The following is a 113,050-nucleotide window of genomic DNA, read 5'->3' as shown; positions in this document are numbered from 1 at the left end:
CGGCGCCCACGGCGGTGCGCGGGAGGAGGAGGAACAGGCCGGCCGGGACGAGCGCGAGCGTCGGGCCGAGCTCGCGCCGGAACCAGAGCCAGAGCACCACCCCGGTGAGGAACGCGGCCGCGCCGGCGGCGATCCTGCCCGCGAGCAGCCCCTCGCCGAGCAGCACCTGCGCGAGCCCGATCAGGTACTTCGCCGTCGGCGGATGCTCGAGGTTCGCGCTCACGTCGCCGTGCAGGTAGTCCCAGCCCGCGGCGAGGTACACGGGCTCGTCCGACGAGATGTTCGCCGCTCCGAGGTTCCCGAAGCACTGGTAGAGCCCCCACAGCACGGTCCCGATCAGAGCCGCCCGCTTCACCCGCCCGATCCTAGGCGCCGGTGCCCGCACCGCTCCACCGGAGGGCCCGGACCCCGGCGACCGCGGCGGGTAGGATCGACGCGCATCCCGTCCCCCTCCCCTGGAGCCTCCAGCACATGGCAGACAGCCGCACCGCCGTTCCCGACACCACTGCGAACGCGGAGGCGACGCCCGAGCGGGAGCAGCCCTACGCGGCCCTCGGACTCAAGCCCGACGAGTACGCGAGCATCCGCGAGATCCTCGGCCGCCGCCCCACGAGCGGCGAGCTCGCGATGTACTCGGTGATGTGGAGCGAGCACTGCTCCTACAAGTCGTCGAAGATGTACCTCCGCCAGTTCGGGCAGAAGGTCTCCCCCGCCATGAAGAAGAACCTCATGGTCGGCATGGGCGAGAACGCCGGAGTGGTCGACGTCGGCGAGGGCTGGGCCGTCACCTTCAAGATCGAGAGCCACAACCACCCGAGCTACATCGAGCCCTTCCAGGGTGCGGCGACGGGGGTCGGCGGCATCGTCCGCGACATCATCTCGATGGGCGCCCGGCCGGTCGCGGTCATGGACGCGCTGCGCTTCGGGGCGATCGACGACCCCGACACCGCGCGCGTGGTGCACGGCGTCGTGGCCGGCATCTCCTTCTACGGCAACTGCCTCGGCCTGCCGAACATCGGCGGCGAGACCTACTTCGACTCCGTCTACCAGGGCAACCCGCTCGTCAACGCGCTGGCCGTCGGCGTCCTCCGCCACGAGGACCTGCACCTCGCGAACGCCCGCGGCGTCGGCAACAAGGTCGTGCTCTTCGGGGCGCGCACCGGAGGCGACGGCATCGGCGGCGCGTCGATCCTCGCCTCCGACACCTTCGCCGACGGCGGACCGACCAAGCGCCCCGCGGTGCAGGTCGGCGACCCGTTCGCCGAGAAGGTGCTCATCGAGTGCTGCCTCGAGCTGTTCCGCAAGGACCTCGTCGAGGGCATCCAGGACCTGGGCGCCGCGGGCATCTCGTGCGCCACCTCGGAGCTGGCCTCCAACGGCGACGGCGGCATGTTCATCGAGCTCGACTCGGTGCTGCTGCGCGACCCCTCGCTCACGGCGGAGGAGATCCTCATGTCGGAGTCGCAGGAGCGGATGATGGCCGTCGTCACGCCCGAGAAGCTCGACGCGTTCCTCGAGGTCGTCGGCAAGTGGGACGTCGAGACCAGCGTGCTCGGCGAGGTCACCGACTCCGGCCGCCTCATCATCAACTGGCACGGCGAGGAGATCGTCAACGTCGACCCGCGCACCGTCGCGGTCGACGGCCCGGTCTACGAGCGCCCGATCGAGTACCCCTCCTGGCTCGACGCGCTGCAGGCCGACTCCTCCTCCCGCCTGCCCCGCTCGACCGGCGGCGACGCGCTGCGCGCCGAGACCCTGGCGCTGCTGGGCTCGGCGAACCTCGCCGACAAGAGCTGGATCACCTCGCAGTACGACCGCTACGTGCTCGGCAACACCGCGCTCAGCTACCCCGACGACGGCGGCATGGTCCGCGTCGACGAGGAGTCGGGCCTCGGCTTCGCAGTCGCGACCGACGCGAACGGGCGCTGGTGCCAGCTCGACCCGGCGCAGGGCGCCCGCCTGGCGCTGGCCGAGGCGTTCCGCAACGTCGCCGTCACCGGAGCGACCCCGGTCGCCGTCTCGGACTGCCTCAACTTCGGCAGCCCCGAGAACCCCGAGGTGATGTGGCAGTTCCGCGAGGCCGTGGGCGCGCTCGCCGACGCCTGCCTCGAGCTCGAGATCCCCGTCACCGGCGGCAACGTCTCGTTCTACAACCAGACCGGCGACGTGCCGATCTTCCCGACCCCCGTCGTCGGCGTCCTCGGCGTGATCGACGACGTCGCGCGCCGCATCCCCTCCGGCTGGCAGGACGAGGGCGACAACCTCTACCTCCTCGGCACCACCCGCGACGAGCTCGACGGCTCCGCCTGGGCCGGCACCATCCACGACCACCTCGGCGGGCTGCCCCCGCAGCTCGACCTGGCCGCCGAGCGCGCGCTGGCCGAGCTGATCTCGGCGGGCGCGAAGGAGTCGCTCATCGCCTCCGCCCACGACCTCGCCGACGGCGGGCTCGTGGTGGCGCTGGCCGAGTCCGCGCTGCGCTTCGGCGTCGGCGCGCGCATCTGGCTCGACGAGCTGATGGAGCGCGACGGCGTCGACGCGACGGCCGCGCTGTTCTCGGAGTCGACCGGCCGTGTGCTCGTGTCGGTGCCGCGCGAGGACGACGTGAAGTTCCGCGGGCTCTGCGAGGGCCGGGGCTACCCGGTGCTGCGCATCGGCGTGACCGACGCGGCGACCCCCGCGGTCGAGGTGCAGGGTCTCTTCACGCTGCCGCTGGACGAGCTGCGCTCGGTGAACGGCGCCGTGCTGCCGCGCCACTTCGGCTGAGCCTCCGGGCGATCCGAGTCCGCAGGAGTCGCGGTGGTCGAGCTGGACCACCGCGACTTCTGCGGTACCGGCTCCGCTCCGGAGTTCCGTGATTACGGAATGTTTGCAATAGTGGAGGCATGACCTCCTCCCGAGACCTCGCCGGCGAGGTCGACGAGCTCCGAGCGCGGCTGGACCGCCTCGAGCGCGCCGACACCCCCGCCGCGCCCGCCGCCGACGATCCGCTCTGGGCCCTGACCGCTCTCCGCGAGCGCCTGCCCTCTCCCGGCGGAGTCGTCTTCGCCGGCTCGGTCGCCACTCCGGCCGGCCCCGTCGAGTGGCAGTACGGCCTCAGCACCGACGCGTTCTTCGAGCGCGACTGGGGAGCGAGCCCCGGGCCGACCGCGCTCGCCGCGCTGGGCAGCCCCGTGCGCCTGCGGTTCCTGCAGGCGGTGGCCGGCGGAGTCGAGACCGTCGCGCAGCTCGCCGAGAGCGAGGGCGCGGGCACCACCGGGCAGATCTACCACCACGTCAACCAGCTGGTCGCCGCCGGCTGGCTGGAGGCGCGCGGCCGCGGCCGCTACGGCGTCCCGCCGGAGCGCCTCGTCCCCCTGCTCGTGATCCTGCTCGCCTCCGGAGGACCCCGATGACCCGCCGCCGCCTCGCCCTCGCCGCCGCCTCCGCCGCGGCCGTCGTCCTGCTCGGCGGAGTGCTGCTCCGTCCCTCCGCTCCGACCCTCTCGACCGAGGCGACGGGCGACGCCGAGATCGCCGGGTGGCTCCGGACCGACGTCGGAGACGGGGCGCGGAACCACCTCGTCGCGGCCGTGATCACGCCCGACGGCGTGCGCTACGGCGGACTCGGAGCCGACGAGCGGACCGAGGTCGAGATCGGATCGGTCACGAAGACGATGACCGCGCTCCTCCTCGCCCGGAGCGCCTCCGAGGGGACGGTCGGGCTCGAGGACCCCGCCGCGGAGCACGCCGACGTCGGCGGCTTCACCGGGACGCTCGAGGAGCTGGCGACCCACCGCTCCGGCCTGCCGCGACTCCCCACCGGTATCGGCGACCTCGCCTCGACGCTCGTCGCCCAGCTGCGCGGCACGGACCCCTACGCGGGCTGGTCGGCCGACGACGTCCTCCGGCAGGCAGCCGAGGCGGACCAGGGCGAGCACGTGCACGCCTACTCGAACCTCGGTGCCGCGGTACTTGGCCAGACGCTCGCCCGCGCCGAGGGCCGCGACTACGCCGGCCTCCTCCGCGAGCGCGTCCTCGCTCCGCTCGGGATGTCCGCGACCTCCGTCCCGGAGACCGCGGACGCCCTCCCCGCCGACGCGCCGACCGGCTTCTCGGCGAGCGGGCGGTCCGTCGACGCGTGGACGATGGCGGGCTACGCGCCGGCGGGCGGCGTCCGCTCCACGGCGGCGGACATGGCCCGCTACGCGCAGGCCCTCCTCACCGACGACCCCGCGCTGGGCGTGCCCGCGGCGAGCGTCCTGGATCCCCGATTCGACGCCGACGGGGCGCGGATCGGCCTCGGCTGGTTCACCTCGGAGTCGGAGGACGGCGGATCCGTGACCTGGCACAACGGAGGGACCTCCGGCTACTCGACGATGCTCGCGATGGACCGGGAGCGCGGCCTAGCCGTGTTCGTCAACGGGGACACGGCGAGCTCGGTCGACGAGCTCGGTCTGCGCCTGCTGCAGCGCGCCGGGGAGGAGTCGTGATGATCGCCTCGATCCTCGTCCTGCTCGTCGTCGCGTTCACCGTCGGCCGCTTCGCCCTGGGGAGCATCCCCCGGCGCCGGGCGGCCGGGTTCCTCGACCGCGACCGCGTCCGGACGCTCGCCCGCGGCGTCGAGGCCGTCGCCGTGCTGCTGCTCGGGCGGGCGCTCGTCGACTGGTCGGTGCTGACGCTGCTCCCCTGGGCCGTGCTGGTGGCTCTCACCGCGGCCGGGGCGGCCGGCGCCGTTCTGCGCTGGGACGGGCTGCCGTGGTTCGAGGACCCGGCGCGCCGCCGCTCGCGGACGACCGGGCTCGCGGCGACCGTCGCCGTGTCGGCGGTCCTGATCGGCGTCCTGGGCTGAGCGCCGCGCACGTGCCGTCGGATCCGCGCCTTCCGCGGTGGTCGCGTGCTGCTGCGAGGCGGGAGGAGTGGCGGCGGGCGCGGGCGGGAGCGGCGTCAGCCGGTCTGCGCGGGGAGGTCGTCGGGCTCGGCGTTGTCGAGGACGCGGCCGTTCTGGTCGCCGACGCTCAGGACGGTCGTCGGGCGGAGGTTGAGGGTGTCGCCGCCGTAGAGGCTGTCGATGTCGACGCCGTCGCGGCGCACCGAGTTCAGCGCGGAGAGGTAGTCGGAGCTGATGCAGAACCGGTCCGCGATCCGCTCGCTGATGTCGCCCGCTGCCACCAGGTAGGAGGCCGGGGCGCCGTCGGAGGCGGTGCTCGCCGTCCCGGTCGCGCCGACGCGGGTGCCGCGGTCGCGCACGCGCTCGAGGTCGACGCCGTCGAGCGTCCCCTCGTCGAGCGCCTGGACGACGCACTCGCCCGAGACGTCCTCGACGGGTGCGGGAGTGGTCGAGACGCTCGGCACCGGCCGCGGCGTGGACTCGGCTCCGGCGGCGGGCGGTGCGGTCGAGGCGGTCGAGGCGGTCGGCTCGGCGGGTGCGGCGGCGGGGCTCGTCGCCTCCGCCGTGCAGCCGGCGAGCAGGACCACGGCGGAGAGGGCGATCACGAGGCGCTGCGTCGTCCGGACCATTCCGCGACTCTAACCCGGCACCCGGGCGGCCGGGCGCCACCGCGCCCAGCGGGCTGCGGGCGATCCGGTCGAGGCCGCTGGACGCGGCCGACGCGCAGGCCCGACCGAGGCGGGGCTCGGGCGGCCCCTGGACGGCGCGCCCCCGATTGACCTCCCCCGTCGATCGCACCCATGCCGAGCACCTGTTGGACACGCGGCCCGAACCGGAGTCGACTGGGACCATGCAGTACACGCACCTCGGTCGCACCGGCCTGTCCGTCTCCCGCACCGTCCTCGGCACCATGAACTTCGGCATGCAGACCGAGGAGTCCGACTCGTTCGCGATCATGGACCGCGCGCACGAGCTCGGCGTCAACTTCTTCGACACCGCCAACGTGTACGGAGGCGAGGCCGGCCGCGGCGCCACCGAGGAGATCGTGGGCCGCTGGTTCGCGCAGGGCGGCGAGCGCCGCGAGCGCACCGTCCTCGCGACCAAGGTCTTCGGCGACATGGGCGAGTTCGCCGCTCCCGGAGCCGAGCGCGGCCGCGACTCCTGGCCCAACGGCGGCCGTCTCTCGGCGCTCACCCTGCGCCGCGCGCTCGACGAGAGCCTCCGCCGCCTGCAGACGGACCACATCGACCTCTACCAGTTCCACCACGTCGACCGGACGACTCCCTGGGACGAGATCTGGCAGGCGATGGAGGTCGCCGTCCAGCAGGGCAAGGTCCTCTACGTCGGCTCCAGCAACTTCGCCGGCTGGCACCTCGCCCAGGCGCAGGAGGCGGCGCGCGCCCGCCACTTCACCGGCCTCGCCTCCGAGCAGTCGATCTACAACCTGCTCGTCCGCGACGTCGAGCGCGAGGTCCTGCCCGCCGCGCTGCACTACGGGCTCGGCGTCATCCCCTGGTCGCCGCTGCAGGGCGGACTGCTGGGCGGCGTGCTCGAGAAGACCGCGGAGGGCGGGCGCCGCTCCTCCGAGCGCACCCTCGCCGCGATCGAGGAGCACCGTCCCGCGCTCGAGCAGTGGGAGGCGTTCGCCCGCGAGCGCGGCGAGGCGCCCGGCGAGCTGGCGCTGGCGTGGCTCCTCCACCAGCCCGCCGTCACCGGTCCGATCACCGGGCCGCGGACGCTCGAGCAGCTCGAGAGCGCCGTCGCCGCCGTCGACATCACCCTCGACGCCGAGGCCCTCGCGCGCCTCGACGAGATCTTCCCCGGCCACCGGACAGCCCCCGAGGACTACGCCTGGTGACCACCCACCCCACTGCGAAGGAGCATTCATGAAGCAGCGCACTCTCGGCGACCTCCAGGTCGGCGCGATCGGACTCGGCGGCATGCCGATGTCGATCGAGGGCCGCCCGGACCGCGAGCGCTCGATCGCCGCGATCCACGCCGCCCTCGACGCCGGCGTGACCCTGATCGACACGGCCGACGCCTACCACCTCGCCACCCAGGACGACCTCGGCCACAACGAGCTGCTGATCGCGGAGGCGCTGCGCAGCTACGGCGGCGACACCTCCGCCGTGCTCGTCGCCACCAAGGGCGGCCACCTGCGGCGCGAGCCCGGCCCCTGGGACCAGGACGGCCGCCCCGAGTACCTCAAGGAGGCGGCCCGCGCGTCCGCGAAGCGCCTCGGCGTCGACGCGATCGGCCTCTACCAGTACCACCGGCCCGACCCGGCGGTCCCCTACGCCGACTCGATCGGAGCGCTGGCCGAGCTGCTCGACGAGGGCGTCGTCCTCCGAGCGGGCATCTCGAACGCCGACCCGGACCAGATCCGCGAGGCGCACGGCATCCTCGGCGAGCGCCTGGTCTCGGTGCAGAACCAGTTCTCGCCGTCGTTCCGCTCCAGCGAGCCGGAGCTCGAGCTCTGCGCCGAGCTGAAACTGGCGTTCCTGCCGTGGAGCCCGCTCGGCGGCATCTCCTCGGCGGGCGAGCTCGGCTCGCGCTACTCCGCGTTCGCGGCGGTCGCCGAGGCCCGCGGCGTGACGCCGCAGGTCGTCTGCCTCGCCTGGGAGCTGGCGAAGGCCCCGGTCGTTCTGCCGATCCCGGGCGCCTCCCGCCCCGAGAGCATCCGCGACTCCGCCACGGCGGCCGACCTGGAGCTCACGCCCGAGGAGTTGGCCTCGCTCGACTGAGCCCGTTCATGACGGAGGAGGGATCCGATCGAGGCACCGGTCCGACGCGCATCGCGGGATCTCGGCGCTGGTCCCTCCTCCGTTGCGAGCACGATCCGGCTCAGACCGCGTCCTGCAGCGGCTGCGGGAGGGCCGAGACGAACGCGCGGGCCGCGGCGCTCGGCCGTTCCGGCACCGCCACCATCGTCCGCCACACCAGGAGCGGATCGGCGAGCGCCACCGCCCGCAGCCCGGCCGGGCGCTTCTCGGCGAAGTGCGCCGGCACGACCGCGATCCCCATGCCGTACTCGACCAGGTCGAGCAGCGTGTGCACGTCGTTCACCTCGAGCTCGACCTCGAACGCGAGGCCGTGCGCCGCGAACGCCCGCGCCGCGAGGTGACTCGCCGCCCAGTGCTCCTGCAGTCCCACGATCGTCTCGCCCGCCAGGTCCGGGATGCGGCAGCCGACGCGGCTCGCGAGCGGGTGACCCGGGCGCACGAGCACCGCGAAGCCCTCGCTCGCCAGCGGCATCGTCCGCACGCCGCCCGGCACGGCTCCGATGTCGGCGACCAGCGCCAGGTCGAGGCGGCCGGCGGCGACGGAGTCGAGCAGCGTGCCGGACCCCTCGTGGATCAGCCGGAGCGCGACTCCCGGGTGCTGCTCGCGGAAGGTCGCGAGCTCGCGCGGCAGGTGCACGCCACCGAGGCACTCCTCCGTGCCGACCGCGAGGCTCCCGCGGAGCACCCCCTGCACGGCGAGAACCGCGTCGCGGGCGGCGAGCGCGCTGGCGACCGAGCGCTCCGACTCCGCGAGCATCGCCCGACCGGCCGGCGTCAGCTCGACCCGGCGCGTGCTGCGGGTGAAGAGGGGGCTGCCCAGCTCGCTCTCGAGCGCGCGGATCGACGCCGAGAGGCCCGACTGCGAGATCTGCAGGGCGCTCGCGGCGCGGGTGAAGTGCTGCTCCTTCGCGACGGCGAGGAAGTGTTCGAGCTGACGCAGTTCCATGGGTCCATCCTCGTCGCGCGGGCGGAGGAGCGGGGACCGGACCAGACACTCTCCAGCGGCCGCTCGGCCTGCCTGTGCGGAGCCGGCCGTCGGGTACGGCGGCCGCCGTCGCGAGAGCCGGCCCGGCTCAGGCGTCGGCGGACGAGATCGCGAGGACGATCGCCGTCAGCGTCGCCCGCAGGCGCTCGAGCGACTCGGGCTCCGACTCGTCCTCGAGGATCGACTGCTTGACCGCGTCGTCGTAGCCCGCCACCAGCAGGCGCACGGCCGTCGTCGGCTCGAGGGAGAAGTCGCGGCGCACCTGGCGCAGCGCCCCGTGCACGATCTGCACGAGCGAGGCGTCGAAGCCGGCGCGGAAGTCGCGGTACTGCGGAGCGATCCGCGGGTCGCGCAGCGCGAGCAGCTCGAACTCCGACTCGACTACGCACCAGCGGCGGTTGTCGGTGGCAGGACCCTGGAGGAAGTCGAGGATGACCACGGCCAGCGTCTCGGCCGTCAGCGGCTCGTCGGCCGAGACGACGCGCGGGATCGTGCGGTCCATCTGCTCGACGAGGGCGGTCACCCGGGCGCCGTTCTCCCGCTCCATGAGCGCGAAGAACAGCTCCTCCTTGCTGGAGAAGTTGGAGTAGAAGGCGCCGCGCGAGAACCCGGCGCGCTCGCAGATCTGCTCGACGGACGCGCTGTGCACGCCGGTCTCGGCGAAGACGTCGTAGGCCGCGTCGAGCAGGCGCTCGCGGGTGCGGCCTCGGCGGGAGGTCTCGGGAGGGGTGGAGTCGATCGCCGTCATCACCAGCCTCCTGCCCGCCCTGTCAACACCTTCGACGCCGTTCACCTTATCCGATACATTCACGTATCGAATACGGTCCTGTATCGGATACGCTCGTGTATCGGAGCCCGGCTCCGCCCTGGTACAGAGACGTATCGCCACCCTCCCCACCCATCGTCAGGAGACCGCGTGTCGTCGCTGCTCTACCGTCTCGGTCGTCGCGTGTACCGCGCCCACCGCCTCGTCGCCGTCCTGTGGCTGCTGATCGTGGTGGCGGGCGGAGGAGGAGCGCTGCTGCTCAACCAGGGCACCGACAACACGTTCTCCATCCCGGGCACGCAGTCGCAGACCGCCCTCGACCAGCTCGAGCGCACCTTCCCCCAGGTCAGCGGCACGTCCGCGCGGTACGTGGTCGTCGCGCCCGACGGAGGCAGCGTCCAGGACGCCGACGTGAAGGGCCCCGTCAGCGACGCGGTCGCCGCGCTCGGCGACGTCGACGAGGTCGCGGCCGTCACGGACCCCTACTCCGACAGCGTGTCCGGCACGATCTCCGACGCCGGGAACGCCCTCGTCATCACCGCGCAGATGGACGGCTCCGCCACCACCACGAGCCCCGAGAGCCGCGACGCGCTGAAGGCCGAGGCGACGACCCTCCAGGACGCGCTGCCCGCCGGCTCCGTGGTCTCGCTCGGCGGCGATCTCTTCGCCCAGAACCTCCCCGGCGTGACCATCACGGAGGCGATCGGCCTCGTGGTCGCCCTCGTCGTCCTCGTGCTCACCTTCGGCTCGTTCCTGGCCGCCGGCATGCCGCTGGTCACCGCACTGCTCGGCGTCGCCCTCTCGATGTCGGCCATCTTCATCGCCACCCGCTTCGCCTCGATCTCCTCGACCACGCCGCTCCTGGCGCTGATGCTGGGCCTGGCGGTCGGGATCGACTACGCCCTCTTCATCATCAGCCGCCACCAGGACCAGCTGAAGCAGGGCATGGACCCGGAGGAGTCGACCGCGCGGGCGACCGCGACCGCGGGCTCCGCCGTCGTCTTCGCGGGCCTGACCGTGATCATCGCGCTCGTCGGCCTCTCGGTCGCGGGCATCCCGTTCCTCACCACGATGGGCGTCGCAGCGGCGGGCGGAGTCGCGATCGCCGTGGTCATCGCGCTCACCCTGACCCCCGCCCTCCTCGGCTTCGCCGGCGCGCGGCTGCGCCCGAAGGAGCGCCGCGCGAAGAAGAAGGCCGCGAAGGCCGCCGCCGCGGGCACCCACGTCGACACCGAGGCGCACGAGGAGGCGGCGACCGCCTCCCCCGGCGGCCACGTGCACGCCGAGGTCCCGCGCGGGTTCTTCCGCGGCTGGGTCCGGGTCGTCACGCGCTTCCCGATCGTGACGATCATCGCGGTGATCGGCGTGCTCGGCGTCGCGAGCATCCCGGCGCTCAGCCTCCGCCTCGCCCTGCCGGACGCCGGCTACCAGGCCGAGGGCACTCCCGCGCGCACCACCTACGACCTGCTCGCCGAGAACTTCGGCGCCGGCTACAACGGCCCGCTCATCGTCACCGGCACGATCATCGGCTCGACCGATCCGCTCGGCCTGATGGACGACCTCAAGGGCGAGATCGAGAAGCTCGACGGAGTCGCCTCGGTGCCGCTCGCGACGCCCAACGAGACCGCCGACACCGGCATCATCCAGGTCATTCCCGAGGGCGGCCCCGACTCCGAGGCCACCAAGGCGCTGGTCGCCGAGATCCGCGACAAGCACGACTACTTCCAGCAGGAGTACGGCGTCGACCTCGCAGTGACCGGCCAGACCGCGGTCGGGATCGACATCTCGGACACTCTCGCCAAGGCCCTGCTGCCGTTCGGCCTGCTCGTCGTGGGCCTGTCGCTGGTGCTGCTGACGATGGTGTTCCGCTCGCTCTGGGTGCCGATCAAGGCGACGCTGGGCTACCTGCTGTCGGTCGGTGCGTCCTTCGGCGCCGTGGCGGCGGTGTTCGAGTGGGGATGGTTCTCGGACGCTCTGCACGTCGACAAGACGGGCCCGATCATCAGCTTCATGCCGATCATCCTGATGGGCGTGCTCTTCGGCCTCGCGATGGACTACGAGGTGTTCCTGGTCTCGCGGATGCGCGAGGACTACGTGCACGGGAGGCCGGCGCGCGCCGCTGTCGAGTCGGGCTTCGTCGGCTCGGCCAAGGTGGTCACGGCCGCCGCGGTCATCATGTTCTCGGTCTTCGCCGCCTTCGTGCCGGAGGGGGACACCAACATCAAGCCGATCGCGCTCGGGCTCGCCGTGGGCGTTTTCGTCGACGCGTTCATCGTGCGGATGACGCTGGTGCCCGCCGTGCTGCACCTGCTCGGCGACCGCGCCTGGCACATGCCGCGCTGGCTCGACCGCATCCTCCCGTCCTTCGACGTCGAGGGCGAGGGCCTCACAAAGGAGCTCGCGCTGGCCGACTGGCCGGAGCCCGGATCCACGGACGTGATCGCGGCCGAGGACCTCCGCCTCGACGGACCCGACGGTCCCGTCTACAGCGGCGTCTCGCTGCGGGTCGCTCCCGGCTCCTCCCTCGTGGTCCACGGGCCGCACCGCTCCGGCCGCACCGCGCTGCTGCTGAGCATCGCCGGTCGGCTCGCCCCCGACTCCGGGCGCCTGAAGGTCGCGGGCCTGGTCGTGCCGATCCGCTCCGCCGCCGTGCGCGGCCGGGTCGGGCTGGTGCGCCTCGCCGGAGCCGCCGACCCCGTCGCCGACGTCCGGTCGGCCCTGGAGTCGGCTCCGCCGATCCTGGTGCTCGACGACCTCGACACGGTCACCGACCCGCAGCTGCGCGGCGCGATCCGGGCCGAGCTCGACGCCGCCCGCGCCGCCGACGACGCGTTCACCGTGGTCGCCTCCTCCGTCGACGCCGAGGCGCTCGACGACCTCCTCCCCTCCGACCGCGGCGTGCTCGCGGTCTCGCCCGCGGCCGAGCGCCGCGCGATCGCAAAGGTCCTCTGACAGATGGCTCTCCTCTCCCTCGAACGCCCCCGCGGCGTCAAGAAGGTGTCCTGGCTGACCCTTCTCGGGATCGTCCTGGTCCCCCTCGTCATCGGCGGCCTCCTGGTGTGGGCGCTCTGGAACCCGACCGAGCGCCTCGACACGATCACAGCCGCCGTGGTCAACGAGGACACCCCGGTCGAGATCAACGGGCAGACCGTGCCGCTCGGGCGCCAGCTCGCGGCCGGCCTGGTGACGGGCGGCACCGACTCCGCGAGCTCGGACGCCCCCTCCTCCACCCCCTCGGCGAGCGCGACGCCGTCCGCGAGCACGACCCCGGTGCCCAACGTCTCCGGCTCGGACTCGACGGGCAACTTCACCTGGGTCCTCACGGACAAGGACGACGCCGCCAAGGGCCTCGCCGACGGCAGCTACGCGACCGTCGTGACGATCCCCTCCTCCTTCTCCGCCGCCGCCACCTCGTACTCCGGCGACGCCGCGGAGGCGACGAAGGCGACCATCGACATCGCCACCAGCGAGAAGGCCAAGCTCGTCGACGACGCCATCTCGGCCACCGTGACCAGCACCGCCACGTCGCTGCTCAACACGCAGCTGACCACGGCCTACCTCGAGAACGTCTACGTCGGCTTCAACACCCTCAACGAGCAGATCGGCCAGGCGGCCGAGGGCGCGGGCACGCTCGCCGACGGCGCCGACCAGCTCGGCACCGGCGCCTCGACCCTCGCCGACGGCACGAGCAGCCTCGCCGACGGGATCGACGAGCTCGCCACCGGCGCCTCCTCGCTCTCGGACGGCGTCGGGCAGATCGGCACCGGAGCCTCGTCCCTCGCCGACGGCGTGGGGCAGCTGGGCACCGGAGCCTCCGACCTCTCCGGCGGAGTCGCGCAGCTGGCCACCGGTGCGCGCGGCCTCTCCGGCGGAGTGGGACAGCTCGCGACGGGCGCCCGCGACTCGGCGACCGGGGCGACCGCGCTGCAGGGCGGCGCCTCCGACCTGGCCGACGGGCTCGACCAGCTGAGGGAGGGAGTGGTGAGGACCGGCGACGGGACCCAGCAGGTCGCCGCCCTCAGCGCCGGCGCCGCCGCCGCCACCGCGGGGACCTTCGAGGCGCTCAGCGCCGCGCTCGAGGGCTGCGAGACGACGCAGTGCCTCGCCGCGCGCGCCGTCATCGCCTCGGCCGACGGACCCACCGGCGCGACCACCCTCGCCACGACGACCGCGGGAGCCGTCGCCGGGATCGACGCGGGCATCCGCCTCGGCGGCGACGGGCAGCCCTCGCTGATCGACGCGGTCGGGCAGTCCGCCACCGGCGCCCGCACTCTCTCGGGAGGCATCGGACAGCTGTCCGGCGGCCTGACGCAGCTCGCCGACGGCGCGGACGACGCCGCGGGCGGAGCGTCCCAGCTCGCCGACGGCCTCGACACCACGGCGGCCGGGTCGGCGCAGCTCGCGACCGGCGCCACCGCCGCCGCGGCCGGCGCCCGCGACCTCGCGACTGGCGCGACCACCGCCGCGGGCGGCGCCGCCGACCTCGCCACGGGAGCCTCCTCCGCCGCCGACGGAGCCGACCAGCTCGCCGACGGCGCGAGCGGGGTCTCGGACGGCGCCGTAAAGCTCGCCGACGGCACCCGCACGCTCGCGACCGGCCTCGACGCCGCGGTCGCGCAGCTCCCGACCTACACCGAGTCGGAGTCGACGAACCTCGCCGACGTCGTCTCGGACCCGGTCGAGAACGCGAGCAGCGCGACCGACCTGTTCGGAGCCTCCAGCGTCCCGTTCTTCGCGACGATCGCCCTCTGGCTCGGCGCCCTCGCGACGTTCCTGGTGCTCGCGGCGTTCTCGCACCGTGCACTCTCCTCGACGCGCTCCTCCGCCGCGCTCGCCCTCTCCTCCTACGTGCCGGCGCTCGTGATCGGCGTGGTGCAGGGACTCGCGGTCGCGATCGTGATGAGCGGGGTCGCGGGCCTGGAGCCGGGCCGCTGGGTCGGCTTCGCCCTCCTGGCGATGCTCACCGGCGCCTCGTTCGCCGCGGTGAACCAGGGGCTGGTCGCCCTGCTCGGAGGGATCGGCCGCTTCCTCGCGATGGTCGCGGCGGTGATCGCGCTCGGCGCGGGCATCATCTCGACGGTCCCCGGGCTGTTCGACGACGTGCTCGGGTTCCTGCCGCTCTCGGCGGCGCAGAACGCGCTGTCCGGAGTGGTCGAGGGCACCGACGGCACGGCCGGCGCCGTCGTCGGCCTGGTGATCTGGCTGCTGTTCGGCCTGCTGCTCACCGTCGCCGCGATCGCCCGCCGCCGGGTCGTCTCGGTCCGCGCCCTGCACCGCACCGCGGAGGCGTAGGCCGCGCCTCGCGCCACTCCTCCCCCGAACCGGGGACGGGTGGCGCGAGGATCGCGCCACCGCCCCGCCTCTCCGGGCGACCGGCCCCGGCCGGGGCTAGCCTGACGCGATGGAGTCGGAACCGATGGCGATCCGGACGCGACGGGTGTACGGCCCATCGGTCCTGCGGCGCCTCCGCGCCCTCCTCCTGCGGCTCCTCGGCGCCGGCCTCGCGGCCGTGCTCATCCCGTTCGCCGTCCTCGCGGACCGCCGCGGGGTCCTCGACGAGTCGGTGCTCGCGCTCGGGCTCCTCGCCCTCACCGTCGTCATCGGACTGGCCTCGGCGGTCTCGCTCTTCGTCGTCTCCCCCACCCGCGTGATGACGACCGAGACGCAGGTCGTGCTGATGCGCGGCCGCCGCCGCCGCGAGCAGTGGCCCCGCCGGTCGGTCCGCTTCCTCGAGTCCGCCGACGGCGACGGCTTCGTCGCCTGGTGCCGCGGAGACGGAGTCGAGGTCCGCTGCGGCCACTTCCGCCCGGAGGACCTCGCCGCCCTGCTCGCCGACCTCGGCGCCGCCGCCCGCGTCCGCGACGCCCTGCCGCCCGCTCTGGCCGGGCCCGCCTCGGCCGTCCGCTTCCGGCCGCACCGCGCTCCGCTCCAGCGCCGGGCGGTCGCCCTGGTCGTCGTCGCCACGGAGGCGTTCGCCGCCGGCGTCCTGGCCGTCGCCCTCGCGGGATCCCCGTCGGGCGACCGCGCGCAGATCGCGCTGGGGGCGGTCGTCGTGGCGCTCTCCCTCCCGCTCGGGCTGGTCGCCGCGCGGCTGGCGCTGCGGCCCGGGCTGCCGGGCTCGATCGTGGTGTCGGAGTCGGCCATCCAGATCGACGGGCTGATCTTCGCGCTCGAGGCTCTGCGCTCGGTCGTCGCCTCGAGCCCGACGGGGAGCCGGAGCCTCCGCCTGACCCTCACCGAGACGAACGGCCGCATCACGGAGGTCCCCCTCGGGCTGCGGGTGCCGACGCTGCGGCGCGACCAGCTCTTCCCCGACTACCCGCTGCTGCTCGGCGTGCTGCGCGAGCGCACGGCGGGGCTGCTGCGGATCGAGGGCTGAGCCTCAGTCCTCGGCGCCGTCGGCGATGCGCTGGTGGTGGTGGATGACCTCGGCGACGATGAACCCGAGGAACTTCTCGGCGAATGCCGGGTCGAGGTGCGACTCCTCGGCGAGCGCCCGCAGCCGCGCGATCTGGCGGGCCTCGCGCTCGAGGTCCGCGGCGGGCAGCCCGTGCGCGGCCTTCAGCCGGCCGACCTTCTGCGTGAACTTGAAGCGCTCGGCGAGCAGGTGGATCAGCGCCGCGTCGATGTTGTCGATGCTCTGACGGATCTGCACGAGCTCGGCCCGCGCCAGGGACTCCTCGTGCGACGGCTCCTCGTGCGACAGCTCCTCGTGCGACGGCTCCTCGTGCGACGGCTCCTCGTGCGACAGCTCCTCGTGCGACAGCTCCTCGGTCATGCCCCGACCCTAACGGACCGCCCCCGGACACGACGACGGCCCCTGCCCGGAGTCCGGGAGGGGCCGTCGAGAGGTCCCGGTCAGTCGACCAGGTTGATCTGCACGGGGATGTTGCCGCGGGTGGCGTTGGAGTACGGGCAGAGCTGGTGCGCCGCATCGGCCACCTTCTGCGCGTCCTCGGAGCTCGCCTTCGGCACGTAGACGTCGAGCTCGACCGAGAGGCCGAAGCCGTCGGAGTCGTTCTTCCCGATCGAGACGCTGGCCGAGACGGCCGCGTCGGTCGTGTCGATCTTCAGCTGGCGACCGGCTCCGTGCAGGGCGCTGAGGAAGCAGGCGGAGTAGCCGGCCGCGAACAGCTGCTCGGGGTTGGTCCCCTCGCCGGAGCCGCCGAGCTCCTGCGGGGCGCGGGTGTCGAGGTCGAGACGGTCGTCCTCGGTGCGGACGTGGCCGTCGCGTCCTCCACCGGAGGCGTGGGCGATGGCGGTGTAGAGAGCATCCATCCCCCCATCCCACCACTCGGCCGCCGTGAGTCGGGTGAACGCGGGATGCACGTCCGTGCGTTCTCCCGGGAATCCCCCTCGGGAACGCTCCGGGGAGCGTCAAGCCCCTCCCCCTCGGCGCCCTCCGGGTGTGCGGTGGAGGGACACCGACCCCGACCGGCGCGAGCCGGAGAACGGACACGAGCATGCGAGCACTCACCTGGCAGGGCATCGAGAAGGTCTCGGTCGAGACCGTCCCCGACCCCCGCATCCAGCAGCCGACCGACGCGATCGTCCGGATCACCTCGACCGCGATCTGCGGCTCCGACCTGCACCTCTACCGCCTCCTCGGGCCCTACATCGACCGCGGGGACGTGCTCGGCCACGAGCCCATGGGCGTCGTCGAGGAGGTGGGCTCCGGAGTCACCACCCTGAAGCCCGGCGACCGGGTCGTCGTGCCCTTCACCATCGCCTGCGGCGAGTGCTTCATGTGCCGCCGAGGGCTGCAGTCGCAGTGCGAGACGACGCAGGTCACCGAGTACGGCTCGGGAGCGGCGCTCTTCGGCTACACGAAGATGTACGGCCAGGTCCCCGGCGGGCAGGCCGAGCTGCTCCGCGTGCCGCTGGCCGACTACAACACGATCGTCGTCGGCACGGACCTGCCGGACGAGCGCTACCTCTTCCTCAGCGACATCGTGCCCACCGCGTGGCAGGGCGTGGAGTACGCGCAGGTGCCCGACGGCGGGACCCTGGTCGTCTTCGGACTCGGCCCTGTCGGCCAGTTCGCGGCGCGGATCGGCGCCCACCGCGGCTACCGCGTCCTCGCCGTGGAGCCCGTCGCCGAGCGGCGCGCGATGGCCGAGCGGTACGGCGTGGAGACCTTCGACCTGTCCGACGACATCGCCGCGCAGCTGCGCGACCTCACGGACGGGCGCGGCCCCGACTCCGTCGTCGACGCGGTCGGCATGGAGGCGCACGGCTCGCCGGTCGGCTCGTTCGCTCAGTCGATGGCGGGGCTCCTGCCCGACCCGATCGCCCGCAAGGCGATGGACACGGTCGGCGTCGACCGCCTCGCCGCGGTCCACGCGTCCCTCGACCTGGTCCGCCGCGGCGGCACCGTCTCGCTGAGCGGGGTCTACGGCGGAGAGGCCGACCCGATGCCGCTGAAGTCGATGTTCGACAAGCAGGTGACGGTGCGGATGGGCCAGTGCAACGTGAAGCGCTGGATCGACGACCTGCTGCCGCTGGTGGAGGACTCCTCCGATCCGCTCGGCGTGATGGACCTCGTGACCCACCGGGCGCCGCTCGAGGACGCTCCGGCCCTCTACGAGACCTTCCAGAAGAAGGAGGACGGCTGCATCAAGGTCGTCCTGCACCCCTAGCCGGGGAACAGCGAAGGCGGCGCCCCCCGAGGGGAGCGCCGCCTTCGCGGTATTGCCGAGACCTACTTGAAGACGTCCTTGACGTCCTCGCCGGCCTTCTTGGCCGAGGCCGCGGCCTGGTCCTTCTGGCCTTCGGCCTTCAGGCTGTCGTCGTTCTTGTGGTCGCCCAGGGCTTCCTTCGCTTTGCCGGCGATGTCCTGAGCGGCGTTCTTGATCTTGTCATCGAGCCCCATGGTGGTGCCTCCTTCGCTGATCGTTGGCACGACCGTAGGACCGGGAACTGCCCGCTTCCTGGGAGCGGGAAGGGGCTTGCCCGGGTGCCCGCTGGACTGCGATGATTCGCGCCCTCGACCGGTGCCGGCCGGTCGAGGGCGCGGGATCAGGTCGCCGGGGTGGCGGACTCGGACGGAGCGGACTGCGAGGGCGCGTTCGTGGGCGTCTGCGACGATCCGTCGTCGGCGCTGGTGGGCACCGCGCTCCCCGACTGGTACGGCGTCTGGGCGTCGCCGGTGCAGCCGGCCAGCAGGCCGATCGTCAGAGCGGAGGCGCCGAGCGCCCCGAGGACCCGTGCGGCGCTCACTTGCCCGTCACCGCGTCCTTGACGGCCCCCACTGCCTTCTCGACGATGTTCGGCTTCGGGTCGGTGCCGTAGAGGCGCTCGTCCGGCTGCGTGGGCGGGGGCATCGGGACGTTGCCGCCGGGCTCCGCGACGCGGTAGCTGAACTCTCCCTTGCCGTCCGGGGTCGGGCCCGAGGCCCAGCTGCCCTCGGAGGCCGCTGCTCCGTCCGAGAAGTTGATGTACTCGTACGACACGGAGCGCTCCTCCTTCGAGATCGGGAAGTTCGAGGGCACGGGCAGGTCCTCCCGGCCCTCCGCGCGCAGCTCGGCGGCTGCCGCGATCCACTGGTTCTGGTGCATGGTGTCGCGAGCCAGGAGGAACGACAGGAGGTCGCGCACGCCGTGGTCGTCGGTCATGTGGTAGAGCCGGGCGACCTGGAGCCGGCCCTGCATCTCCGCGTTCGCGTTGGCGGTGAAGTCGGCCAGCAGGTTGCCGCTGGCGGTGATGTAGGAGCCCTGCCACGGGTTGCCCATGCTGTCGACGGGGCGCGCGCCGGCGCCGGCCACGATGGCGTGCTGCACGTCGGAGCCGCCGATGACCGCCGCGAGCACGGGGTCCTTCTTCATCGCGTCCTCGGACTGCTCGACCGGGGCCTTCTCGAGCAGCTGGGCGATCATCACGGCGATCATCTCGACGTGGCCGAACTCCTCGGCGCCGATGCCGAAGAGCAGGTCCCGGTACTTGCCCGGGTCGTGGGCGTTCCAGGCCTGGAAGCCGTACTGCATCGCCACGGTGATCTCGCCGTACTGGCCGCCGAGCACCTCCTGGAAGCGGCGGGCGAAGACCGCGTCGGGCTTCGAGGGCGTGGACGTGAACTGGAGTTCCTGACGGTGGAAGAACATGACTGGTTGCCTTTCCGGGGTTGCCGGGCGGATCCGGGTGCGGACGTCCGATGTCTGTCCTCTCGACGGTAGGGAGCCCTGTTCGCGGGTCAGAAGGGGCTTGACGCGGCGGCGGAGCAGTCGATCCACGGGCCCTCGGGACCCGCCCTCGTGGGCGCGGGATGGTAGCCCCATCGGGGGGTCAGCCGCTATGCCCTTCCCGGTACTCGAGGGCCCGAACAGACTGGCGACGCCGGCACGCATTCATTCCCCACTCGATCCTGGAAGGGACAGACGATGTCGAACATCGATCCCGCTTCACCTCCGTTCGGAGACGGCGCCGCGAACTTCGGCGCGACCGAGACCCCCATCGACAGCGGGGCGCACGTCGCCTCCACGGACACCTCCTCCGGCTCCTCCTCGGGCGGCACGGCCGACTCCGCGAAGGAGAAGGCGAGCGCCGCCGCGGGCACCGCCAAGGACCAGGCCGGCGCCGTCGCCGGCGACGCCAAGCAGGCCGCGAGCGAAGTGCTCTCGACCGGCAAGGACGAGGCCGCCAACGTGGTCCAGGAGGCCAAGGTCCAGGTCAAGGACCTCTACGACCAGAGCCGCACCCAGCTCACCGAGCAGGCCCACGCCCAGAAGGAGAACGCCGCCAAGGGCGCCCGCGCCTTCAGTGACGACCTGACCGCGCTGGCCAACGGCGAGGGCGGCAGCGACAACGCCGCCGCGAAGCTCGTCTCCCAGGCGGCCACCCGCGTGCAGGGTGTGGCCTCGTGGCTCGAGAACCGCGACCCGTCCGAGCTCCTCGACGACGTCCGCGCGTTCGCCCGCCGCCGCCCGGGTGCCTTCATCCTCATCGCCGCGGCGACGGGACTCGTCGGCGGGCGCCTCATCCGAGCCCTGACCGCCGAGGCGAAGGACGAGAAGGAGGCGACGAGCACCCGCACCGACGGGCCCGAGTTCGACGCCCCCGCCTCGACCACCGCGTACTCCGACGCCTCCGCGTACGACGCGCCCGTCGCGTCCGCCTACGGCACCGTCGGATCGAGCTCCCTCGAGCGCGACTACGCGCCGACCGAGCCCGTCGCCGACCCGCTCGACGGCGGCTTCCCGAACGGCGGCCGGCTGTGACCGACCCGACGGGCGTCCACCGCTCGACGGAGACGCCCGACCAGCGGGCCGGGTCGACGTCGCTGGGCGATCTGCTCGGCGAGGTCTCGCGCGACCTCTCCACCCTGATCCGCCAGGAGATGGCCCTCGCCAAGGCCGAGCTCAAGGAGTCCGCCGGCAAGGCGGGCAAGGGAGCGGGCCTCCTCGGCGGGGCGGGGTACGCCGCGCTGATGGCCGTGCTCTTCCTCTCGATCGCCCTCTGGTGGGGCCTGGGCACTCTGATCGGCAACGGCTGGTCCGGAGTGGTCGTGGCCGTCATCTGGGCGATCGTGGCCGCGATCCTCTACGCGGTGGGCCGCAAGAGCCTGAAGCAGGTCGACGGCGCTCCCGAGACGGTCGACTCCCTCAAGAAGATTCCCGACACCCTCAAGCCGAACGGGGCAGGACGATGACGTACGACGCAGGACAGAACAAGACACCCGAGGAGATCCGGGCGGACATCGAGCGCACGCGCCTCGAGCTGGGCGGGGACGTCGACGCGCTGGCCGAGAAGGTCAGCCCGTCCGCCATCGCGCAGCGTCAGACCGACAAGGTCAAGTCGGCCGTGGGCTCCGTCCGCGACCGGGTGATGGGCTCGGCGCACGACGCCTCCGACTCGCTCTCGAGCGGTGCGGGCTCGGCGAAGGCCAAGGCCGAGGGCAACCCGTTCGCCGTGGGGCTGATCGCCCTCGGCGCCGGACTCCTCGTCGCCTCGCTCATCCCCGCCTCCAGCAAGGAGAAGGAGGCGGCGAGCCGCGTCAAGGAGCAGGCCCAGCCGGTCGTCGATAAGGTGACCGACGCGGCCAAGGAGGCGGCGAGCGAGCTCCGCGAGCCCGCGCAGCAGGCCTTCGCCTCCGTCAAGGAGACCGCGACCGACGCCGCGCAGAACGTCAAGGAGGCGGGCACCTCCGCCACCGACGACGTGAAGGACTCGGCCCGCGAGGCCAAGCACGCCGTCCAGGAGGACGTGCAGCACTGATCCGTCGGCGCTGACAGGGCGGTGGGCCTCCGGGCCCGCCGCCCTTCGTCGTGCCGCCGGGAATACACCGCCGCCCGCGCTCCTTGCCCTCCGTATGCGATCGATCGTCTACTCCCGCACCGGTGACTCCTCCGTCCTCTCCCTCGTCGACCGGGAGGAGCGGGCGCCGGGCGCCGGCGAGGTCCGCGTCCGCGTCCTGGCGTCGGGCGTGAATCCGACCGACTGGAAGGCGCGCGCCGACGGCGACCTCGCGTTCGACGAGGTCGTGCCGAACCAGGACGGCGCCGGTGTCGTCGAGGCGCTGGGCGAGGGCGTCGAGGGCCTGGCCGTCGGCGACCGGGTCTGGATGTACCTCTCCGCGCACCGCCGCCCCACCGGCACCGCGCAGGAGTCGGCGGTGCTCGCCGCCGAGCACGTCGTGCGCCTGCCCGAGGGCGTCGGCATCGACGTCGCCGCGAGCCTCGGCGTCCCCGCGATGACCGCCCACCGCGCCCTCACCGTGCACGAGCACGGCCCCTCCCGTCTCGCGCCCGGCGCCCTCGCCGGCCGCACCGTCCTGGTCCAGGGCGGCGCCGGAGCCGTCGGGCACGCCGCGATCCAGCTCGCGGTCTGGGCCGGGGCGACCGTCATCGCGACGGTGAGCAGCGACTCCAAGGAGCGGCTCGCCCGTGCGGCCGGCGCGCAGCACGTGCTGCAGTACCCGGACGACGCGCTCGCCGACCGGATCCGCGGGCTCGCCCCCGAGGGCGTCCAGCACGTGGTCGAGGTCGCACCGGCTCAGAACGCCGCGCTCGACGTCGAGGTGCTCGCCAACCACGGCAGCATCGGGTACTACGCGAACAACAACGGCGACGAGTTCACCGTGCCGATCGTCGCGAGCTTCGCGAAGAACGCCCGGTGGCAGGGCCTGCTGCTCTACACGGTGGGCGAGGAGGCGCTGCAGGCCGCGGCCGAGGACATCACCGCGGCGCTCGCCGACGGCGCGCTCCCGGTGGGCGAGGAGGCGGGCCTCCCGCTGACCTGGTTCCCGCTCGAGGAGACCGCGGCCGCCCATGACGCGGTCGAGCAGGGCGCGACGGGAAAGGTGCTCATCCGCGTCGCCGACTGACCGCGAGGGCTCGCCTCTGATCGGCTCCCGGCCCGATCAGCCCCGGAGCGGGGGCGAGCCCGGGACGGTCGAGCGGTCGGCCAGGCCGACCACGAGCTCGGCGAGCGCCTCCTCCGCCGTGCGGGTCGGCGCCCAGCCGAGCTCGGCGCGGGCGCGCTCGGTCGACATCACCGGGACGTTGCCCGCGATGTCGAGCCAGCCCGCGTCGGTGCGCTGCAGGCGCAGGTGCCAGGTCGCGGTGACGACGGAGCGGAGCAGCCCGAACGGCACCGTGACCAGGCGGGCGCCGAAGGCGTGCGCCAGCCGCTCCGGCGTGAGGACCGGCTCGGCCGCGATGTTGAAGGCCCCGCCGGCGCGCCGGTCGAGCGCGCGCCAGAAGGCGTCGGCCACGTCGTCGGCGTGCACGCCCTGGAAGACGATGCTCCTCGGCAGCGGAAGGACCGGGATCCGGACCGCCTTCAGCCACCGCGTCGGGTAGTGGGGTCCGGCGAAGAGCCCGGCGATCTCGGTCGCCGCTCCGCGCTGGAAGACGAGCCCCGGGCGCAGGCGTGTGACGACGATCTCGGAGTGCCGCTCCTCGAAGGCGTCGAGCTGCCGCTCGTTCGCGGCCTTGTGGCGGCTGTAGGTCGAGGTGTGCAGGCCGCCCGTGGGCCAGTCCTCGGTCACCCGGATCGACTTCGGCGCGGCGCTGTAGGCGCCCACGGACGAGGCGACGGCGACCTGGCCGACTCCCGCGGCGGCGACCGCCTCGAGCACGGCCGCGGTGCCTCCGACGTCGACCAGCCGCTGGAACGGCTCGTCGTGGCTGGGCTGCAGCGCCCAGGCGAGGTGGACGACGGCGTCGACGCCGGCGAAGGCCTCGCGGAGCCGCCGCGGGGCGACGCTCGACGCGAGGTCGATCTCGACCCAGCGCACGTCGCGGTACTCCTCCGAGCGGAGCCGAGGGGCCCGGCGGGCGATGCCCACGATCTCCTCCACCCCGGCCTCGCCGTGCAGGCGCCGCAGCAGCGCCGTCCCCAGGTTGCCGGTCGCCCCGACGATCGCGATCCGCATGGCGTCATCCCTCCGGGAGCGGCGCACGCCGACCCCCTTCTCCGAGGCTAGGCAGGGGCGCCGCCGAGGAGGAGCCGCTTGACAGCGGGCACGACGGGACGCTCGGCGGGGACCGCCGGCGGCCGGCGGGGTGAACGCTCCTCCCCAGGGCGGATGCGGCCTAGACCACGGCGGGAGCGGGCGCATCCCCCCGCGCGGCCGGCCGCCGATCCCTAGCCTGGGACGATGCTGTCGACACCGCCCCGCCGCGTCCTCCCCGTGCGACACGAGGTCGAGGGCGTCACGCTGCGGACGGTCGACACCGGTCCGGCCGGAGCGGGCGCGGTGTTCGTCCTGATCCACGGGATCGGGATGTCGCACCACACCTTCTCGCCGCTCGCCGCCCGCCTGAAGCGGCACGGCCGGGTGATCGGCGTCGACCTCGCCGGCTTCGGCGCGAACGCGCGCCCGCGGCGGAGGGTCGGCCTCGAGGACCACGCGCGGCAGGTCGAGCAGGTCCTCCGCGGACTGGGCGTCTCGCGCGCGGTCGTCGTCGGGCACTCGATGGGGTCGCAGGTGGCGGTCGAGCTGGGGCTGCGCGCGCCCGGCCTGGTCGACGGCGCGGTGCTGATCGGGCCGGTGGTGGATCCGCAGCGGCCCGGAGCGGTCCGCCAGGGGCTCGCGCTGCTGCGGGACTGCCTCGGCGAGCCGGTGGGCGTCGACGCGATCCTGCTGGCCGACTACCTGCGCGGCGGCCTGCGCTGGTACCTGCGCCAGCTGCCCGAGATGCTGAGGCATCCGGTGCAGGAGCGCGTCGCCCGGCTGGAGGTGCCGGTCCTCGTCGCCCGCGGCCGCGACGATCCGATCGCCACCCGTGACTGGTGCGAGCGGCTCACGGCCCACGCGCGCGAGGGGCGGCTCGTCGAGTTCGCCGGCTCGCGCCACGTCGTCCCCCGCACCGAGCCCGGAGCGCTCGCCCGCGAGATCCTCCGCTTCGCCGCTGCGCTCGGCGAGAGGCCCGCCGCCCCGCTCCCCCTCCGGTCGGAGCCGGCCGCATGAGCCGGCTCCGACGCCTGGTCCGCGACGCCGTCTGGTGGATCCGCGACTACGCCTACGCCGTCGCCTGGCAGGTACGCGGCGTCCTCTCGCGCCGCGCCCCGGACGACTACCTCGACGGCGACCGGCGGCCCGTCGTGGTCCTCCCGGGGATCTGGGAGACCTGGTCCTTCCTCCGCCCGATCATCGATCCGCTGCACGAGCGCGGGCACCCGCTCCACGTGCTGACGAGCCTCGGCCGGAACGGCCGCCCGGTCGCCCGGACCGCGGAGGACGTGGCCGCCTACCTCGCCGAGCACGGGCTCCGCGACGTGGTGATCGTCGCCCACAGCAAGGGCGGACTGATCGGCAAGTACGTGATGACCGAGCTCGACCCGGACGGCCGGGTCGACCGGATGGTCGCCGTGGCGACCCCGTTCGGCGGCTCCCGCTACGCGCCCTACCTGGTCCTCCGGAGCCTGCGCGCCTTCTCGCCGCGCGACGCCACGACCCTGCTGCTGTCGAGCCGCTCCGGAGCGAACGCGCGGATCACCTCCGTGTTCGGCCTCTTCGATCCGCACATCCCCGAGGGCAGCATGCTCGAGGGCGCGGTCAACGTCCGGATCGAGACCGGCGGGCACTTCCGCATCCTGAGCGACCCCGAGACGCTCACCGCGGTCGTCACGGCGGTCTCGGCGGAGGAGCGCGCCGACGGAGAGGCGCCCTGACGACGGCGGAACCCCTGACGACTCCGTAGCAACCCGCGTCGCCGCGGCGGAACCCCCTGGCGCCTCCGGCCCGCGAGGCGGAGCGTGGAGCCATGCCCGCCTCCTCCACCGGCCCGACCGAGCTCCTCCTCGTCCGTCACGGCGAGAGCCTCGCCAACATCGCGGCGAGCGCCGCCGAGGCCTCGGGGGCGCACGAGATCGCCGTCGACCGCCGCGACCCCGACGTCGAGCTCTCCCCCGCCGGCGAGGAGCAGGCCCGCGCGCTCGGCCGCTGGCTGGCCGAGGAGGCGCGGCCCGCCTCCGCCTGGACGTCGCCCTACCGCCGCGCCTCCGCGACCGCGCGTCTCGCCCTCGGCGAGGCCGGCATCGACCTGCGGCTGCGCCCCGACGAGCGCCTGCGCGACCGCGACCTCGGCGTCACCGACCGCCTCACCTCCGCCGGCGTGCGGGCCCGGATGCCCGAGGAGGCGGCGCGGCGCGAGTGGCTCGGCAAGTTCTACTACCGGCCGCCGGGAGGCGAGGCCTGGACGGACCTCGCGCTCCGCGTCCGCGCCTTCGTCGACCACCTCGCCGTCGCCGCGCCTCCCGGGCCGGCGATCCTCTTCTGCCACGACGCGGTCGTCCTCGTCCTCCGCTACGTCCTCGAGGGCCTCTCCGAGCACGAGCTGCTCGACATCGGCGCCTCGACGCCCGTCGCCAACGGCTCCGTCACCCGTCTCGTCCGCGACGGCGACGCGTGGCGCCTCGAGCTCTTCAACCGCACGTCCCACCTCGAGCGCTCCGGCGCCCCCGTCACCCGGCACGACGACCGCGCGGACGGAGAAGGAGACCCTCATGAGTGACCTCGTCTCCCGCGCCCTGCTCGAGCAGCGCTGGCCCCTCCCGGAGCCCGGAGGCTCGAAGCACTCCCGCGGCGACGTGGTCGTCGTCGGCGGCGCCCGCAAGACGCCCGGCGCCGCGATCCTCGCGGGGATCGCCGCGCTGCGGACCGGCGCGGGTCGCATCACGCTCTGCGTCGCCGAGTCGGTCGCGTCGGCCACCGCGGTCGCGCTGCCCGAGTGCGGAGTGGTCCCGCTCGCGGAGACGCGCACCGGCTCCGTCTCGGGCCGCGGGCTCGACGTCCTGGCCGGCGAGCTCTCCTCCGCCGACGTCGCCCTGATCGGACCCGGCCTGGACGACCCGCGCGCGACCGCCGCGACCCTCCGTGCCCTCGCTCCGCTCCTCGACGACGTGCCGGCCGTGCACCTCGACGCCTTCCCGCTCGGAGTCCTGCCCGGGCAGCGCCGTCTCGCACGGAGGCTCGCGGGCCGGCTCCTGCTGACCCCGAACTCGGAGGAGGCGTCCCGGCTCCTCGGCGAGGAGGTCGACGACGTCGAGCGGGCCGCCCTCGCGGTCGCCGAGCGCTACGGCGCGGTGGTGAGCCTGTTCAACACGATCGCCTCGCCCGACGGCGACGCGGTGCGGATCGAGGGCGAGCACCCCGGGCTGGCCACCGCGGGCAGCGGCGACGTGCTCGCCGGAGCGACGGCGGGCCTGCGCGGGCGCGGCGTCGATCCGATGGGCGCGGCCGCGTGGGGCGCGTTCCTGCACACGGAGGCTGACACGCGCCTCTCCGCGCGCATCGGCCCGGCCGGGTACCTCGCGAGCGAGATCCCGGGGGAGTTCCCGCGCGTGCTGGCGGGCTGAGCGGGGCGGGTGCGCTGAGGACGGCAGTCGTTCCGGACCGAGCCGGCGGCGTGAGCGGCGGCGATCACCGTGACCGCGGCGTCGACCTCAGTGCGCGACGTCGGCGACCGAGAACGCCACTCCCGGCGTGATCAGGATCGAGGTCTCGCGAGGCTCGCCCTCGCCCTGGTTCACCGTGATCCAGCGCGACGCGGAGCCGTCCAGGGCGCGGTCGATGCTCTCGCGCACCTCCGCGGCCGACGTCTCGCTCAGGCTGAACGGCGCCCCGCCGTAGATGATCTCGACGCGCTTCACAGCATGCTCTCCTCGCTCTGACGGGTGGTCCCGTGGGGCTCCTCGCTGATCCGCAGCCCGTGCGCCGTGTGCGAGTCGGCGAGCAGCTGGCGGATCCAGTCCGGGTTGATGTTCGGGGCACGGCCGCCGTGGTACTTGAAGCGCAGCGGGATGGCGGGGTGCAGCCAGATCGAGGTGCGTCCGTCGCCGACCGCCTGCGAGTCCTTCCACGAGAAGTAGAAGGACTCGTTGCGCGCGAGCTTCGAGCCGATCACGATCTGCAGGTGCGCCAGCAGACGGTCGTCGAAGTCGGCCTCGAGGGTCGAGTCGTAGATCAGTCGCCCCATCAGGCGGTTCTCCGTTCGGGAAGTCGCCCGTCCGCGAAGGATCGGGCGGAGTCGTGAGTGTCGATCCTACCGGCGCCCCGGATGCTCACCAGGAGTCGTCCTCCCCGTGGAAGTGCGGGATCTCGGTGTCGACGGCGGAGAGGGGCCCGGCGCCGCCGTCCTCCTCGGCCACGGGGTGCGAGACGCCCAGGCGGGCCGTCTCGCGGGTGAAGCGCTCGACGAGCTCCTCGTCGAGCAGTTCCTCGGCTCCGTCGTCCTCGGACTCCGAGAACAGCTGGCTCGCCGGTCCGATCAGCAGCGCCGCCCGTCCGGGCCGGCCGGACTCCTGGCGGATCGGGATGTCGACCGTGATCGACCCCTTGGTGAGCGCCAGCGCCTCCGCGTAGGCCAGCAGCGACCGCGCGATGGCGGTACCCGTCAGCACGGAGCTGCCGGCGTAGTGGATGCGTTCCATGCCTTATTCCTACTCCTCGGGCGGCCGACCGGTCAGCGGTTGCGCGGTCGAGGCGGGGAGCGCTAGCGCCGCGTCGATCCGGCGGTCGAGCGCGTCGCGGACGGCCGGCCACTCGGCCGCGAGGATCGAGTGGACGGCCGTGTCGCGCCACGAGCCGTCGGCCCGGCGCTGGTCGTGGCGGAGCACCCCCTCGAACACGGCGCCGAGGCGGAGGATCGCGGCCCGCGAGCGCGCGTTCACCGCATCCGCCTGGAGCTTCACCCGCTCGTAGCCGCTGTCGAAGGCGAGCCCGAGCACCAGCCGCTTCGCCTCCGGGTTCACGACGGTGCCCCACGTCTCGGGCGCGTAGGCCGTCCAGCCGAGGTGGGCCGCCTCGCGCGTCTCGTCGAAGTCGGCCAGCGAGGTCGTGCCGACGACGCGCCCCTCCTGCAGCACAGCGAACGGCAGGCCCGTGCCCCAGGGGTAGTAGCGGTCGACGAAGGCGCGGAACTCCTCCGGGGTGCCGGGGAGGCCGGCGGGTCCTCCTCCGTAGCCGCCGGCGAACACCTCCGGACGCCCGATCGCCCGCCCGAGCGGCTCGACGTGCTCGGCGGCGAGCGGCTCGAGGACGATCGAGCGGCCGACGAGCGTGACGGGACCGGGGCGGCGGGGACTGCTCATGCGATCAGTGTGGGGCACCGTGCCAGCATGGCTCCATGAGCACCGCCGCGCTGTTCGAGTCCGCCGCCGCCGCCCTCATCGGCCTGCTCGCGCAGGTGCGGGAGGACCAGTGGGAGCAGCCGGGGCTCGGTGTCTGGGACGTCCGCGGCCTCGCGGGCCACGCGTCGCGAGCGGTGCTGACGGTCGAGGCGTACCTCCTCGCTCCGGAGCCGCCCGAGCCGACCATCGAGGACGCGCTCGACTACTACGCCGCGCTGGCCGGGAACGTCGCCGACCCCGCGGCGGTGGCGCGGCGCGGGGTCGAGGCGGGGCTGCTGCTCGGCGACAGGCCGGCTCAGGCGCTGGCGGAGGCGGCGGGCCGCGCGGTCGAGCTGGTCGCCGCCCAGCGTCCCGGCCGCCTCGTCGCCGTGGGCGGCCACGCGATCGAGCTGGACGAGTACCTCCGGACCCGGCTGCTCGAGCTGGTCGTGCACACGCTCGACCTCTCGCGGGCCACCGGGATCCCGCACGTGCTGCCCGGCGAGGCCGTCGAGGCGTGCTGCGCGCTGACCGGCGGGCTGGCCGCTCGAGCCGGACGCGGCGAGGAGCTCCTGCTCGCGCTGAGCGGGCGGGAGCCCCTCGCCGCGGGGTTCTCGGTGGTGTGAGGGCGCCGGCCCCCGGCTGCGGGTTCTGCGCGGCGCCGGCCCTCCGGCCACCGGGCCCTCCGCGGTGGGGGCGCCGATCCTCAGGCCGCGGGGTCGGCGCGGCGCCGGCCTTCAGGCCACCGCGAGAGCGGCGACCGGCGACACCTTCGTGGCGCGGCGGGCGGGCAGCACGGCCGAGACGACCGTGATCACGACGCCCACCACGAGCACCGCCACCAGGATCGGCACCGGGACGGTCGGCGGGATCAGTCCGATGCCCGGCAGCGAGCCGAACACCGAGATCGCGCCGCACCAGCCGTAGACGATCCCGAGCACGATGCCGAGCACCGCGGCAGCGATGATCATCTGCGCCGCCTCGAGCACCACCATCGACCGCACCTGCGAGCCGGTGAAGCCGAGCGCGCGGAGCAGGCCCAGCTCGCGCCGGCGCTGCAGCACGCTGAGCGACAGCGTGTTGACCATCCCGACGGCGGCCAGGACGACCGAGAAGCCGAGCAGGACGCTCATCACCGCGGTGCTCACCTGGATGAACTGCTCGAACGCCGCGATCACCTCGGGATTCGTCTCACCCGAGCGCTCCATGATCGTGCCGAAGGTGGCGGCGGCGACCGCGAACATCGTGACCAGCGACACTCCGATGACCAGTCCGATGACGGCGCGGGCGCTGCGCGCCGGATTGCGGACGGCGTTGGCGGACGCCAGGCGGGCGACGGGGCCCCGGCCGAAGGCGCGGCCCACGAGGGCCGTGAGCGGAGGGAGCAGGACGGGCGCCCCGAGGATCACGCCGGTGAAGGACGCCATGCCTCCGACGAGCCCGAGGAGGACGCCGCCGGGGTTGGCGAGTCCGAGGACGACACCGGCGGCGAGCAGCAGCGCGCCGACCACGACGAAGACGATCGCCGTGACGTTGCGGGCGGTGCGGCCGCGCAGCTCCTCGTAGCGGGGCTCGGCGGAGGATCCGGCGGCCTGCGACGGCGCGACCGCGAGCACGCGGCGCGATCCGGACCACGAGGCGATGACCGTCGAGGCGACCACGGCGATCAGCGGCAGCACGAGGCCGGGCGAGACGAGCGGGTAGTCGAAGCGGGGCAGGGTGCCGCTCCGGATGGCGAGCTCCGCGGCGAGCGCCACGAGAGCGACGCCGACGACCAGGCCGATCGCCGCTCCGAGGAGCCCCTGCAGGAGGCCCGTGCGGACGATCCCGCTGCGCAGCGACCGGCCGGAGGCGCCGAGCAGGCGGAGCAGGGCGATCTCGCGGGTGCGCCCGGCGATGACGGTCGAGACCGCATTGGCCGTGACGATCCCGCCCACGAACACCGCGATGCCGAAGAAGACGGCGCCGACCATCCCGAGCATGAGGGCGACCTGGCCGATGCCGTCGATCCCCGCTGCCGCGAAGGCCGCGACCATGTCGGCGATGACCTGCACCAGCACGGCGCCGAACGCCGCGGCGAGTGCGGCGACGGTGACGATGGCGCCCCCGCCCTGGCTCGAGCCCGTGCGCACGCCGCTCACGCCGCGCCCTCCATCGTGAGCATCGCGCGCGAGATCTCCTCGGCGCTCATCCCGCGGCGGTCGTCGACGACGGCCCCGTCGCGGAGGAAGACGATGCGGTCGGCGTAGGCCGCCGCGATCGGGTCGTGGGTGACCATGGCGATCGACTGGCCGTACTCGCGGGTGGAGGCCCGGAGCAGGCTGAGGACCTCGCGGCCGGTGCGCGAGTCCAGGTTGCCGGTGGGCTCGTCGGCGAAGATCAGCTGCGGCCGGGTGGCGAGGGCGCGGGCGATCGCCACACGCTGCTGCTGCCCGCCCGAGAGCTCGTGGGGCCGGTGCGTGAGGCGCTCGCGGAGCCCGAGGGACTCGATCAGCCGGGCGATCCACTGCTCCTCGTCGCCGGTCACGGAGCGGCCGTCGAGCTCGAACGGGAGGCGGATGTTGCCGCGCACGTCGAGCGTGGGGACGAGGTTGAAGGCCTGGAAGACGAAGCCGACGCTGCGGCGGCGGAGCACGGTCAGCTCGGCGTCGCTCATCGAGGTGATCTCGGCGTCCCCGAGGAACACGCGGCCGGAGGAGGCGGTGTCGAGGCCGGCGAGGACGTGCATGAGCGTCGACTTGCCGGATCCGCTGGGGCCCATCACCGCGGTGAACTCGCCCCGCTCGATCGAGAGCGTGACGTCGTCGAGGGCGACGACGGGCGGCGTGCTGCCGTAGAGCTTGCGCACGCCCTCGACGCGCGCCACGACGGAGGAGGTCTGGTTCTGCATGTCCTCGACGCTACGGAGGCACCCGTGTCGCCGGCGTCGTCCGCAGTGGCTCGCGGCATCATCCCTCCGGCGGACCCGCGATGGTCCTGCGGGGTCAGCGGGGCCGGAGTCCCGCCCGGCGGAGGGCGAGGGCCGCCAGCGCGGCGGTGACGGCGGGGTCGCCGGTCCGCCAGCCCGCGGCGGCGTCCGGGTGCGCGGCGAGGATGTCGCGGGGGGACGCCTGGGTGAGCGCGCGCAGGGCCAGCAGCTCGGTGCCGCCGCCGGTCGAGCCGAGGGCGCGCAGCTCGGCGGTCCGGCGGGCGAAGCGGAGCCGGGGCCGGAGCCAGAGCACGGCCAGGAGCAGGAGCGGGAGGCCCCCGACGGCGAGCCCGGCGACCACGGCCAGGGCGCTCGCGAGCTGCTGCTGGTCGCGTCCGGCGGCGGCCAGCACGGAGCCGGCCCCGCTCGCCTCGTCGAACGGCGCGCGCACGGCGTCGCCGAGCAGGGGGATGCCGCCGAGGGTGGTCCCGGCGTCGCTCATGGTCGAGCCGAAGCCGCTGCCGGCGCTCTCGAGCCGCCGGCCGATCTCGGCCAGGCCGGCGATCAGCGAGCCGACCGCGATCCCCGCGGCGATCGCCACGACGGCCACGCCGAGAGCGAGGGCGTCGGCCAGGATCTGCCGCGCGCGGACGGCCGGGAGGTCGGCGTAGATCTGCATGCGCCGATTATCCGGCGCGCTCGGCGGCGGTCGTGTCCACACCGGAGGAAGGATTCGTCGAGAGGGCCCGGGATCCGCGTCACTCCGCGAGGTCCCCGACGTTCTTCCTCCGTTGTGACCACGTCGGCCGCCTCCGAGAGGTCTGCCCGACCCGGCTCCTCGCCGCTTCTAGTCGAGCAGGTCGTGCAGCACGACGACCTGCTCGCGCTCCGGCCCGACGCCGATCGCCGAGAACCGGGCGCCGCTCATCGCCTCGAGCGCGCGCACGTAGTCCTGCGCGGTCTGCGGCAGGTCCGAGAACTCGCGGCAGCCGGAGATGTCCTCCTGCCAGCCGGGGAACTCCTCGTAGATCGGCTTCGCGTGGTGGAAGTCGCTCTGCGAGACCGGGACCTCGTCGTGGCGCACGCCGTCGACGTCGTAGGCGACGCAGACGGGGATGGTCTCGAGGCCCGAGAGCACGTCGAGCTTGGTGAGGACGAAGTCGGTGACCCCGTTGATCCGCGCCGAGTAGCGGGCGATCGGGGCGTCGTACCAGCCGCAGCGGCGCGGGCGGCCTGTCGTGGTGCCGAATTCGAAGCCCTGCCGGCGGAGGTACTCGCCCCACTCGTCGAAGAGCTCGGTCGGGAACGGGCCGGCGCCGACGCGGGTCGTGTACGCCTTGATGACCGCGATGACGCGGTCGATGCGGTTCGGTGCGACTCCGGAGCCGGTGGCCGCTCCTCCCGAGGTCGCGTTGGAGGAGGTGACGAACGGGTAGGTGCCGTGGTCGACGTCGAGCATCGTGGCCTGGCCGGCCTCGAACAGCACCGTTTTGCCCGCGTCGAGCGCCTGCGAGAGGACGAGCGACGTGTCGGCGACCATCGGGCGGAGGCGCTCGGTGTACTGCAGCAGGTCCTCCAGCACCTGCTCGACCAGGATCGCGCGGCGGTTGTAGACCTTCACCAGCAGGTGGTTCTTCTGGTCGAGGGCGCCCTCGACCTTCTGGCGGAGGATGTTCTCGTCGAAGAGGTCCTGGATGCGGATGCCGACGCGGTTGATCTTGTCGGCGTACGCCGGGCCGATGCCGCGGCCGGTGGTGCCGATCTGGCGCTTGCCGAGGAAGCGCTCCGTCACCTTGTCGAGGGTGCGGTGGTAGCTGGTGATGACGTGCGCGTTGGCGCTGACGAGCAGCTTCGACACGTCGACGCCGCGCGCGCTCAGCGCCTCGAGCTCGTGGAACAGCACCTCGATGTCGACGACGACGCCGTTCGCGATGACCGGGACGACGCCCGGGGTGAGGATGCCGGAGGGGAGCAGGTGCAGGGCGTACTTCTCGTCGCCCACCACGACGGTGTGCCCGGCGTTGTTGCCGCCGTTGAACTTCACGACGTAGTCGACGCGGCTGCCGAGGAGGTCGGTGGCGCGTCCCTTGCCCTCGTCGCCCCACTGGGCGCCGGTGATGACGATTGCTGGCATGGCGTGTCCTTCTCGACGGGAGGGGCGGGGGTGGGCCGGTGCGGCGCGGCAGTCGTGCCGCCTCCGCGCGACCAGCCGCTCGATTCTAGCGGAGGGGCCGGAGGACGGCTCCAGCGCTCGGGGTCGGCCCCGCGGACTCGACCGGCTCCGGGCCGGCACCGCGGACGCATCGCCGAGCAATGCTCTCGATCCCGTCATGCGCAGTTCACATGCGGCGCATAGATTCGAGCACGTTCACACTCCACTCATCACGCGAACAGGACCACGATGCGCAGACTCCGCGCCGCAAGCCTCCTCGCCGTCGTCGCACTCGGAGCCGCCACCGCCGCTCCGATCGCCTCGGCCGCCCCTCTCGACGACGGCGTCGAGCTCACCCTGGTGTCGACGACCGACACGCACGGGCACGTCTACGACTGGGACTACTTCGCGAACGCGCCGTACCCGGCCGACGGTGCGCTCGGCCTCACCCGCGTCGCGACCGAGGTCGACCGCCTCCGCGCCGAGAAGGGCGAGGAGTCCGTGCTCGTCATGGACAACGGCGACGCGATCCAGGGCACGCCGCTCACCTACTACTACGGCCTCGGCGACGGCGCCGCGGGCGTCCTCTCCGGCGAGACGACGCACCCGATGGCCACCGCGTTCAACACCATCGGCTACGACGCGCAGGTCGTCGGCAACCACGAGTACAACTACGGGCTCGACATGCTCAGCGCGTACGAGGGCGACCTGAACGCCCCGCTGCTGGGCGCGAACGTCGTCGACGTCGCCACCGGCAAGCCGTACCACGACCCCTACACGCTGATCGAGCGCGAGATCGACGGGAAGACGGTCACCGTCGGCGTCCTCGGCCTCGTCACCCCCGGCGTCCGCGTCTGGGACAAGCAGTACGTCGACGGCGTCCTCGAGTTCCAGGACATGGTCGCCGCCGCGAAGCAGTGGGTCCCGATCGTGCAGGAGCAGGCGGACGTGGTCGTCGTCCTCGCGCACACCGGCCAGGGCACGGTGCCGGACGCCGAGTACGACCCGGCCGACCTCAACGAGGACGTCGTCAACAACATCGCGACGCAGGTCCCCGGCATCGACGTGGTCGTCGCCGGCCACAGCCACAAGGACCTGCCGCAGACGCTGTTCACCAACGTCGCCGGCGAGCAGGTGCTGGTCACCCAGCCCGAGTTCTGGGCGCAGGGCCTCACCGAGGTCACCCTGAACCTGGTGCCGGACGCCGCGGGCGGCCTCGAGGTCGACTGGTCGGCCGGGAACGCACCCGTCACGCAGCCCGTCTACGCGAAGGACATCGCCGAGGAGTCGCCCGCACTGGTCGACGCCCTCGCCGAGCAGCACGCCGCCACGATCGAGTACGTGAACACCCCCGTCGCCGACTCGGTCGAGGAGCTCTCGGCCGCGACCTCGCGCTACGAGGACACCCCGATCATCGACTTCATCAACACCGTCCAGGCCGAGACCGTCGAGTCGGCGCTCGAGGGCACCGAGTGGGCCGACCTGCCGGTGATCTCGCAGGCGTCGCCGTTCTCGCGCACCGCCGTCTTCCCGAAGGGGCAGGTCAGCATCCGCGACATCGCGGGCCTGTACATCTACGAGAACACCCTCCGCGGAGTGGAGCTGACCGGAGCCGAGGTGCGCGACTACCTCGAGTTCTCGGCCCGCTACTTCGTGCAGACCGCCGAGGGCGCCGTGTTCGACCCCGAGACCGGCACCAACGCGACGACCGAGGACCGCCCCGACGGCATCCCGGACTACAACTACGACGCGATCTCGGGCCTGGACTACGTGATCGACGTCTCCCAGCCCGCCGGCTCGCGGATCCGCGGTCTCGCCCACGCCGACGGCACCCCGGTCGCCGACGACGATCGCTTCGTGATGGCGGTCAACAACTACCGCCAGAGCGGCGGAGGCGCCTACCCGGCCGTCGCGCAGGCACCGCTCGTCTACGACGAGCGTCTCGAGATCCGCCAGCTCCTCATCGACTGGTCGACCGCCCGCGGCGTGATCGACCAGGCCGACTTCTACGACCCCAACTGGTCGCTGACGACGGAGCCCGCCGCCGAGGTCCCGGTCACCCCGGCGCCGACCGAGCCCGGCACCCCGACGGAGCAGCCCACCACAGCTCCGTCGCCGCACCCCACCACCACGGCGGCCCCCGTCGCGGGAGGCTCCGGCCCGGGCTCGCTCGCGAACACCGGCGCCGACGCGGCCGGCCTGATCGGCGGAGCCCTCGTGCTGCTGCTGTCGGGTCTCGCGCTGGTCGTCGCGCGACGCCGCCTCGCGGCCTAGCCGAGCAGGGCACGGGCGGCGGTCGGCGGGGTCTCCCGCCGGCCGCCGTTCGCCGTTCCGGAGGATCGCGGGACGATCGGGCCGCGGACCGGCGGCTCAGTCCCCGCGGCGTCGCGACCGGCGGGCCCGCCAGGCCGAGAACGCCCCGGTCGACCAGAGCGCCCAGACCACCAGCAGGGGCTGGAAGACGAGCCGCACCGCGCGCGCCGCGTCCGTCTCGAGGCCGAACGCCGGCGTCCGCGTCACCAGCTGCGAGATGTTCCCCGGGAAGACCGCGACGAAGAACGCGGCCACCACGACTCCCACGATCACGCGCCACCGCACGAGCACGACGAGCGCGAGCCCGAGCGCGATCTCGACGACGCCCGACGCGACGACCACCAGGTCCGGGTCGGCCGGCAGCCACGGCGGGACCTGCGCCTGGAAGGCCTGACGCGCGACCGTCAGGTGCGCCGTGCCGGCCGTGACGAGCAGCAGGCCCAGGAGGATGCGGGCGAGAGTGCGCAGAACGGAGCGGCGTCCTCCGTCGGGCGCTGTGGCGGCGGTCATGCCCCCCAGTCTGCGCTCGGAGCCCGCTCGCGCCGACCGCGCGCGCGTTCCGGCGGCGCCCCGTATCCTCGTTACCGCCCCGTCCGCAGACCGTGAAACGAGTTCCATGAGCACCCTGCCCCGCCTGATGGCCTTCGACCTCGACGACACCCTCGCCGCCTCGAAGTCCCCCGTCGACCCGGCGATGGCCGACCTCTTCGTGAAGCTGCTCCAGGCCACCGAGGTGTGCATCATCTCGGGCGGCCAGATCGGCCAGTTCCGGATGCAGGTGCTCGACCGCCTCGAGGGCGCCGACCCCGAGGTGCTCGCGAAGCTGCACCTCATGCCCACCTGCGGCACGCAGTACTACCGGTACGAGAACGGCGACTGGGCGCAGATCTACGCCGAGAACCTCACCGAGGACGAGAAGTCGCGCGCGCTCGCCGCCGTCGAGGAGAAGGCGAAGGAGCTCGGCTACTGGGAGTCCGAGACCTGGGGCCCGATCCTCGAGGACCGCGACTCGCAGATCACCTTCTCGGCCCTCGGCCAGTCCGCGCCCGTCGAGGTCAAGCAGGCCTGGGACCCGGACGGCGAGAAGAAGAACACCCTCCGTGAGAACGTGCAGGCCGTGCTCCCCGACCTCGAGGTCCGCTCCGGCGGCTCGACGTCGGTCGACATCACCCGGAAGGGCATCGACAAGGCGTACGGGATGAACAAGCTCACCGAGCTGACGGGCATCCCTCTCGACGACATGATCTTCGTCGGCGACCGCCTCGACCCGGACGGCAACGACTACCCCGTCAAGGCGATGGGCGTCGAGTGCTTCGCCGTCGAGGGCTGGCACGACACCGCCGCGTACCTCCGCTCCTACGGCCTGTAGGCCGCGCCCCGCGAGCCTCTGCCGCGGCGGGGGCGCTGCGGCAGGGCGGCGCCGGGCGGGCGGCGTTCAGCGGTCCTCGTTCAGCGAGCCGGCGGCGGTGCCGCCGAGGGCGAGCCGGAGCCGCTTGGGCAGTCCGGCGACGACGATCGCGTGGGACTCCTCGATCAGCTCCAGCACCAGCCCGGACTCCACCGCCCCGCCCGCATCGACGGTCACCCAGTGCTTCTTGTTCAGGTGGTACCCGGGCTCGATGCCCTCGACCCCCGCGACGAGGTGCACCACGTTCTCGGGCAGCGCCTTGACGCTCACGACGGGGCGCTCGAAGCGCTCCGACTCGAGCGCGAAGACCTTCCCGGCGACCTTCCACACCCGCGTGCCCGGGCCGAACGGGAAGCTCGCCTCCGCCCCCGCGAGCCCCTCGAGGAGCCGCCGTACCGCCGTGTCGTCCATCCGATCATCCTCCCGCACCCGACTGCGCCGGAGGCGGAACGCGCCCGCTCACCGGACCCGACTCGAGTCCCATCGGAGCGGCGCCCGTCGCCGCCGCTCCGGCGCCGAGGTCGGACGACGCGACGGCAGCGTCGGAGGAGCCGGAACGGAGCGGACGTCCTGATGGGTCGATGAGCGACTGCGGATGCGCCGGCGATCCTCCTCTCGCCGCCGGGGATCCGCGAACGAGCCCGCGCCCGGCCGAGGTGAGGCCGATCAGTCGGATCACGACGAGGCCGTGCAGCCGACGGAGACGCTGCACCTGAACGAGGAGGACGCCCTCGGGAGGCGGTCCTGCCCGTGCGCGCCTGGTGACGGAATCACGAAGGCCGTAGAGGCCATCCTCCGATCGGCCTTGTAGGGGTTCCTCGGGCGGGAAAGCGAGCGGGGAGACGCATCCGGGCAGCCGACACCGGAGCGCCTCATCCGGCCGGACTCACGGCCCGATCGATCCGCCAGGAGAGAGAAGGAACACAAGCGGGAGACGGCTCTGCGCCTCACCTGTCGATCAATCATCTCTCTTGCGGCAGAACAGGGCGACCTCGGAGTGAGGCGGATAGTCGTTCCGCCGCCGTTTCGGAGCCTCTCTCATCTGTCTCGAGATCGTCGAACCCCGTTGCGTGGAATTACTTGGTGTGCAGTAGTCTCAGGCCTGCCGCGGGAAGGACAGCCCTCTCGCGAAATCAATCGTCGCGGAAAAACTCTCGGGACGCTGCGACATGAGCAGTGGATCTTCCGAGGGAACGTCTGCCGTCTACGGCTCAGGTCGTTCGTTGAAGATCCGCAGGCCATTCGTCCAACCAGAGAGGCATATTATGTCGAACACGTCCCCTTCTGATTCGCCCGTTCCGGCTCGCAATGCGGTTCCCGGCCGCCGGACCGTCCTGCAGGCGGCCGCATGGACCACTCCCGTCGTCGTCGCGGCGATCGGTGCGCCGCTCGCCGCCGCATCGGCCCCGGTGACCGTGCGCACGGTCGCTTTCGTCGACCAGGAGGGTGGCGATGCCACTACTTCCTACACGACGAGCAGCTGCAACCCGTTCAACGCCTACCTCCAGGTGAGCGATTCCGGAGTTCCGGCCGCCGCAGGCATCGCGGTGACGGTGACTCTGCCGACCGCGCTGCGCTGGTACGACGGCACGGCCACACCTCGCACGCTGTTCACGGGTGCCGGCGGAAGCCTCCTCCTGGAGGGCTTCAACGGTCTGCGTTTCGCCACCGCCGGAGTCAGCCAGACGGGCACCATCACGGCCACGACAGCAGGCGTGGTGAATCCGGCCCAGCCGACCGTTCCCGTGGCCGATGCGACCACCGCAGCGATCGTGAACGGCACCAGCGGCACCCGCACCTCGACCTTCCGCGGACGTCGCAACAATGTCGAGTCCGAGATGCCGGAAGCTGTCACCACTGTGGTCGATTTCGCAGTCGCGTGGACCGGCGTCGGTGACACGGCTGCGTCTGCGACCTACCTGAGCTACGTCGTCTCCCAGGACGGCGACGTCTACTCGCACACCGCCCCCTCCGGCGGCTTCTACGAGTGGGACACGACGACCCCCATCCGCATCGGCATGACCAGCATCGCGGCGGATGACGGTCTGATCATCGCCGGCGGCGACCGCGGAGCCCGCCTGTTCTCGGCCAGCGGCAGCACGGTGTACGACTGGGACGGCGTCGCGCTCGCGGCCGCGCCCGGAGGCCGCACTGTCCTCGACATCGCCGTGTCGTTCAGCGACGACAGCCTGTGGCGGGTGTCGCTCGTCGCGACCGACGGGACGGCATGGGAGGCGACGAAGACCATCGAGGCCGGAGCGTCTTGGTCGCCGTGGACGCAGGTCCTCGCCACAGTCACCGGGCTGCGTCAGGTCGCCGCCGACACCCAGGTCTTCGGCGCGACGCGTCGCATCTTCGCGACGACGGCCGCTGTGTTCGACCAGGACGGCACCCAGCTCACCGCACTTCCGGCCGGACGCACGGCGAAGGACCTCGGAGTCGAGATCGGCGGCAACTGGATCAACGTGATCGGTGACAACAACCAGTACTACCGCACCCCGTTGAGCAACCCCGGGACGTGGGACAGCAACAGCACCGGCAGCCCCGTCGTCACGATCACGAACGTCACCAGCGTGGCGTCGGCCTCGACGCCGAACATCGGCATCCGCGCGTTCTACGTGGCAGGCGCGGCACTCTGCGGCTGAGCTGATCACCAGGGGGCGCCCTGACGACGGCGCGCCCCCCGAGCAGGACTCGCGGGTCCGGTGACGTCCTCCCCTCGATCACCGAGGGAGGACGTCACCGGACCCGCTCGTGCGAGCGGATGCCTCGCTCACAGGACGACCGGCTCGGGCGGACGGGGACAGGGCCTCGATCCCCGGTCGCGCTCACCGGCCCGAACCCGACACGACCCGAGCGATCCGCGACGTCCTGAACGGAGAGCGGAAGCGCCCCGGGAAGCCGTGACACGGCTCGTCATCGGCTCCGAGCAGCTCCCCGTCGAGGCAGGATCGTCCGCCGGCGAGGCACTCGCCCCCGGAGCGCCCGACCACGGGCGCCTGGCCGCGGCCGTGGCCGGAGCCGATGACCGCAGACGCATGCGCCGATCTCGGCTCCACGCCCAGGAGCACTCCGGCGCAGCACCTGTCCGTCTCGATGAGCACGAGTGTGCCGTCGTCGTTTCCGGCAGCGGAAGCGTCCTGCTCGTCCCTGCCGGCGACGACGTGCCCGCCGTCGGTGCCCGACGATCGTCCGCCGGTCTCCCCTCGCGAGCTCTCGCGGCGCCTCTCCCGAGTCTTCTCCTGCCGTTGCGCGTCACGCCCCATCGACAGCGGCGGGACGCCGCGACACCGCATCAGCACCGGACGCACGAGCGCCGACCGCGCGAGCCGAGAGACCTGAGCCGCCCGACGGATCCGACCCGCCGAACCACCTCGACTCCCCGTGCTCGGGACGTCTCCGCCGCCGACGTCCGAGCGGTCGTCGACGGCGCACAACGGAGGTCCGAGCGCGTCCTCATCGTCGGGGAATAGTCGGAATAGCCGAGAGCATCCCCTAGGAGGGGCCTTTGCGCGGAGCTTCGCTCAGGACGGAGGAGCACGACGCCCGACCACTACGCTGAGGGCAGGTCGCTTATGCGAGAGAACAGCGGTCAGTCGCAGACAGGGCTCACACGGTGAAACTGCAAACACCCACTTCCACGAAGAGCTCTTCCTCCGAGAAGGGCCGGAGCTCCTGGTCCCGAGCAGTGGCCAGAAAACTCGTCATCACCGATGTCCTCGTCATCGTGTTCTCGGTCTTCAGCAGTCAGTTCTTCTGGTTCGGAGTGGAGAGCCGAGAATTGTTCGTGGCCGGCCATCAGCCGGAGATCGCGGGCCTGCTCGCGAACTACTGGATCGTCTCCTCGATGATCGTGGTGCTGTGGGCCGCCCTGTTGAAGTTCTACGCCACACGCGAAGACCGTGTCCTCGGCGGAGAGGTGACGGAGTACAAGCGCATCCTCGATGCGACGCTCCTGCTGTTCGCCGTGATCACGTGCGTCGCCTACCTCGGCCAGATCGGCTTCGCCCGCGGGTACATCATCACCGCGCTCCCGCTCGGCCTCGTCCTGCTCTGGCTCGGACGCGGAGCCTGGAGGGTGTGGCTGCGGCAGCAGCGGAGCGCGGGCCGGTACTCCTCCTCCGTCGTCCTCGTCGGCTCGCCACGGAGCGTCGAGCACATCTACCGCGAGCTCGTCCGCGCCACCGGGGCCGGGTATCTCGTTGTCGGCGTGTGCATCCCCGAGGATCTGGCCAGCGATCGGGTGAGCGGGTGGGGGGTGCCTGTCTTCGAGAACATCACGGTGGATGCGGTGCCGGGCATCCTGAACCGGACCGGCGCCGATACCGTCATCATCACGAGCAGCGACCACCTGCCACCCGAGCAGATCCGACAGTTGAGCTGGAGTCTCGAGCCGAGGCGCCAGCACCTGGTCATGGCGCCGAGCCTCACCGACATCAGCGGACCGAGGATCCACATGCGCCCGGTGGCGGGCCTTCCTCTCGTGCACATCGAGACACCTCGATTCGAGGGCAGCAAGCAGGCCCGCAAGCGTGCCCTCGACATCGTCGGATCGCTGAGCCTCATCGCCGTGCTGATGCCTCTCATCGCCTCGGTCGCACTGGCCGTCAAGCTGACGAGCTCGGGGCCCCTGTTCTATCGCCAGACACGGATCGGCATCAACGGCAAGCCCTTCGGCATGATCAAGTTCCGCTCGATGGTGGTGAACGCTCATGATCAGCTCGCCGAGCTGCTCGCCGCTCAGGGAACGTCCGGAACACCACTGTTCAAGATCACTGACGACCCTCGCATCACACCGATCGGACGCTTCATGCGCAAGTACTCGATCGACGAGGTCCCTCAGCTCTTCAACGTGCTGAGAGGCGACATGTCGCTCGTCGGGCCGCGGCCGCAGGTGGCGGGAGAAGTCGAGCTCTACGACGAGGCCGCGCGCCGGCGCCTCAACGTCAAGCCGGGCATGACCGGACTCTGGCAGGTCAGCGGGCGGTCGACGCTCTCCTGGGAGGACGCCATCCGACTGGATCTCTACTACGTGGAGAACTGGTCGTTCACCGGGGACCTCGCGCTGCTCGCAAGAACCGTGCAGGCCGTCGTCGCCCCCGGAGGCGGCGCCCACTGACGCATCGGGCCACCGCGCGAGCGGCCGGTCCTCACATCTCGGTGACGACCGCGTCGTCGATGCCGACCGTTCCCGCGGCGGGGTCGTTCAGGCCGACGGTCACGCGGAAATGCGACGCCCAGGACGGCGCCTGGCGATCCACGCCGGTCGCGGGTCTTACCCGGAACGGGAGTGCCGCGGCCATCGCCGCCATCGACTGCGTCGTCGAGGAGACGGGCTCCGAGCGGACGGTGACAGGGATGCCGCGGGCGTCACGACCGGAGACGGTGACGAAGGACTCCGAGACGATCATCGACCCGTTCGCAGCGGCCTGTCCGATGACGAGGTCGGCGGCGTAGACCCGCCCGGGTCTGCTGAGCACATCGAACGAGAGACTCGTCTGTCCGGTGCCTGTCTTCCGGACCAGGAGCCGCCCTGACGCGACGGCGAGCGTGGCCGACGGGCTCGCACTCCGAGAGGTGGCGTCCGGAGTGTCCAGGTACGCGTCCGCGACCGTGCCCACATCGAAGGCTCCATCGACGAGCCGGTTCGCGGCGCGGTGGACGAGAACCGAGGTCGGCACGACGGAGGGCTCGTCCAGGATCGAGACGTCCGCCAACCGGACGAGTCCGGTCCCTCCGACGAGGTAGCCCGATGCCGGAGCGACGTTGCGGAAGGAGGTGCTCGTCACGACGATCCCGCCTCCCCAGCTCCTGTGAGCCGTCTCGAAGACTGTGGCCGCCGCCAGCGGGGCGGCGGCGGAGACCGTGCCGCCGTTGATGCTGATCCTGGCCGTCGTCGTCGCAGCGGTGGAGAACGCGCTGACCGTGCTCGCCGGGGTCAGGCGGACGGTCGCAGCGTGCAGCGTGACGGCACCCCCTGAAGCCTCGACCGCGCGATCGCATCCGCTGATGGCCAGCGACGTCGTGTGCAGCTCGCCACTGGTCGACGCGGAGGACAGTCCCGTCGTGCACGAGCGCACAGAACCGCCGACCATCGCGAGATTCGACCCAGGGGCAGTGCCGGCGACCAGGACGCCCGTGCCGCACTCCTCCACGGCCACGTGGAAGAGGCGCAGATGCTCGGCGCCGGGACCGAACCGGACACCCGTCTCGAATCCGATGATCTCCACTCCGTACAGTCCTGCGCCTCGGACGCCTGTCGCCGAGGACAGCTCGAGGCCGACGGATCCAGGAGCCGCTCGGCCGGGACCCGTGAGGCGCAGTCCGCGCAGGCTCACGCGCGTGTGCGGCGCATCATCGGAGGCCTCGGAGGCGGTGAGGACGAGCGCCGATCCCGACACCGCCGTCGCATCGACATCGCCTCCGGCGAACTCCATCGACACACGCGAGAGGTCGATCGTCAAGGGTGCTGTCAGCACGACGGGCTCGGAGACGACCAGGAAGGACTCGGTCGCGAGGGCGTGAGCCGCGTCGAGAGCGGCCCGGAGCCGCTGCTCAGCAGTCGCTCCCGGGAACTCGGTCGAGTCCCGGAAGCCGTCCAGCCGTGCGTCCGGGAAGGCGTTGGCCGCTGTCGCCGGGGGGGCCGTCGCCACCGCCGTCACGGCGCCCGCGCCCGCTGCCGCCGTCAGGCTCAGAAGCGCCCGTCGTCCTCGATCCCGCGATGATGCTCCCATTCCCGAACAGTACGGAGGAAAGGCCGCCGTCACGACCGCCGTTCACACCCCCCGCACGGCGCACACTGCTGCACGATGTCTCACCTTCAGCGCGAGGGCAGCCGGTGGACCACGTCTGCTGTGCTCAGCTCCAGGAGGAAACTGAGCACGTCCTCCTCGAGGACCTCTCGGGGGACGCCGAACTCGTCGGCGAGCCCCGCGAGGATCTCGACGGTCGTGGACGGATGCTCGAGCCTTCTCCAGATCGCGTGCGCCGTGCCCTTCAGCACGAGGGGCACGGGAAACGGCGACAACAGGTTCAGCAGCACCGCCTGCGCGTCGTCCTCGACGAAGGCCAGCTGATCGGATCGCGCCCACACGGCGTGATCCAGAGCTCCCGGATCGACGGTGGTCACGAGTGGGTCGCATTCTCTCGGCGACGGCGTCGACGATCGGCGGCGAGCGAGCGCACGAGCCCGAGGAACGCCCGCAGATCTGACAACGACGGCCGATCGAAGCGGACCATCCCCGTCTCCGCAGCCCTCCGGCGCGCCCGGCGTGTGAGACCGATCACGGTCGTCAGCGCGGACACGATCAGCACGATGCGCCGCTTCCCTGTGGCCTCGACGAAGGCGAGCGCCCAGTGATAGCTGGACCGCCCCGTTCCGGCCACCCGCAGATCCCACAACCGGCGCTCGTGCACGGCCAGGTCGTCCGGCACGTCCAGCCCGAGGGCGTGGAGCACCGGGCGGAGGGGGTAGGCGCTGCGGGTGCTCTCGACGAGCAGGAGCAGCGCCTCCCGGTCCGATTCGCTCGCGCCCCTGAGGAACCCGATGACCGACTCGAGCTCGGACGTGCTCCGGGCAAGGAGGGGATCCTTCAGCGCGTGGAGCGCGACGACGACCGCGCCCGCGACCGGGGAGGGCACAGCGACCCTCCTGTGCGCGATCGTCACGGTCCGGTGCGACGTCCACAGCACGTCGAGGACTTCCTCCGGCTCTGCGAAGAATCCGGGGTAGCGGTCGTGCACGTCGATGTCGCAGGTCCACTGCGGATGGAACAGGGTCACGGAGTGCACCGGGTACGCGCGCGGGGCCGGGCGGTCGGGCCGGGGGATCCATCCGCGCTCGGCCAGCAGGTCGACGAGGCGCTGGACGTCCGCCGGGTGGACGAGCACGTCGACATCGCTGGACACGCGTCTCGTGCGGATGCCCTGTGCATGGGCGGTGGGCCCCTTGATGAACAGGGCGCGGAGCCCGTGCGTGGAGGAGAGGTGCGCGGTGAGGGCGTGTGCGAGGTGTACCGCATCATCGAGGGAGAGCTCGGTCGTCGCGGGTGCGGAGCTCACCGTCGATCCGACAACTGCCGGTGCCGACCGGTGGACGGCGCCGGACGCACCGCCATGGATCGCGACACCGCCGCTGCCCGTCGCTCCGAGTCGAGGCCGGACCGGGCGATCGAGGTCGTCGCCGGCAGCGGCTCGGAGGCGAGCGATGCGGCGTACGCCAGCGCGATCCACACGGTCAAGGCGGTCCACGCGGGGGCGGAGGCCAGAGCGACGGCGAGGAAGACCCCCAGACCCAGTGCCGTCCCGTTGCGCCGATATCCCCGCACGATCAGCATCACGAGGAGGACGGCGAAGAGGGCCAGGGCGATCACTCCTGTCTCGGCAGCGAGCTGGGCGTAGACGTTGTTCGCGAGACCGCGAGAGGCGCCGTTCGAGGTGAGCCCCGCCACCGCCTGGGAGTAGTCGGTCCTCCACACGCCGAACCGGCCGGGTCCGACTCCGAACAGCGGATTGTCCGCGGCCATGGTGAAGCCCGTGCTCGACGACTGGGATCGGACGTTCAGCGAGCGGGTGCCGACGTCGACGGCGCCTGTGCCCAGTCCGAGCTTCGAGAGCTGCGCGAGGACGAAGCGCTGCAGGGCGGGAACGAGCAGGACGATCACCGCGCCCAGCGCGCCGACGCTGAAGATCTGCACTCCCACTCCCCGCTGGGGGCGGAGCGTCGCCGTGAGGACCGCCGCAGAGACGGTCGCGATCAGTGCCGACGTCGACTGCGAGTAGACGAGGCAGGCGACGGCGGCGGCGATTCCGATGCGGTCGCGACGGCGCAGGCAGGCGAACAGCGCGATCCCGGCGAAGAAACCGAGGTAGTTCCCCTCGAGGAACGGGCCGTTCCTCGGCAGGCTGACGCCGAAGGTCGCCCCCATCTGAATCGTCGAGTTGAGGAGAGCGGGCAGCGGGACCCCGGCGAGGTGGAGGGCCAGCTGGATCGCGCAGAAGACGAAAGCGAGGCGGACGGCGATCGAGAGAGCCCGCTCCATGTCCTGGAATCCCAGTCGGTGGCCGACGTACCACCAGACCGCGAGGGCCAGCAGAGCGTATCCGCAGTAGAGGATCATGTCGTTGGTGAAGCCCAGGTCATAGCCGTAGGCGGCTGGAACCTCGGGTTGCTTGAACAGGAATGCCCAGATCGTCGCCAGAACGACCAGCGCACCGAGCCCCAGCACGATCTCCCGTCCCACCGGCGTGTACCGGTCCTTCTGGACGGTGATCACGGAGAAGCCGATGGCCAGGATGACGGCGATCTCGGTGATCTTCAGCGGAGAGCCGACCTGAATGGTGAGCGCCTGCTGGAACGGCATGAAGACGATGGCGAGGAACAGAAGCCGCTGGACGACATCCAGACGCGCCGCGCCCTCTCGCGTCGTCGCGGTCGCAGCGCCCCCTCGAGCCATCGCGCGCCTCATCTCCGACGTGATCGAGCATCGATCGTCTCCTGCAGCAGCTCCGTTCAGCTCTGTAGGACTACAGACTAACCACGGTCCCGGTCCCCCGGAGGTGGTCCCCTTTCGACCTCATACCGTCGGCCGGGAGCACATAGGATCGCTCACGGAGTCATGCCGACGGACCGCGTGGTCGGTGAGGGATCCTGTCCGATGGTCATCGACAGGGACCGGAGCCTTCCACGGCTCGGCCAAGCCGGAAGGGCGCGAACGGTTGACAAGCGGATCCACACTCGCTGAGGGCTGGCGCGAAGGCGAGCGCACGATCGTGCACGTGACGGAGAGCTTCGGCGCAGGTACCGCGTCGGCGATCAGCGACTACGTAGCGGCCACGCCCGCCTTCCAGCACAGGCTCGTGTATTCACCGCGGGAGGACTCTCCGGTACCGGAGAGCGCCTTCGCGTCGTTCGCAGGCGTGACGGCGCTGCCGACAGGGCACGTCGCCCGAGTCCGCGCTCTGCGAACGGTTCTGGCCGGAATGCCGGGCGCTGTCGTGCACGCGCACTCCAGCTTCGGCGGAGCGTACGCGCGCCTCGCGGTCCGGGCGGGCCGGCGACGTCCGATCGTCTACACGCCGCACTGCTACGGCTTCGAGCGCCGAGACCTCCCGCTGCCCGCCCGGGCGGCGTTCCGGGTCTTCGAGGGCGTCCTCGCCTTCAACACCACCGTGTTCGCCGCCTGCTCAGCTCGCGAGGCCCGTCTGAGCCGGTGGCCGTTCAGCCGGGCGGAGGTCGTGCACGTCCCCAACTCGGTGCCCGCCTCGCTCCCGCCCGCCACTCGCCCCGGCGGGCCGAGGCCTCTCCGCCTCGTCGGCGCCGGTCGGCTCTCGACGCACAAGGATCCCCGATTCTTCGCCGAGGCCGTGGAGGCCGTGCGCGCCGCCGGCCATTCCGTCGACGCGACGTGGATCGGCGGAGGCGAGGGGCGTCACCGCACCGCCCTCGACCAGGCCGGCGTCCACGTCACCGGCTGGCTCAGCCGCGACGAGGCGCTCCGCCGACTGGGCGATGCCGACGTGTACCTGCACAGCGCGCAGTGGGAGGGGATGCCGATGGCCGTTCTGGAGGCGCACGGCATGGGGCTGGCCCTCGTCGTGCGGGACATCCCCGCCTTCGATCGCCTCGGCCTGCCCCTGGTCGCGCACTCCCCCCACGATGTGGCGTCGTACTGGGGCGATCTGGAGGATCCGGCGGCCCGTTCCCGTCTCGTCGCCGCCGCCGAGCACGCCCTCGCCCTGAACACCGTGCAGCACCAGTCGCAGATGCTCGAGCGGCTCTACCTCGGCCTGCTGCCGACCGCCCCTCGGAGGAGGAAGCCATGACGACAGTGCTCGTCTCCGCCCGTGTCCTCGACAGACAGGTCGGCGGCAACACCCGATACGCCCGCACCGTCTACAGCGGGCTCGCCGGACACGGCGTGCAGCACGTGCTGTCCCGACCTCCGATCGAGGGGGGCCGAGCCCGCAGCGCCGTCTACGGCGCCTATGAGGGACTCGTACTGCCGAGGCTCCGCCCCTCCGGGATCGACGTCCTCCACTTCCCCGCGGACACGGGGCCGCTGGTTCCGAGCCGCCTCCCGATCGTCGGCACGATCCACGGGCTGGCGACACTCCACGTGGACGATGTGCGCAGCCGGAGCTCCGACCGGTTGTGGCGCCTGCGCGTCGCGCGTCTCGCAGCACTCTCGACCACGATCATCACGGTCTCCGATTCCTCCGCCCGGGACATCGCGACTGTCGCACCCGACGCCGCCGGGAAGATCGTCACCATCCCGCACGGGATCGACCACGACACGTTCAACACCCGCTCCACCGACCAGGACTCCGTCGCGCTCGACGAGCTGGGGATCGACGGCCCGTACTTCCTCTACGCGGGCAACCTCGACCCCCGCAAGAACATCATCGAGCTGTGCCGAGCCGCCTCGAAGGTCTTCGACGAGACGGGGGTGCCGCTCCTGGTGTCCGGCGCTCCGGCGTGGGAGAGCGACGCGATCCTCGAGGCGGTCCGCGGAACCCGCGGCGTGCGCTACCTCGGCCGCGTACCGGATGAGGCGCTCGTCCCGCTGCTCCGGGGAGCGCTCGCCTTCTGCTTCCCCTCCACCTACGAGGGCTTCGGCTTCCCGGTCGTCGAGGCCATGGCGTGCGGCGTTCCCGTCATCTGCAGCGATCGCGGGTCGCTCGCCGAGGTGGCGGGCGGCGCGGCGCTGACGCTCACCGACATCGGCGCGACGGCGATCGCCGATCACATGCGCGAGATCGTCGCCGATCCGTCCCTCCGCAACGACCTGCGGAGCCGGGGTCTGATCAACGCTCGACGATTCCACTGGTCGGACTCCATCGCAGCGCATGCTCGCGTCTTCGAGGAGGCCGCGCGGTGAGGGTCACGATCGTCCACGCCTACAGCACCACCAACTCCGGCGACGGCCTGCTCGTCGAGGAGGCGCGGGAGCTGGTCCTCTCGGCCCTGCCGACGGCGGAGATCACGCTCGTCGCCCTCGATCCCGCGAGCTTCGACGAGGAGCTCTACGAGAGTGTCCTGCACCCCCTCACCGGCCGTGCCGGCAGCATCGGCAGCCTCGAGACGCTGCGACGCGGTGGGGTCGCGCTGCTCTCCGGCCGCCGGAGCGCCGGCTACGCCCGGGCGATCGCCGGGTCCGACCTCGTCGTCGGCGTGGGGGGCGGCTACCTCCGCACCAAGAATCCCGTCGAAGTCGTCAAGATGATGTGCACCAACTTCGTCCAGATGCCCCGGCGCAGCGACCGCGTTCCGTTCGTCTACCTTCCGCAGAGCATCGGGCCGCTCAATCTCGGGACCCGCCGTGTGATCGCGGCGCGACTGGCCCGCGCCGTCGGGGTCTTCGCCCGGGACGACCGCTCCGTCGAGGAGCTGTCCGGCCTCGCGAACGTGCACCGCGCTCCCGACATGGCCCTTCTGGGCCTCCCCGACGAGTTCGATCCGAGGACCGTCGTGCGGGCCGGAGCTCCCGGGCCCGTCGGGATCGTCGCCCGCGCGCTGTCCTCGAGCCGGTCGCGACGTGCCGCCTACGAGTCGCGGATCGACGCCCTCGCGCGCGATCCGGAGTCGGAGCTGCTCGCTCAAGCCACCGCTCGCGGCAACAACGATCCGCAGTTCTACGAGCGGCTCGGCCACGAAGGGCCATTCCGCCTGCTCCGCGACGCGGTCGGCAGCGGAGTCGCGGATCGGCCGGCGGTCGTGGTCTCGGTCCGGCTGCACGGCAGCATCCAGACCATCCGCAGCGGCGTTCCGAGTGTCCATCTGAGCTACGAGCGGAAGGGCTGGGGTGCCTACGACGACCTCGGGATCGACCGGTTCGTGCACAACGCCTTCGACGCCGATCTCTCGCTCATCCGCGACCAGATCGCTGAGCTGCGGGAGGACCCGTCCGACTACTGGAGGCGCGTCGGAGACTCCGTGTCGGCGCTGCGGATGCAGCGAGGACGACTCGTCGACCTCCTCGTCGACGCCTCCGGACCGGTCGGGCGCCCGTGAAGATCGTCTTCGCGAGCCACACCGCCGAGGTCGGGGTCTTCCGAGTGGGGAGCCACCACCTGGCTCGCGAGCTCTCGCGCCTCGGGAACACGGTGACGCACGTCTCGACGCCGTCCTCGCTCCTGCACGCGGGGCGCCTGCGGGACGCCACCGTGCGGGCCCGCTTCGGTCTTGCGCTGCGAGGTCCACGCACGGACGCGGCGGGCGTCGTGCACGCCGAACCGCTCACCGTCGCCCCACTGGGATCGCTCCCGGCGCGGATGCGGACGCCGTCTCTGCGGGTGCCGCTGCGGCCCTGGCGGGCGCCCAGTGGGGCGATGCGTCCTGATGTCCTCATCGTCGACCAGCCCCTGATGGGCGTGCCGCTCCTCGAGCTCCTGCAGCCGAAGCGTGTCGTCTACCGGCCCACGGACGCTCATTTCGAACCGGGGATGCGGGCGGCGGAGATCGAGCTCCTCGAGCGGGCGGACGCTCTCGTCGCCACGTCGGAGCCGGTGCTGCGCGTGGTCTCCGAGGGAGTGGCCGCGCCAGAGCGCACGCTGGTCCTCGAGAACGGAGTCGAGTACGAGCGGTTCCACGGTCTCGGTGCCGAGCGTGCGGGAGTCGTCTACCTCGGGGCGCTCGACCGCCGCTTCGACTGGGGAGGAGTCCGGATGCTCGCCTCGGCGTTCCCTGACGTCCCCTTCCGACTCGCCGGTCCGCTCCCGAAGAACGTGGAGACGCTGCCCGCGAACGTGGAGCTGCTCGGCGCCGTGCCCTACTCCCGGGCGCCCGCGCTGCTGAAGAGCGCCCGCGTCGGGCTGCTCCCGCTCTCGGACGACCCGGGCAACGCGGGTCGCAGCCCGATGAAGTACTTCGAGTACCTCGCCGCCGGCCTCAGGATCGTCTCGTCCGCCTCCCCTGCACTGCGAGCCCGCTCCGCCCCCGGCGTCTGGCTCTACGACGACCCTGCGGGCGCAGAGAACGGGCTGCGGTCCGCGCTGGAGGCTGCGGCGTCGGGACCCAACCGGGAGGGCTCGGTCTACGCGGAGCAGTACGGCTGGCACCGTCGCGCCGCCGACCTCGCACAGCTGCTCGACGCGGTGCTGGCGGCACCGCGCCGAGTGCGGCGCTGACGGCCCGTCCTCAGCGCCGCCAGCGGTCGATCGGGAAGGCGTCCAGCAGGGGCGCCGGATCCCACGCAGCCAGCGGGCGTCTAGGAGTGCAGCCGGATCCGCGTCGCGTGAGCCACGGCGGAGTCGAGATCATCGAAGAGGGTGTACTCCGACCCGGTCCGTCCTGTCCCCTCGAAGTAGTCCTGGTACGTGAACGGCGGCTCGGCGCTGAACGCCTCATTCGACTCCCTGCAGCTCGTTCATCGATTCAGCTCGGAATGCCGGAGGAAGCGGGGGTCTGCGCGGAGGCGAGCGAGCGTCGCCGCTCTCCTCCCCTTCCCGCCTCGTCCTCGACCTCGGCCTGCAGCGACGAGCGCCTCGTACACGGCGCCGTGCAGCGCTCCCACGAGGGAACGCTCGCGCTTGGACAGGTCGGGTCGCTCCCTCTCTCCGTGCCGGCGCGCTCGCTTGAGGCCCGCCTCCAACGCCGCCGGCGACACGGGGCCGTCGAACAGCTCCACCCAGCCGCTCCCGACCTCCGCGGCGAGGGCCCGCGTCGATCCGGTCGCCGGGACCAGGATCGTCTTCCGCGCGCCGAGGGCGAGCAGCGCGGCTCCGGAGTTGTAGAGGTACTTGTACGGCAGGGTGACGAGGTCCGCGCCTGCCAGGAGCTCGTCCAGCTCGGCGTCGTCGATGTGGCCGAGCCGCAGGTGGACGCGACCGTCGGCTCCGACCGCTCTGCGCACCTCGTCGGCGTACTCGGGGACAGCGGCCGCGCCGGCGATGACGAGTTCGCCGTCGGTGAGTGCGCTGAAGGCCGCGATCAGCTCCTCGAGTCCCTTGTAGGGCCGGATCTGCCCGAAGAACAGGATACGCCGACCCGCTTCACGGGGGCCCGGGACAGAGGCCGACTCTGGATAGGCGCCGTGCAGGACGACGACTCCCCGGTCCAGGTCGTTCTCGTCGGACTCGTTCAGATAGATGCGGACGTCCGTGAGACGGTCCAGCCAGCGCGCGAGGAGAGTCTCGACGGCACTGCCCGATTCGTGCGGTCGGAGGTTGTGCATCGTCACGACGACCGGCGTCCCCGACGCGAGCAGCCGGGCGATGAGCCCGAAGGCGAGGGCGGACTTCAGCCAGCGGCGCGGGCCGCGCGGGGCACGGAAGAGGTACTCCGGCCAGTGCACGTGGAAGACGTCGTAGCGCCCGAGAAGGGCACGTCGCCAGGTGAACGCGACCGGTTCCACCGACGCCGGGAACGAACCGACGAGCAGCTCGATGTAGGGGTTGCTCGAGCCGGAGAAGTCCTTCACGGAGAAGAGCGCCCGGATCATTCGCGTGCTTCTCCTTCGTTCGTCTCTTCGGCGGACCGCCCCGGGCACCACGAGACGACCTGGGAGAGGGCACCACGGCCTGTGATCGGACCGCGACACGCTCGCTTCGGCGACGGAGCGGACGACCTCGGCCGGCGAGGGATGGTCTGACGCTACCAGTCGGGTTTCTCGAGGTCCGTCACCCGCCGCCCCCGTCAGAGTTCGGTGATGACGATCTCCGAGAAGCGAGTCACTCCTGCTGTCACCGATCCGAAGGTGAACCGCAGCCGGAAGTGCGTCGCCCACGCAGGAGCGACCCGGTTCCAGGTCGTCTGCTGATAGGTCTTGCGGAAGGGAGCCTGCGCGTTCGCGCCGGCGAGGTCGAGATTCGACACCGGGCGAGCGCTGCTCCGAGCGACGATCGGGATCCCCGACGAGGACACGCCGGTCACGGCGACGAAGGATTCGGACACGTACATCGTGCCCGTCGACGTGGATCCCGCGATGGTGAAGTCGACGCCGTACAGCAGCCCCGCTGTGACGGGGACGTCGATGGAGACCGCCGGACCGGGACCGCCGGCCACTCGGGTCATCAGCAGCTGGTTGCCGCTGGTGGTCAGCGTCATGGACGGGCTGGTGGTGCGGCTCGTCGCGTCGGCGCCGTTGAGGAACGCGTCGACGGGCGCTGCGAGAGAGAAGTTCCCGTCGACGAGCTTGTTCGCCGCCTTCGAATGCAGAATCGACCCCTGCCCCGAACCGCTGCCGTTCCCGTCCGAGGTGACGTGCTGGCTGATACGGACCTTCGCAGTGCCACCGGCGAGATATCCCGATTTCATCTGCGTATTGAACATCGACAGTTGATGGACCTGGATTCCGCCGCCCCACCCTCCTGCAGTGGTCTCGAAGAGGTAGTTGGCCACCGGGACCTGATGGAAGAAGAGGTGTCCGCCTGAGATCGAGATCTGCGCAGCTGTACTCGACCCGGTGACGAACTGCGAGAGCGTGGAGTTCGCGCCGCTCTCGTTGATCTCGATATGCGGCTGGTGCAGGATCACCCGACCCGCGTCGACCTTCACGGCCTGCACGCAGAAGTCGATCGACGTCGAGACGAAGTGCAGCTCGCCGTTCGGGTTGGCGTTGTAGACGCCGAGGGTGCTGGTGCCGATACCACCGCCGATGAACTTGATGTTCTCGCCGTAGTTGACTCTGCCTGCGGGCATGGAAACGGCCGTCCTGCAGCGGAAGATGTGGAAGTTGTAGAAGCTGATCAGGAACGCATCGTTCTCGAAGGACACGCCGGTCCCGAAGCCCGAGATCTCCAGGCCCCAGAGTCCGAGCCCGCGCGTGGTGGCGGCAGTCGTGCTGTCGGTGTTGAACAGGATTCCGGTGCTGGCCGTCGCGGACGCTCCCGGCCCCAGCAGACGGAGTCCGGTGATCGCCGCCCTGTTGTTGGGGTAGCCGGACGTGGCACTGCCGATCACCGTGAGAGCAGGACCGCTGGTGATGGCGGTCGCATTCAGCGGACCGCAGGTGAACTCGAGCGAGATGTACGAGGAGTCGATCACGAGGGTGCGCGTGATCTTGAAGCTCTTCGAGATCGTCAACGTGACCTCTTGGCGAGCGGCGACGAAATAGTCGATCGCGGCACGGAGCTTGTCCTCGTCAGTGGTCCCGGCGAATTCGAGGTAGTTGTGGATTCCGTTGACGCGGGTCGCAGGTATAGTCTCGTCCGCGGCTTCCGCGGCGGGTGCGGCGACGACGGCGGCCGCGGCCGCGGCCCCTCCGTAGCGGAGGAACGTGCGGCGGGATCCGGGTCCTGTTTCGAGAGTCGTCGTCATCTCCTCATGCTCGGATCATCCCGCCATCGGCTGTCGACGGCCGCACCCCCCGACCGCGGAGGGAAGCAGAGGAGACTCTGTCGTTTTCCTGGAACGACGACGCGGATCCATGGTTCCGCCCCTAGAAGGGGGGCCCAAGGGGCGGATCCTTCTTCACGAGCGGCCGCTCTCACAGGATTGCAGGATCAGCAGCTTGCCGAACGCCAGCACCTGATAGACCACCGCCAGAGTCCACTCGCTCACCCGCCGCGGCTCGTCGACCGAGCCGACCGAGAACGGTGTGCGCAGGCAGCGAGACGCGATCGTGCGGACCCGGGTCACATGCGGAGTGGAGGTCATCAGTGCCACCGAGGTCCAGTCGTACTCCGAGGAGAGCGTGTTCAGCTCGGAGATCTCACCGCCCGTAGTGAACGGGGAGGGAGTGAAGCAGACGACTCTGACCTCCTCGCCGGCATCGCATTCGGCTCGGGCGAACGAACCGTTCTCCAGGCGCGGAGTCGAGAGCACGAGGGTGACATCCCGGTGCTCCTCGAGCAGAGCGAGCGCACGGCCGACCCTGCGATCAGTAGCAGGACCCAGCACCACGAGCGCATCGGCTCCCCCCACGGGATCGAGAACGGGGCGGACGAAGAGGGGCACCGCCACCGCGGCGAGCAGTGCGACGGCGAGGAGGACGGCGAGCCACGTGCGCCAGAGGATCCGCAGTGAGCGTGCGGCGGATCGATTCGGGACGACTCGTCGGAGGATCGTGCCGACCAGCGCCCCGACCGCCGTGCCCGCGAGAACCGAGAGGAGGCCGTACAGCACGCCACCGACCGACGGCGGAGTGACGATCATCTCGACGGTCGACGCCCCCTCGAGCAGCGCGAGCACTCCGAGTGCGGGGACGAAGGGGCGACGGCTGCTCGAGGCCACCAGCGCGGCTGCCGCCGCTGCAGCCGGTGAGGCGAGAGCGCAGACTGCGATCCCTTCTCCACCCAGGGCGTGGACGAGACCAGTCGGATCATGGGAGCGGGCGATCCGGACGAACTGCCGCGAGGAGTCCGATCCGAAGGGATCGGCGCAGACGAGCAGGAGCAGAAAGGCGAGGACCGCCGTGGTCCCGGCGACCCGCAGGCGCCACCGGCTCACCGGAGCCTCCCCGGCCGACCGTGTCACGCCCAGCAGCCCGCCTCCGCGGACGCGAGGCGATCGCGCTCGCGTGCGCGCCTGAGGACGGGAAGGACGGGGAGGTCCGAGAAGAGCGTCACAGGAGCGAACACTACCCAGGGGAAGGGACGAGGAGGACCTGAGCGGTCGGGCTTCCGCCGGATCCTCGCCGGCGGGTGGCACGCCGACAGGAGACGATGCGCAGGACTGCGGGTGGACGGGATCGCGACTCCGCCTCAAGCCCTCCGGGCCGGCCTCCGAGCCCGACGCCCCCGGGACCGCGTCCCCGGCGCCGCCTAGTCGTTGCCGAGGATGACGATGGCGGCAGTGGGGGGAAGCGCGTCCTCGTGATAGCGCTCGATCTCGTCGATGGCGGCGGGATCGGCCTGCTGAAGGAAATGGGTGAGTCGCGCGACCTCCTCCGTCTCGCCGATCGAGTCGGCGGCGCGGCGGAGGGCGTAGAGGGCGAGGAGGAAACCGCGGTTGGGTCCGTGGCGCCACGGGATGGGACCCTGGCCGCGCCAGCCGGCGGATCGCAGGAGGTCCAGACCGCGGTGGTAGCCGACGCGGGCGTAGGCGTAGGAGGGGAGGGCCGCGTCGATGCCCCAGACGCTGTCGGCGAGCAGTGCCCAGGCCAGCGGGGAGCGCGGGTGGGCGGCGGCGAGGGCGGCGAATTCGACGGCTCCCGGGTTCGCGTGCTTCGCGAGGGCCGCGGTGACCGCGGGCTCGTCGGGGAGGAGGGTCGGTTCGGGGCCCAGCAGGTTCTCGCCACTCATGCCTCCCAGGCTATCCCGCTCGCGGCTGTGCGGGTCCGGGGTCCGGCCGTCCGGCGCACGACGGTCGTCCCTCCACAGGGGCGTCAGCGGAGGGAGCCGGCCGGTTCGCCGGTCGTCGCCGTCGTGCGCGGGGGTGCCGCCGATAGCATCGACCCATGGCGACGAACCGCAGTGAAGTCGAGGCCTGGCTCACGGACATGGACGGCGTGCTGGTGCACGAGAACAAGGCGCTCCCCGGCGCGCCCGAGCTGATCCAGGAGTGGACCGATTCGGGCACGCCGTTCCTGGTGCTGACGAACAACTCGATCTTCACGCCGCGGGATCTGGCGGCGCGGCTGCGCGGGTCGGGGCTGCACGTGCCGGAGGAGCGGATCTGGACGAGCGCTCTGGCGACGGCGGACTTCTGCGCGTCGCAGAAGCCGGGCGGGAGCGCGTTCGTGATCGGCGAGGCGGGGATCACCACCGCGCTGCACGAGGCGGGCTTCATCATGACGGAGACGGCGCCGGACTACGTGGTCGTGGGCGAGACCCGCAATTACAGCTTCGAGGCGATCACGAAGGCGATCCGCCTGATCGTCGCGGGTGCGCGCTTCATCGTCACCAATCCCGATGCGACGGGGCCGAGCGCCGAGGGCGTGCTCCCGGCGACGGGGGCGATCGCGGCGCTCATCACGAAGGCGACGGGTAAGGATCCGTACGTCGTCGGCAAGCCGAACCCGATGATGTTCCGCTCGGCGATGAACAAGATCGGCGCGCACAGCGAGAACACCGGGATGATCGGCGACCGGATGGACACCGACATCGTCGCGGGCATCGAGGCGGGCCTGCACACCGTGCTGGTGCTGACGGGGATCAGCGACGAGGCCGAGATCGAGCGCTATCCGTTCCGCCCGGACGAGGTGCTGAGCGGGGTGCACGAGCTCCTGTCGTCGGAGCCGCTGGAGTCGGAGTTCCCGCCGGATTCAGCGGTCTGAGTCCCGGCAGCGGGCCGGGCGCCGGTTCCTGACACGGCACCGCGGCTCGCGGGGGTCAGAAGCGGACGTGCTGCAGCACCCAGGCGTGCATCGCGACGGCTGCCGCCGCCGAGGCGTTGATCGACCGGGTCGAGCCGAACTGCGTGATCTCGAGCACGGCCTCCGAGGCGGCGATCGCCTCCTCCGAGAGGCCGGGTCCCTCCTGCCCGAACAGCAGGAGGCAGCGCTCGGGGAGCCGGTAGGTCTCGAGCGGCACACAGCCGGGGACGTTGTCGACGGCGAGGAGGGGCACGTCCGCCTCCGCGGCCCACTGCACGAGGTCGGCCACCGTCTCGTGGTGCTGGACGTGCTGGTAGCGGTCGGTGACCATCGCGCCGCGCTTGTTCCACCGCCGCCGGCCGACGATGTGGACGCCCTCCGCGCCGAACGCGTTCGCGCTGCGGACGATCGAGCCGATGTTCATGTCGTGCTGCCAGTTCTCGATCGCGACGTGGAACGGGTGCCGCGTGCGGTCGAGCTCCGCGACGATCGCGTCCATCCGCCAGTAGCGGAAGCGGTCGACCACGTTGCGCGCGTCGCCACGCTCCAGCAGCTCCGGGTCGAGGCGGTCGTCCTCGGGCCGCTCGCCCTGCCAGGGGCCGACGCCGTTCGTGGTGAGCTCCACGGAGGCGGTGGGTCCGGTCGCGGGGGTCGCCTCGTTCTCCTGCACGACGAGCGATCCTACTGGGCGCTCCGCGGCTCGGCCGGGTGCACCGGGCCGGTGCCCGGCGGCGTCCTCCGAGGCCCGAGCGACGGCGCGCGTCAGGCCGCGGGGGTGCCGGCGAGGGAGCCGGTCAGCTCGCCGCCGCCCGCCCGGTCGACGAAGCAGTAGTAGCTGCGCTCGCCCGCGTCCCACTGCTCCTGGGTGACGGGGAACGCACCGGCGACCTGCACGTCGCCGTAGGTCTCGGCCGCGGCGACGTCCACGACGCCCTGCGCCTGGCAGAGCGAGGAGACGGTGACGGCCAGGGCGTCCTGGCCGGGGAACACCGCGTCTGTCAGCTCCGCGGTGGCGACGAGCTGGGCGGAGTGGGCCCCCGCGCAGTCCACGACGGTGAACTCCTCCGCCCAGACGGAGTCGAAGGGCTCGACGCACTCGCCGCCGAGGAGCGCGCTCCAGGCCCAGGTGCCGACGGGCAGCGGTCCGACGGTCGGGAGGGTCGCGGTCGGCGTGGGCGAGGGGGTCGGCTCCGCCGTGGGCGTCTCGCTGACGACCGGGACGGCCTGCGGCTCTGCTCGGCCGCCGGCGCTCCCGACGGCGATGCCGATCGCGAAGAGCCCGGCGAGGAGGATCACCGCACCCGCCGCGATCAGGCCGATCAGGAGCCGGCGTCGGCTGAGCGTGCGCCATGCGGGCGCTCCGGCGGGCGCCGAGTCGCGCTCGCGGCTCTCGGGTCGGGACCGGGCGGAGCGGCGCTTCCGCGGCGGAGCGGCGTTGACGTGGGCGGCCGCGGGAGCGGTGCGGAAGGGCGCGGGCTCGGCGCGGTCGGCGGGCTCGGCGGCCGGCTCGAGGTTCCACGAGTAGGCGCCGGCGGTCTCGCGCCACAGCTCCTCGTCGCCGCCGTCATCGTCGGGCTCGTCCTGCGGAGCGACGACCTGCTCCCACACGGGCGGCTGGTCCCAGTCCCCTCGCGGGTCGGGCCACTCGTAGACGGCGGGCGGAGTCGGCTCGCGCGGAGTCGGAGGGGTGGCGCCGACCGGGCGTCCGTCGGCGGGGTAGGGGACGCCGGAGCGGCCCGCCGGGTCGACGTCGGCCGAGGATCCGGCATCGGGCTCGTCGTCCGGCCGGTGCGCGCTGCGCAGTCCGGCGGGGGCGGTCGGCAGGTCGGCGGGAGGGTCGGTGTGCGGCAGGACCGGGCGCACGGAGTCCGCCCCGCGGCGGTGCACCTCGGTGCGGCCGGCATCGGTGGAGGCGTCGGAGCCGGAGCCGTCGGCGTTGTCGTCGCGGAGGGGGGCGAAGAACGCGTCGAAGGCGTCCTCGTCGGAGTCGTCCTCGTCGGACACGTCCGCGTCGGAGGCACTCGTCTCGCGGGCAGTCGTCCCACCGGCACCCGTCTCGCGGGCACTCGCCTCGCGGGCATCCGTCTCGGGCGCTCCCACGGCGCGGGCTCCCGCGTCGGGGACTCCCGTGTCGCCGCCCCGAGAGCTCCGTCCCTCGGCGGAGACGCCGTCGCGGTCGGAGGAGCGCTCCGGCTCCACGACCGTTCCGCGGTCGGCGTCGGCGTCCTGCACCTCCACCCGAGCGGAGTCGTCCGCGGGTTTCGGGAGGTCGCCGCCGGCCTCCTCGGCGGCGGGCGTCGCGCTCAGCACGGGCTCCCCCGGCCACAGGCCGACCGGAGCGGCGGGGGCACGGGGCGGCGCGGCGTCGGAGTCGCTGTCGCTGTCGCTCGACGACGGTCCGGCCGCGTCGGCGGAGGAGGCCGACTCGCTCGCAACGCTCCGCTCCTCCGCTGACGCGTGGGCCTCGTCGGTTGCGGACTCAGCAGGACCGGACGTCCGCTCCGCGCGCGACTCCTCCACGGGAGGGACGGGGCGGGGCGAGTCGAAGATGCTCTTCAGGCGGCCGCCGCTGAGCTGCTGGAGCAGCCACTCGCTGCTGCCGACGGGACGCTCCGGCTCGGGTCGCTCCGGCTCGGCACGCTCCGGCTCGGAGGCCTCCGATCCGGCAGGCTCCGGCTCGCGGCCCTCGGACCCGCGGCGCTCCGGCTCCGGGTGCTCGCCGCCTCCCGGGCCCCCGCCGCGTCCCCCCTCGTCGACCATCAGCTCAGGCCGAGGTCGGCCAGACCGATCGCGGCGAAGTACGGGTAGCCGGCGTCCTCGATGATCTCGCGGGCACCGGTCGCGCGGTCGACGACGACGGCGACTCCTGCGATCTCGGCGCCGACCTTCAGCAGGGCCTCGATCGCCTTCAGCGGCGAGCCGCCGGTGGTGGACGTGTCCTCGACGACGACGACGCGCTTGCCCTCGAGGTCGGGGCCCTCGACCTGCCGGCCGCGGCCGTGGTCCTTGGGCTCCTTGCGCACGACGAACGCGTCGTAGGCGAGACCGCGGGCGGCGCCCTGATGGAGGATCGCGGCGGCGATCGGGTCGGCTCCCATGGTGAGGCCGCCGACGGCGTCGACGCGCTCGAGCGGCGCGATGAGGTCGAGCATGACCTGCCCGATCAGCGGCGCGACCCGGTGGTCGAGGCTCACGCGGCGCAGGTCGACGTAGTACGACGCCTTCTTGCCGCTCGTGAGGGTGAAGTCCCCGTGGAAGACGGCGTCGGAGCCGATGTACTCGATGAGCTGCTGGCGTGCGTCGGTCACGCGCCTACTCTACGGGGCGACCCCTCCCCCGCTCGGGAGCGCGCCCGCTGCGGCGTGCTCGCCCGCCTCGTCGCCTCCTCCGCGGAACTGCGTCATGTAGAGCTCGTAGTAGGCGCCGCGCTGCTTCAGGAGCGCCTCGTGCGCGCCCTGCTCGACGATCCGGCCCGACTCCATCACCAGGATGGTGTCGGCGTCGCGGATCGTGGAGAGCCGGTGCGCGATGACGAACGAGGTCCGGTCGGTGCGCAGCGCGTTCATCGCGTGCTGCACGAGCAGCTCCGTGCGGGTGTCGACCGAGGAGGTGGCCTCGTCGAGGATCAGCAGCGACGGGTTCGCGAGGAACGCGCGCGCGATCGTGATCAGCTGCCGCTCGCCCGCCGAGACGCTGCCGCCGTCGGCGTCCAGCACCGTGTCGTAGCCGTCGGGCAGCTGGCGCACGAAGCGGTCGACCATGGTGGCCTTCGCCGCATCGACGATCTCCTCGTCGGTCGCGTCCAGGCTCCCGTAGCGGATGTTCTCGCGGATGGTGCCCTGGAAGAGCCACGCGTCCTGCAGCACCATGCCCACGCGCGAGCGCAGATCGCCGCGCGCGAGGCTCGTGATGTCGACGCCGTCGAGCAGGATGCGCCCTCCGGTGAGCTCGTAGAAGCGCATGACCAGGTTGACCAGCGTGGTCTTCCCCGCCCCGGTCGGACCGACGATGGCGACCGTCTGCCCGGGCTGCGCGGAGAAGGTCAGGTCCTCGATCAGCGGCTGCTCCGGGTCGTACGAGAACGAGACGCCCTCGAACTCCACGTGGCCGTCGGTGCGCTGCGGGAGCGACGCGGTCGCCGTCTCCGGCTCCTGCTCCTCGGCGTCGAGCAGCTCGAACGTGCGCTCGGCCGAGGCGACGCCGGACTGCAGCATGTTCGCCATGCTCGCCAGCTGGGTCACCGGCTGGGTGAACTCGCGCGAGTACTGGATGAACGCGGTCGCGTCGCCGAGCGTGAGCTGACCGGAGGCGACCCGCAGGCCGCCGACCACGGCGATGAGCACGTAGGAGAGGTAGGAGACGAAGGTCATCGCGGGCATGATCATGCCCGAGACGAACTGGGCGCCGAACGAGGCGGTGTAGAGGCTGTCGTTGCGGCGGTCGAACTCCTCGAGCATCTCGCGGTCGCGGCCGAAGGCGCGGACGATCTCGAGCCCGGAGAAGGTCTCCTCGATGTGGCCGTTGAGCGCGCCCGTGTTCTTCCACTGGGCGGCGAAGAGCTTCTGGGAGCGGGCGCCGATCACGCCCGCGATCACGCCCGAGAGCGGGATCGAGATCAGCGCGATCAGCGCGAGCTGCCACGAGACGATGAACATCATCGCGGCGATGCCGATGATGGTGAGCACCGACTGCACCAGCTGCGAGAAGGCCTGCTGCAGCGCCGTCTGGATGTTGTCGACGTCGTTCGTGACGCGCGACATCACGTCGCCGCGCTGCCGGGTGTCGAAGAAGCGCAGCGGGAGGCGGTTAAGCTTCGCCTCGATGTCCTGACGGAGGCCGAAGACCACCCGCATCACGAGGCCGTTGAGGATGTAGCCCTGCGCCCACATGAGCACCGACGCGACGACGTACATCAGCAGCACGATGATGATCAGGCGGCCGAGGACCACGAAGTCGATGCCCGCGCCGGGCACGATGTCGGTCTTGGCCAGCATGTCGGCGAAGGTGCCGTTGCCCGAGGCGCGCTGCTGCTCGATGATCTGCTCGAGCGGGACGCCGGCGGGGAGCTGGGAGCCGATCACGCCGTTGAAGATCGTGTCCATCGCCTGCCCGAGGATCTTGGGCGCGATGACGGTGAGGACGACCGACAGCGAGACCAGGGCGACCACGAGGACCATCCGGGCGCGCTCGGGGCCGAGCAGCGAGAAGAGGCGCTTGGCCGAGGGCCAGAAGTTCTGCGCCTTGCGGGCGGGCGGCCCGTCCCCGAACATGCCGCCGTCACCCTCGCCGGGCTCGAACTCGGGCTCGGGGGACGTCGTCTCCTCGGGGGCGGTGGTGTCGCGTGTGCGCGCCATCTCAGGACACTCCTTCGACGCTCAGCTGGGATTCGACGATCTCGCGGTAGGTCGCGTTCGTCTCGAGGAGCTCGTCGTGCGTGCCGCGGCCGACGACGCGGCCCGCGTCGAGCACGACGATCTGGTCGGCGTGGCGGATGGTCGACACCCGCTGGGCCACGATGATCACGGTCGCGTCGGTGGTGGCGTCGGCCAGCGACTCCCGCAGCCGCGCATCGGTCGCGACGTCGAGCGCCGAGAACGAGTCGTCGAACAGGTAGACCCGCGGCTTCGCGACGAGGGCCCGCGCGATGCAGAGCCGCTGGCGCTGCCCGCCGGAGACGTTGGTGCCGCCCTGCGAGACCGGCTCGTCGAGCCCGTGCTCCTTGCTCCGCACGAAGTCCTCGCCCTGGGCGATGCGCAGCGCCTCCCACAGCTCGGCGTCCGTCGCGTCGGGGCGGCCGAAGCGCAGGTTCGAGGCGATCGTCCCCGAGAAGAGGTAGGGGCGCTGGGGCACGAGCCCGATCACCTCGGCGAGCTGCGCCCGGTCGAGGGAGGAGACGGGCACGCCGTCGATCGTGACGGTGCCCTCCTGCGGGTCGAACAGGCGCGGCACGAGGCCGAGCAGGGTCGTCTTGCCGGCGCCGGTGGAGCCGACGACGGCCGTGGTGCGGCCCGGCTCCGCGACGATGTCGATGCCCGAGAGCACGGGGCGCTCGGCGCCCGGGTAGCCGAAGACGACCCCGGAGAACTCGACGCGGCCGCGCGCGGGCGTCGGGACTCCGCCCTCGGGCGTGGTGAGGCTGGTGCGGGCGTCGAGCACCTGCTGGATCCGCTCGGCGCAGACGACCGCGCGGGGGATCATCATCACCATGAAGACGCCCATCATCACGGCGGTGAGGATCTGGAGGAGGTACTGCAGGAACGCGGTGAGCGAGCCCACCTGCATCTGACCGGCGTCGACCCGCTGCCCGCCGAACCACAGCACGGCCGCGGTGGCCAGGTGCAGGATCATCATGATCGCGGGGAACATCAGCACGAAGATGTTGCCGACCTTGATCGACACCTCGGTGATCGCCGCGTTGGCCTTGCGGTACCGCTCGGACTCGAACGGCTCGCGCACGAAGGCGCGCACCACGCGGATGCCCGTGATCTGCTCGCGCAGCACGCTGTTGATCCCGTCGATCCGGTCCTGCATGAGGCGGAACAGCGGCAGCAGCAGGAACACCAGGAAGCCGACCACGACGAACAGCAGCGGCACCGACACCCAGACGAGCCAGGAGAGGCCGGCGTCCTCGCGCAGGGCGAAGACGATGCCGCCGACGCACATGATCGGCGCGGAGACCATGAAGTTGAGGGTCATCAGCACGAGCATCTGCACCTGCTGCACGTCGTTCGTGCCGCGGGTGATCAGGGTGGCCGTGCCGAAGCCGCCGACCTCGAGCCCGCTGAGCGAGTCGACGCGGCGGTAGACGTCGCGGCGCAGGTCGCGGCCGACGGACATGGCGGTGCGGGCGCCGAAGTAGACGGCTCCGATCGCCGCGGCGACCTGCACGACGCAGACGCCGAGCATGGTCATGCCGGTTCCCCAGATGAAGTCGGTGTCGCCGCGGCCGATGCCCTGGTCGATGATCTCGGCGTTGAGGCTCGGCAGGTAGAGCGCGGCGAGCGTCGCGACGAGCTGCAGCACGACGACGGCGGCCACCCAGCGCGCGTAGGGCTTCGCGTAGGCGGAGGCGAGGCGGAGCAGGATCATGGGTCCTCCGGAGGGGCGGAGCAGGAGCGGGAGGGGAGGGGACCGGGCTGGGGAGCGCGGAGCGCCGGGGAGCCCGTCGGGCCCGCACGGCGCGGGCGGCGGCGGCGTCCGGACGGCACAACGAACGGCCGGTCGGGACGGCGCTAGACAACCATCGACCACCGACACCGGTTCCGCAATCCGCCGAGGGGATGACTCCCCCGGCCCGCGGCCGCCGGGACGCGCGGAGGACGCGCAGGAGACGTGTCGGCGGCGGCTCCTACACTTCCAGGATGCGCATCGCCACCTGGAACGTGAACTCCATCCGGGCCCGCACCGGCCGCGTCGTCGACTGGCTCGTGCGCGAGGACGTGGACGTCCTCGCCATGCAGGAGCTCAAGTGCAAGCCCGAGCAGTTCCCGCACGAGGCCTTCGCCGAGGCCGGCTACCACGTCGAGATGGTCGGGCTCAGCCAGTGGAACGGCGTCGGCATCGCCTCGCGCCTGCCGATGGAGGACGTGCAGGTCGGCTTCCCGGGCATGCCCGGCTTCGCGAAGGAGGCGGCGGCCGACGGCTCCTACCCGCTCGAGGCCCGCGCGATCGGCGCGACGGTCGACGGCGTGCGCGTCTGGAGCCTCTACGTCCCGAACGGCCGCGCGGTCGACGACCCGCACTACCTCTACAAGCTCGAGTGGCTCGCGGCCCTCGAGGCGAGCACCCGCGAGTGGCTGGCCGCCGAGCCCGACCTGCCGCTCGCCCTGGTCGGCGACTGGAACGTCGCGCCGCTCGACAGCGACGTGGGCGATCCGAGCCTCGGCCCCGGATCCACGCACGTCTCGATCCCCGAGCGCGCCGCCTTCGCCGCCTTCGAGGACGCGGGCCTGCGCGACGTCGTCCGCCCCCTCGTGCCCGAGGGCTACACCTACTGGGACTACAAGCAGCTCCGCTTCCCGCGCAACGAGGGGCTGCGGATCGACTTCGTGCTCGGCTCCCCCGCGTTCGGCGAGCTCGTCACCGGCGCCTCGATCCACCGCGACGAGCGCAAGGGCGACGCCCCGAGCGACCACGTCCCGGTGGTGGTCGATCTCGACCTGGAGACGACCCTCGACGACGACCGCCCGATGATCTTCTGAGCATGGCCTCGTCGAAGAAGAAGCGCGCGCGGGCCCAGGCCGCCTCGGCCGGTGCCTCCCGCCCCGCCTCCCGACCCGCGACGGCACGCCCTGCGACCGCCCGCCCTGCGACCGCCCGTCCCGCAGCCGCGCACGACGAGTTCCGGTCCGACGCCTACCGCTCGGTGGGCGAGATCATCGCCGCCGGGAAGCCGCGCCGGCGCCGCTGGGACCTCGTGCTCTCGATCCTCGGCTGCCTCGCCCTCGGCCTGCTCACGATCGTGCTCGGCTACCTCGCCGCGATCCTCTCGGTCTTCCCCGCGCAGTGCGAGGGCCAGAACTTCGCCTGCGACTTCGACCGGATCGACTGGGGCGTCTCGATCGCGCTGATCGGGCCGCCCGCGCTGACACTGATCGCCGTGGCCGTGACGGTCGTGCGCTACCTCGTGGGCCGTCGCGCGTTCCTCGTGCCGGTCATCGGGTTCGTGCTCTGCATCGCCACCGCGTTCCTCGCCTCCTCGCTCGTGACGAGCTCGATCCCCGGGTCGGCGCTGGTCTAGCACCGACCCGGGGGCGCGTCAGCGGTCGGGCGGGCGGCGCTGGTCCAGCACCGACCGGGGGCGCGTCAGCGGTCGGCGCGGTCAGCGCTGGTCCAGCACCGACCCGGGGCGCCGACCGCCGGCGAGGTCAGCCGCAGGCGGGCTCGTCGTTCAGCGTCACCGCGGTGGGGTTGATCATCGGGGTCACCCGCACGGTCTGGTCGCCGAAGCCGGAGGCGTCGCCGGCGCTGAACTGCACGTCGAACGTCTCGGACTGGCCGGGCGAGAGCTGCACGGCGACCTTCGAGACGGGACGGCCGAGGTCGTCGAGGCTCTCGGGTCCGTAGCCGGTGCCGTCGGCCCAGGCCGCGCTCGACACCGTGGTCCCGGGAGGGCCGTAGACGTAGATGTTGGTGACGAAGTCGCCCAGGGGGTACGCACCGCGCCCGCCGGCCGCGGCGACGTAGCCGGGCAGCGTCCGAGCGACCGCCTTCGAGATCGTGTTGGTCACGGTGACGGAGGTGGTGAAGACCGCGCCCGAGGCGGCGCACCGGCCCGCGCTCGACTGCGTGACCGCCGTGCTCAGGTAGTAGTCCATCTTCGAGCCGCCCGAGGCGTCCTGGAAGAACACTCCGGTGGTCGTGCCGTCGGTCGTCGTCTGCGGCAGGACCCCCGCGATCGGCGTGGGCGCGAGGAGCGCCTGCTCGTCGGCGTCGGAGCTGTAGGCGAGGATGCGGCTCTCGTCGACCGCCTTCACGATCGCCGGGAGCATCTTCGTCGGCTCCATCTCCCCGCCGAGGATCTTGCCCAGGACCGTCGCGCTCGCCTCCGAGAAGAACTCGTCGGTGCGCTCGGCCACGACCGACTCCGGGTAGCGGAAGTAGACCTCGTTGAGCAGGGTCGAGACGGTGTTCTCGCTCGTGAGGACCGTGCCGTCGGTGAGGGTCACGGGCCCGGTCGAGCCGAGGAGGTAGGAGAGGGCGACGGGGTCGATCGCGAGGACGCCGTCGATCCTCTGCTCGGGGAACTTCTGCGCCCAGAACTGCGAGGCGATCGAGGCGGCCGTCGGGAAGTCGGGGCGGCTGGTCGAGACGTTGAAGGTCGTCGCCATGTTCTCGCCGATGGTGTCGAGCGCGCTCTGGTCGACGGTGACGGGCGCCAGACCGCGGAAGTCGCCGCTGCCCAGCTGACGGCCGATCGATATCGCGCCGCCGTCGACGTCGAGCTGCATCACCGACGACGCGCCGCCGCCCAGAGCCTGCGACTCCGCCAGGTTCTGGAACATCACCAGGTAGTGGCGCGGACCGGACGCTCCGAGGGAGTCGGGGAGGATCGCGGTGAGCGGCTCGACCTGCTCCATCGCCGCGGTCGCGGTGGCCAGCTGCGGAGTGAAGGAGTCGAGGGCCGAGGCGACCTGCGGCACCAGCGGGCCGCGGTCGATGCCCTCGACGCGGGTCTGCGCCGCGTCGACGACCTCCTTGGCGACGGTGATCTTCTGCGACAGCTCGGTGATCGCCGCGAGGTCGACCCTGCCGTCGACGGGCTTGAGGATGTCGAGCGAGGTCGTGGAGAGCGGCGTGACGATCCGGCCGGAGACGTCGTCGGCGATCTCGGTCGCGGCGCGGACCGCGGACAGGTTCGGCCCGAGGACGGGCACCACCTCCATCACCCGCCACACCGGGTCCTCGGTCTCGTCGCGCGCCTCGCCGGTGAGGGTCGCGATCCGGCCCGCGATCTCCTCCGCCCCGGAGGTGTCGAACGTCGTCAGCCTGTCCGTCACCTGCGACACCAGCGGGATCGCCTCGGTCAGCTTGTCGCGGACGGTCATCGCCTTGTCGTAGGTGCGCACGCCGAGGAGCATCGCGACGACGGCGCCGATCAGCAGGACCAGGAGGACGATCAGCGTGATCCAGAGGCCGCGACGGCGGCGCGGCCTGCCGCGGGCGGAGCGGTCGGCGGACGTGGTGGTGCTCATTCGAGAGAGCCTAAGCGACGGTCGGCGGAGTGCGACCGGGCCCGCGCCACCGGCCCCGTCCCAGGACGAGGGACACGCGACGCGGATGCGCGGGCCGTCCGGCGCCTCCGCCGGGCCCGAGCGGGAGCCGGGGATGCTGCTCCGCTCAGCCCAGCAGGAGGGACACCCCGATGAGCACGGGCACCGCGGCGACCGTGGTCACGAGGGCCGTGTCGCGGGCGACGGCGACGCCCCGGTCGTAGCGCGAGGCGAAGGTGAAGATGTTCTGCGCGGTCGGCAGCGCGGCGGTCACCGTCACCACGAAGAGGTGCTCGGAGTCGAGGTGGAACGCGAAGCGCCCCAGCAGCAGCGCGACCGCCGGCATCACCAGCGACTTGAGCACGGAGGCGACGACCACCTCGACCCGCGCCGGCCCCGCCTCCAGCGGCCGCTGCCCGCGCAGCGACATCCCGAAGGCGATCAGCACCAGCGGGATCGACGCGTTGCCGATGATCGAGAACGGCTGCAGCACGGGCGCGGGCAGCTCGACGCCGGTGAGGGCGACGACGAGGCCGAGGGCGGAGGCGATGATCATCGGATTCCGCAGCGGCTGCGTGAGGATCGCGCCGACCGAGGTCCGCCCGCTCGTCGAGACGTCGAGCAGCGTCAGGATCGTCGGCGCGAGGACGATCAGCTGCAGGAGGAGCGTCGGGGCCACCCACTGCGGATCGCCCAGCACGTAGATGGCGACCGGCAGCCCGATGTTGTTGGCGTTGACGTAGGAGGAGGCCGCGGTCCCGATCACCGTCTCCGGCAGCGGGCGGGGGAAGAGCAGCCGCGAGGCCAGCACGTAGAGCAGGGCGACGGTCAGCACCGTCAGGAGCGAGACGAGCAGGAACGAGGAGAAGAGGACGGAGACGTCGGCCCGCGACAGCACGGTGAACAGCAGCGCCGGCGTCGTGACGAAGAAGGCGATCCGCGACAGGATCAGCCGGCTCTCGGGCGGGACGATCCGGAACCGCGCGATCAGGTAGCCGACCGCGATGACGACCCCGATGATCGAGAAGCCGGTGAGCACGCCCTCCACGCCGCCGCCTCCCCGCCGCGGCCCGTCCGCTGTCGCGCCTCCACCCTAGGCAGTGGCCGGGCGTTGCAGCGCCGGCGGGACGCGCCTACGGTGTGCGGCATGCCGCATCTCGAGGTCCCCGGCGCGAGCCTCTACTGGGAGGCGGACGGCCACGCCTCCGCGCCCGCCCTGCTGCTCGTGCACGCGGGCATCGCCGACCTGCGGATGTGGGACCCGCTCGTCCCCGACCTCTCGCGCGACCGGCTGGTGGTCCGCTACGACGTCCGCGGCGCGGGCGGAACGAGCACGGAGGACGTGGAGTACGACCCGCGCCGGGACGCCCTGGACGTGCTCGACCACCTCGGGGTCGAGCGCGCGGTGGTCGTCGGCTGCTCGCGGGGCGGGACGCTCGCGCTCGACCTGGCGCTCGAGCATCCGGAGCGGGTGACCGGCCTGGTCGTGATCGCGCCGGGCCTGGCGGGCTTCGACTACCCCGCGCTGACGGCGGAGGAGGAGCGGCGCTTCGGGGAGGTCGAGGCGCTGGAGCTCGCGGGCGAGCGGGAGGCCGCGGCGATCGTCGAGGCGGAGCTCTGGGCCGTGGGTCCCGACCGCTCCGCGGACGACGTGGCTCCGGAGTTCCTTGCGCGGGTCCGGGAGCTCGCGCTCACGGGCGTCGGCCACGAGGCGGAGGCCCCCCGCCCGATCGATCCCTCCGGGCCGGCGGGCGAGCGGCTCGGGGAGATCGCCGTGCCGACCCTCGTCGTGGCGGGCGCGCACGACCTCTCCGAGTCGCTGCCGGTCTGCGAGCACCTCGCCGCCGAGGTGGGCGGTGCCGAGCTGCACGTGCTCGAGGACGCGGCGCACCTGCCCGGCCTCGAGCACCCCGAGGAGTTCCTCGCGGTGCTGCGGCCGTGGCTGGAGCGCCACGGGATCTGATCAGGCCACGGCGGCCAGGTCGAACGCCCAGTCCACGTAGAGCTCCGGCGGTTCGCCCTGCTCGACGAGGTCGATCCGGTCGAAGCCGGCCTCGACGCAGGTCGCGCCCGCGTCCAGGTCGCTCTCCGCCACGAAGGCGTGCACGAAGCGGGGCACGGGGAACGCCGCCGCCTCCTCGAGCAGCATCCGCACGGAGGCCGCGGTGATGCCGCGGGCGTGCGGAGCGATGCTCCACGCCGCCTCGTAGGCGACGACGCCGCGCGAGCAGCCGTACCAATAGCCGATGGAGCCGACGGAGAGTCCGTCCAGCTCGACCACGTAGAAGAACGCGTCGCCGTCCGCCCAACCGCGCAGGTAGCGGTCGTGGCGCACGAGGATCTCGCTCTCGCTCTCGAGTCCGCCGCCCGCGTGCGCGAGGGTGTCGCGCAGGACGGAGGCGTCCGCCTGCGGCCAGGGGAGCAGGCGGAGGTTCTCGGGGTGGTGGTCGATGCTGGCTGTTCTCTGGTCGCTTCCGGGTTCGGGTCCCGTCACGCGCTCCGATCCTCTCTCTCAGGATGGCTCGCCGATCGAGCGCGCCGCCAGGGTGTTCGGCGCGCCTGTCCGATCGGATGTCTCCGCACTCGGGATGCGGACACGGTGTCGCCCCATTTTCGACCCGATCAGGGGAGGGAAACGGAAGCGGTGAGGAATCTAGCCCCGGACGGGGGGTGGCACCTGCACAACACCTGGGCAGCCGCTGACCGCGGGGCCTCCGAGGGGCGGCGGAGACGTGCGCCCGCCCCCGCGAGATCGCCGCTTCGCTCCGCTGAGACGCAAGAAAAGCGCGCGCAGGAGCCCATACGCTCGGAGTCGGAGCGCGTTCCGCTCCTGCAGCCCCGTATCACCAGCGTGAGGAGGATCACCATGTCGCAAGCCGTGCAGAGCACCGTCGTCGGAGAACCCGAGGTCGTCGAGGACCGCGTGGAGGAGTCCGCCGCCTGGCTCGACCTGAAGGCGGCCGCCGCCGGGCTGCAGCCGCTCCAGTCCCAGGACGGCTCGCTCGCCGATCCCGAGCGGCTCGAGGAGGCGCGCACCCTCGTCGAGCGGATCGTCGCCGGCGTCCGCACCCTCGCCCCCGCGTTCCCGCACGACGCCGCGTACCTCGACGCGCTGGTCGTCGACCTCGAGCGCTGGAGCGCCGGCGGACTCGGCCTGCCCGACTTCCTCGACTCGCTCACCGCGTTCCAGCCGCAGCTCGAGCGCGTCGACGGCCGCCGCCACCTCGTCGTCTTCCCCATGTACACCCAGAACGGCAGCCGCGACCGCCACGTCGAGGCCGTCCTCGTCGAGGTCGTCTGGCCGCGGTTCGTCGCCGAGCTGGAGGCCGGGGACTACTCCAACGCCCTCTTCGTGCCCGTGCGCTTCGTCGACTTCACCGCCGGCTACGACACCGACAGCGCTGTGCTGTTCCCCGAGACGGTCGCGATGCGCTCCGTCCCGTCCTTCACCTGGGGCGCGATCTTCGCCGACCGCGAGGCGGCCCGGTTCCGCCGCGTCGTCACGGAGGCGGCCCGGATCACCCGTCTCGAGCTCCCGGAGGACGCGCAGCGCCTGGTGGCCGACCAGCGCCTGGCGGAGGAGTCCTTCGTGATGTGGGACCTCATCCACGACCGCACCCACATGCGCGGCGACCTGCCGTTCGACCCGTTCATGATCAAGCAGCGGATGCCCTTCTTCCTCTACTCGCTGGAGGAGCTGCGGTGCGACCTCACCGCCTTCCGCGAGGCCGTCGCCATCGAGCGCCGCCTCGGCGCGCTCGACCGCCGCGACGACGAGGAGGAGGCGCTGGCCGAGCGCTCGCGCTTCGTGCAGTACGCGATCCTGTTCGACCGGCTCTTCCGCTTCCCGCTCACCGGGTCGCGGGTGCGCAACTACGACGGCCTCGGCGGCCAGCTGCTCTTCGCCTGGCTGCACCAGCACGGCGTCCTGCACTGGACCGACACCCGGCTGGCGTTCGAGTGGGACGGCGTCGCCGACGTGGTCGTCGCCCTCTCGGACGCGATCGACGAGCTCTACTGGCGCTCGATCGACCGGCCGAAGACGGCGCACTGGCTGGCCGCGCACGAGCTGATCGCGGCCACTCTCACTCCGCACCCCGCCTCCGCCTGGGCCCGCGGGCTCCCGGACGAGGTGCTGCTCGGCGCCCCGCGCGGGCTCACCGACGCGGTGCTGGACGACGAGTTCCCGCTGTCGATGTTCTACGAGGCCCTCGGGAAGAAGATGGGCGACGTCATCGCCTCGACCCGGGGCATCACCGGCCGGGACTGACGTCGCGCCCGGGAGGCGGCGGGGTGCGCTCCTCCGCCTCCCGGGGCCCCGTCCGACCGGCGTCGGTTAGCGTGGGGCGCATGCCCTCAGGTGACGGAGCCGCGGACCCGCTCGACGCGGGCTGGATCCGGCGAGCGCCGAGCCGGGCCGGATACGTGCGCGACGCGGTCACCGCGGGGATCCTGCTGGTGGCGACGGTCGTCTCCGTCGCGCTGTACTCCTCGGCGGGATTCCCGGACGCGGCGCACCCCGTCGTCAGCGCCCACTGGGCCGTCCTGATGACCCTTCCCCTCGCGCTGCGCCGCCGGTTCCCCGCGAGCGTGGCGGCCGGGCTCTCCGTCGTCTACGCGCTCGGGATCGTGCTCCAGGTGCCGGAGTCGCTCTTCGGCCAGATATGCCTGTTCCTCGCGCTCTACACGGTCGGCGCGTGGGGCCGGAACCGGCGCACGGCGCTCGTCGTCCGAGTGGCGATCGCGGTCGGGATGCTGGGCTGGCTGCTCACCACCCTCGCCACGGGCGAGTACTTCGGCAGCTCCGTGCCGGTCGACGACTCCCCCGGGCTGCTCTCGCCCTACGCGGCGGAGTCGGCCCTCGCGGTCGTGTCGAACCTGCTCTACTTCGGCAGCGCCTACGTCTTCGGCGAGGCGTCGTGGCAGTCGGCCCGCCGGCTGGAGGCGCTCGAGACGCGCACGGCCGAGCTCGACGATGAGCGGGAGCGCTCCTCCCGGCAGGCCGTGTCCTCCGAGCGGCTGCGGATCGCGCGCGAGCTGCACGACGTGGTCGCGCACCACGTCAGCGTGATGGGCGTGCAGGCGGGAGCGGCGCGGCGGGTGCTGGCGCGGGATCCGGAGCGGGCGGCGGCATCGCTCAGCGCCATCGAGGGCGACGCGCGCTCGGCGATCGAGGAGCTGCACCGCATCCTGGTCGCGCTGCGCGCCGAGGACGCGGTCCCGAATCCGCTCACCGACGCCGCGTCCACCCGCGGGGTGGCCCAGCTCGAGGAGCTGGTCGCGGCGTCCAGCGGGTCGGGCCTGCCCACCGTCTTCCTCACCCTCGGCACGCCCCGCGAGATCCCCGCGACGGTGGGGCTCAGCCTCTACCGCATCGCGCAGGAGTCGCTCACGAACGTCCGCAAGCACGCGGGGCGCGGCGCGCACGCCGAGGTGCGCCTCCGCTACGCCCCCGACGCGGTCGAGCTCGAGATCGCCGACGACGGCGGGTCCGGCCCGCACCCGAGCGCTCCCGCCTCCTGCGGACTGGGGCACACCGGCATGAGCGAGCGCGCGGCCGCGGTCGGCGGCTGGATCGAGATGGGGCCGAGGGGCGGAGGGTACCTCGTGCACGCCCGGGTGCCGCTGTCCCCCGTCCGGGCGAGCGTGCCGGACGCCGACGACCCGGTACCGTCGTCGGAGACGTCGCGGGGGCGTCAGGAGCGAGCGAGCGGGGGCCGCCCATGACCGAGCACGTGCGCGTGCTGCTCGTCGACGACCAGGAGCTCGTCCGCGTGGGCTTCCGCATCATCCTCGAGTCGGAGCCGGGGATCGAGGTGGTCGGCGAGGCCCGCACCGGGCTCGAGGCCCTGCAGCGCGCCTCCGAGCTGCGCCCCGACGTGATCTGCATGGACGTGCAGATGCCCGGCCTCGACGGCCTGGCCGCGACCCGCGAGATCGTGGCCGACCCGCGCCTGTGCTCGCGGGTGCTCATCCTCACCACCTTCGACCGCGACGACTACCTCTTCGAGGCGCTCTCGGCCGGCGCCAGCGGGTTCCTGCTCAAGAACGCATCGCCGGAGGAGCTGGTCGAGGCCGTGATGGTGGTCGCCCGCGGCGACGCGATGCTCGCCCCCGACGTCACCCGGCGCGTGATCGAGCGGTTCGCGTCCGTGCCCGAGCGCACGCCGGCCGCCGCCGCCGACCACTCCGGAGTGGCCGACCTGACGGACCGCGAGCGCGAGGTGCTCGTGCACCTGGCGCGGGGCTGGTCGAACGCCGAGATCGCGGCCGAGCTGTTCGTGGGCGAGGCGACCGTGAAGACGCACGTCTCGAAGATCCTCATGAAGCTCGGCGTGCGCGACCGGATCCAGGCGGTCGTGTTCGCCTACGAGCACGGGATCGCGGTACCGGGGCGCCCCTGAGCGGTCGGCCGGGCGGTCAGCGCCGGGACTGGCTCGAGGCCCGGCGCGGCGGGGTGCGGCGGACGAACTCCATCCGGATCTCCGGCGCGATTTTCCGGTCGAGCACGACCGTCATGTAGCGGCCGTCGACGCGGGCGCCGATCGCGACCACGTCCGGATCGGTGTCCACGCGGTAGCCGCGCAGCGCCTCCCCGTCCACGATCACCGGGACGCCCCGCACGACGTCCTCGTCGCGGAGGGCGGCGGCGACCACCGGCATCCCGCCGCGGCGGCTGCGCACGCGGCCCGGGAAGGTGTTGCGGAGCACGTCGCCCATGTGTGCCGCGAGGCGGGACTCCAGGGGCCGGCTGCGCTCGGCGGGGATCGGCACGGAGGTGCGGACCGCCTCCCAGAGCACCGGGTACCGCATCCGCGTCACCTGGTCGACCATCCACGGCGGCAGGTGGTCGTTCTCGGCGCGCTCGATCGCGCGCTTCTGCTCGGGGGTCAGCGGGACGTGGTTGACGGGGTCGGCGCGGTTGCGCGGGTTCTTGTAGAACGAGTACGAGAGCGAGATCTCGACGAAGCGGCCGAGCGCCATCGTCTGCGCCGCGGCGAACTCCTCCAGCCTCGGCTGGGGCGCGAACGCGAGGACGGGATCGCCGAAGCGAGCCGCGATCTCGTCCACCCCGGGAGGGGCGGGCATGTCGCGGACAGCTCCCGTCGTGTCCATGCGCATACGTCAAGAGTGGCCTGCCTCCCAGCCGATACCAACTTCTTGACGGAGATCGGCTTTCGGGTCGTCGTCCTTTCACCTGCCCGAAACATGCGGGAGGCAGGAGGGGTGTCTCGGCGGGCGCCTCCGGGGCTCCTCCGGGCGGCGGGCTGCGAAGATGGAGGGATGAGCGCTCTGCACGATCCCGACGTCCGCGGCTTCGCCTCCGACAACTACTCCGGAGTGCACGACGAGGTCCTCGCCGCGATCGCCGCGGCCAACGGAGCGCACCAGATCGCCTACGGCGAGGACGTCTACACCGAGCGCCTGCAGGAGGCGTTCCGCCGCGAGTTCGGCGAGCAGGCCCAGGCCTTCCCCGTCTTCAACGGCACGGGCGCCAACGTCACCGGCCTGCAGTCGATGCTGCCGCGGTGGGGCGCCGTCGTCTCGGCGGGCACCGCGCACATCACCTCCGACGAGGGCGGAGCGCCGGAGAAGGTCGGCGGGATCAAGATCCTCACGGTCCCCACGCCCGACGGCAAGCTGACCCCGGCGCTGGTCGACCAGGAGGCGTGGGGCTTCGGCGACGAGCACCGCGCCCAGCCGCTCGTGGTCTCGATCACCCAGTCCTCCGAGCTCGGCACCGTCTACACCCCGGAGGAGGTGCGCGCGCTCGCCGACCACGCGCACGGCCTCGGCATGCGGCTGCACATGGACGGGGCGCGCATCGCGAACGCCGCGGCCGCCCTCGGCCTGCCCCTGCGGTCCTTCACGACCGACGCAGGCGTCGACGTGCTCTCGTTCGGCGGCACCAAGAACGGCATCCTGCTCGGCGAGGCGATCGTCGTGCTAGACCCGGCGGCCTCGACCGGGCTGACCTTCCTCCGCAAGACCAACATGCAGCTGTCCTCCAAGATGCGCTTCATCTCGGCGCAGCTGCTCGCCCTGCTCGGCGACGGCGGCGAGGAGGAGCCCCTGTGGCTCCGCTCGGCCCGGCACGCGAACGCCATGGCGGCGCGCCTGCGCTCGGGGCTCGAGGAGGCGATCGCCGCCGGCCGGATCACCGGGCTCGAGTTCACGCAGCAGACCCAGGCCAACGCGGTGTTCGCGACGCTGCCGCCCGGAGTCGCGGACCGGCTCCGCGCCGCCTACCGCTTCTACGACTGGAACCCGGCGACCGGCGAGGTCCGCTGGGTCTGCTCCTTCGACACGACGGAGGACGACATCGACGCGTTCACGGCCGCGATCGAGCGCGAGCTGGCCGCGTGAGGGCCCGCCTCCCGCGCCTGGCGACGGTCGGCGCCGCGCTCGCCGTTCTCGTCGCGCTGACGGGCTGCACGTCGGCCGAGCGCTCGGACGTCGCGGCCACCCCGTCGGCGTCCGAGACCGCCGCTCCGACTCCGTCCGCGACTCCGACGCCCTCCGCGACTCCGACGCCCTCGCCCACGGCCTCGACCCGCCTGGGCTGCGACTCCCTCCTCCCCGCCACACGGGCGGCCTCGGCGCTGGGGGTCTCCCGCAGCGCTCTCGAGGGCAGCCGCGAGGTGACGACGCGCTCCTCGGGCGAGCTGATCCGCGAGGCCGCGGAGGAGAACGGCGGAGTGCTCCGCTGCGCCTGGTACGACGAGGACGCCTCGATCACCGCGGCGGCGGTCGACGACGCCGCCGAGGCGTTCGCCGGCCGTCCGGGCCCGCGCCTGGAGACCGGCGTCGAGGCCTACGGCTCCTGCACCGACGGCAGCTGCGACCTGGACCTGCTCGCCGGCGCCACCTGGGTGACGCTGCAGCTGCGCGGCGCCCCGGCCGCGGTCGACCTCGCCGCGCTGGCGACCGGCACCGCCTCCGCCGCGCTCGGCAGCCTCGACGAGCCGGTCACCGCGACGGCGCCCGTCTGCACCGAGGTCCTGACGGCCGAGCAGCTGTCCGGTGCCGCCGGTCTCGCGCAGGCTACCGCGGGGACGGGGACCGGGACGCCGACCACCGCGTCGGCCGCTGCCGCCGCCCGGGCCGGGTACGCCTCCTGCAGCTGGAGCGACGCCTCCAGCGCCGCCTACTCGGGAGTGACGGTCGACGCGCTCCCGAACGGCGACGACGGCTGGCGGAACCTCTCGCTGACCTCGGGCCTGGCGATCCCGCTCGAGCCGCTCGACGGCTTCGGCGAGAAGGCCCTCACCGGCTGCGCGGCGGGCGTCTGCGAGATCGACGCGCTGGCCGACGACGTGTGGTGGCGCGTGACCGTCACCGGCGACGCGGCGAAGGCCGAGGCCGTCGCCCGCGCCGTGCTCGCGAACGCCTGACCCGCGCACCCCGCTCCTCCTTCGCGAGCGGGTCAGCGCCAGTACTCGTACCAGGACGACTCGCGGCAGCCGAGGGACGCGTAGAGGCGGCGGGCGCCGGCGTTCTCGGCGAGCACCTGGAGCCAGAAGCGCGCGACGCCCCGGCCGGACGCGTCCTCGAGGAGGGCGCGGATCACGGCGGAGGCGAGCCCGCGGCGCCGGGCGTCCGGCCGGGTCGCCAGCGCGAAGAGGCCGCCCCAGAGCTCGCCGTCCGGCGCCGTGACGAGCGCGAGGCGGCCGGTCGCGGCCGGGCCGTCCCCGTCGATGGCGAGCGCGTAGGAGGAGGGGCAGCCCGCGAGGATGCGCTCGGCGACCGCACGCTCCTCCGCGCCACCGCGACCGTCCACCGACCACCAGAGGGCGAGCCAGTCCTCGTCGGGAGCGGGGGCGAGGCGGACGCGAGGCCGCGGCGCGGATACCGACGGCGCGGACCCCGACGTCGTGGACAGGGCGGCGAGCGCCTCCTGCACCGAACCCGTCAGCACGAGCGTCCGGTCGATCGGCGCGGCGCCCCGCTCGGCGAGCAGCCCGGTCAGACCGGCGGGGCTCGGCGGCCCGATCTGCACGAGGGGCGCGATCCCGTGCTCGCGGGCGAACGCCTCCGCCGCGTCGAGCGCCGCCTCCTGGTCGACGACGTCGCCGGACGCGAGCACCGAGTTCGCGCGCTTGGTGACTCCTGCGGAGGCGCGCAGCTCCCACGCGCCGAGGGGGCGCCGCACGAGCGCGGGCCAGGCGTCGGCGGCGAGGCGGTCGAGCAGGCGCGGATCCATCGGGCCACGGTAGCGGGAGCGGCGCCGGAGCCCGGCGGGCACCCCCGGAGACGGCTCCGGCCCGCAGGATCCGCCGCGGACGAGCCGAGCGGGATCCTGCGGGCCGGAGGCCGTGGAGGGACGAGCCCTACATGTTGATCATGTGCCCCTTGAGGCCGTGGAAGCCCTCCTGCAGCGCCTCCGACAGCGTCGGGTGGGTGTGCACGTTGCGGGCCAGCTCGGTCGCGGTGAGGTCCCACTTCTGGGCGAGCGTGAGCTCGGGGAGCAGCTCCGAGACGTCCGGGCCGATCATGTGGGCGCCGAGGAGCTCGCCGTACTTCTTGCTCGCGATGAGCTTCACGAAGCCGGTGGGCTCGCCGAGGCCGTGGGCCTTGCCGTTCGCCATGAAGGGGAAGGTCGAGACGGTGATCTCGTGTCCCTCGTCCGTCGCCTGCTTCTCGGTGAGGCCGAAGGAGGCGATCTGCGGCTGGCAGAACGTCGCGCGCGGCATCATCCGGTAGTCGCCCAGGGTCTGGGTCTCGGCACCGGCGAGGGTCTCGGCGGCGACGACGCCCTGCGCCTCCGCGACGTGCGCGAGCTGGAGCTTCGCGGTGACGTCGCCGATGGCGTAGATGTGCGGCACGTTGGTGCGCATGTGGTCGTCGATCGCGATCGCGCCGCGCTCGGTGAGCTCGACGCCCGTCTTCTCGAGGCCGAAGCCCTCGGTGCGGGGGACCCAGCCGATCGACATGAGCACCTTGTCGACCTCGAGGGTCGACTGCGTGCCGTCCTTCGCGGTGTAGGTGACCGTGACGTAGCCGTCCTTGTCGACGACCGACTCGACCTTGGTCGAGGTCAGGATCTCGACGCCGAGCTTCTTGTACTGCTTCTGGATCTCCTTGGAAACGTCCGGGTCCTCGTTGGGGAGGGCGCGGTCCATGAACTCGATGATCGTCACGTCGACGCCGTAGTTCTTGAGGACGTAGGCGAACTCCATGCCGATCGCGCCCGCGCCCACGATGGCCATCGTGTCGGGGAGCTCGCGGGTCATGATCTGGGTCTCGTAGGTGACGACGTTCTCGGAGAGCTCGACGCCGGGCAGGAGGCGGACGCTCGCGCCGGTCGCGATGATCGCGTCGTCGAAGGTCAGCGACTCCGTGCCGCCCTTGCTCAGCTGCACGTCGAGGCCCTGCGGGCCGGTGAAGGAGCCGACGCCGTCGAACTCGGCGATCTTGTTCTTCTTCATCAGGAAGTGGACGCCCTTGGTGCGGCCGTCCGCGACCGAGCGGCTGCGGTCGAACGCCGCGCCGAAGTCGAACGAGACGTCGCCCGAGATGCCGAACTGCTTCGCCTGGGTGTGGAAGAGGTGGGCGAGCTCCGCGTTGCGCAGCAGCGCCTTGGACGGGATGCAGCCGACGTTGAGGCAGACACCGCCCCAGTACTGCTTCTCGACGACGGCGACGGACTTGCCGAGCTGGGCGGCGCGGATCGCGGCCACGTATCCGCCGGGGCCTGCCCCCAGGACGACGACGTCGAAGTGCTGGGCCATGGATGATCCTCCAGAGTCGTGGATGGTGGTGCGCGGGGTGACCACGCCGTCTCCCACCGTACCGTTCCGGGGCTCGGAGGCGGCCCGCTCCTCCGTGGGCGAACGCGCGTGCGGGCGCCTGCCGTGCACGCGCGGGAATGCCCGCGGGGCGGGGACGGTTGGGCTCCACGGGCGACGGAGCCCCTCCCCCAGTCCCCCGCACGGAAGAAGCCCCGCGATGTCCGCCACCGCCTCCCGCACCGCCAGCACCAGCGCCCCGATCCTCGACGTCCTCGCGGAGCGCTGGAGCCCCCGCTCCTACGACGCGTCCGCGACCGTCTCCGACGAGACCCTCGCGTCCCTCCTCGAGGCCGCGCGCTGGTCCCCGTCCGCCAGCAACTCGCAGCCGTGGCGCTTCATCGTCGCCCGCCGCGGAACCGACGGGTTCGACCGCATCGTCTCGACGCTCGCCGGCTTCAACGGCGCCTGGGCCGGCTCCGCCGCCGTCCTGGTCGTCGCGCTGGCCGAGACCGTCGACTCCGAGGGGAAGCCGCGCCCCTGGGCCGTCTACGACCTCGGCCAGTCGATCGCCCACCTCAGCGTCCAGGCGCACCACGAGGGCCTGCACGTGCACCAGATGGCCGGCTTCGACAAGGACGCCGTCCGCGCCGCGTTCGGCGTCGACGAGCGCTTCGACCCGGTGACGATCGCCGCAGTGGGAGTCGCGGCCGACGCCGACGCGCTGGCGAACGAGACCCTCCGCGAGCGCGAGACCGCGCCGCGCACCCGCCTGCCCCTCGAGGAGCTCGTGCTCGTCCAGGCGTAGCCCTCCGGCGGAAGGCCTCCCCCGTCTGCGGACCGGGGAGGCCTTCCGCGTCCCACCCCCTGTGTTACTCCCCGTGTCGGTCCCCGCTGTGCCGCCGGGAGCCTCTCCGTACGATCGGACGATCCGCCCGCCCGTCCCGCTGCCCGGAGAGACATGCCCGCCACCCCCGCCGCCCGCACGAGCCTGGCCTTCGACGCCGAGCTCGGCCAGTCGGCGTTCCCCGTGCGCTTCGAGGGGGTCGGCCGCACCTTCGCGCCCGGGTCCCCCGTGCTGACGGACGTGACGCTCGAGGCCGCCGCGGGCGAGGTCATCGCGATCCTCGGCCCGAGCGGCTGCGGCAAGTCGACGCTGCTGCGCATCGCGGCGGGCCTGGACACCGCCTCCGAGGGGTCCGTCCTCATCGACGGCGCCCCCGTCTCCGGCATCGACCCGCGCTGCGCGGTGGCGTTCCAGGAGCCGCGGCTGCTGCCCTGGCGGAGCATCGCCGACAACGTCGCGCTCGGCCTGCCGCGCGGCACCCCGCGCCCGGCCGCCCGCGCCGCCGTCGACGAGCTGCTCTCGCTGGTCGGCCTCACCGCGCACGCCCGCTCGCGGCCCCGCGAGGTGTCCGGAGGCATGGCCCAGCGCGCTTCCCTCGCCCGCGCCCTCGCCCGGAACCCCGGCGTGCTCCTCCTGGACGAGCCCTTCGGGGCGCTCGACGCGCTGACCCGCCTGCGGATGCAGGACCTGCTGCTCGACGTGCACGCGGCGGCTCCGGCGACGATCCTGCTCGTCACCCACGACGTCGACGAGGCCCTGCAGCTGGCCGACCGCATCGTGCTCCTCGGGCGCGACGAGCCCGGAGGCGTCTCGCGCATCCAGCGGATCGTCACCGTCCCCGGCGCGCGGCCCCGCGACCGCGGCTCGGCGGAGCTCGCCGAGCACCGGGCCGAGCTCCTCGCGGGGCTGGGCATCGAGCGGCACTGACCCCGGGCGGATCGACCCGCGTCCCTCCACCCGGGCGGCACGGTCCGGGCGGCACGACCTCCCTCCCCAGCCGCCTCCTCCTCCCGCTCTCCACCGCACGAGCACCTCCCCGCACGCCCCTCCCCTGCAGCGTCCACACTCGCTGTCACCGCATCCCCGAAGCCGAGGCCCCCATGTCGTTCACCAGCTCCCCGCTCACCCGCCGCACCGCTCTCGCCGGTCTGCTCACCGCCGCCGCCGTCCCGCTCCTCGCGGGCTGCGTGCAGGGCGAGGGCGGAGGAGGAGCGGCGGCCGCGACCGCCGACGCCGCCTCCGGAGGAACTCAGGGCGGCACGCTCACGCTCGACTTCGCGACGTACAACCCGCTGAGCCTGGTCATCAAGGAGAAGGGCTGGCTCGAGGCCGCCCTCGCCGAGCAGCAGGTCACCGTCGCCTGGGTGCAGTCGGCCGGCTCCAACAAGGCCAACGAGGCCCTGCGCGCCGGAGCGATCGACGTCGGCTCCACCGCCGGCTCGGCCGCACTGCTCGCCCGCTCGAACGGCGCGCCGATCAGGACGATCGACATCTTCTCGCAGCCGGAGTGGTCGGCCCTCGTCGTCCCCGCCGGCTCGGCGATCACGTCGGTCGAGCAGCTCAAGGGCAAGCAGATCGCGGCCACCAAGGGCACCGACCCGTACTTCTTCCTGGTGCAGGCGCTCGAGGCCGCCGGCCTGGGTATCGGCGACGTGACGGTGCAGAACCTGCAGCACGCCGACGGCTGGGCGGCGCTGCAGAACGGCTCCGTCGACGCCTGGGCGGGCCTGGACCCGATCATGGCCGGCGCCGAGGCGGCCGGGGCGACCCTGCTCTACCGCAACGTCGACTTCAACTCCTACGGCCTGCTCAACGCGACCGAGAGCTTCCTCGCCGAGAAGCCGGACCTCGCGCAGACCGTCGTGAACGCGTACGAGCACGCCCGCGCCTGGGCGCTCGAGAACCAGGACGAGACGGCGAGCATCCTCGCCTCCGTCGCCGGCCTCGACGTGGCGGTGGCGACGACGGTCATCACCGAGCGCAGCAACCTCGACGTCGACAACGTCCCCGGCTCCGCGCAGACCGACGTGCTCGCCGTGATCGGCCCGATCTTCGTCGAGAACGGCGACGTCGCCTCGCAGCAGCAGGTCGACGACGCGCTCGAATCGCTGCTCGACGACACCTACGCCTCGGCGGCCGACCCGAGCGCCATCGGCGCCTGAGGGTCCGGCCCTCCGCCCCCGACCCCGTGTTCCGAGGAGACCGACGATGACGATCCGCGACGACGACACCGCGACCGACGCCGATGTGCTGCGGCGGAGCGCGCTGTCCGCGCCGATGCCGGGTGAGCCCGGACTCGTGACGGCGGGCCCGTCGGTCGCGGCCTCCCAGCGCCGCCTCCGCGAGGACCGCTCCCACCCGCTCACCACGCGACGGTGGTTCGTGGTCGCGGGAGGCGCGATCCTGCCCGTGCTGCTGCTCGCCGCCTGGCAGATCGCGACGACGACCGGGATGGTCTCGGTGGCGGTCTTCCCCTCGCCCGCGATGGTCTGGGCGGCCGGCGTCGACCTCGCCCAGCGCGGCGACCTCGGCCAGGACGTCGCCATCTCGACGCAGCGCGTGCTCATCGGGTTCGCGCTCGGCTCGGCGCTCGGGCTCGTGGTCGGCGCGCTCTTCGGGCTCTCCCGCGTCTGGGAGGTCGTCCTCGGGCCGACCCTCGGCGCGATCCGGGCGGTCCCGTCGCTGGCCTGGGTCCCGCTGCTGCTGCTCTGGATGGGCATCGGCGAGGAGTCGAAGATCACGCTGATCACGATCGGCGCGTTCTTCCCCGTCTTCACCACGGTGGCCACGGCGCTCGGCCACGTCGACCGGCACCTCGTCGAGGCGGGCCGCGCCTTCGGCCTCTCGGGCGTCCGGCTCTTCACGACGGTGCAGCTGCCCGCGGTGATCCCCTCCGTGATCTCCGGGCTGCGCCTCGCGCTCGCCCAGTCGTGGCTGTTCCTGGTCGCCTCCGAGCTCATCGCCTCCTCGATGGGCCTCGGCTTCCGCCTCATCGACAGCCAGAACAACGGCCGGATCGACCGGGTGTTCCTGGCGATCGTCCTGCTGGCCGTGCTGGGCAAGCTCACCGATGCCGTCGTCGGCGTGTTCCAGCGCTACGCCGTGAGGAAGTGGGCGTGAGCGCCGGGGAGGGAGCTCCGAGCGTGAGCGGGACGATCGCCAACCTGCTCGACGAGCACCGCCGGTTCCCCCCGCCCGCAGCCTTCGCCGCGCAGGCGAACGCGGGCGCGGAGGAGTACTCGCGCGCCGCCGCCGATCCGGTCGCGTTCTGGGAGGAGGCCGCCCGCCGCCTCGAGTGGGCGGAGCCGTGGCACACCGCCCACAGCTGGGAGCCTGCCGCTCCGCTGCCCGACGGCTCGCTCTCGGTGCCGCGCACGACCTGGTTCGAGGGCGGACGGCTGAACGTGGCCGTCAACTGCGTCGACCGCCACGTGGACGCGGGACGCGGCGGGAAGACCGCCCTCCACTTCGAGGGCGAGCGCGGCGACCGGCGGTCGATCACCTACGCCGAGCTCCAGCGCGAGGTCTCCCGCGCCGCGAACGCGCTGACCGCGCTCGGGATCGGGAAGGGCGACCGCGTCGTCGTCTACCTACCGGTGATCCCCGAGACCATCGTCATCACGCTCGCGATCGCGCGGATCGGAGCGATCCACTCGCTCGTCTTCGGCGGCTTCTCCGCCGAGGCGGTGCGGTTCCGCGTGGAGGACACCGGCGCGAAGCTCCTGGTCACCACGGACGGGCAGTTCCGGCGCGGAGCGGCGGTGCCGGTCAAGGCGAGCGCCGACCGGGCGGTCGAGGGCGTCGCGTCGATCGAGCACGTCCTCGTCGTCCGCCGCACCGATGAGACCGACGTCCCGTGGACCCCGGGCCGCGACGTCTGGTGGCACGAGCTGGTCGACGCGCAGAGCGACGTCCACGAGGCCGAGGCCTTCGACTCCGAGACGCCGCTGTTCATCATCTACACCTCCGGCACGACCGGGAAGCCCAAGGGGCTGGTGCACACCAGCGGCGGCTACCTCACGCAGGCCTCCTGGACGCACTGGGCGGTGTTCGACGCGAAGCCGGACGACGTGCACTGGTGCACCGCCGACCTCGCCTGGGTCACCGCGCACACCTACGAGATCTACGGACCGCTCTCGAACGGGCTCACCCAGGTCATCTACGAGGGCACCCCGAGCACCCCGCACACCGCCCGGCACTTCGAGATCATCGAGCGGTACGGGGTGACCGTCTACTACACGGCGCCGACGCTGATCCGGACGCTGATGACCTGGTTCCCCGAGGGCGTGCCCGCCCGGTACGACCTGTCGAGCCTGCGCCTGCTCGGCACCGTCGGCGAGTCCATCAACCCCGAGGCCTGGGTCTGGTTCCACGAGGCGATCGGCGGCGGACGCTGCCCGATCGTCGACACCTGGTGGCAGTCCGAGACCGGCGCCGCGGTGATGTGCCCGCTGCCGGGCGTCTCGACCCTCAAGCCGGGCTCGTCGCTCGGAGCCCTGCCCGGGCTCGGCGTCCTCGTGGTGGACGAGCACGGCGAGCGGGTGCCGAACGGCTCCGGCGGCTACCTCGTGGTCGACCGGACCGGGCCGGCGCTCGCCCGCACCGTGTGGGGCGACCCGGAGCGGTACCGCGACTCCTACTGGGCCCGCTACGCGTCCCAGGGGTGGTTCTTCTCCGGGGACGGCGCGAAGTACGACGCCGACGGCGACGTCTGGGTGCTGGGCCGCGTCGACGACGTCATCAACGTCTCCGGGCACCGCCTGTCCACGATCGAGATCGAGTCGGCGCTCGTCGCCCATCCGGCCGTCGGCGAGGCCGGAGTCGTCGGAGTCGCCGACGCGACGACCGGGCAGGCGATCGCGGCGTTCGTCATCCCCTCCGACGAGGCCGTCGACCGCGCCGAGGAGGACCCGGCCTACTGGGCCGCGCTCGGCACGACGCTCTCGGCGCTCCTGCGCGACCACGTGGCGGTCGCGATCGGTCCGATCGCCAAGCCGCGCGACGTGGTGGTGGTGCCGGATCTGCCCAAGACCCGCTCCGGCAAGATCATGCGGCGGCTGCTCGGCGACATCCGCGACGGCCGCCCGCTCGGAGACGTGACGAGCCTCCAGGACGACACCGTCCCGGCGCGCATCGCCCGCATCGTCGCCGAGCGCGGGTAGGCGCCGCGCCAGTCGGACGCGGCGGGCGGACCCTGTTTCGGGGAGGCGTCGGGAGCCTGCGCGTCCGCGGCGAGGAGGGGCCGCCGGGGAGCATCCGGAGTAGCGTGAAGCCGTGCGCGACGTCCAACAGCAGATCATCTCCGAGCTCCACGTCTCCCCCGCCGTCGATCCGGCCGTCGAGGTCGAACGGCGCAGCGGATTCCTCGCCGACTACCTCCGCAGCACCGGCGCGAAGGGCCTCGTCCTCGGCATCAGCGGCGGCCAGGACTCGAGCCTCGCCGGGCGCCTCTGCCAGCTCGCGGTCGAGCAGGTCCGCGCGAGCGGCGGCGACGCCTCCTTCATCGCGGTCCGCCTGCCGTACAAGGTGCAGGCCGACGAGGAGGACGCCCAGCTCGCCCTCACGTTCATCCGCCCGGACCGCCAGGTCGTCTTCGACATCCACCAGGGCGTCGACGGCGTGGCCGCAGCATTCGGCGATGCGGTCGACGAGCCGATCAGCGACTTCGTGAAGGGCAACGTGAAGGCGCGGATGCGGATGATCGCGCAGTACGCGATCGCCGGCCAGGCCGGGATGCTCGTCGTCGGAACCGACCACGCGGCCGAGGCGGTCACCGGCTTCTTCACGAAGTACGGCGACGGCGGCGCCGACGTCCTCCCGCTCACCGGCCTCACCAAGCGGCAGGGGCGCTCGCTCCTCGAGCACCTGGACGCACCGGCCCGGCTCTACGAGAAGGCGCCGACGGCGGACCTGCTCGACGACAACCCCGGCCAGACCGACGAGACGAACCTCGGGCTCACCTACGCCGACCTCGACACGTACCTCGAGGGCGGCGAGGTCGACCAGGCCGTCGCCGAGGCCATCGAGGCGCGGTACGCCGCGACCGAGCACAAGCGCCAGGTGCCGCTGTCGATGTTCGACGACTGGTGGCGCTGAGCCGCCGCTGACCGCTTCCAGCGGCCGGCAGCTCAGGACCGCACGGGCCCCGCTGAGGCGGGGCTCCCGTGCGTCCGGCGCGGAACCGATGCGAGGACCGGACCCGCCGCGGTATCAGGAGTCGGCGCGGGCGTTGTAGACGAGCACCTCGCCGGAGTCGACGGAGGCGCGGTAGGCGCGGAACACGTCGAGGGCCTCGTCGCGGAGCACGCCGTCGACGACCTCGATGCCGCGGGCCTCGAACTGCGCGGCCCAGTCCTCGCGCATCGGCCCCTCGTCGAAGGTGCTGATCTCCTCGAGCTCGGGGCCGGAGCCCGCGACGACCAGGCGGCGCACCCCCGACCACATCGTCGCTCCGTAGCACTGCACGCACGGGCGCCAGTTGACGACCAGGTCGTGCGCGGGGAGGCCCTCGCCGCCGAGGTCCCAGGTGCCGAGCGCGGTCTGCGCGAGACCGAGCGCCGTCACCTCGGCGTGGCCGGACGAGACCCCGCTGCCGAGGACGACGTTCACTCCGACCGAGACGAGACGACCGGAGTCGCGCTCGACGACGATCGCCGCGAACGGGCCGCCGTTCCCCTCGCGGAAGTTGCGGTCGGCGAGCGCGTGCACGAGGGCCATCCGGTCCTCGAGGCTCGGGAGGACCTCGGGGACGTCGCGGAGGGCGTCGCCGATCCAGGCGGGCAGGGCGATCTCGTAGCGGGTGGCGAGGCGGTCGATGTCCATGGGTCCTCCGGGAGACGGGGCGGGGCGGGGCGGCGGGCGGAGAGGGATGCGCGGCAGGCACGGCACAAATGACGCGCGGGCGGCGGCGGCCGTCGCCCCTCAGCCTCGCAGTGCCGAGCGCCGGAGACGGAATCGGCCCGGCGCGTCGACGCGGAGGTCAGGCGAGGAGGGCCTCGCCGAGCGCCGCGGCCTGCGCCGCCCAGAAGCGCTTCGCCACGCCGGTCCGGCGGAACAGGGCGTCGAAGCCGTGGAAGGCGCCCTCCACGATCTCGAGCCCGCACGGCACTCCGGCCGCGCGCAGGCGCTCGGCGTAGCGGACGTCCTCGTCGTGGAAGAGGTCGAGGCCGCCGACGCCGATCCAGGCCGGCGGCAGGCCCGTGAGGTCGTCGCGGCGGGCGGGGGCGGCGTAGGCCGTGACGCCGGGGCCGCCGGGCTCGCCGGCGAGGTAGGCGGTCCAGCCGAAGCGGTTGCTGCCCGGGGTCCAGACGCGGACTCCGCGCGGAGGAGGACCGGGCCGGGTGACGGTGCGGTCGTCGAGCATCGGGTAGACGAGCAGCTGGAACGCGGGCTGCGCTCCTCCGCGGTCGTGGGCGAGGAGGGTCGCACCCGCGGCGATGCCGCCGCCCGCGCTCGCGCCTCCGACGGCGATGCGCGCCGGGTCGACGCCGCGCTCCTGCGCGTGCTCGACGAGCCAGTCGAACGCGGCCAGCACGTCCTCGACGGCAGCCGGGGCCGGATGCGCGGGCGCGAGGCGGTAGTCGACGGAGACGACCGTGATGCCCAGGGTGCGGGCGAAGTCGATGCGGACGCCTCGTCCTGGAGGTGGCTGCCGAGCACCATGCCGCCGCCGTGCACCCAGAGGAGCGCGGGAGCGGTACCGCGGAGGATGCGCGGCCGATAGCTGCGGGCCCGGACGGGAGCGGCTCCGGCGACGGGGATCTCGACGTCGTCGACCACGATGTCGGGCGGGGCCTCGCCTCCCTCGGCGGCGCGTCGCGTGGCGAGGCGCAGCAGTCGCGGGCCGAGGACGATCGGCGGGAGGAAGCGGCCGAGCGCGAGGTCGGGGTGGAAGAGGGGCGCCGTCGCGGCGGTGCGGGCTGACGCGGTCATGCGCGGGAGGCTACTCCTCACGGCCGTGCCGGCGCCCCTCCGCGGGACTACGGACGCACGAGGGTCTTGATCGCGCGGCGCTCGTCCATGGCGGCGTACGCCTCGGCGATCTCCTCGAGGGGCAGCTCGAGGTCGAAGACCAGACCGGGCTCGATCGCGCCGCTGAGCACGTCGGGCAGCAGCTCGGCCATGTAGCCGCGGACCGGCGCGACTCCGCCGTTGACGCCCACGTTCGAGCCGAACATCTGGCGGACGGGCAGCTCGGGGCCTCCGTTGGGGACGCCGACGTAGCCGACCATGCCGCCGGGGCGGGCGGAGTCGAGGGCCTGCTGCATCGACTCCTTGGTGCCGACGCACTCGAGCACGCAGTCGGCGCCGATCCCGCCGGTCAGCTCGCGGACGCGCGCGACGCCCTCGTCGCCGCGGGTCTCGACGATGTGGGTCGCCCCGAAGCGTCGGGCGAGGTTCTGCCGCGACTCGTGCCGCGACATCGCGATGATCGTGGTCGCGCCGAGGCGCTTGGCCGCCAGGACGGCGCAGAGGCCGACCGCGCCGTCGCCGACGACCGCGACGGTCGAGCCAGCGGTGACGCCGGCCGAGACCGCGGCGTGGTGGCCGGTCCCCATCACATCGGCGAGGGTGAGCAGGCTCGGGATGAGCGCCGGATCCGGATCGATGCCCACGCGGAAGAGCGTGCCGTCGGCGAGGGGCACGCGCACCTTCTCGCCCTGGGCGCCGTCCGCGAAGCCCTCCTCGCGGACCTCGGCGCCCCACCAGCCGCCGGTGAGGCACGAGGTGGAGACGCCGTTGGCGCAGTTCGCGCAGGTGCCGTCGCAGACGTAGAACGGGGCGATCACGAAGTCGCCGACCGCGACGTCGTGCACGTCGTCGCCGATCTCCTCGACGACGCCGACGAACTCGTGGCCGATGCGGTGCGCCTCCTTGGTGGGCGTGACGCCGCGGTAGGGCCACAGGTCCGAGCCGCAGACGCAGGCCGCGGTGACGCGGACGATCGCGTCGCGCCCCGTCGAGAGCTGCGGGTCGGGGACCTCCTCGAGTCGGATGTCGCGCTCGCCGTGGATGAGTGTTGCTCGCATGGGTGCTCCTGGTCGGGAGGGGGATGGGGTCGGCGTCCACGGTACGCCCGCGACCGGCCGCGGGCGCCGGAGAGGCGGGGGCTTGCACGAACGCGCGCCGACGCGGCCCAGGTGGAGAGCCGAGGCGCGGCCGGGGGCGGTCCGGCGCCGGGCGGGAGGCGTCCTGCCGGAACGGAGGGGCCCCGCAGCAGCCCTGCGCCGCGTCACGGCTGCGCCTCCGCCCAGCCGTCGCGCCCGATCACGACGTGCGCGAGGAACCGCAGGCCGCACGCCTCTGCCCCGTCGGCGATCGCCCGCGTCGCCGCACGGTCGGAGGGGAGCACCACGGCCTCGCCCGCGTGGCTGTGCGCCAGGCCGATGCCCGCCGCGCCGCGCGCCAGCACCTCGGCGAGTACGGCGGCGACGGGGATCTCGGCGTGCGCCGGGGCTCCGTCGGCCAGCGTCAGGACGTCGCGGACGGCTCCGGACTCGGCGAGCGCCACCGCCAGCACGGTCTCGACCGGCCGGGCGGCCAGCAGCGGAGCGACGAGCCCGGCCAGGCCGGCGGCGTCGGTCACCCGGGCTGCGCGCGAGGCGCGGTTCATCCTCCGCCGCAGCTCGAAGGAGGCGACCAGGCGGCAGGCGGCGACCTCGCCGACTCCGCGGTGCCGCATCAGATCGCCCACCCCGGCCCGGGCGACGGCGTCGATGCCGCCGAAGCGCGCGAGGAGGCGCTGCGCGACGACGGTCGCGTTGGCGCCGCGGACGCCGGCCCCGATGAGCACGGCGAGGGTCTCGGCGTCGGTGAGCGCCTCCGGTCCGTAGGCGCGGAGGCGCTCCCTCGGCCTCTCCTCGGGAGGGAGGTCGGCCATCCGGGGGCCGGGCGTTTCGAAGGACATGCCGCCGACGCTACGGAGCCCGCCGGACGGGCGCGCCGCGGATCCCGCGACTGTGGACGACTCCCGCCCTCGCGCGCCCTGTGGAGGGAACTTCCGTCGCCACCCGCGCGCTCCTCTCCCCTGCGAGTACGCAGAAGTCGGACTCGCGACAGGGGTCGAGCACCCCGGTCAGTCCGACGCGGGCATCCCGGCCGTCACCGACAGGCTCTCGCCGTCCGGCGCCACGTCCACCAGCACCACGTCCCCGTCGCGCACCGTGCCGCCGAGCAGCGCCGTCGCCAGCTGGTCGTCGATCGCCCGCTGCATCAGCCGGCGCAGCGGCCGCGCGCCGTACTGCGGGTCGTAGCCGCGCTCGGCCAGCCACCCGCGGGCCGCGGGCGTCACCGCCAGGTCGAGCCGTCGCTCCGAGAGCCTCCTCGACAGCCGGTCGACGTACAGCGACACGATCTCGCCGAGCTCGGTGCGGTCGAGCGCGTCGAAGATCACGATGTCGTCGAGCCGGTTCACGAACTCGGGCTTGAAGGCCTGGCGCACCATCTGCTGGACCGCCTCCTCCTTCTGCGGCCGCGACAGCGCCGGGTCCATGAGGAACTGCGACCCCAGGTTGGAGGTGAGGATGAGGATCGTGTTGCGGAAGTCGACCGTCCGCCCCTGGCCGTCGGTGAGCCGGCCGTCGTCGAGCACCTGGAGCAGGACGTCGAACACCTCGGGGTGCGCCTTCTCGATCTCGTCGAGGAGCACCACCGAGTACGGGCGGCGGCGGACCGCCTCCGTGAGCTGGCCGCCCTGCTCGTAGCCGATGTAGCCGGGAGGGGCGCCGACCAGCCGCGAGACGGCGAACTTCTCGCCGTACTCCGACATGTCGATGCGGACCATCGCCTTCTCGTCGTCGAAGAGGTGGTCGGCGAGCGCCTTCGCCAGCTCGGTCTTGCCGACGCCGGTCGGCCCGAGGAAGAGGAAGGAGCCGGTCGGCCGGTCGGGGTCGGAGATGCCCGCGCGGGTGCGGCGCACCGCGTCCGCGACGGCCGACACCGCCTCGTCCTGGCCGATCAGTCGGCGGTGCAGCTCGGTCTCGAGGTGCAGCAGCTTCTCGGTCTCGCCCTGCAGGAGGCGCCCGACGGGGATGCCCGTCCAGGCGGCGATCACCGCGGCGATGTCGTCGGCCGTCACCTGCTCGTTGACCATGCGGCCCTCGGCCGGCTCCTCCTCCGCCTCGGCGGCCGCGAGCTCGCGCTCGATCACCGGGATGTCGCCGTAGAGCAGCTTCGACGCGCGCTCGAGCTTGCCCTCGCGCTGCGCCCGCTCGGCGGCGATCCGCAGGGCGTCGAGCCGGTTCTTGAGCTCGCCGACGCGGTTGAGGGAGGCGCGCTCGCGCTCCCACCGCTCCTGCAGCTCCTCGAGCTGGGCGCCGCGGCGGGCCAGGTCCTCGCGCAGCTTCTCGAGCCGCGCCTTCGAGGCCTCGTCCTTCTCCTTCTTCAGCGCCAGCTCCTCGAGCCTCAGCCGGTCGACGGAGCGGCGCAGCTCGTCGATCTCGACGGGAGCGGAGTCGATCTCCATGCGCAGCCGCGACGCGGCCTCGTCGATCAGGTCGATCGCCTTGTCCGGCAGCTGGCGGGAGGTGATGTAGCGGTTCGAGAGCGACGCGGCGGCGACCAGGGCGGAGTCGGCGATCGCCACCTTGTGGTGCGCCTCGTAGCGCTCCTTCAGCCCGCGGAGGATCGCCACGGTGTCCTCGACGGTCGGCTCGCCGACGAAGACCTGCTGGAAGCGGCGCTCGAGAGCGGCGTCCTTCTCGATGTACTGGCGGTACTCGTCGAGCGTCGTCGCGCCGATCATCCGCAGCTCGCCGCGCGCCAGCATGGGCTTGAGCATGTTCGCGGCCGCCACCGATCCCTCGCCGCCGCCCGCGCCCATCAGCGTGTGCAGCTCGTCGATGAAGGTGATGATCCGGCCGTCGGACTCCTCGATCTCCTGGAGCACGGCCTTCAGCCGCTCCTCGAACTCGCCGCGGTACTTCGCTCCGGCGATCAGGGCCGAGAGGTCGAGGCTGACGAGCTGCTTGCCCTTGAGGCTCTCGGCGACGTCGCCCGCGACGATCCGCTGGGCGAGCCCCTCGACGACGGCGGTCTTGCCGACGCCGGGCTCGCCGATGAGGACGGGGTTGTTCTTGGTGCGGCGCGTGAGCACCTGGCTGACGCGCCGGATCTCGGCGTCCCTCCCGATCACCGGGTCGAGCTTGCCGCTCGCCGCGATGGCGGTCAGGTTGACGCCGTACTGCTCGAGTGCGGACTTCTCGTCCTGCTGGGGCATCCGACCGGCCTGCATGATGGTGGTCTCCTCCGTGGCTCGAAAGTTGAGTTCGACGGACTCAACTTTACTCCCGCGACGGCTCCGGCGGTCAGGCCGTCAGAAGATCGCTGTCGCGGCCCTGGAGCGTCTCGAGCGCGTTCCGGAGGATCGAGCGCAGCCGGAACTCGTCGATCCCGGTCAGCGCCGAGATCTCGGCCTGCGAGAAGCCGCCGGCCGCAGCCAGCAGCAGGAGCTCGCGGTCCGGGCAGTCGAGGGCGAGCAGGCTGCTGCCGAGCGGACGCCGGGCGAGCTCGTGCGCGGACCCGAGGGTCTCGCAGAGGACCTCGAGCACCCAGAGCACGGGCTCCGGCGAGCGGGCGCCCTCGCGGGAGCGGCGCCAGACGGCGGTGAAGACGTCGGTGCAGAGCCGGTCGCGGCCGGCCGGGTCGGCCTGGACTGTGCCGACGCACGCCGAGACGAGGCCGCCGAAGCGGTCGACGAGCTCTCCCAGAGCGGAGGCGTCCCCCGTGGCGGAGCGGGCCAGCAGACGGGCGGCGTCCTGCGTCAGCGGCGGACGCACCCGTCCTCCGGTCGCGTCCTCGCCTCCAGCACTCACAGGCCTCAGCGTGTCACCGACTCCGGGACGGCGGGACCAGTTGCGCGGAAGGGGGGTGACATGTAAAGAGCGGATCCGCTATCCGACATCAGAGGCGCGGCCAGCGCGCGCGGGCGAAGCAGAAGAGCCCGTAGGCGATGAGCCCGACGGCGACGAAGCCGAGGAGGAGCACACCTGCCGGCAGCTCCACGAGCGACTTCAGCGCCTCGTCGAGCCCGCCCGCCTGCTCCGGATCATGGGTGACGGCGGCGACGATCAGCAGCACGCCGAGAGCGCCGAGGACCACGCCCTTGGCGACGTAGCCGGCGACGCCGAGCACGGTGACGACGGTGCCCGCCGTGCCGCCCGGCTCCGCGACGTTCTCGAGGAACTTCCTGCTCGCTCCGCGGTACACGAAGACGCCGCCGACCGCGAGGACGGCCAGTCCCGCGATCACGAGCAGCACGACTCCGCCCGGCGCCGAGAGCACCTGCGCGCTCGCGCTCTCGGACGACTCGGACGAGCTCGACCCGCCGCCCGTCGCGAACTTCAGCGCCGTCACGCCGAGGGCGCCGTAGACGACGGCCTTGCCCGCCTCCTTCAGCCGGCTGCCCCAGGTCTTCAGGGCGCTCTCGCGCGGGCGGACGAGGAACGCCTCGAGCAGCCCCCACAGCGCCAGGCCGAAGAGGCCGACCGTGCAGATCCAGAGGATCACCAGACCGCCGGGCTGCGCCGCGACGGCGCCGAGAGCACCGCTCTGGTCGGCCTCGCCTCCGCCGCCGCGGGCCACGCCGAGGGCGATCACTCCGATCAGGAGGTGGACGAGGCCGTTCGCCGCGAAGCCGCCGCGGGCGAGGGTCCGCACCGCCCGGGAGTCCTGGATGTCGTCGGCGGTGCGCTGGGCGTCGGCGGTGCTCGGAGTGTTCACAGGGTGGACGCTACGCGTTTCCACACCCCCGCGCCCGGCGCTCCGCCGTTCGGAGGTGCTCCCGGAGCCGGTTCTCCACACCTTTCCACAGGGTTGTCCACAGCTGTGGAATCGCTGGAGGGACGAGTGGATCACACGTCGACGGCGCGGACGAGTCCGTCCTGCACGCCTCCAAGCCAGTCGTAGACGCTGCGGATCGCGGCCGCGCTCCCCTCCTCCGGGACGACGACGTCGGTGTCGTCGATGCCGAGCCGCACGGCCAGAGCGAGCCGCATGTCGGTCAGTGCGCGGAGCCAGGCGATCGCCTGCGGCTCCTCGAGACGGACCGCGACCTCGCCCAGCCCCTCGAAGATCCGGCCGTGACTCGTGCCGTCGCCGGCGTCGAGGGCCGCCGTGACGGCGCGGGCGTCGTCCATCTTGCGGGCGGCGAGGTCCGGAGCGGTGAAGCGGCGGAACTCGTCGGCCGCCTCGGCGTCGTCGCGGTAGGCGTCGGGCAGGAGGCGCGCGAGCGCCGGATCGGAGCGGGCCTCCTCCGAGGACGCCCCGCGGTCGAGCAGCTCGAGCATCTCGCCCGCCAGGTGGCGGAGGATCCCGGCCTCCTCGCGGTCGAAGCGGGCGACGGCCGCCCCGGAGGAGTCGCGGCGGAACGCGCGCATCAGCCGAGTCCTCGGATGCCGCGAGCGGAGCGCTCTCCGGTCTCCGCGGCGGTGGGGCGCAGCGGGGCGCTCACGCGTCGGCCTTCTGCAGCGTCGCCCACAGGCCGTAGCCGTGCATCGCCTCCACGTGCCGCTCCATCTCCTCGCGGTTGCCGGTCGCGACGACCGCGCGCCCCTCGGTGTGCACCTGCAGCATCAGCCGCTCCGCCTCGGCCCGGCCGAAGCCGAAGTAGCTGCGGAAGACGTACGAGACGTACGACATCAGGTTGACCGGATCGTCCCAGACCAGCACGATCCACGGGACCTCGGCCGCCGAGCGGGTCGCCAGGCGCTCGTCCGCGCGCTCGATCGTGTCCGCCATCCCTCCAGCGTAGGCCGCAGCGCGGACGGACGCCCGGGCGCGCGGGCCGGAGCGTGCTGCCCGCAGCCCGCGAGTGACCAGGAGTCGTCGCACTCGGCGCGGAGCCGCGAGGACAAGACCGCGAGAAGCCAGGAGTCGTCGCAGTCGAGCGCGAGTGCGACGACTCCTGGACGGTCGGAGCAGAGTCAGCAGCGGCGCCCGCCCTACGCCGACAGGCGCGGCAGGACCTCCCGGGCGAAGAAGTCGAGGTGGTCGAGGTCCTGCAGGTCCATGAACTGCAGGTAGACGCGCTCGCAGCCGGCCTCGCGGAGGGACTCGAGGCGGTCGACCGCCTCGTCGACGCCGCCGGCCACTCCGTGCTCGCGCAGCTCGGCGGGCTCGCGGCCGATCGCCGCGGCACGGCGCGTGAACTCCGCCTCGTCGCCTCCGCCGACCGCGATCAGCGCGACCGAGTGCACGAGCGACGAGGGCTCGCGCCCGATCGCCCGGCACGCCTCGTCGACGCGCTCGAAGGCCCCCGGGATCGCGTCGAACTCGGGGAAGGGCAGGTTGAACTCGCTCGCGAACCGCGCCGCGAGCGCCGGGGTCCGCTTGGGGCCGCCGCCACCGACGATCACCGGCAGCGGCAGGCGGGCGGGCTTGGGCAGGGCCGGGGAGTCGGTCAGCGTGTAGTGCTCGCCGGCGAAGGAGTAGCGCTCGCCGACCGGCGTCGACCACAGGCCGGTCACGATCTCGAGCTGCTCCTCGAGGAGGTCGAAGCGGCGCGGAGGGAAGGGGATGCCGTACGCGGCGTGCTCCTCCTCGAACCAGCCGGTGCCGAGGCCGAGCTCGGCACGGCCCCCGGACATCGCGTCGACCTGGGCGACCTGGATCGCGAGGATCCCCGGCGGCCGGTAGGTGACGGAGGAGACGAGGGTGCCGAGCGCGATCCGCTCGGTCTCGCGGGCGAGGCCGGCGAGCGTCGTCCACGCGTCGGACGGGCCCACGCCGGGATCGCCGTCCCCCATCCGGAGGTAGTGGTCGGAGCGGAAGAAGCCGTCGTAGCCGAGGCTCTCGGCGGCCTGCGCGACGGCGAGGAGGTCCTCGTAGCTCGCGCCCTGCTGGGGTTCGGTGAAGACTCTGAACTGCACGGGTCCAGCCTCCCGCACCGGGGCCGGATCATGCCAGCCCGGCTCCCCCGGCCGGGGCCGCCGACGGGCCCCCGTGTACCGTGGACGGTTGCCGCCGACGAGAGGACCCCATGTCCGAGCACCCGTCCTCCCCGGACACCGCCCCCGCCACCGCGGGCACGACCGCCCCTCCGCACCGCCTCGCGCGGTGGGTCTTCTGGCCCGCCGCCGTCCTCACGCTGTCGATCGCGGCCTTCGCGATCCTCGCGCCCGACGCCGCGACCTCCGTGTTCTCGACGCTGCAGACCACCGTCGTCAACACGTTCAGCTGGTACTACGTTCTGATCGCCGCGGTCTTCGTGGCCTTCGCCATCTGGATGGGCGTGAGCCGCTTCGGCGACATCAAGCTCGGCGCCGACGACGACGAGCCCGAGTTCTCGATGCTCGCCTGGATCTCGCTCCTCTTCGCCGCCGGCATGGGCATCGGCCTCGTCTTCTACGGCGTCGCGGAGCCGCTCACCCACTTCGCCACTCCGCGCCCGGGCGTCACCGGCACCGAGACGCAGCTCGCGCAGAGCGCGATCTCGCAGACCTACCTGCACTGGGGCGTCCACGCCTGGTCCATCTACGTGGTGGTCGGCCTCGCCCTCGCGTACGCGATCCACCGCCGCAAGCGGCCGGTGTCGATCCGCTGGGCGCTGGAGCCGCTGCTGGGCCGCCGGGTCCGCGGCGGCTGGGGCAACGCGATCGACGTGGTCGCCCTGGTCGGCACCATGTTCGGAGTCGCGACCTCGCTCGGCCTGGGCGTCACCCAGATCTCGGCGGGCCTGGAGGCGAGCGGCATCGTGGAGTCGTCGCTCACCGTGCAGATCGTGGTCATCGCCGTGGTCACGGGCCTGACCGTCTTCTCGCTGATCTCGGGCGTGGGCAAGGGCATGAAGTGGCTCTCGACCGGCAACCTGCTGCTCGCCGCGGCGCTCCTCGTCTTCGTGCTCGTCGCCGGCCCGACCCAGTTCCTCCTGCGCGAGTTCGTGCAGTCGCTCGGCAACTACCTGCAGAACTTCATCGGCCTGACCTTCACGGTCAGCGCCTACGCCGGCCGCGAGGGCGAGCAGTGGCAGGCCTCGTGGACCACGTTCTACTGGGGCTGGTGGATGTCGTGGGCGCCGTTCGTCGGCATCTTCATCGCCCGCGTCTCGAAGGGCCGGACGGTCCGCGAGTTCGTCGGCGGCGTGCTGCTCGTGCCGACGATCATGACCTTCCTCTGGTTCAGCGTCCTCGGCGGCACGGCCATCTACCGGGAGCTCTACGGCGACGGCGGCCTCGTCGGCGCCGACGGCTCGGTCGACACCAACCTGGCGCTCTTCTCGATGCTGCAGGGACTGCCCGCGGGCTCGGTGCTGACGATCGGCGCGATCCTCCTGATCGGCGTCTTCTTCGTGACCTCCGCTGACTCCGGAGCGCTGGTGATGTCGATGATCGCGACCGGCGGCGAGCCGGAGCCGCGCAACCGCATCCGCGTGTTCTTCGCCGTCGCGACCGCGCTGCTCGCCCTGTCGCTCCTGGTCGCCGGCGGCCTCGACGCCCTGCAGACCGCGGCGATCCTCTCGGCCCTGCCGTTCAGCGTCGTGATGATCCTGATGTGCGTCGCGACGGTGATCGCCTTCCGCCGCGAGATCCGCGCGTACGACAAGGCCCGCCGCAAGGCGTTCGTCGGCGACATCGGCACGTTCTACGGCCTCGAGGTCGAGGATCCGGCGGAGCGCGAGCCCGCCCACCCGATCAAGCGCCTCGCGAACCGCCTGAAGCCGGGGTCGAAGGAGTAGTCGGCTCGGAGGAGCAGCCAGGTCGGACAAGGCCGGGCGCCGCTGGGGCGCCCGGCCGGCCGATCAGCTGGGCGACGGGATGAAGGGGTGCTCCGGCGGGTCCTGGTCGTCGCCGAGGCGGGCGTCGGCGCCCTGGTCGAGCGCCTCGTCGATCGACTCGGGGTCGTCGATCTCGGCCGGGTCCTCCGGCGGGACCGGCAGGGAGTCGCCGTCGGGGCGGGTGGTGTCGGTGACGTCCTCGGGGGCGTCGAAGCCGAAGCTGCTCATGGTTCCCTCTCCGCGGTGCGCCCGGGAGGCGGCGCCGCTGCGGGCAGCCTAGGTCGCGTCCCCGGAGGCGGTCACGGACTTGACGGGGCACCCGAGGGGCCCCGCGGGGTCGGCCTGCTCCGGAGGAGCCTCCGCCCCGGCAGCCGTCAGTGCACGTACTCGAGCAGGTCGGCCCCGAGGGTGCGCATGCCCTCCAGCACCGCGAGGCGGTAGTGCAGGGTCGTGTCGTCGAACTGGGTGGCGACCGCGTAGGCGACTCCGGCGCGCGGGCCGCGGAGGACTCCGGCCTCGGCGCGGACGCCGACGTCAGTGCCGGTCGCGTTGACGAGCAGGACGCCGTGGTCGGGGTGGCGGTGGGCGAGCGGGTCGAGCCCGAACGAGGCGGCGACCATCGAGAGGTCGGTGCCGAGCGAGAGCCAGCCGATCACCCGCGAGCTCACGGCGGCGTCCACGATCTCGCCGTTCGCGAGGGTGGCGAGCAGCCAGGTCAGCTCGCGGGCGGAGCCGATCGAGAGCTGCGGCGCGTCGTCCGGGCCGCGCTCGTCGCGCACGACGTCGAGCAGGGCGGTGCGGGAGAGGCCGAGCGCCTCCGCCCGCTCGCGCACGGCATCGAGGCCGACGCGGCGCAGCAGGACGTTGGTCGCGAGGTTGTCGCTGGAGGCACCGACGAGGGCGGCGAGGTCGGCGATCGGCATCGACGGCACCTGGAGGTGCTGCCAGAGCCCGGAGCCCGAGACCGCGTCCGCCGCGGTCCGGTCGACCAGGCGCAGGTTCTCCTGCGGCTCGTTCGCCAGCCGGGCGGCGACCTCGATCAGCAGCACGACGGTGCCGAGGGAGGCGGTGGGCATCGAGACGGAGTCGTCGACCGCGAACAGGGTGCGGCCGGTCGCCAGGTCGACGGCGCGCGCCGAGACGACGACCCCGTCGATCGCGAGACGGCCGAGGGCGTCGAAGCCGCGCTGGAAGTTCTCGCGGTCGCCGCCGCCCTTGTGGCGCCCGCGGCGGTTGCGTCGGCTCTCACGGCGGGTCTCGCTGGTGGGGATCACCACGGGTACGGCCCCTCTACGGGTCGGGAGTGCGGTCGTGCGGAGGGGGGACCTGGGTCCTCACGCGCCGGCAGGACGCGCGATCGGCGGACGACCCCGCGGCATCGGTCGGCTCTCGATGCCCGGGGCTCCTCGTCCGTGGTGCGGAGGTGGTCGTCGGCGACTACCAGATGGTGACGCGCTCGCTCGGGGAGAGCCAGAGGGCGTCGCCTTCGGAGACGTCAAAAGTAGCGTAGAACTCGTCGATGTTCCGGACGATCTGGTTGCAGCGGAACTCGGCCGGAGCGTGCGGATCGATGGCGAGGAGGCGGATCGTCTCCTCGTCGCGGGACTTCTGCTGCCAGGCCTGCGCCCAGGAGAGGAAGAAGCGCTCGGCGCCGGTCAGGCCGTCCACGACGGGCGGCTCCTCGCCGTCCAGCGAGAGCAGGTACGCCTTCCAGGCGATGCCGAGACCGCCGAGGTCGCCGATGTTCTCGCCGATGGTCAGGGCGCCGTTCACGTGGTGCCCGGGCGTGGTCGCGGGAGCGAGCGCGTCGTACTGCGCGATGAGCGCCTTCGTCCGCTCCTCGAACGCGGCCCGGTCCTCCTCGGTCCACCAGTCGGTGAGGCGGCCGTCGCCGTCGAAGCGCGAGCCCTGGTCGTCGAAGCCGTGGCCGATCTCGTGGCCGATGACGGCGCCGATCGCTCCGTAGTTCGCGGCGGGGTCGCGGGCCTCGTCGAAGAAGGGGAACTGCAGGATCGCGGCCGGGAAGACGATCTCGTTGAAGCCCGGGTTGTAGTAGGCGTTGATCGTCTGCGGGGTCATGAACCACTCGTCGCGGTCGAGCGGGCGGCCGATCTTGCCGAGCTCGCGGGCGAACTCGAACTCGGCCACGCGGCGGGCGTTGCCGAGCAGGTCGGACGGGTCGATCGAGAGGGCGGAGTAGTCGCGCCAGCGCACCGGATAGCCGATCTTGGGCGTGAACTTCGCGAGCTTCTCGAGCGCGCGCTCGCGGGTGGCGGGGCTCATCCACTCCAGGTCGACGATGGAGCGGCGGTACGCCTCGATGAGGTTCGCGACCAGCACGTCCATCGCGGCCTTCGCCGTCTCGGGGAAGTGGCGGGCGACGTAGGTGCGGCCGACCGCCTCGCCGAGCGAGCCCTCGACGAGCGAGACGGCGCGCTTCCAGCGCTCCCGCTTCTGCGGGGTGCCGGTGAGGGTGCGGCCGTAGAAGTCGAAGTTGGCGTCGACGAAGCCGCTGGACAGGTAGGCCGCGGCTCCGCGGATCACCTGCCAGGAAAGCCAGTCGCGCCAGGCCGGGAGCCGGTCCTCGGTGAGCAGGCCCGCGAGGCCCTGGAGGAAGCTCGGCTGGCGGACGACCACCTCGGCGAGCGCCCCCTCCGGAGCGCCCATCGCGGTGAGCCAGACGCCGAGATCGACGCCCGCGGCGAGCTCCTCGACCTCGGACCAGGAGCGGAGGTTGTAGGTCGCCTGGCTGTCGCGGCTGCGGACCTTGTCCCAGTGCGCGGCGGCCAGGTCGGTCTCGAGGGCGACGATGCGCTCGGCGCGGGCCTCGGCGGCGTCGATGCCGGCCAGGGCCAGCATCCGCGCGACGAACGGCGTGTAGGCCTCGCGGACGGAGGCGAACTCCTCCTCGCGGTAGTAGCTCTCGTCCGGCAGGCCGAGGCCGCCCTGGTTGACGAAGACGAGGTAGCGCTCAGGGCTTCCCGGGTCGTTGTCGACGAAGAGGCCGAAGAGCCCGGGGACGCCGGTGCGCTCGAAGGCGCCGACCGCGCGGAGCAGGCCGGGGATCGAGTCGACCCGCTGCACGGCGGCGAGGTCGTCGGCGATCGGGGCGGCGCCGAGCTCCTCGGCCCGCTCCTCGTCCATGAAAGAGGCGTAGAGGTCGCCGAACAGGCGCTCCTCGGTGCCGTGCTGCGCGGTCTGCGCCTCGACGATGATGTCGCGTACGGCCTTCTCCGCCTCCTCCTGAAGGAGGTGGAAGGAGCCGTAGCGCGCCTTGTCGGCGGGGATCTCGGTGCGGTCGATCCAGAGCCCGTTGACGTGCCGGTAGAGGTCGTCCTGCGGGCGCGTCGCGGGGTCGAGTTCGGAGCGGTCGATACCGGAGCGAGGCGTCGTCGAGGTCATGGCGGACAGCCTACGTCGGGGCGCCGACACCGTGGCGCGAGGTGCGGCGGGTCGGGCGCGGAGCCGCGGAGGGCGGGTGCGGAGTCGCGGAAGGGAGTGACCGGCGCGGCGCCGCGGGAGGCCGGGCGCGCCACCGTCCGGCTCGCGGGAGCGGGGTGCTCCTGCGAGCCGGACCCGGCCGACGGGGACGCCGGAGCGTCAGCGCCCGAGCTGCTCCTCGACGTACGCGCGGATCGGCGGGGTCGGCCGCCCGATCAGGCGGGCGAGCGAGCCGTCGGTCCCGCCGAGGAGGCCGTCGGCGATGTTCGCGTCGAGGCCGACGACGAAGCCGACTCCGCCCTCGGGGACGCCGGCGCCGGTGAGGACGCGGGCGTGCTCGTCGGAGGAGACGTGGCTGATCGCGGCGTCGCGTCCGGCGACCTCGGCGACGATCGCGGCCAGCTCGTCGAAGCTCCAGGCGGTGTCGCCGGAGAGCTCGTGCACGGTGCCGACCAGGGACGGGTCGGTCAGGGCGACCGCTGCGGCCTCGGCGTAGTCGGTGCGCGCGGCGCTGGCGACGCGGCCCTCGCCGGCGCTCGAGAGGGTGCTGCCGGTGGAGGCGAGCTCGGCGACGGTCTGCTCGTAGTTCTCGTTGTACCAGCCGTTGCGGAGGATGACAGCGGGGACGCCGCTGGCGGCGATCGCCTCCTCCGTAGCCTTGTGCTCGGGGGCGAGGATGAGCGCGCTCGTGGTCGCCTTCGGGGCGCTCGTGTAGACCAGGCGCGCGCCGGCGCGGACGGCGGCGTCGATCGCGGCGGTGTGCTGTGCGACGCGCCTGCCGACCTCGGAGCCCGAGACGAGGAGGACGGCCTCGGCGCCGGAGAAGGCGGCGTCGAGCGAGGCGGGGTCGTCGAAGTCCGCGACGGCGGTTCGGACGCCGAGGTCGGCGGCGAGCGCCTCGAGCTTCGCGGCGTCGCGGCCGGTGGCGACGATGTCGGAGGCGGCGGTGCCGCGGGCGAGCAGGTGCTCGACGGCGAGACGGCCGAGGTGGCCGGTGGCTCCGGTGACGACGAGGGTCATGAGGGGTCCTTCCTGACGGGTGGGGCGGGCGGGGTCCGCCGCCAGGAGGGTGCAACCGGCGCATCCTCCTCCTGCTTCCCGGAATGCAGTACCCACTATTTCGTTAGTACGGTCATCATCCCCGTCCCGAGGAGCTTCCATGACGATCGCCGACTCCCCCCTGCTCGCCGGGGACGTCTACTCCGCCGACTGCCCGAGCCGCGAGGTCTTCGGGCACGTCACCAGCAAGTGGGGCGTCCTGGTGCTCGCGGCGCTCGCTCCGGGCACGCTGCGCTGGGGCGCTCTGCGGCGCCGGATCGGCGGGATCAGCGAGAAGATGCTCGCCCAGACGCTGCGGATCCTGGAGGAGGACGGCTTCGTGCACCGCGAGGCGCGGCCGGTCGTCCCGCCGCACGTCGAGTACCGGCTGACGCCGCTGGGAGCGGAGCTGGCGGAGCGTCTGCTGCCGGTCGTCGAATGGATCGCGGGGAACGTCGGGGCGGTCCTGGAGGCGCGCTCGGAGGGCCGCGGGGAGGGAAGGTGAGCCTCACCTTCTTGTGAGAACGTTCACAATCCGTTCAGGGAGGAGCCTCCACCCGGCGGCATCGGCGCCCCCTCCCCCTGCTTGCCTCGATCGCGTCTCCTGCTCGTGATCGAAGGACCTCCATGTCAGACACCGCCCGCCGCCCGCTCCTCCTCCCGATGGCCGGCCACGTGCGCGGCAAGCGCAGCCCCGTCACCTGCGCGCTGAAGTGCGCCAACGCCTGCTCCACCGCGACCTGCAACACGTCGCACAACAGCTACTTCCGCGACATCGTCTCGTCGCAGCTCTCCCGCCGCAGCGCCCTCGGCCTCGGCCTGGCCGGCGCGGTCACCGTCGCCGTCGCGTCCGCCGGAGGAGCACCCACCGCCGAGGCGGCCGTGGCGACCTCGGCCGACGGCTCGCCGCTCGCCTTCACTCCGATCGCTCCGGTGCCGTACACGGTCGACCGGTTCACCGTCCCCGAGGGCTTCGCCTGGCAGCCGATCATCCGCTGGGGCGACCCGCTCTTCGCCGACAGCCCCGCCTTCGACATCGCCGACCAGACGGAGGCCGCCCAGGCCGCGCAGTTCGGCTACAACAACGACTACACCGACATCGTCGAGATCCCGGGCTCGAAGCGCCTCCGCGCCCTGCTCGTCGTGAACCACGAGTACACGAACGAGAGCATCATGTTCCCGGCCGCGCAGCTCGAGGCGGAGCCGGAGCGCGTGCGCGCCGTCGGCCGCGCCGCCCACGGCCTCAGCGTCGTCGAGCTGGTCCGCACCGCGGTCGACCGCCCGTGGGCCTACGTCCGCGGGGGCGAGCGCAACCGCCGCTACCTGCTCGACACCCCCTACGAGGTGACCGGCGCCGCCGCCGGCACCGACCTGCTGAAGACGGTCGCCGACCCCGAGGGCCGCACCGTGCTCGGCACGCTCGGCAACTGCTCCGGGGGCACGACGCCGTGGGGCACGATCCTCTCGGGCGAGGAGAACTTCAACGGCTACTTCCGCGCCGTCGGCACGAGCGACGCCGAGAAGCGCTACGGCCTCGCCGACTCCGAGACCTCGCGCCTCTGGGAGCTCGACGACCCCCGCTTCGACGCCCGCACCCCGGGCTACGAGAACGAGCCGAACCGCTTCGGCTGGATCGTGGAGTTCGACCCCTTCGACCCCGACTCCACGCCGAAGAAGCACACGGCGCTCGGCCGGCTCAAGCACGAGGGCGCGAACGTCATCATCGCCCCGGACGGCCGCGTGGTCGCGTACCAGGGGGACGACGAGCGCTTCGACTACCTCTACAAGTTCGTCTCGACGAAGCGCTACATCGAGGGCGACCGCGCCCACAACAAGACCCTGCTGGAGGAGGGCGACCTCTACGTCGCCCGCTTCACCGGCGACTCCCCCGTGGCCGAGATCACCGGCACCGGGGCGGTCCCCTCGGACGGCGGCTTCGACGGCATCGGCGAGTGGCTGCCCCTGGTGCTGAACGGCGCCTCGACGATCGCCGGGATGAGCGTCGCCGAGGTGCTCGTGCACACCCGCCAGGCGGCGGACGCCGCGGGCGCGACCAAGATGGACCGCTGCGAGGACGTGCAGCCCAGCCTGGTCAGCGGCCGGATCTACGTGGCCTGCACCAACAACTCCGCCCGCGGCACCGAGGGCGCCAAGGAGGGCGCGACCGAGGTCAACCCGCGCACCGAGAACCGCGACGGCCACATCGTCGAGATCATCGAGGACGGCGGCGACCAGACCGGCCGCACCTTCACCTGGAACCTGCTGATGCTCTGCGGCGACCAGGCGCAGGGCGACGTCGTCTACTTCTCCGGCTTCCCGGCGGACCAGGTCTCGCCGATCTCGTGCCCGGACAACCTGGCCTTCGACTCGGTCGGGAACCTCTGGATCTCGACCGACGGCGCCCCGAGCGGCATCGGCTACAACGACGGGCTCTTCAAGGTCGCGCTCGAGGGCGCGACGCGCGGCAGGGTGGAGCAGTTCCTCTCGGTGCCCCGCGACGCCGAGACCTGCGGACCGATCGTCCACGACCTCGACCAGCACGTGTTCGTGGCGGTGCAGCACCCGGGCGAGGAGGGCACCTTCGAGGCGCCGACCTCGTTCTTCCCGGACTACGGATCGACGGCGGCGGGAGCGGTGGCGGCACCGCGTCCGACCATCGTGCAGATCCTGCCGGCGTCGCAGGTCGTGGCGCCGACTCCGACGCCGACCGCCGGGCCGACCACGGCACCGACGACCCCGCCGACCACCGCGCCCACGGCGACTCCCACCACGGCACCGACCGCCGGGCCGACTGCGGCGCCCACCGTTGCTCCGTCCCCGGTGCCCACGACCGCGCCGACCGGCACGCCGACCCCGCTGCCCGTCGGCGGCTCGGGCGGCGGGCTGGCCTCGACCGGAGTCGAGAGCGTCGGCCTGATCGCGGGCGCCACCGCGCTCCTGGCCGCGGGCGCCACCGCGCTCGGCCTCGGAGCGCGCCGCCGCGCGGCCGCCGAGGGCGAGGACGACCAGCAGGCGTGAGCCTCGACAGGGCCCGGGACCGATCACAGGATCGGGGCCCGGGCCCTGTCACGCTCGGGGACCCGCCGCTCAGGCCCCCGGGACCGGCGGGCCGGTGCGCCAGCGGAGGATCGCCGCGGCGTCGGCGCCGTGCGGCAGCGTCACCACGTCGATCCCCTCCGGAGCGGTGCGGGAGTCGGTGACGAGCACGCGCGCGTCCGTGAGCACGGCGGCGCGGGCCAGCGCGAGGGCGGCGTCGACGGAGTCGATCACCTCGGCGCCCAGCGCCTCCTCCGGGGCCGACGCGACCCACGGCTCCGCGGCGAGCGCCAGCAGAGCGCGCTCGCGCAGCCGGCCGGGGTCGAGCACCAGCGTCTCGACCTGCGCCGAGGCCAGCGCCGTGACGATCGCGCCGAGCGAGTACTCGACGGTGCGGCGCGGCTCCCCGGTGCGCAGGGCGTCGAGCACGTCCTCCTTCTCGCGCAGCAGGATCCGGTCGAGCTGCTCGTCGACGAACCGCTCCAGCGCCCCCTCCTCGCTGCCGGCGGCTCGCGTGTTCACGGGCTCGACGGCCAGGATCGCGGCGCTGCTCGGCGAGAGCTGCTGCGCGAGCAGCTGCCGGGCGTGGATGTCCCCCGCGACGACCAGCAGGCGCGGCCGGTGCACGCGCACGAGCTCGTCCACCGCGGCGGCGAGCTCGGCCTGCGTGCGCCGCCAGATCTCCTCCGCGTGGTGGTGGAACCGGTCGTGCCGCCAGCCGCCGGCCTGCGCCTTGTGGAGGGTGTCGGTGCGGCCCTGCACGGCCTGCTCGGCCTCGGGTCGCTGCGCGCCCAGGCGGTGCAGGCGGATCTCGCCGCCGTCCCGCGAGGTCTCGACGACGAGGACGCGCAGGTCGGGCCGGTGTTGCAGCAGCGGCACGATGTCCGGGAGCGGGCTGTAGGAGACGCCCTCGGGCGCGACCGGCCGACCCGGCAGCACCTCGCTCAGCACGACCCTCCCGTCCACGGCGACCGCGAAGAGGCAGCAGCCGCCCTGGGGGCGCCCGGCCCCCTCGAGCAGAGCGGTGAGGGCCCGGATGTCGGCCTGGGGCGCACCCTGGCGGGCGAGCTCGTCTCCGAGGGACGTGGCGCGCTCGAGCGAGATGTCCGGCGGATCCCCGGAGTCGATCGCGAGGTCGACGTAGAGCTGCGACACGGGCCGGGAGTCGCGGAGGAGCTCGGCCAGGGTCGGGAGAGCGGGGGTGGTGGTCACCATCGGATCGTCCTTTCCTGTCGTGTCCCGACAGTGTCGGACGGCAGGAGCGGGAGGAGGGACGGGGTTGACTGCTCGCGCGCGAGCGGAGCCGCGGCTCGCGCGGTGGGGATGGAACGGTGCCCTGCGATCTCCTCCCGTGCTGCCGCACGAACGAAGCAGCGCGCAGACCGGGTGACGAGCAGGGCCGCGGCGCCACGCGTCAAAGCCGACCGCGCAGGAGCGGGCGCCGGTAACGTGACCGCAACGACCGGGCGGGGCAGGAAGAGAATGAACATGGCCGAATCGAACGAGTTCGGAGAGGTGATCCTCTGGATGATCACCAACTCCTCGACCTGGCAGCACCGTCGTGTCGAGAGCCTGCGCCTCTCGGACGGGCCACTCAGTCGACGCCGCGTCTCTCTGGACATCACTGTTCCTAAAGACGACCGGCTACAGGTGACGTCCCGGGCCCCGGGGGCCGATCCCCTGCTTTTCGTTCCCCTCGCGATGGTACAGAAGGCTAGGCTCCAGGATTTCGACTCGTTCGTGGACGGCTCGAAACCCCTCCCGATCGCCGACACTGAGGTGAACGGGCGCGCGGCGGTCGCTGCCGTCGTCGCTGCCTGGACGCTGGAGCTCGGAGAGGCACCCTCGCACGATGCTCGAGTCATCATCCGCACGGTCGTACACAGCAAGAACGACTCGGACAGCGACAAGAGGCTTTCGGATTTCCTCGACGGCGGAGTCTGGGAAGGAACAAGGATCCGCATCGATGCTGCCCGGGCGCCGCAGACAGTTGAGCTTCTGGCCTTGCTCGCAAGGAACTTCCTCCTCGCCGGGTTGTTCCCGCTGCCTGCCGCCGGGACGCGGCAGATCGTCAAGTACTCGACGCACTGGGAGCTCGTCGGTGGCGCTCGCGACCAGCGCCTTCCATGGTGGCAGTGGGTCACCTCAGCCTTTGGGCTGTCGAGCGCATCCCTCGAGATTCCGCTGAACGCTGGAAGCATCGTTGCGGAGTCCACCCATCTCGAGGTCCACACGCCCCGCGGGCTCCTGGGTGACGAGGTGACACTCGAGAGTCTCGGGGTGGTCGTCGAACGCGATATGCGGCCTGGAGTGGTCTGTCACGTCGCGACTCGGAAGGACGACAAGACGCCATCCCCCGATCGCGCGGTCATCCGGCTGCGGACCAGCCCTTACGGCCTCCTCCCATGGACCGCGGTCGCCGCAACTGCCTCCGCGGTCATGCTTTGGGGAGGATGGTTCGCCGGCTTCTCGTCCCGAATCTTCGAGCCGGATGCCCCCTCCATCACTCCCATCTTCCTCGCGGCGATCGCCGTCCTCCTCGGCTTCCTGAGCCGCGACCAGGAGAATCCGGTTGCAGCTCGGCTGCTTCGGCCTCTACGAATCTCGGTCGCGAGCCTCGCGCTGGTGTACGTCGTCCTCGCCGCGGCGATCGCTCTGCGAATGGGCGCAGGCATAGGGAACAGCGTCTGGTTCGCCGGAGGCATCTGGACGGCCGTTCTCTGCGCCTTGACGGTCACAGGCCTGATCCAGTGTCGTAGGTTGGCGGTAAACAGTGATGACGAGGTCCTCCATGCAGCAGGACCGGAGTAGGAGCGATGATGGCGGACAAGAGCAGTCGACGTCGGGCAGTGGTCGGCCGTATCACCACGAGCGAGGCCCGCTCGGCGGACAAGCGGCGCACGACGCCAGAGCAGCTGGCCGCGGCTGCCAAGCGCATCGATCAGGCCTACCGCCGCCCCACCCGCTGAGTTACCCCCAGCCCTGGCGCTGCCACAAACCGCATATGCCGCGCCTCAGAGCAGGCGGCGGGCGGAGGCCCAGGCGGTGAGCTCGTAGCGGGAGGAGAGCTGCAGCTTGCGGAGGACGGCGGAGACGTGGGACTCGACCGTCTTGACCGAGATGAAGAGCTCGGCTGCCGCCTCCTTGTAGGCGTAGCCGCGGGCGATCAGGCGCATCACCTCGCGCTCGCGGGCCGAGAGCCGGTCGAGCTCGTCCCCCGACTCCGCCTGCTCGCCCGCCAGCGCCCCGAAGGCGTCGAGCACGAAGCCGGCCAGGCGCGGCGAGAACACGGCGTCCCCGCCCGCCACCGCGAGCACGGCCCGGCTGACCTCGGCTCCGGAGCTGGCCTTGGTGATGTAGCCGCGGGCACCGGCGCGGATCACGCCGACCACGTCCTCCGCAGCGTCCGAGACGCTCAGCGCCAGGAAGCGCGACGACGACCCGGCGCTGCGCCGCAGCACCTCGGCCCCGCCTCCGCCCGCACCGCCCGGCAGGTGCACGTCGAGCAGCACCACCTCGGGCGCGAGCGAGGCGACCAGGCCGACGGCGGAGTCGACGTCGGCCGCCTCCCCGACGACCTCGAGCTCGGGGGAGAGGTCGGCCCGCAGGCCGGAGCGGAAGATGGAGTGGTCGTCGACCAGCAGCACGCGGGTCACCGCTCGACCTCCGCGGGGAGCCGCAGATGCACCTCGGTGCCGGTGCCGCCGACTCCGGGGCGCACGGTCGCGCTGCCGCCCGCGCGCGCCATCCGGCCGATGATCGACTCGCGGATGCCGAGGCGGTCGCCGGGCACCTCGTCGAGGACGACGCCGGGGCCGCGGTCGCGCACGAACACGTCGACGCCCTGCACGGAGGACTCGAGGTACACCGAGACGTCGCCGCCCGCGTGCCGGGCCGCGTTGAGCACGGCCTCGCGGGTCGCGGCGAGGAGCGCGGCGGCGCCGGGGACGGACGCTCCGACGGCCACCACCTCGAGGTGCACGGGGTAGTCGAGCTCGACGGCGGCGGCGATCGCCCGGACCTCGGCGGCCAGGTCGTTGGCGACCGGGACGTCGCGCTCGAACAGCCAGTCGCGCAGCTCCCGCTCCTGGGCGCGCGCGATGCGGGCGACCTCGCTCGAGGCTCCGGCGCGGTTCTGGATGAGCGCGAGGGTCTGCAGCACGGAGTCGTGCAGGTGCGCGGCGATCTCGGCCCGCTGCTCCTCGCGCACGCGGGCGGCGCGCTCGCCCATCAGCTCGGACCAGAGGGTCACCACCCGGGGCGCGGCCAGCACGCCGGCGGCGATCAGCAGCACGCCCACGGCGAGGACCGCGTTGAGGGCGCTCGGGCGGCCGGTGAGCACGGCCGCTCCGGCGAGCACCAGCAGCGCGCAGGAGGCGAGGCGCACCGCGGAGCCGTACCGGGCGGGGCGGACGGCGTCGCCGCGGTCGAGCCCGAGGCTCCAGCCGACGGCTCCTCCCGCGAGCAGGCCGACGGCGACGAGCGCGCGCGTGATGTCGGCGTCGTCGCCGCTGTCGACGGTGATCAGCACGGCGAGCGCCGCGACGGCGGCGGCGAGGGTCAGCAGGCCGGCCACGGGAGCGGAGCGGCGGACGGCCGGATCCGCGTCGCGCGAGTCGAGCGGCGCGAGGGGCACCAGGGCCCAGAGCCAGAGGTAGAGGAGCGCGCCGCCCCCGCCGAGCGCGGTCGTGAGGACGGCCAGGAGGCGGGTCCTCCGCACGCTCCAGCCGAGGTGGTCGGCGACCGCGGTGCACACTCCGCCGAGCAGCATCGTCCGCGGCCGCTGCAGCGGGGGGCGGACGGCGGTGCCGGGGACTGTGCTCACCCCTGCATCCAAACAGGTCGGTCGCACGATCGGGGGTGCTCTCGGGGTCGGATCAGGGGTTCCCCCGATGGTCCGGGCCCTGGAGCGCACGGGAGACTCGCAGCATGACAGGACAGAGCACGACCCCGCCGGGCTCCGCGGAGCCGGACGGCACGGAGGCGGCAAGCACAGCGACGACGCCGATCGGGACGGATCCCGGAGCGGCCGGACCCGACAGCGCCGGCCCGGACAGCGCCGGCCCCGAGAGCCCCGGCCCGGGAGCCCCCGGCCCCGCCGATCCGCCCCCCGCGCCCGAGAACCGCTTCGTGCTCTGGCTGCGCGGCCTCGACCTGCCCCGCCGTCCCGGCTGGATCGGCGGCGTCTGCGCGGGGATCGCCGACCGGCTCGGCATCGACCCGCTGATCGTGCGCGGGATCGTGCTCGTCGTCGCGGTGCTGGGCGGGCCCGCGCTCCTCCTCTACGCCGCGGCCTGGCTGCTGCTGCCCGACCAGGACGGCGCCCTGCCGGTGGAGCGGCTGCTCCGCGGCTCGCTCGACCGGGTGCACGCCGGGATCGGCGTCCTCGTGCTCGCCTCGATGCTGCCGGTGGCGCAGGGCTTCTGGTCGCTCGGCGGCGCGTACACCGGGGCGATGCCCTGGGCGCCCGCGACCGGGCGGACGCTGTGGTCGCTCGTGGTGCTCGGGCTGATCGTGGCCTTCGTGGTCTGGATCGTGCGGCGGAGCCGGCGATCGGACGACGCGGCCGCTCACCCGGCCCCGGGCTCCCCGTCCGCACACCCCTCCGCGACGCTCCCCTACCCCGCGCCCTCCGCTCCCGCCGACCCCGGCCTGCAGGACGAGCGCCCCTCGTCCCCCGAGGCCGTCGCCGAGTGGCGCGAGCGCCAGGAGGCGTGGCGGGCCGAGCGGGAGGCGTTCCGCGCCCAGCAGAGCGCGACGGCCCGCGAGACGGCCCGCGCCCGGGCGGAGGAGGCGCGAGTCGCCGCCGCCGCCGTCACCGCCGCGCGCCTGGAGCGCCAGCGCCTCCGACGCGCCGCGAACCCCCGGCTGCGGGCGAGCCTCACGCTGCTCGCCCTGGGCGCCGCCGCACTGACCGGCGCACTGGTCTCGCTCACCGCCTCCGGGCCGACGGCCCTCGTCGTCGGAGCCGCCTCGGCCGCGCTCGTGCTCGCCGTGGTGATCGTGCTCGCCGGCCTGTTCCGGAGGCGCGCGAGCGCGCTGGTCGCCCTCGCGACGGTCGCGCTGGTCACGGCCGCCTGCGCCGCCGTGCTGCCGACCGACCGCGAGCTGCTCCCCGTGCTGGGCACCTACGGCTTCTCGAGCGCCGCTCCCGGCCGCTACGCGACGCTCGCGGCGAGCGACCTGCGCGTCACGGTCGCACCCGGCTACGAGACCTCCGGCGAGCCGCTGGACCTCTGGATCGGCTACGGGCACGTGTCCGTCGCCACGATGGCGGGAACGGCGGTCCGCCTCGAGGCGACCACGGAGGACACCGAGCTCCTCGTTCTGGACGCCGACGGAGGCGCGATCGACGCGCCCCGCGAGGTCCGCACCGCCGACGGCCGTCAGCTGTGGACGCAGACCTTCGGCGATCCCGAGGCCGAGCCGTTCGTGGTCCGCATCGCCCAGGAGGGCGGGTCGATCCGCGTCCAGGACTCCACACCGGGCGCCGACTCCGGCACCACTGCGCCGGACGCTGAGCGCCGCCGCGTACAGCAGTGGCGGCAGCACGCCGTCGAGCACCCACTCGTGCGGGACGACCACCTCCGGCACCCCGGGGATGTAC

105 protein-coding genes (1 of these 105 cut by a window edge) are annotated in these 113,050 nt (G+C 72.8%); 49 read left to right on the top strand and 56 right to left on the bottom strand.

The window, feature by feature from the left end:
- Positions 1-355, bottom strand: the 5' portion of a protein-coding gene (locus tag C5C37_RS07595; RefSeq protein WP_146085200.1) for a glycosyltransferase family 39 protein. Its footprint begins 1,037 nt before the window's first position; only the first 355 of its 1,392 coding nucleotides appear in the window; its start codon is at positions 353-355; the stop codon falls past the left edge of the window.
- Positions 356-471: 116 nt separating this feature from the next.
- Here C5C37_RS07595 and purL point away from each other — a divergent pair, with 116 nt between their 5' ends.
- The 4 genes from purL (at position 472) to C5C37_RS07575 (ending at position 4,830) form a co-directional block, all read left to right on the top strand.
- Entirely contained in the window at positions 472-2,766 is a 2,295-nt protein-coding gene (gene purL / locus C5C37_RS07590; protein ID WP_104234263.1) for a phosphoribosylformylglycinamidine synthase subunit PurL, read from the top strand.
- Between the two features lie 119 nt (positions 2,767-2,885).
- Complete coding sequence (locus tag C5C37_RS07585; RefSeq protein WP_104222749.1) at positions 2,886-3,395, top strand: helix-turn-helix transcriptional regulator; 510 nt, start codon at positions 2,886-2,888, stop codon at positions 3,393-3,395.
- Positions 3,392-4,471 (top strand): serine hydrolase, encoded by a 1,080-nt coding sequence (locus tag C5C37_RS07580; protein WP_104309580.1) that lies wholly within the window; start codon positions 3,392-3,394, stop codon positions 4,469-4,471. Before C5C37_RS07585 ends, C5C37_RS07580 begins: the two co-directional genes overlap by 4 nt.
- Positions 4,471-4,830 (top strand): hypothetical protein, encoded by a 360-nt coding sequence (locus C5C37_RS07575; RefSeq protein WP_104338738.1) that lies wholly within the window; start codon positions 4,471-4,473, stop codon positions 4,828-4,830. The genes C5C37_RS07580 and C5C37_RS07575 overlap by 1 nt, the downstream gene beginning before the upstream one ends.
- A 95-nt stretch (positions 4,831-4,925) precedes the next feature.
- On the opposite strand, the gene C5C37_RS07570 is transcribed toward C5C37_RS07575, so the two are convergent.
- Positions 4,926-5,498, bottom strand: coding sequence for a hypothetical protein (locus tag C5C37_RS07570; protein WP_104247469.1), 573 nt, complete (start codon positions 5,496-5,498; stop codon positions 4,926-4,928).
- Positions 5,499-5,719: 221 nt separating this feature from the next.
- Here C5C37_RS07570 and C5C37_RS07565 point away from each other — a divergent pair, with 221 nt between their 5' ends.
- Both C5C37_RS07565 and C5C37_RS07560 read left to right on the top strand, forming a co-directional pair.
- Entirely contained in the window at positions 5,720-6,727 is a 1,008-nt protein-coding gene (locus tag C5C37_RS07565) for an aldo/keto reductase (protein ID WP_104222753.1), read from the top strand.
- Between the two features lie 28 nt (positions 6,728-6,755).
- A complete protein-coding gene (locus tag C5C37_RS07560) occupies positions 6,756-7,613 on the top strand; it encodes an aldo/keto reductase (protein ID WP_104338737.1) in 858 nt (285 codons plus the stop codon).
- A 100-nt stretch (positions 7,614-7,713) separates the two neighbouring features.
- Here C5C37_RS07560 and C5C37_RS07555 read toward each other — a convergent pair whose 3' ends face one another.
- Both C5C37_RS07555 and C5C37_RS07550 read right to left on the bottom strand, forming a co-directional pair.
- On the bottom strand, positions 7,714-8,598 hold the full coding sequence (locus tag C5C37_RS07555; RefSeq protein ID WP_104222755.1) for a LysR family transcriptional regulator: 885 nt from the start codon (positions 8,596-8,598) through the stop codon (positions 7,714-7,716).
- Between the two features lie 127 nt (positions 8,599-8,725).
- Complete coding sequence (locus C5C37_RS07550) at positions 8,726-9,385, bottom strand: TetR/AcrR family transcriptional regulator (RefSeq protein WP_104258056.1); 660 nt, start codon at positions 9,383-9,385, stop codon at positions 8,726-8,728.
- Positions 9,386-9,553: 168 nt separating this feature from the next.
- On the opposite strand from C5C37_RS07550, the gene C5C37_RS07545 reads away from it, so the two are divergent.
- The 3 genes from C5C37_RS07545 to C5C37_RS07535 all read left to right on the top strand — a co-directional run bounded on the left by C5C37_RS07545 (position 9,554) and on the right by C5C37_RS07535 (position 15,782).
- Positions 9,554-12,355 (top strand): MMPL family transporter, encoded by a 2,802-nt coding sequence (locus C5C37_RS07545; protein ID WP_104338736.1) that lies wholly within the window; start codon positions 9,554-9,556, stop codon positions 12,353-12,355.
- A 3-nt stretch (positions 12,356-12,358) separates the two neighbouring features.
- On the top strand, positions 12,359-14,695 hold the full coding sequence (locus C5C37_RS07540; RefSeq protein ID WP_104338735.1) for a YhgE/Pip domain-containing protein: 2,337 nt from the start codon (positions 12,359-12,361) through the stop codon (positions 14,693-14,695).
- Positions 14,696-14,804: 109 nt separating this feature from the next.
- Positions 14,805-15,782, top strand: coding sequence for a hypothetical protein (locus C5C37_RS07535; RefSeq protein WP_146085199.1), 978 nt, complete (start codon positions 14,805-14,807; stop codon positions 15,780-15,782).
- A 3-nt stretch (positions 15,783-15,785) separates the two neighbouring features.
- On the opposite strand, the gene C5C37_RS07530 is transcribed toward C5C37_RS07535, so the two are convergent.
- Positions 15,786-16,181: a chorismate mutase gene (locus C5C37_RS07530; RefSeq protein ID WP_104338733.1), complete on the bottom strand. Its 396-nt coding sequence runs from the start codon at positions 16,179-16,181 to the stop codon at positions 15,786-15,788.
- Between the two features lie 80 nt (positions 16,182-16,261).
- A complete protein-coding gene (locus C5C37_RS07525) occupies positions 16,262-16,681 on the bottom strand; it encodes an organic hydroperoxide resistance protein (protein WP_104222761.1) in 420 nt (139 codons plus the stop codon).
- 185 nt (positions 16,682-16,866) lie between these two features.
- On the opposite strand from C5C37_RS07525, the gene C5C37_RS07520 reads away from it, so the two are divergent.
- Positions 16,867-18,042: a zinc-dependent alcohol dehydrogenase gene (locus tag C5C37_RS07520; protein ID WP_104222762.1), complete on the top strand. Its 1,176-nt coding sequence runs from the start codon at positions 16,867-16,869 to the stop codon at positions 18,040-18,042.
- Positions 18,043-18,104: 62 nt separating this feature from the next.
- On the opposite strand, the gene C5C37_RS07515 is transcribed toward C5C37_RS07520, so the two are convergent.
- From C5C37_RS07515 to C5C37_RS07505, 3 genes are all read right to left on the bottom strand, one after another.
- Positions 18,105-18,275: a CsbD family protein gene (locus C5C37_RS07515; protein WP_104222763.1), complete on the bottom strand. Its 171-nt coding sequence runs from the start codon at positions 18,273-18,275 to the stop codon at positions 18,105-18,107.
- Between the two features lie 146 nt (positions 18,276-18,421).
- A complete protein-coding gene (locus tag C5C37_RS07510; protein ID WP_104222764.1) occupies positions 18,422-18,622 on the bottom strand; it encodes a hypothetical protein in 201 nt (66 codons plus the stop codon).
- Entirely contained in the window at positions 18,619-19,503 is an 885-nt protein-coding gene (locus C5C37_RS07505; RefSeq protein WP_104222765.1) for a manganese catalase family protein, read from the bottom strand. The genes C5C37_RS07510 and C5C37_RS07505 overlap by 4 nt, the downstream gene beginning before the upstream one ends.
- 276 nt (positions 19,504-19,779) lie before the next feature.
- On the opposite strand from C5C37_RS07505, the gene C5C37_RS07500 reads away from it, so the two are divergent.
- From C5C37_RS07500 to C5C37_RS07485, 4 genes are all read left to right on the top strand, one after another.
- The gene (locus C5C37_RS07500) at positions 19,780-20,616 is read left to right on the top strand and encodes a hypothetical protein (protein ID WP_104225698.1); all 837 of its coding nucleotides are present in this window, start codon (positions 19,780-19,782) and stop codon (positions 20,614-20,616) included.
- Positions 20,613-21,047, top strand: a complete 435-nt coding sequence (locus tag C5C37_RS07495) for a phage holin family protein (RefSeq protein WP_104222767.1) — start codon at positions 20,613-20,615, stop codon at positions 21,045-21,047. The genes C5C37_RS07500 and C5C37_RS07495 overlap by 4 nt, the downstream gene beginning before the upstream one ends.
- The gene (locus C5C37_RS07490) at positions 21,044-21,613 is read left to right on the top strand and encodes a DUF3618 domain-containing protein (protein WP_104222768.1); all 570 of its coding nucleotides are present in this window, start codon (positions 21,044-21,046) and stop codon (positions 21,611-21,613) included. Before C5C37_RS07495 ends, C5C37_RS07490 begins: the two co-directional genes overlap by 4 nt.
- A gap of 94 nt (positions 21,614-21,707) precedes the next feature.
- Positions 21,708-22,721: an NADPH:quinone reductase gene (locus C5C37_RS07485; RefSeq protein WP_104338732.1), complete on the top strand. Its 1,014-nt coding sequence runs from the start codon at positions 21,708-21,710 to the stop codon at positions 22,719-22,721.
- Between the two features lie 36 nt (positions 22,722-22,757).
- Here the strand turns inward: C5C37_RS07485 and C5C37_RS07480 are convergent, their stop codons facing one another.
- A complete protein-coding gene (locus C5C37_RS07480) occupies positions 22,758-23,774 on the bottom strand; it encodes an NAD-dependent epimerase/dehydratase family protein (protein ID WP_104338731.1) in 1,017 nt (338 codons plus the stop codon).
- Positions 23,775-23,999: 225 nt separating this feature from the next.
- On the opposite strand from C5C37_RS07480, the gene C5C37_RS07475 reads away from it, so the two are divergent.
- The 4 genes from C5C37_RS07475 to C5C37_RS07460 all read left to right on the top strand — a co-directional run bounded on the left by C5C37_RS07475 (position 24,000) and on the right by C5C37_RS07460 (position 27,202).
- Positions 24,000-24,812: an alpha/beta fold hydrolase gene (locus tag C5C37_RS07475; RefSeq protein WP_104338730.1), complete on the top strand. Its 813-nt coding sequence runs from the start codon at positions 24,000-24,002 to the stop codon at positions 24,810-24,812.
- A complete protein-coding gene (locus C5C37_RS07470; RefSeq protein ID WP_104239324.1) occupies positions 24,809-25,516 on the top strand; it encodes a triacylglycerol lipase in 708 nt (235 codons plus the stop codon). The genes C5C37_RS07475 and C5C37_RS07470 overlap by 4 nt, the downstream gene beginning before the upstream one ends.
- Positions 25,517-25,608: 92 nt before the next feature.
- Complete coding sequence (locus tag C5C37_RS07465) at positions 25,609-26,358, top strand: histidine phosphatase family protein (RefSeq protein ID WP_104247480.1); 750 nt, start codon at positions 25,609-25,611, stop codon at positions 26,356-26,358.
- On the top strand, positions 26,351-27,202 hold the full coding sequence (locus C5C37_RS07460; RefSeq protein ID WP_104273158.1) for an NAD(P)H-hydrate dehydratase: 852 nt from the start codon (positions 26,351-26,353) through the stop codon (positions 27,200-27,202). The genes C5C37_RS07465 and C5C37_RS07460 overlap by 8 nt, the downstream gene beginning before the upstream one ends.
- 87 nt (positions 27,203-27,289) lie before the next feature.
- Here C5C37_RS07460 and C5C37_RS07455 read toward each other — a convergent pair whose 3' ends face one another.
- From C5C37_RS07455 to C5C37_RS07440, 4 genes are all read right to left on the bottom strand, one after another.
- Positions 27,290-27,496 (bottom strand): hypothetical protein, encoded by a 207-nt coding sequence (locus tag C5C37_RS07455; protein WP_104222775.1) that lies wholly within the window; start codon positions 27,494-27,496, stop codon positions 27,290-27,292.
- Positions 27,493-27,822 carry an ATP-dependent DNA ligase gene (locus tag C5C37_RS07450; protein ID WP_104297352.1) on the bottom strand — a complete coding sequence of 110 codons (330 nt, stop codon included), beginning with the start codon at positions 27,820-27,822 and terminating at the stop codon, positions 27,493-27,495. Before C5C37_RS07450 ends, C5C37_RS07455 begins: the two co-directional genes overlap by 4 nt.
- 85 nt (positions 27,823-27,907) lie before the next feature.
- On the bottom strand, positions 27,908-28,276 hold the full coding sequence (locus C5C37_RS07445) for a hypothetical protein (protein WP_104222777.1): 369 nt from the start codon (positions 28,274-28,276) through the stop codon (positions 27,908-27,910).
- 9 nt (positions 28,277-28,285) lie between these two features.
- Complete coding sequence (locus C5C37_RS07440) at positions 28,286-28,936, bottom strand: GNAT family N-acetyltransferase (RefSeq protein ID WP_104250673.1); 651 nt, start codon at positions 28,934-28,936, stop codon at positions 28,286-28,288.
- A gap of 35 nt (positions 28,937-28,971) precedes the next feature.
- Between C5C37_RS07440 and C5C37_RS07435 the strand changes: the two genes are divergently transcribed.
- A complete protein-coding gene (locus C5C37_RS07435) occupies positions 28,972-29,580 on the top strand; it encodes a maleylpyruvate isomerase N-terminal domain-containing protein (RefSeq protein WP_104292747.1) in 609 nt (202 codons plus the stop codon).
- Between the two features lie 111 nt (positions 29,581-29,691).
- On the opposite strand, the gene C5C37_RS07430 is transcribed toward C5C37_RS07435, so the two are convergent.
- The 4 genes from C5C37_RS07430 to C5C37_RS07415 all read right to left on the bottom strand — a co-directional run bounded on the left by C5C37_RS07430 (position 29,692) and on the right by C5C37_RS07415 (position 33,996).
- A complete protein-coding gene (locus C5C37_RS07430; protein WP_104338729.1) occupies positions 29,692-31,095 on the bottom strand; it encodes an FtsX-like permease family protein in 1,404 nt (467 codons plus the stop codon).
- Positions 31,092-31,844: an ABC transporter ATP-binding protein gene (locus tag C5C37_RS07425; protein ID WP_104222781.1), complete on the bottom strand. Its 753-nt coding sequence runs from the start codon at positions 31,842-31,844 to the stop codon at positions 31,092-31,094. The genes C5C37_RS07430 and C5C37_RS07425 overlap by 4 nt, the downstream gene beginning before the upstream one ends.
- Positions 31,845-31,938: 94 nt before the next feature.
- Positions 31,939-32,541, bottom strand: coding sequence for a hypothetical protein (locus C5C37_RS07420; protein WP_104234281.1), 603 nt, complete (start codon positions 32,539-32,541; stop codon positions 31,939-31,941).
- A gap of 168 nt (positions 32,542-32,709) precedes the next feature.
- Positions 32,710-33,996: an adenylosuccinate synthase gene (locus C5C37_RS07415; RefSeq protein ID WP_104250676.1), complete on the bottom strand. Its 1,287-nt coding sequence runs from the start codon at positions 33,994-33,996 to the stop codon at positions 32,710-32,712.
- A gap of 267 nt (positions 33,997-34,263) precedes the next feature.
- Between C5C37_RS07415 and C5C37_RS07410 the strand changes: the two genes are divergently transcribed.
- Positions 34,264-36,288, top strand: a complete 2,025-nt coding sequence (locus C5C37_RS07410) for a bifunctional UDP-sugar hydrolase/5'-nucleotidase (protein ID WP_104273159.1) — start codon at positions 34,264-34,266, stop codon at positions 36,286-36,288.
- Positions 36,289-36,384: 96 nt separating this feature from the next.
- Here the strand turns inward: C5C37_RS07410 and C5C37_RS07405 are convergent, their stop codons facing one another.
- The gene (locus C5C37_RS07405; protein ID WP_104225710.1) at positions 36,385-36,837 is read right to left on the bottom strand and encodes a DoxX family membrane protein; all 453 of its coding nucleotides are present in this window, start codon (positions 36,835-36,837) and stop codon (positions 36,385-36,387) included.
- Between the two features lie 106 nt (positions 36,838-36,943).
- On the opposite strand from C5C37_RS07405, the gene C5C37_RS07400 reads away from it, so the two are divergent.
- A complete protein-coding gene (locus C5C37_RS07400) occupies positions 36,944-37,696 on the top strand; it encodes an HAD-IIB family hydrolase (RefSeq protein ID WP_104225711.1) in 753 nt (250 codons plus the stop codon).
- 66 nt (positions 37,697-37,762) lie between these two features.
- On the opposite strand, the gene C5C37_RS07395 is transcribed toward C5C37_RS07400, so the two are convergent.
- Positions 37,763-38,146 carry an MmcQ/YjbR family DNA-binding protein gene (locus C5C37_RS07395; RefSeq protein WP_104222787.1) on the bottom strand — a complete coding sequence of 128 codons (384 nt, stop codon included), beginning with the start codon at positions 38,144-38,146 and terminating at the stop codon, positions 37,763-37,765.
- 854 nt (positions 38,147-39,000) lie between these two features.
- On the opposite strand from C5C37_RS07395, the gene C5C37_RS07390 reads away from it, so the two are divergent.
- Together C5C37_RS07390 and C5C37_RS07380 are read left to right on the top strand one after the other, a co-directional pair.
- Positions 39,001-40,380 (top strand): hypothetical protein, encoded by a 1,380-nt coding sequence (locus C5C37_RS07390; protein ID WP_146078822.1) that lies wholly within the window; start codon positions 39,001-39,003, stop codon positions 40,378-40,380.
- A 1,043-nt stretch (positions 40,381-41,423) separates the two neighbouring features.
- Positions 41,424-42,854, top strand: coding sequence for a sugar transferase (locus C5C37_RS07380; RefSeq protein ID WP_258063295.1), 1,431 nt, complete (start codon positions 41,424-41,426; stop codon positions 42,852-42,854).
- A gap of 31 nt (positions 42,855-42,885) precedes the next feature.
- On the opposite strand, the gene C5C37_RS07375 is transcribed toward C5C37_RS07380, so the two are convergent.
- From C5C37_RS07375 to C5C37_RS07360, 4 genes are all read right to left on the bottom strand, one after another.
- Positions 42,886-44,388 carry a hypothetical protein gene (locus tag C5C37_RS07375; protein WP_146076940.1) on the bottom strand — a complete coding sequence of 501 codons (1,503 nt, stop codon included), beginning with the start codon at positions 44,386-44,388 and terminating at the stop codon, positions 42,886-42,888.
- A gap of 167 nt (positions 44,389-44,555) precedes the next feature.
- Positions 44,556-44,864, bottom strand: coding sequence for a PqqD family protein (locus C5C37_RS17455; RefSeq protein WP_181027179.1), 309 nt, complete (start codon positions 44,862-44,864; stop codon positions 44,556-44,558).
- Positions 44,861-45,796: a nucleotidyltransferase family protein gene (locus C5C37_RS17450; protein ID WP_181027180.1), complete on the bottom strand. Its 936-nt coding sequence runs from the start codon at positions 45,794-45,796 to the stop codon at positions 44,861-44,863. The genes C5C37_RS17455 and C5C37_RS17450 overlap by 4 nt, the downstream gene beginning before the upstream one ends.
- The gene (locus C5C37_RS07360; RefSeq protein WP_181065640.1) at positions 45,793-47,190 is read right to left on the bottom strand and encodes an O-antigen ligase; all 1,398 of its coding nucleotides are present in this window, start codon (positions 47,188-47,190) and stop codon (positions 45,793-45,795) included. The genes C5C37_RS17450 and C5C37_RS07360 overlap by 4 nt, the downstream gene beginning before the upstream one ends.
- Between C5C37_RS07360 and C5C37_RS07355 the strand changes: the two genes are divergently transcribed.
- From C5C37_RS07355 to C5C37_RS07340, 4 genes are read left to right on the top strand one after another with little or no spacing between them, the layout of a single operon-like run.
- On the top strand, positions 47,072-48,559 hold the full coding sequence (locus C5C37_RS07355; RefSeq protein ID WP_104273166.1) for a glycosyltransferase family 4 protein: 1,488 nt from the start codon (positions 47,072-47,074) through the stop codon (positions 48,557-48,559). The two genes, C5C37_RS07360 and C5C37_RS07355, sit on opposite strands and share 119 nt — an antisense overlap.
- Positions 48,556-49,614, top strand: coding sequence for a glycosyltransferase family 1 protein (locus C5C37_RS07350; RefSeq protein WP_104225715.1), 1,059 nt, complete (start codon positions 48,556-48,558; stop codon positions 49,612-49,614). The genes C5C37_RS07355 and C5C37_RS07350 overlap by 4 nt, the downstream gene beginning before the upstream one ends.
- Positions 49,611-50,747, top strand: a complete 1,137-nt coding sequence (locus tag C5C37_RS07345) for a polysaccharide pyruvyl transferase family protein (RefSeq protein ID WP_181027183.1) — start codon at positions 49,611-49,613, stop codon at positions 50,745-50,747. Before C5C37_RS07350 ends, C5C37_RS07345 begins: the two co-directional genes overlap by 4 nt.
- Entirely contained in the window at positions 50,744-51,862 is a 1,119-nt protein-coding gene (locus tag C5C37_RS07340) for a glycosyltransferase (RefSeq protein WP_104260947.1), read from the top strand. The genes C5C37_RS07345 and C5C37_RS07340 overlap by 4 nt, the downstream gene beginning before the upstream one ends.
- Before the next feature lie 239 nt (positions 51,863-52,101).
- On the opposite strand, the gene C5C37_RS07335 is transcribed toward C5C37_RS07340, so the two are convergent.
- From C5C37_RS07335 to C5C37_RS07320, 4 genes are all read right to left on the bottom strand, one after another.
- Positions 52,102-53,175 carry a glycosyltransferase gene (locus C5C37_RS07335; RefSeq protein WP_104333716.1) on the bottom strand — a complete coding sequence of 358 codons (1,074 nt, stop codon included), beginning with the start codon at positions 53,173-53,175 and terminating at the stop codon, positions 52,102-52,104.
- Between the two features lie 194 nt (positions 53,176-53,369).
- The gene (locus C5C37_RS07330) at positions 53,370-54,992 is read right to left on the bottom strand and encodes a twin-arginine translocation signal domain-containing protein (RefSeq protein ID WP_104222798.1); all 1,623 of its coding nucleotides are present in this window, start codon (positions 54,990-54,992) and stop codon (positions 53,370-53,372) included.
- A 153-nt stretch (positions 54,993-55,145) separates the two neighbouring features.
- Positions 55,146-56,123, bottom strand: a complete 978-nt coding sequence (locus C5C37_RS07325; protein WP_104269030.1) for an ElyC/SanA/YdcF family protein — start codon at positions 56,121-56,123, stop codon at positions 55,146-55,148.
- A 314-nt stretch (positions 56,124-56,437) separates the two neighbouring features.
- Positions 56,438-56,917 (bottom strand): DUF3151 domain-containing protein, encoded by a 480-nt coding sequence (locus tag C5C37_RS07320; RefSeq protein WP_104222800.1) that lies wholly within the window; start codon positions 56,915-56,917, stop codon positions 56,438-56,440.
- Positions 56,918-57,072: 155 nt separating this feature from the next.
- Between C5C37_RS07320 and C5C37_RS07315 the strand changes: the two genes are divergently transcribed.
- A complete protein-coding gene (locus tag C5C37_RS07315; protein WP_104225721.1) occupies positions 57,073-57,891 on the top strand; it encodes an HAD-IIA family hydrolase in 819 nt (272 codons plus the stop codon).
- Between the two features lie 55 nt (positions 57,892-57,946).
- Here C5C37_RS07315 and C5C37_RS17855 read toward each other — a convergent pair whose 3' ends face one another.
- The 5 genes from C5C37_RS17855 to C5C37_RS07290 all read right to left on the bottom strand — a co-directional run bounded on the left by C5C37_RS17855 (position 57,947) and on the right by C5C37_RS07290 (position 65,019).
- Complete coding sequence (locus C5C37_RS17855) at positions 57,947-58,600, bottom strand: TrmH family RNA methyltransferase (RefSeq protein WP_104225722.1); 654 nt, start codon at positions 58,598-58,600, stop codon at positions 57,947-57,949.
- A 92-nt stretch (positions 58,601-58,692) separates the two neighbouring features.
- Positions 58,693-60,690: a hypothetical protein gene (locus C5C37_RS17850; protein WP_104338727.1), complete on the bottom strand. Its 1,998-nt coding sequence runs from the start codon at positions 60,688-60,690 to the stop codon at positions 58,693-58,695.
- Positions 60,690-61,238, bottom strand: a complete 549-nt coding sequence (gene pyrE, locus C5C37_RS07300; RefSeq protein WP_104225724.1) for an orotate phosphoribosyltransferase — start codon at positions 61,236-61,238, stop codon at positions 60,690-60,692. The genes C5C37_RS17850 and pyrE overlap by 1 nt, the downstream gene beginning before the upstream one ends.
- Positions 61,239-61,247: 9 nt before the next feature.
- Positions 61,248-63,284, bottom strand: coding sequence for an ABC transporter ATP-binding protein (locus C5C37_RS07295; protein ID WP_104338726.1), 2,037 nt, complete (start codon positions 63,282-63,284; stop codon positions 61,248-61,250).
- A gap of 1 nt (position 63,285) precedes the next feature.
- A complete protein-coding gene (locus tag C5C37_RS07290) occupies positions 63,286-65,019 on the bottom strand; it encodes an ABC transporter ATP-binding protein (protein ID WP_104239193.1) in 1,734 nt (577 codons plus the stop codon).
- Positions 65,020-65,291: 272 nt separating this feature from the next.
- Here C5C37_RS07290 and C5C37_RS07285 point away from each other — a divergent pair, with 272 nt between their 5' ends.
- Positions 65,292-66,131 (top strand): exodeoxyribonuclease III, encoded by an 840-nt coding sequence (locus C5C37_RS07285; protein WP_104297341.1) that lies wholly within the window; start codon positions 65,292-65,294, stop codon positions 66,129-66,131.
- A gap of 2 nt (positions 66,132-66,133) precedes the next feature.
- Complete coding sequence (locus C5C37_RS07280; RefSeq protein ID WP_104260953.1) at positions 66,134-66,670, top strand: hypothetical protein; 537 nt, start codon at positions 66,134-66,136, stop codon at positions 66,668-66,670.
- A gap of 127 nt (positions 66,671-66,797) precedes the next feature.
- Here C5C37_RS07280 and C5C37_RS07275 read toward each other — a convergent pair whose 3' ends face one another.
- On the bottom strand, positions 66,798-68,624 hold the full coding sequence (locus C5C37_RS07275) for a DUF4012 domain-containing protein (RefSeq protein WP_104338725.1): 1,827 nt from the start codon (positions 68,622-68,624) through the stop codon (positions 66,798-66,800).
- A gap of 145 nt (positions 68,625-68,769) precedes the next feature.
- Positions 68,770-69,690: an AEC family transporter gene (locus C5C37_RS07270; protein ID WP_104222809.1), complete on the bottom strand. Its 921-nt coding sequence runs from the start codon at positions 69,688-69,690 to the stop codon at positions 68,770-68,772.
- 99 nt (positions 69,691-69,789) lie between these two features.
- Here C5C37_RS07270 and C5C37_RS07265 point away from each other — a divergent pair, with 99 nt between their 5' ends.
- The gene (locus C5C37_RS07265; protein ID WP_104273543.1) at positions 69,790-70,605 is read left to right on the top strand and encodes an alpha/beta fold hydrolase; all 816 of its coding nucleotides are present in this window, start codon (positions 69,790-69,792) and stop codon (positions 70,603-70,605) included.
- Here C5C37_RS07265 and C5C37_RS07260 read toward each other — a convergent pair whose 3' ends face one another.
- Positions 70,606-71,136, bottom strand: a complete 531-nt coding sequence (locus tag C5C37_RS07260; protein WP_104222811.1) for a hypothetical protein — start codon at positions 71,134-71,136, stop codon at positions 70,606-70,608.
- 372 nt (positions 71,137-71,508) lie between these two features.
- On the opposite strand from C5C37_RS07260, the gene C5C37_RS07255 reads away from it, so the two are divergent.
- From C5C37_RS07255 to C5C37_RS07245, 3 genes are all read left to right on the top strand, one after another.
- A complete protein-coding gene (locus tag C5C37_RS07255; protein ID WP_104338724.1) occupies positions 71,509-72,912 on the top strand; it encodes a DUF6421 family protein in 1,404 nt (467 codons plus the stop codon).
- Positions 72,913-72,992: 80 nt separating this feature from the next.
- On the top strand, positions 72,993-74,369 hold the full coding sequence (locus C5C37_RS07250; RefSeq protein ID WP_104234378.1) for a sensor histidine kinase: 1,377 nt from the start codon (positions 72,993-72,995) through the stop codon (positions 74,367-74,369).
- On the top strand, positions 74,366-75,046 hold the full coding sequence (locus tag C5C37_RS07245; RefSeq protein WP_104338723.1) for a response regulator transcription factor: 681 nt from the start codon (positions 74,366-74,368) through the stop codon (positions 75,044-75,046). The genes C5C37_RS07250 and C5C37_RS07245 overlap by 4 nt, the downstream gene beginning before the upstream one ends.
- Positions 75,047-75,062: 16 nt before the next feature.
- Here C5C37_RS07245 and C5C37_RS07240 read toward each other — a convergent pair whose 3' ends face one another.
- On the bottom strand, positions 75,063-75,758 hold the full coding sequence (locus C5C37_RS07240) for a hypothetical protein (RefSeq protein WP_104338722.1): 696 nt from the start codon (positions 75,756-75,758) through the stop codon (positions 75,063-75,065).
- A 168-nt stretch (positions 75,759-75,926) separates the two neighbouring features.
- Between C5C37_RS07240 and C5C37_RS07235 the strand changes: the two genes are divergently transcribed.
- Positions 75,927-77,009 carry a low specificity L-threonine aldolase gene (locus C5C37_RS07235; RefSeq protein ID WP_104222816.1) on the top strand — a complete coding sequence of 361 codons (1,083 nt, stop codon included), beginning with the start codon at positions 75,927-75,929 and terminating at the stop codon, positions 77,007-77,009.
- Positions 77,006-78,037, top strand: a complete 1,032-nt coding sequence (locus C5C37_RS07230) for a hypothetical protein (protein WP_104338721.1) — start codon at positions 77,006-77,008, stop codon at positions 78,035-78,037. Before C5C37_RS07235 ends, C5C37_RS07230 begins: the two co-directional genes overlap by 4 nt.
- Positions 78,038-78,069: 32 nt before the next feature.
- Here the strand turns inward: C5C37_RS07230 and C5C37_RS07225 are convergent, their stop codons facing one another.
- Together C5C37_RS07225 and lpdA are read right to left on the bottom strand one after the other, a co-directional pair.
- Positions 78,070-78,846 carry a GNAT family N-acetyltransferase gene (locus tag C5C37_RS07225; protein WP_104338742.1) on the bottom strand — a complete coding sequence of 259 codons (777 nt, stop codon included), beginning with the start codon at positions 78,844-78,846 and terminating at the stop codon, positions 78,070-78,072.
- Between the two features lie 127 nt (positions 78,847-78,973).
- On the bottom strand, positions 78,974-80,374 hold the full coding sequence (lpdA, locus tag C5C37_RS07220; RefSeq protein WP_104222818.1) for a dihydrolipoyl dehydrogenase: 1,401 nt from the start codon (positions 80,372-80,374) through the stop codon (positions 78,974-78,976).
- 217 nt (positions 80,375-80,591) lie between these two features.
- On the opposite strand from lpdA, the gene C5C37_RS07215 reads away from it, so the two are divergent.
- The 6 genes from C5C37_RS07215 (at position 80,592) to nadE (ending at position 87,314) form a co-directional block, all read left to right on the top strand.
- On the top strand, positions 80,592-81,179 hold the full coding sequence (locus tag C5C37_RS07215) for a nitroreductase family protein (RefSeq protein ID WP_104250693.1): 588 nt from the start codon (positions 80,592-80,594) through the stop codon (positions 81,177-81,179).
- Between the two features lie 153 nt (positions 81,180-81,332).
- The gene (locus tag C5C37_RS07210; protein ID WP_104222820.1) at positions 81,333-82,145 is read left to right on the top strand and encodes an ABC transporter ATP-binding protein; all 813 of its coding nucleotides are present in this window, start codon (positions 81,333-81,335) and stop codon (positions 82,143-82,145) included.
- Between the two features lie 173 nt (positions 82,146-82,318).
- Complete coding sequence (locus tag C5C37_RS07205) at positions 82,319-83,380, top strand: aliphatic sulfonate ABC transporter substrate-binding protein (protein WP_104338720.1); 1,062 nt, start codon at positions 82,319-82,321, stop codon at positions 83,378-83,380.
- Positions 83,381-83,426: 46 nt separating this feature from the next.
- Positions 83,427-84,338: an ABC transporter permease gene (locus C5C37_RS07200; RefSeq protein ID WP_244229541.1), complete on the top strand. Its 912-nt coding sequence runs from the start codon at positions 83,427-83,429 to the stop codon at positions 84,336-84,338.
- Positions 84,339-84,361: 23 nt separating this feature from the next.
- Positions 84,362-86,380: an acetate--CoA ligase gene (gene acs, locus C5C37_RS07195; RefSeq protein ID WP_104225883.1), complete on the top strand. Its 2,019-nt coding sequence runs from the start codon at positions 84,362-84,364 to the stop codon at positions 86,378-86,380.
- Positions 86,381-86,492: 112 nt separating this feature from the next.
- On the top strand, positions 86,493-87,314 hold the full coding sequence (gene nadE, locus C5C37_RS07190) for an ammonia-dependent NAD(+) synthetase (RefSeq protein ID WP_104225736.1): 822 nt from the start codon (positions 86,493-86,495) through the stop codon (positions 87,312-87,314).
- Between the two features lie 114 nt (positions 87,315-87,428).
- Here the strand turns inward: nadE and C5C37_RS07185 are convergent, their stop codons facing one another.
- Positions 87,429-88,040 (bottom strand): nucleoside deaminase, encoded by a 612-nt coding sequence (locus C5C37_RS07185; RefSeq protein ID WP_181027247.1) that lies wholly within the window; start codon positions 88,038-88,040, stop codon positions 87,429-87,431.
- Positions 88,041-88,197: 157 nt separating this feature from the next.
- Complete coding sequence (locus C5C37_RS07180) at positions 88,198-88,818, bottom strand: alpha/beta hydrolase (RefSeq protein ID WP_258074072.1); 621 nt, start codon at positions 88,816-88,818, stop codon at positions 88,198-88,200.
- A gap of 44 nt (positions 88,819-88,862) precedes the next feature.
- On the opposite strand from C5C37_RS07180, the gene C5C37_RS17720 reads away from it, so the two are divergent.
- Positions 88,863-89,141, top strand: coding sequence for a hypothetical protein (locus C5C37_RS17720; protein ID WP_219814469.1), 279 nt, complete (start codon positions 88,863-88,865; stop codon positions 89,139-89,141).
- Between the two features lie 56 nt (positions 89,142-89,197).
- On the opposite strand, the gene C5C37_RS07175 is transcribed toward C5C37_RS17720, so the two are convergent.
- The 8 genes from C5C37_RS07175 to C5C37_RS07140 all read right to left on the bottom strand — a co-directional run bounded on the left by C5C37_RS07175 (position 89,198) and on the right by C5C37_RS07140 (position 97,084).
- Positions 89,198-90,247, bottom strand: a complete 1,050-nt coding sequence (locus C5C37_RS07175; RefSeq protein ID WP_104222823.1) for a zinc-dependent alcohol dehydrogenase family protein — start codon at positions 90,245-90,247, stop codon at positions 89,198-89,200.
- 203 nt (positions 90,248-90,450) lie between these two features.
- A complete protein-coding gene (locus tag C5C37_RS07170) occupies positions 90,451-91,125 on the bottom strand; it encodes a RadC family protein (RefSeq protein ID WP_104225738.1) in 675 nt (224 codons plus the stop codon).
- 168 nt (positions 91,126-91,293) lie between these two features.
- Positions 91,294-93,435 carry an ATP-dependent Clp protease ATP-binding subunit gene (locus C5C37_RS07165; RefSeq protein ID WP_374954042.1) on the bottom strand — a complete coding sequence of 714 codons (2,142 nt, stop codon included), beginning with the start codon at positions 93,433-93,435 and terminating at the stop codon, positions 91,294-91,296.
- A gap of 88 nt (positions 93,436-93,523) precedes the next feature.
- Positions 93,524-94,030: an RNA polymerase sigma factor gene (locus C5C37_RS07160; protein WP_146085198.1), complete on the bottom strand. Its 507-nt coding sequence runs from the start codon at positions 94,028-94,030 to the stop codon at positions 93,524-93,526.
- 88 nt (positions 94,031-94,118) lie between these two features.
- Positions 94,119-94,937, bottom strand: a complete 819-nt coding sequence (locus C5C37_RS07155; RefSeq protein WP_104222827.1) for a DUF1206 domain-containing protein — start codon at positions 94,935-94,937, stop codon at positions 94,119-94,121.
- A gap of 131 nt (positions 94,938-95,068) precedes the next feature.
- Entirely contained in the window at positions 95,069-95,593 is a 525-nt protein-coding gene (locus C5C37_RS07150) for a DUF2017 domain-containing protein (RefSeq protein WP_104269044.1), read from the bottom strand.
- Positions 95,594-95,663: 70 nt separating this feature from the next.
- Positions 95,664-95,954, bottom strand: coding sequence for an ATP-dependent Clp protease adapter ClpS (clpS, locus tag C5C37_RS07145; protein WP_104222829.1), 291 nt, complete (start codon positions 95,952-95,954; stop codon positions 95,664-95,666).
- 203 nt (positions 95,955-96,157) lie between these two features.
- Positions 96,158-97,084, bottom strand: a complete 927-nt coding sequence (locus C5C37_RS07140; RefSeq protein ID WP_104234367.1) for an LLM class F420-dependent oxidoreductase — start codon at positions 97,082-97,084, stop codon at positions 96,158-96,160.
- 110 nt (positions 97,085-97,194) lie between these two features.
- On the opposite strand from C5C37_RS07140, the gene C5C37_RS07135 reads away from it, so the two are divergent.
- Positions 97,195-98,889, top strand: coding sequence for a BCCT family transporter (locus tag C5C37_RS07135; RefSeq protein WP_104258185.1), 1,695 nt, complete (start codon positions 97,195-97,197; stop codon positions 98,887-98,889).
- Between the two features lie 63 nt (positions 98,890-98,952).
- Here the strand turns inward: C5C37_RS07135 and C5C37_RS07130 are convergent, their stop codons facing one another.
- The 4 genes from C5C37_RS07130 to C5C37_RS07115 all read right to left on the bottom strand — a co-directional run bounded on the left by C5C37_RS07130 (position 98,953) and on the right by C5C37_RS07115 (position 103,389).
- Positions 98,953-99,156, bottom strand: a complete 204-nt coding sequence (locus tag C5C37_RS07130) for a hypothetical protein (protein WP_104222832.1) — start codon at positions 99,154-99,156, stop codon at positions 98,953-98,955.
- A gap of 146 nt (positions 99,157-99,302) precedes the next feature.
- Positions 99,303-100,205 (bottom strand): serine hydrolase, encoded by a 903-nt coding sequence (locus C5C37_RS07125; RefSeq protein ID WP_104222833.1) that lies wholly within the window; start codon positions 100,203-100,205, stop codon positions 99,303-99,305.
- Between the two features lie 160 nt (positions 100,206-100,365).
- Positions 100,366-102,330 carry a M13 family metallopeptidase gene (locus C5C37_RS07120; protein ID WP_104338717.1) on the bottom strand — a complete coding sequence of 655 codons (1,965 nt, stop codon included), beginning with the start codon at positions 102,328-102,330 and terminating at the stop codon, positions 100,366-100,368.
- 198 nt (positions 102,331-102,528) lie between these two features.
- Positions 102,529-103,389: an NmrA family NAD(P)-binding protein gene (locus tag C5C37_RS07115; protein ID WP_104338716.1), complete on the bottom strand. Its 861-nt coding sequence runs from the start codon at positions 103,387-103,389 to the stop codon at positions 102,529-102,531.
- A 139-nt stretch (positions 103,390-103,528) separates the two neighbouring features.
- On the opposite strand from C5C37_RS07115, the gene C5C37_RS07110 reads away from it, so the two are divergent.
- Together C5C37_RS07110 and C5C37_RS07105 are read left to right on the top strand one after the other, a co-directional pair.
- Positions 103,529-103,912 (top strand): helix-turn-helix domain-containing protein, encoded by a 384-nt coding sequence (locus C5C37_RS07110; RefSeq protein WP_104338715.1) that lies wholly within the window; start codon positions 103,529-103,531, stop codon positions 103,910-103,912.
- Positions 103,913-104,034: 122 nt separating this feature from the next.
- Complete coding sequence (locus C5C37_RS07105; protein WP_104262603.1) at positions 104,035-106,425, top strand: PhoX family phosphatase; 2,391 nt, start codon at positions 104,035-104,037, stop codon at positions 106,423-106,425.
- Positions 106,426-106,494: 69 nt separating this feature from the next.
- On the opposite strand, the gene C5C37_RS07100 is transcribed toward C5C37_RS07105, so the two are convergent.
- A complete protein-coding gene (locus C5C37_RS07100) occupies positions 106,495-107,658 on the bottom strand; it encodes a Vms1/Ankzf1 family peptidyl-tRNA hydrolase (protein ID WP_104338714.1) in 1,164 nt (387 codons plus the stop codon).
- Between the two features lie 234 nt (positions 107,659-107,892).
- On the opposite strand from C5C37_RS07100, the gene C5C37_RS07095 reads away from it, so the two are divergent.
- On the top strand, positions 107,893-109,254 hold the full coding sequence (locus C5C37_RS07095; protein ID WP_181127387.1) for a hypothetical protein: 1,362 nt from the start codon (positions 107,893-107,895) through the stop codon (positions 109,252-109,254).
- 5 nt (positions 109,255-109,259) lie between these two features.
- Positions 109,260-109,412 carry a hypothetical protein gene (locus C5C37_RS17445; protein ID WP_181127386.1) on the top strand — a complete coding sequence of 51 codons (153 nt, stop codon included), beginning with the start codon at positions 109,260-109,262 and terminating at the stop codon, positions 109,410-109,412.
- A gap of 45 nt (positions 109,413-109,457) precedes the next feature.
- Here C5C37_RS17445 and C5C37_RS07090 read toward each other — a convergent pair whose 3' ends face one another.
- Together C5C37_RS07090 and C5C37_RS07085 are read right to left on the bottom strand one after the other, a co-directional pair.
- On the bottom strand, positions 109,458-110,099 hold the full coding sequence (locus C5C37_RS07090) for a response regulator transcription factor (protein ID WP_104338712.1): 642 nt from the start codon (positions 110,097-110,099) through the stop codon (positions 109,458-109,460).
- Entirely contained in the window at positions 110,096-111,268 is a 1,173-nt protein-coding gene (locus C5C37_RS07085) for a sensor histidine kinase (RefSeq protein WP_104222840.1), read from the bottom strand. The genes C5C37_RS07090 and C5C37_RS07085 overlap by 4 nt, the downstream gene beginning before the upstream one ends.
- Positions 111,269-111,372: 104 nt before the next feature.
- Between C5C37_RS07085 and C5C37_RS07080 the strand changes: the two genes are divergently transcribed.
- On the top strand, positions 111,373-113,050 hold a 1,678-nt coding region (locus C5C37_RS07080; protein ID WP_104338711.1), incomplete at its 3' end, for a PspC domain-containing protein.

The organism is Rathayibacter sp. AY1F9 (genome assembly GCF_002932155.1).
In the GTDB taxonomy this organism is placed as follows: Bacteria; Actinomycetota; Actinomycetes; order Actinomycetales; family Microbacteriaceae; genus Rathayibacter.
This window is presented reverse-complemented; position numbering and strand designations above follow the sequence as displayed.

Bases quoted from the DNA above. Each gene is read 5' to 3' on its own strand.
- purL (WP_104234263.1), top strand. From the start codon at position 472: ATGGCAGACAGCCGCACCGCCGTTCCCGACACCACTGCGAACGCGGAG.
- C5C37_RS07585 (WP_104222749.1), top strand. From the start codon at position 2,886: ATGACCTCCTCCCGAGACCTCGCCGGCGAGGTCGACGAGCTCCGAGCG.
- C5C37_RS07580 (WP_104309580.1), top strand. From the start codon at position 3,392: ATGACCCGCCGCCGCCTCGCCCTCGCCGCCGCCTCCGCCGCGGCCGTC.
- C5C37_RS07575 (WP_104338738.1), top strand. From the start codon at position 4,471: ATGATCGCCTCGATCCTCGTCCTGCTCGTCGTCGCGTTCACCGTCGGC.
- C5C37_RS07570 (WP_104247469.1), bottom strand. From the start codon at position 5,498: ATGGTCCGGACGACGCAGCGCCTCGTGATCGCCCTCTCCGCCGTGGTC.
- C5C37_RS07565 (WP_104222753.1), top strand. From the start codon at position 5,720: ATGCAGTACACGCACCTCGGTCGCACCGGCCTGTCCGTCTCCCGCACC.
- C5C37_RS07560 (WP_104338737.1), top strand. From the start codon at position 6,756: ATGAAGCAGCGCACTCTCGGCGACCTCCAGGTCGGCGCGATCGGACTC.
- C5C37_RS07555 (WP_104222755.1), bottom strand. From the start codon at position 8,598: ATGGAACTGCGTCAGCTCGAACACTTCCTCGCCGTCGCGAAGGAGCAG.
- C5C37_RS07550 (WP_104258056.1), bottom strand. From the start codon at position 9,385: ATGACGGCGATCGACTCCACCCCTCCCGAGACCTCCCGCCGAGGCCGC.
- C5C37_RS07540 (WP_104338735.1), top strand. From the start codon at position 12,359: ATGGCTCTCCTCTCCCTCGAACGCCCCCGCGGCGTCAAGAAGGTGTCC.
- C5C37_RS07535 (WP_146085199.1), top strand. From the start codon at position 14,805: ATGGAGTCGGAACCGATGGCGATCCGGACGCGACGGGTGTACGGCCCA.
- C5C37_RS07530 (WP_104338733.1), bottom strand. From the start codon at position 16,181: ATGACCGAGGAGCTGTCGCACGAGGAGCTGTCGCACGAGGAGCCGTCG.
- C5C37_RS07525 (WP_104222761.1), bottom strand. From the start codon at position 16,681: ATGGATGCTCTCTACACCGCCATCGCCCACGCCTCCGGTGGAGGACGC.
- C5C37_RS07520 (WP_104222762.1), top strand. From the start codon at position 16,867: ATGCGAGCACTCACCTGGCAGGGCATCGAGAAGGTCTCGGTCGAGACC.
- C5C37_RS07515 (WP_104222763.1), bottom strand. From the start codon at position 18,275: ATGGGGCTCGATGACAAGATCAAGAACGCCGCTCAGGACATCGCCGGC.
- C5C37_RS07505 (WP_104222765.1), bottom strand. From the start codon at position 19,503: ATGTTCTTCCACCGTCAGGAACTCCAGTTCACGTCCACGCCCTCGAAG.
- C5C37_RS07500 (WP_104225698.1), top strand. From the start codon at position 19,780: ATGTCGAACATCGATCCCGCTTCACCTCCGTTCGGAGACGGCGCCGCG.
- C5C37_RS07490 (WP_104222768.1), top strand. From the start codon at position 21,044: ATGACGTACGACGCAGGACAGAACAAGACACCCGAGGAGATCCGGGCG.
- C5C37_RS07485 (WP_104338732.1), top strand. From the start codon at position 21,708: ATGCGATCGATCGTCTACTCCCGCACCGGTGACTCCTCCGTCCTCTCC.
- C5C37_RS07480 (WP_104338731.1), bottom strand. From the start codon at position 23,774: ATGCGGATCGCGATCGTCGGGGCGACCGGCAACCTGGGGACGGCGCTG.
- C5C37_RS07475 (WP_104338730.1), top strand. From the start codon at position 24,000: ATGCTGTCGACACCGCCCCGCCGCGTCCTCCCCGTGCGACACGAGGTC.
- C5C37_RS07470 (WP_104239324.1), top strand. From the start codon at position 24,809: ATGAGCCGGCTCCGACGCCTGGTCCGCGACGCCGTCTGGTGGATCCGC.
- C5C37_RS07465 (WP_104247480.1), top strand. From the start codon at position 25,609: ATGCCCGCCTCCTCCACCGGCCCGACCGAGCTCCTCCTCGTCCGTCAC.
- C5C37_RS07460 (WP_104273158.1), top strand. From the start codon at position 26,351: ATGAGTGACCTCGTCTCCCGCGCCCTGCTCGAGCAGCGCTGGCCCCTC.
- C5C37_RS07450 (WP_104297352.1), bottom strand. From the start codon at position 27,822: ATGGGGCGACTGATCTACGACTCGACCCTCGAGGCCGACTTCGACGAC.
- C5C37_RS07445 (WP_104222777.1), bottom strand. From the start codon at position 28,276: ATGGAACGCATCCACTACGCCGGCAGCTCCGTGCTGACGGGTACCGCC.
- C5C37_RS07440 (WP_104250673.1), bottom strand. From the start codon at position 28,936: ATGAGCAGTCCCCGCCGCCCCGGTCCCGTCACGCTCGTCGGCCGCTCG.
- C5C37_RS07435 (WP_104292747.1), top strand. From the start codon at position 28,972: ATGAGCACCGCCGCGCTGTTCGAGTCCGCCGCCGCCGCCCTCATCGGC.
- C5C37_RS07425 (WP_104222781.1), bottom strand. From the start codon at position 31,844: ATGCAGAACCAGACCTCCTCCGTCGTGGCGCGCGTCGAGGGCGTGCGC.
- C5C37_RS07420 (WP_104234281.1), bottom strand. From the start codon at position 32,541: ATGCAGATCTACGCCGACCTCCCGGCCGTCCGCGCGCGGCAGATCCTG.
- C5C37_RS07415 (WP_104250676.1), bottom strand. From the start codon at position 33,996: ATGCCAGCAATCGTCATCACCGGCGCCCAGTGGGGCGACGAGGGCAAG.
- C5C37_RS07410 (WP_104273159.1), top strand. From the start codon at position 34,264: ATGCGCAGACTCCGCGCCGCAAGCCTCCTCGCCGTCGTCGCACTCGGA.
- C5C37_RS07405 (WP_104225710.1), bottom strand. From the start codon at position 36,837: ATGACCGCCGCCACAGCGCCCGACGGAGGACGCCGCTCCGTTCTGCGC.
- C5C37_RS07400 (WP_104225711.1), top strand. From the start codon at position 36,944: ATGAGCACCCTGCCCCGCCTGATGGCCTTCGACCTCGACGACACCCTC.
- C5C37_RS07395 (WP_104222787.1), bottom strand. From the start codon at position 38,146: ATGGACGACACGGCGGTACGGCGGCTCCTCGAGGGGCTCGCGGGGGCG.
- C5C37_RS07390 (WP_146078822.1), top strand. From the start codon at position 39,001: ATGTCGAACACGTCCCCTTCTGATTCGCCCGTTCCGGCTCGCAATGCG.
- C5C37_RS07355 (WP_104273166.1), top strand. From the start codon at position 47,072: ATGGTGAGCGCCTGCTGGAACGGCATGAAGACGATGGCGAGGAACAGA.
- C5C37_RS07360 (WP_181065640.1), bottom strand. From the start codon at position 47,190: ATGGCTCGAGGGGGCGCTGCGACCGCGACGACGCGAGAGGGCGCGGCG.
- C5C37_RS07350 (WP_104225715.1), top strand. From the start codon at position 48,556: ATGACGACAGTGCTCGTCTCCGCCCGTGTCCTCGACAGACAGGTCGGC.
- C5C37_RS07335 (WP_104333716.1), bottom strand. From the start codon at position 53,175: ATGATCCGGGCGCTCTTCTCCGTGAAGGACTTCTCCGGCTCGAGCAAC.
- C5C37_RS07330 (WP_104222798.1), bottom strand. From the start codon at position 54,992: ATGACGACGACTCTCGAAACAGGACCCGGATCCCGCCGCACGTTCCTC.
- C5C37_RS07320 (WP_104222800.1), bottom strand. From the start codon at position 56,917: ATGAGTGGCGAGAACCTGCTGGGCCCCGAACCGACCCTCCTCCCCGAC.
- C5C37_RS07315 (WP_104225721.1), top strand. From the start codon at position 57,073: ATGGCGACGAACCGCAGTGAAGTCGAGGCCTGGCTCACGGACATGGAC.
- C5C37_RS17850 (WP_104338727.1), bottom strand. From the start codon at position 60,690: ATGGTCGACGAGGGGGGACGCGGCGGGGGCCCGGGAGGCGGCGAGCAC.
- C5C37_RS07295 (WP_104338726.1), bottom strand. From the start codon at position 63,284: ATGGCGCGCACACGCGACACCACCGCCCCCGAGGAGACGACGTCCCCC.
- C5C37_RS07290 (WP_104239193.1), bottom strand. From the start codon at position 65,019: ATGATCCTGCTCCGCCTCGCCTCCGCCTACGCGAAGCCCTACGCGCGC.
- C5C37_RS07285 (WP_104297341.1), top strand. From the start codon at position 65,292: ATGCGCATCGCCACCTGGAACGTGAACTCCATCCGGGCCCGCACCGGC.
- C5C37_RS07280 (WP_104260953.1), top strand. From the start codon at position 66,134: ATGGCCTCGTCGAAGAAGAAGCGCGCGCGGGCCCAGGCCGCCTCGGCC.
- C5C37_RS07275 (WP_104338725.1), bottom strand. From the start codon at position 68,624: ATGAGCACCACCACGTCCGCCGACCGCTCCGCCCGCGGCAGGCCGCGC.
- C5C37_RS07265 (WP_104273543.1), top strand. From the start codon at position 69,790: ATGCCGCATCTCGAGGTCCCCGGCGCGAGCCTCTACTGGGAGGCGGAC.
- C5C37_RS07255 (WP_104338724.1), top strand. From the start codon at position 71,509: ATGTCGCAAGCCGTGCAGAGCACCGTCGTCGGAGAACCCGAGGTCGTC.
- C5C37_RS07250 (WP_104234378.1), top strand. From the start codon at position 72,993: ATGCCCTCAGGTGACGGAGCCGCGGACCCGCTCGACGCGGGCTGGATC.
- C5C37_RS07245 (WP_104338723.1), top strand. From the start codon at position 74,366: ATGACCGAGCACGTGCGCGTGCTGCTCGTCGACGACCAGGAGCTCGTC.
- C5C37_RS07240 (WP_104338722.1), bottom strand. From the start codon at position 75,758: ATGGACACGACGGGAGCTGTCCGCGACATGCCCGCCCCTCCCGGGGTG.
- C5C37_RS07235 (WP_104222816.1), top strand. From the start codon at position 75,927: ATGAGCGCTCTGCACGATCCCGACGTCCGCGGCTTCGCCTCCGACAAC.
- C5C37_RS07225 (WP_104338742.1), bottom strand. From the start codon at position 78,846: ATGGATCCGCGCCTGCTCGACCGCCTCGCCGCCGACGCCTGGCCCGCG.
- lpdA (WP_104222818.1), bottom strand. From the start codon at position 80,374: ATGGCCCAGCACTTCGACGTCGTCGTCCTGGGGGCAGGCCCCGGCGGA.
- C5C37_RS07215 (WP_104250693.1), top strand. From the start codon at position 80,592: ATGTCCGCCACCGCCTCCCGCACCGCCAGCACCAGCGCCCCGATCCTC.
- C5C37_RS07210 (WP_104222820.1), top strand. From the start codon at position 81,333: ATGCCCGCCACCCCCGCCGCCCGCACGAGCCTGGCCTTCGACGCCGAG.
- C5C37_RS07205 (WP_104338720.1), top strand. From the start codon at position 82,319: ATGTCGTTCACCAGCTCCCCGCTCACCCGCCGCACCGCTCTCGCCGGT.
- C5C37_RS07200 (WP_244229541.1), top strand. From the start codon at position 83,427: ATGACGATCCGCGACGACGACACCGCGACCGACGCCGATGTGCTGCGG.
- C5C37_RS07185 (WP_181027247.1), bottom strand. From the start codon at position 88,040: ATGGACATCGACCGCCTCGCCACCCGCTACGAGATCGCCCTGCCCGCC.
- C5C37_RS07175 (WP_104222823.1), bottom strand. From the start codon at position 90,247: ATGCGAGCAACACTCATCCACGGCGAGCGCGACATCCGACTCGAGGAG.
- C5C37_RS07170 (WP_104225738.1), bottom strand. From the start codon at position 91,125: ATGTCCTTCGAAACGCCCGGCCCCCGGATGGCCGACCTCCCTCCCGAG.
- C5C37_RS07165 (WP_374954042.1), bottom strand. From the start codon at position 93,435: ATGCCCCAGCAGGACGAGAAGTCCGCACTCGAGCAGTACGGCGTCAAC.
- C5C37_RS07150 (WP_104269044.1), bottom strand. From the start codon at position 95,593: ATGCGCGCGTTCCGCCGCGACTCCTCCGGGGCGGCCGTCGCCCGCTTC.
- clpS (WP_104222829.1), bottom strand. From the start codon at position 95,954: ATGGCGGACACGATCGAGCGCGCGGACGAGCGCCTGGCGACCCGCTCG.
- C5C37_RS07135 (WP_104258185.1), top strand. From the start codon at position 97,195: ATGTCCGAGCACCCGTCCTCCCCGGACACCGCCCCCGCCACCGCGGGC.
- C5C37_RS07130 (WP_104222832.1), bottom strand. From the start codon at position 99,156: ATGAGCAGCTTCGGCTTCGACGCCCCCGAGGACGTCACCGACACCACC.
- C5C37_RS07120 (WP_104338717.1), bottom strand. From the start codon at position 102,330: ATGACCTCGACGACGCCTCGCTCCGGTATCGACCGCTCCGAACTCGAC.
- C5C37_RS07115 (WP_104338716.1), bottom strand. From the start codon at position 103,389: ATGACCCTCGTCGTCACCGGAGCCACCGGCCACCTCGGCCGTCTCGCC.
- C5C37_RS07110 (WP_104338715.1), top strand. From the start codon at position 103,529: ATGACGATCGCCGACTCCCCCCTGCTCGCCGGGGACGTCTACTCCGCC.
- C5C37_RS07105 (WP_104262603.1), top strand. From the start codon at position 104,035: ATGTCAGACACCGCCCGCCGCCCGCTCCTCCTCCCGATGGCCGGCCAC.
- C5C37_RS07100 (WP_104338714.1), bottom strand. From the start codon at position 107,658: ATGGTGACCACCACCCCCGCTCTCCCGACCCTGGCCGAGCTCCTCCGC.
- C5C37_RS17445 (WP_181127386.1), top strand. From the start codon at position 109,260: ATGATGGCGGACAAGAGCAGTCGACGTCGGGCAGTGGTCGGCCGTATC.